Raw genomic sequence first — 85,899 nt, forward strand, 5'->3', positions numbered from 1 at the left:
GTGCAGCGCACCACCGCCGGCGCTCCGCCCGCGTGGGCCGGCACCGCAGCCGCCCCGACAGCGGGCTCGACCTCGGCCGCGGCCGCGACCACGGGCGCAACTGGGGCCGCCGTCGCCTCGGCCGCGTCGGAGGGCATCCCGCGTCGCGGCTGGCTGCAGCGACTCTTCGCGCCCGGTGTCTCGCGGGAGCCGGCCGGCACGCTCGGCCTCGTCGGTCCCGGCGCCGGACCCGGCTTCGGCGACTCGGCCGACGGCGGCGAGACGCCTGCCACCGGGACCGAAGCGGGCGCGCTGCCCGAGCCCCAAGCCGGCGCGGCGTCCGCGCTCGGCGCGGCGACGGGGGCCGCATCCGGCGGGAACTCCGTGGCCGGGCTCCCGGTCGTCGCCCGCGTCGCGTCCGCACCGTCGGGGCTCGCACCGTCAGGGCTCGCGTCGTCGAGCGCGATGCGATTCCCGGCGCCACCCGCCTCCGTGCGTACGGCCTCCGGATCCACCGGGAGCACGAGCGCCCTCGGCGCCACCACCACCGCCACGACCGTCCTGCAGCGATCGACTCCCCAACGTGCCCACGACGCACCGGGCACACCGGGCGCCGCGGGCGCGATGCCAGTGCTCATCGCGCCCGCTCGCGCGGCCTCGCCGTCGCCGATGCCGGTCGCCGCTCCGCCACCCGCTCCGCCCACCGACGCCGTCGTGCAGCGCGCCGAGGTCGTCGACGAGGCGCCCGACGTCCCGGCGTCGCCGTCCGACGCCGGCCCCGCGGCATCCGATGGTCCTGCCGGCAACGGCACGGCCGCGGCATCCGTCACCGCACCGCCCGCCGCCGGCGGCGCAGCATCCGTCGACGCGTCATCGCCGGAGGCGATCGAGAAGCTCGCACAACGGCTCTACGGCCCACTCGTGCGACGACTGAAGGCCGAGCTGCTGCTCGATCGGGAACGCCGCGGCATCCGGATCGACGGAATCTAGACGGAAGGGGGAGCGATGATCGAGGACACCGATATCGCCGTCGGGGTGAGCTACGTCGTGAAGATCGACGGGGAGTCGCTCGGCGAGTTCTCGAGCTGCGACGGGCTCGGCGTCGAGGTCGTGCTCGAGTCGCGCGAGGAGGGCGGCAACAACGCCTACGTCTGGCAACTGCCCACCCGGCTCAAGTTCTCGAACGTGAAGCTGTCGCGGCCGCTCGGCAAGGGCAGCTCGCAGCCGATCCTCGGGTGGATCGCGAAGGCGCCGCGGATCGCGCCCAGCCAGGCCGAGATCCAGGCGCGCAACGCCGAGGGCAAGCCCATCGCCACCTGGCACCTCGAGCAGGTCATCCCGGTGCGCTGGACCGGCCCCTCCCTCACGAACGACCAGCCCAAGGTGCTCACCGAGACCCTCGAGCTCGCCCACCACGGCATCAAGGCCGACCCGCCCGGGAACTGAAGGAGCCGACATGCCCGTCACCAAGACCGAGGCCGCGAGCGAAACCCTCACGCACGCGGAGCTCGAGCTGCGCGAGCCTGGGAAGACCCCCGGCGTGCCGGGCGCCCCCATCGGCACGATCGCGTTCCAGCTCAACCCCAAAGAGCTCACGATGACGAAGACCGCGAGCTGGAAGTCGGAGAAGCAGAAGAAGGCGACCTCCGCTCCGCCCGCGACCTACCAGGGCCCCGAGGCGCAGAAGCTCAGCGTCGAGATGTTCTTCGACGACACGCGCGGGGGCGGCGGCGACTCGGTCGTCACCCGCGTCGAGAAGCTCTTCACGGCCTGCGCGCCGACCAAGGACTCGCAACGGGGCGACACCCCGTCAGCCCCGTGGGTGCAGTTCAAGTGGGGCGTGCTCGTCGGGTTCGTGGGCTACATCAAGTCGGTCTCGGCGAAGTACACGCTGTTCTCGCCGAGCGGCACGCCCCTGCGCGCGGTCTGCACGGTCGCCCTCGAGGAGATCGCCGCGGACCCGGGCAAGCAGAACCCCACCTCGGGCGGCTTGCGGCCGCGGCGCGTGCACACCATCCGCGAGGGCGACACCCTCGCCGCCATCGCCTACCGCGAGTACGGGAACGCGGCGCTCTGGCGGCAGGTGGCCGACGTGAACGGCATCGACGACCCGATGCGGCTGGTGCCCGGGCGCAGCGTCTTCCTTCCCGCGGCCGAGGAGCTCTCCGGGCCGTCGAAGCGCGACGTGGTGCGGCAGGAGGTGGCCCGTGTCGTCGGTTGACACCTACACGAGCCTCCTGCTCGTCGCGGTCGACGGCAGCCCCCTGCCGACGCAGGTGGCGAGGCAGCTCCTGACCGGACGCATCACCGACACCGCGAACCTCCCCGACGGCTTCGAGCTGGAGTTCACCGACACCGCGGGCACCGTGCTCGCCGACGGGCACTTCACGATCGGCGCGTCCGTCGTGCTCACCGTCTCGGAGAACGGCCCGCAGGGCCCCGTGCGGCTGCTCGACGGCGAGGTCACCGCGATCGACCGTGAGGACGTGGCCGGAGCGCTCCTCACGCGGGTACGAGGGCTCGACAGGTCGCACCGCCTGTTCCGCGGTCGTCGCGTCGCCGCGTACCTCGACTCGACGCCGGCCGACATCGTGCGCACCGTGGCCGGGCGCGCGAGCGTGCCGATCACGCGCATCCAGGTCGCCGGCAGCGTCATGAAGCACGTCACCCAGGACAACGTCAGCGACTGGGTGTTCCTGAAGCGGCTCGCGGATGCCACGGGCTCGACGTTCTCCGTCGTGCAGGGCGGCCTCGTGTTCGGCCCGCCCTCGAAGGCCGACGAGGCGCCCGCCGGCGCTGAGAGCGCGCGCGACGACCCCGTCGTCATCGAGCACGGCATGAACACGCTGTCGCTGCAGGCCACGGTGACCTCGGCGAGCCAGGTGCCCGAGGTCGAGGTCCGCGGATGGGATCCCGTGCGCAAGGAGGCGGTCGTGTCCACCGCGCCGCCGAAGACCCGCTCGGTCGAGCTGCCGAACGTGCAGCCGGCGAAGGTGGCGCAGGCGTTCACGAGCCCGAAGTACGTCAGCTCCGACGGCGACGGCGTCGCGACGGCACAGGACAAGCTCGCGACGTCCGTGGCCGACCGCATCGCGGGGGGCTTCGCCGAGGTCGAGGCGCGGATCCGGGGCAATTCGCACATCCACTCGGGCACCGCGGTCACGTTGAAGGGCTTCGGGTCGCCGTTCGACGGCCGCTACACGGTCACCGAGGCGACGCACGAGTTCTCGTCCGACCAGGGCTACGTCACCACCGCGGTCGTGAGCAACGCCTCCGACCGCTCGCTCTACGGCGTGGCGAACGGCGGGTGGTCGGCGGGGGAGGACGCGCGCATGGCCGGCGTGGTGCCCGCCCTCGTGAGCGACAACGGCGACCCCGAGGCTCGCGGCCGGGTCAAGCTCGCCTTCCCCTTCCTCTCACCCGACTATGTCAGCGGCTGGGCTCGCACCGTGCAGCTCGGGGCCGGCGGCAAGCGCGGCAGCCTGGTGCTGCCGGAGGTGGGAGACGAGGTGCTCGTCGCGTTCGAGGGCGGGCGCTTCGATCGGCCGTTCGTGGTCGGCGGGCTCTACAACGGGGTCGACGAGCCGGCCGAGCCGTGGGCGGGCGTGGTCGAGAACGGCGAGGTCGTGCACCGCTCGTTCACCTCTCGCACGGGCATGGCGGTGCGGTTCACCGAGAAGTCGGGCACCGAGACCCTCGAGCTGTCGACGAACGGCGGGGCGCAGCGGGTCACGCTGACGCAGACGTCGCAGAAGGGCATCGAGATCATCGCCGAGGGGCCGGTGACGATCACGGCGAAGCAGGATGCCACGGTGTCGGCCGACAACGGAACGCTGAAGCTCTCGGGGTCGACCGTCGAGGTGAAGGCGACCGGCGGCGTGAAGATCGAGGGCGCCTCGCTCGCCCTGAAGGGCACGGGGTCGACCGAGGTCGAGGGCGCGACGCTCAGCCTCAAGGGGCAGGGCACCGCCGAACTCTCGGCCGGTGGCGTCACGACGGTCAAGGGTGCCGTCGTGAAGATCAACTGAGTGCAGAGGGGGTGCACGGATGTCTCGTGAGTTCGTCGGGCACGGCTGGGCGTTCCCCGTGCACGCCGATGCGACCGGCCGCATCGCGCTCACCTCCGACGATCGCGAGATCGAGGAGAGCATCCGGCTCATCCTCGCCACCGCACCCGGCGAGCGGCCGATGCGTCCCGAGTTCGGCTGCGCGGTGCACGAGTACGTCTTCGCGCCCGCCGACGCCTCGACGGCCGGGGCGATCGGCGCCGCGGTGCGGGCGGCCCTGCGCTACTGGGAGCCGCGCATCGAGGTCGGCGACGTGACCGTCTCGCTCGAGGGTGCCGGCGACGGCGTGCTGTACATCGACGTCGGGTACTCGATCCTCGGCACGAACGATCCCAGGAACCTCGTGTTCCCCTTCTACGTCATCCCCCGGGAGCCCTCATGACCCTGCCTGCCCCGAACCTCGACGACCGTCGCTTCCAGGACCTCGTCGACGACGCCAAGCGGCTCGTCGCCCTGCGCTGCCCCGAATGGACCGACCACAACGTCTCCGATCCCGGGGTCACGCTCATCGAGGCGTTCGCGTTCATGACCGACGAGCTGCTCTACCGGCTGAACCGCGTGCCCGACCGCATGTACCTCGCCTTCCTCGACCTGCTCGGGGTGTCGCTGTTCCCGCCGACGAGCGCGACCGTCGACCTCGTCTTCTGGCTCGCCGCCCCCCGCCCCGAGACGGTGATCGTGCCCGCGAGGAGCGACGCGGGCACGCCGCGCACTGAGCTCGCCGAGCCGATCATCTTCACCACGATCGAAGAGCTCGCGATCCCGCCGCGCTCGCTCATCGCCGTGGGCACGCACCCCGAGGGCGGCGAGCCCTGGGTCGGCGACGCACGCCTCGGCGACGAGACGATCGACGCGTTCGCGTCATCGCCGACGCCCGGCGACGCGCTCCTGTTCGGGCTCGACGACGCGTCGGGCGCGCTCGCCGTGTCGCTGCGACTCGACTGCGCCGTGCGGGGCGTCGGCGTCGACCCCGACGACCCGCCCATCGTCTGGGAGGCGAGGACGGCCTCGGGCTGGCAGGCCTGCGACGTGGTCGCCGACGGCACCGGCGGCCTCAACAAGCCCGGGGAGGTCGTGCTCATCGTGCCGCGGGGGCATGTGGCATCCGTCATCGCCGACGTACGCGCCGGATGGATACGCACCCGGCTCGTCGAGCGCGACCCCGACGTGCCGACGTACAGCGCGTCGCCCGTCGTGCGGGCGGCGGAGGCGCGGACGGTCGGCGGGGTCGCCGCCGCCATCCACGCGTCGACCGTCGACGACGAGATCCTCGGACTGTCGGAGGGCGTGCCCGGGCAGGAGTTCACGCTCGCCGTACGGCCCATCGTCGACGACGGCGCGCCGTTCACCGTGGACGTGGGCGCCGGCGGCGGATGGGACGAGTGGACCGAGGTCGACGACTTCGCCGACCAGGCGTCCGATGCGAAGGTCGTGCGGGTGGATCGCACCCGCGGGGTCGTGTCGTTCCCGCCCGCCGTGCGCGAGCCCGACGGGTCGCTGCGCCACTTCGGTGCGGTGCCGCCGAAGGGCGCGCCCCTGCGCGTGCGCCGGTATCGCGTGGGCGGGGGAGCCCGCGGCAACGTGGCGCCGGGCACGCTCTCGGTGCTGCGCACCACGGTTCCGTTCGTGCGGGGCGTGGTCAATCGCGGGGCGGCGCACGACGGCGTCGACGGCGAGCGCATCGAGGAGGCGAAGGCGCGCGGACCCCTCACCCTGCGCACCCTCGACCGGGCGGTGACGCTCGACGACTACGAGCAGCTGGCGCGGCGTGCGGCGCCCGGCGTGGCCAGGGTGCGTGCCGTCGCCGCGAAGGGCGACGGCGAGGGGCAGGGCGTGCGGCTCCTGGTGGTGCCGGCCGCGGCGATCGGGCCCGACGGACGGGTGGAGTTCGCCGACCTCATCCCCGCCGACGAGGTGCTGCAGGTCATCGCCGACGACCTCGAGCCCCGGCGCACCGTCGGTGCCCGCCTCTCGATCGAACCGCCGCTCTACCAGGGCATCACCGTGGTCGCGAAGCTGATCGCCCGACCGCGGGTGGCGGTCGAGCCGCTGCGCGAGCAGGCCCTCGCGACCCTCTACCGGTACTTCGACGCCGCCCGAGGTGGAGCCGACGGCGGCGGCTGGCCCTTCGGGCGGCCGGTGCTCGCCGGCGAGGTCTACTCGGTGCTGCAGTCGTTGCCCGGCACCGAGCTCGTCGACGAGGTGCTGCTCTTCGGCGCCGACCCGGTGACCGGCAAGCGCGGCGAGCCCACCCAGCGCATCGACCTCGACCCCGATGCACTCGTCTTCGGGTTCGAGCACCGCGTGCGCGTGACGGCGGGGGTGTGAGGTGCGCGGCGTCATCGGCGGTCTCGACAGCCCGGTTCCCGTCATCGACCGGCTGCCTGCGGTGCTGCAGGAGGACGAGTTCCTCCAGCGCTTCCTGGGCGCGTTCGACACCTCGCTCGCGCCGGTCTTCGCCGTGCTCGACAACCTCGACTCCTACCTGCGCCCGCAGACCACTCCTCCCGACTTCCTCGACTGGCTCGCCGGCTGGGTCGACGTCGAGCTGGATGCCGCGTGGTCGGTCGAGCATCGGCGCCGCATCGTCGCGGGGGCGGCGGCCCTGCACCGACGTGCGGGAACCGCCGCCGGGATCCGCGACGCGATGCTGCTCGCCGCCGGCCCCGAGGCCGAGGTCGTCGTCACCGAGTCGGGTGCGTCGGCGTGGTCGGGCACGCCGCACGGCGCCCTCCCCGGCACGCCCGCGGCCGAGGTGCGCATCGCGGTCAAGCTCGCCTCGGGCGATGAGGCCGAAGCGCGGCGGCGGCTCGAGCGGGCCGCGCGCCGGGTGGTGCCCGCGCACATCCGCACGGTCATCGAGGTCACGGGCGGGGGTGCGACGTGAGCGGCATCCGCTGCGCCGAGTGCGGCGCGATGAACGACGACGGCGACGACTTCTGCGGGCAGTGCGGCTCGTACCTGGCCTGGGATCGCGGTGGGGCGACGGATGCCGCGACGCAGCCGGTCGACGAGGCGGATGCCGCGCTCCGCGAGCCCGAGGCGGAGCCCGAGCCCGAGCCCGCGCTCGCGTTCGATCCCGAGCCCGTGGGGGACCCGAAGCCGGAACCGGAGCCGCAAGCGGAGACGGCGCCCGAGCCCGCGCCTGAGCCGGCGCTGGAACCTGAGCCCGCGCCCGACCCCGAGCGCGAGCCCGAGCCCGAGCCTCGGCCCGACCCGCGGCTCGAGGCGATGCTGGCCACTCCGCACCTCGCGACACCGTCGGCGGCGGCGGTGGCGGCGCCGACCCCAGCGGAGCCCGTTGCCACTCCGCCCGCCCCTGCAGCGCCAGCACCCGCAGCGCCTGCACCCGCAGCGCCTGCAGCCGCCGTGCCGGGCCCGGTCGCGCCGACCGCACCCGCCGCACGCAAGCCCGCCGCGGTGCCGCAACGGGCTCCGAAGCGGGCGCCACGACCCGTCGGCGAGACGGTCAAGCCGGGCGACATCGTCTGCTGGCGCTGCGGAACGGGCAACGCCCCGGGCCGGCACTTCTGCCGCCACTGCGCGGCGCCGCTCGGTGCGACCGCGAATCGCACGCAGCCGAGGTCGCAGCAGGCTGCCGCCGGAACACGGCCCAAGACGAATCGGCGCCGCATCCGCCCCGCTTGGATCGTGGTGCCGGCGATCATCGTCGTGCTCGGCGCTGTCGCCTGGTTCGCCAGGGGGCCCATCGCCGGGTTCGTGGCGGCGATCGGCGACCGGGTGGTGGACTCGAGCGCGCAGAATCCCGTCGCCATCGTCGCGTCGAGTGCCGCCGACGGACGCGGCGCCGAGCTCGCGCACGACGGCTTCGCAGACCGCTCCTGGGCGCCCGCGCCCACCGGCCCCGCGAACGGCGAGTACCTCGAGGCCAGCTTCGCCCAGCCGTTCCGGCTCGTGGCGGTGCAGGTGTCGCCAGGGGCATCCGCCGACCAGGCCGTCTTCCTCGCCGAGGGGCGCCCGGCCGTGCTCGGCGTGACGGCGATCGACTCCGCCGGGGTGCCGCACGAGGTCGACCTCACCCTCGCCGACGAGCCGGGGCCGCAGCGCTTCGAGCTCGGGATCGACGACGTGACCGCCGTGCGCCTGACCCTCGAGGGCGCCCACGGCGCGACCGACGCCACGCACGTGGCGGTCGCCGAGGTCGAGTTCCTCGGGCGGTGACGCGGGCTCCGCGAGCCGCTGCCCCCGCGGCCGACCGGGCTCACTCGATGCCGAGCGCCTCGCGCATGCGGTGGTATCCGTCGTGCGCGCGCAGGGCGGCGACATCGTCGCCCGCGTGCCGGTGCATCCGAACGAGCGTGCGCCACGATTCGTCGAGCCACGGGTCGATCTCGACCGCACGGCTCGCCGCGGCCACGGCGGCTCGCGTGTCGCCGAGGTGCGCCTCGAGGTGCGAGAGCGAGTTCGCGGCCTCCGCCGCCCGGAGCCGGTACCGCTCGCGGGCGCCGATCGCCCACTCCGCGGGGCCGTCCTCGGGCAGCACGTCGCCGGTGTAGAGGCCGAGCGCGTGCCGCAGGCCCGACGCCGCCGAGGCGAGGTCGCCACGCGACTTCGCGGTCGCGGCGGCGGCGAGGTGGTCGTCGAAGTCCGACAGGTCGCAGTGTCCCCGGTCGGCGATGCCGAGTCGGTAGGCCTCCCCGTCACGCTCGACGACGAAGCGCGACGAGCCGTCGTCGAGCGGCAGCACCCGGCGCAGGCTCGAGATGCTGACGTGCAGGGCATGCAGCGCCGATTCCGTGCCGAGCTCGCCCCAGAGCGCGTCGGCGATGAGCTCGCGGTGCAATGGGGCGCCCGCGTTCAGCGCGAGCATCCGCAGCAGGCTGCGCGCCTGGGGCCGGAGCCCCCGCAGGTCGGCGTCGGCGCCGTCGATGCGCACGCGGAACCCGCCGAAGCACGACACCGCGAGCGCCGGGTCGTGCGGCCGTTCCTGCATCGCCGGTCGTGCGATGACGACGTCGGTGGGCACGCGCGGCACCAGCGACGGCACGAGTGGCACGCGCGGAAGTCCCGACAGCCGGGCGATCCGATGAGCGGATGCCGCGTGCCGCACCGCGTCCTCGCCGCCGCACGTGAGCGCGGCCGCTGCGGCGAGCAGCGCACGCGGGCCCTCGAGGCCGGTCGCGACGGCGGAGGCCTCGGCGGTGGTCACGAGGTCGGGCAACCTGGGCGAGCGCGCCGCCGCGGCTCCGAGCACCGCTGCGGCGCGAGCCCAGGCGGCGGCTTCGGCTTCCCCGAGCCGATCGCAGCGTTCCGCGAAGTCGATGGCCTGGGCGACGTCGACCACGCCGCGCCGCAGTTGAGCCAGCACATCGATGCCCTCGACGATCGCGGCGCCCAGGTCGTCGTCGTAGAGCTCGCACCGTTCGACGACCTCGCGCACCGCGCGTCTCGGCGCATCGAGGCAGTTCGCCGCAATGGCCCCGCGGATGACCCGGGCCAGGCCGGGGAGCCCGAGGTCGACGGCGTCCGCCTCCAGGGCGCAGAGCGCCTGCATAGTCGTCGCCGTCGAGGCAAGCGGAACGCGGAGCACCGCGAGCGCGAGCCGGGCGGCGACGGACTCCTCGGGCGCCTCGGCGGCTCGGAGCGCGCGGCGCAGCAGCGGCACGGCGCCGGTCGCGTCGCCCCGCCGCAAGCAGGCGGCGGCGGAGGCCAGCAGCTCGGATCCGCGGTCGAGCGTCGCAGTGGGGATCGGCGCCCGCGAGGTGAGCGCGGCGCGGCGCGACCGAGTGCCGACGAGCGCCAGCCGTTCCCCGGCACGCGCACGCTCGACCGCGTCGCCGATCGCCGGGGTGCGCTGCCCCACGTGCGCGGGCACCCGTGCCGACCATCGTCCGGGGGAGCGCCCCGCCGCCGGCTCGGCCTCGAGCAGCTGCCCGAGCGACGGCCAGGCGCCGCCGTGCGTGAGCGCGTCCGCGGCATCCGTCATCGCCTGGTCCTCCAGGAGCACCCGCGCGGCGGCCTCCCCGGCCGCGACGCGTGCCGACGGGGACATCCGTGCGAGGAGGTGCCGTCGGAGCACCGGCGGCAGCGCACGCCGGCCGCCCTGCGCGCGGCCGTGCATGACCTCGCCGTCGTCGAGCGCGCGGATCAGGGCGGCGCCGTCCGTCTCGTCGAGCAGTCGAGAGCACCGGGCGAGGTCGAGGGAGGGCAGCCCGCTCGAGGCCGCGAGCGCGGCCTCCACGCGCGGCTGGAGCTCGGCGAGCACCCGCTCGAGCCACACCGCGGCGAAGTCGCCGCCGAGCGTCGCGGCCATCTCGCGGTCGAGCGAGTCCGGATCGACGCGCTCGGCCACACGCGCGAGCAGGCGGATCGGCTCGGCCCACCCCGCCGTCTCGGCCCGGAGGCGCGAGGCCGTCTCGAGCTCGATCCGCGGGCCGCCGTGGGCGCGCACCAGGGCGACCACCTCGTCGAGCCGGAAGGCCAGCTCGGGTGCGCTGACGAGCGCGTCGCCCTTGACCTCGAACGACGGCATGGTGCGCGAGGCGACGACGACCCGCGGCACTCGGCCCTCGGCGAGGAAGCCCTCGAGCACGCGTTCCGATGCCGAGCCGATCAGGTGGTGGGCGTCGTCGATCGCCAGCGATGCGGGCCGGCCCCGCGTCGCCTCGGCCAGCATCCGGGCGGCGACCTCCGGCCGTTGCCAGTCGCGCCCAGCCGTGACGATGCGTGCGGATGCCCCGTCCTCGTCCAGTGCGTGACGCACGAGGGTCGACTTCCCCGCGCCCGTCGCGCCGATGACGAAGACGACCGGCGCCTGGAGCCTGGCGTGCAGGCGCACGCGCCGGACGCCCCCGGCTGACGACGCCGTCGACCCCCAACTGCACCCCATGACCCGTCACCCCAAGACGGTCGAACCCACCCGAACGCGCTCACGCTACGCTCGCCCCTGCCGCGCCGCATGAGGGTCAGCACGGATGGCACGCCCACCCCGCACCCCAATACGGGGGTGCAGCGAGGTGCGATGCAGTGCCGCCGAAGCCCCTTCGGCGTGGCCGCCGCGGACGTCGCCGCCGCGGTTCGGACCACGCCCTCCGAGGTGATATCCTCGTACGGTTGCCGATTGCGGCACACGCCCCGATAGCTCAGTGGTAGAGCACTTCCATGGTAAGGAAGGGGTCGTCAGTTCAATCCTGACTCGGGGCTCTGGTTCTCTTCGGTTCGACCGACGAGGCCTACCCGGCGGGGTAGCTCAGGTGGTTAGAGCACACGGCTCATAATCGTGGTGTCGCGGGTTCGAGTCCCGCCCTCGCTACAACAGCAGAACTCCGCGATCGCGGGTTCGTTTTCTTCGGTCGTCGACGCGCTGTCGCTGCCGCGACACACTCACGTGTCGATCGAGACCATGTTGGCTTCGTCGTGTCGTTCACCGGCGGCCGGCTCGAGCGCGGTCAGGCGGGCGGCCTGGTCCGCCGTGAGTTCGACCGCGTCGGCTGCGGTGTTCTCCTCCACTCGCGCTACCCGGCGTGTGCCCGGGATCGGGGCGATGTCCTCGCCGCGCGTGAGGATCCATGCCAGTGCCGTCTGCGCGGGGGTTGCTCCGATCTCGGCGCCGATCGCACGGACCTCGTCGACGAGACGCAGGTTGCGGTCGAAGTTCTCGCCCACGAACCGCGGGTTGGTCTTCCGCCAGTCATCGTCGGGGATGTCGGCCGCGGAGCGGATCTGCCCGGTCAGGAGCCCGTGGCCGAGGGGGGAGTAGGGGACGAAGCCGATGCCGAGCTCGCGGAGCAGGGGCAGGATCTCCGCTTCCACGTCGCGCGTCCACAGCGAGTACTCGGTCTGCAGCGCCGAGACCGGATGCACGGCGTGTGCCCGGCGAATGGTCCGTGCGGACGCCTCGGACAGGCCGAGGTGGAGCACCTTGCCCTCGGCGATCAGGTCGGCGACCGCGCCCGCGGTGTCCTCGATGGGCGTGTTCGGGTCCACGCGGTGCTGGTAGTAGAGGTCGATGTGGTCGGTGCCGAGGCGCCGCAGGGAGCCCTCGACGGCGGCCTTCACGTTCGCAGGTGCGCTGTCGATCACACCCGGTCCGCCGCCGGAGTGGGAGACGAGCCCGAACTTGGTGGCGACCTTCACCTGGTCGCGGCGGCCGCGGATGGCCTGGCCGACGATCTCCTCACTGAGGTAGGGGCCGTACACTTCGGCGGTGTCGATGTGGGTGACACCCAAGTCGAGGGCGCGGTGGATGGTGCGGATGGACTCGTCGTGGTCGAGACCTCCACCCGTCGTGTAGGTGCCGGCCATCGTCATGGCGCCGAGGCCGATGCGGGAGACCTCAAGGCTTCCGAGGTGTGCGTTCTTCATGGTGATGTCCTTCTGTTCGTGTGTGGGTCAGGCCTGGTCGAGTCAACGCGAGTCCGCTGGAGTGAGCGTGGCCCTACCCATGGGTGCCCCGGCAGGGACCCCCATGCGCGCCCTGAGTCGGCGTAGCTTCGATGGCATGGACACCTCCGACGGGATCAGCGAGTTCCTCACCACGCGGCGCGCGAAGCTCACGCCGTCGCAGGTGGGGCTGCCCGACTTCGGCGGTCGACGCCGGGTTCCGGGGCTCCGTCGGGAAGAGGTCGCGCTGGTGGCCGGAATGAGCGCGGAGTACTACAAACGCCTCGAGCGGGGCAACGCGGCCGGGGTCTCCGAAGCCGTCATCGACGGGGTGAGCCGTGCCCTGCAACTCGACGACGCCGAACACGCCCATCTGTATGACCTGGTCCGCGCCGCCAATGCCGGGGCTCACCCGCAGCAACGAGCCCGGACCACCCGCAAGACGCAGCTCACGTCCGGCATGAGGCAGACCATCGACGCCATGTCGACGGTGCCGGTCTTCATACAGAACGGCCGTCTTGACGCCATCGCCACCAACCGGCTCGGGGCGGCCCTCTTCTCAGAGATGCTCGACGGCGTCCGACCGCCGGCCAACGCCGCCCGATTCATCTTCCTCGAACCGCGCGCCCAGGTCTTCTACCGGGAATGGGACGCGCAGACCCGCCAGATCGTGGCCGTCCTTCGCGCCGAAGCCGGCCGCTCGCCCTACGACCGTCAGCTGACCGACCTCGTCGGCGAACTCTCCACCCGCAGCGACCTGTTCCGAAAGCTCTGGGGAGCTCACGACGTCCGCGAACACCGCACCGGCCTCAAGCTCGTCCACCATCCGGTCGTCGGCGACCTCGACCTCACCTTCCAGGCGATGGACCTCGCGTCCGACCGGGGACTCCAGATGGTCGTCTTCTCAGCCGAACCAGGTTCGCCGACCCACGAACGCCTCCAACTCCTCGCCAACGTGGCCGAGACCGCCGTTCGGTAACCGTCCGTCCGGCCGGCGACATCCCTCGGCCGCTCGGTCTTTACGGTGGGGGCCGAATGACGGCAGGCTGGCGCCATGCGCAAAGTGATCTACGGCATGAACGTGACGCTGGACGGCTACGTCGCCGCGGCCGGGGACGACATCGGCTGGGGCGCGCCGAGCGACGAGCTGTTCCAGTGGTGGCTCGACCAGGAGGTGGCGATCGGGCTGCTGATGTACGGGCGCAGGCTGTGGGAGACGATGAGTTCCCACTGGCCGACTGGCGACCAGCAGCCCGACGCCACCCCTGCGCAGATCGAGTTCGCGCGGAACTGGCGGGACACACCCAAGCTGGTGTTCTCCTCGACGATCGACAAGGTCGACTGGAACGCCCGCCTCGTCAAGGGCGACGCGGTCGCCGAGATCACCCGTCTGAAGGCCGAGGACGGCGAGCCGATGCGGGTCGGTGGGGCCACGCTCGCCGCGGCGGCGATGCGGGCCGGGCTGGTCGACGAGTACACGATCGTGACCCATCCGGTCCTCGTGGGGGGCGGCAGGCCGTTCTTCGCCGCGCTGGACAGCTGGGTGAACCTGTACCTCCTGGAAACGCGAACGTTTCCCGGCGGGGTGGTGATGAACCGGTACGAGACGAGGCGCTGACACGCACTGCGGATGCCGGCGCACAGCGGCCGCGACAGCGGAGTGCCCCGCCTGCCTCGGCAGACGGGGCACTCGCTCCCTCACGTGCTCGCGCTCACCCGGCGCGGCGCGTGTCCCACGGCTTGGTGGCCTGCGGGCCCTTCGGCAGCGGCCAGCTCACCTTCACGCCCGTGTTCAGCTTCAGCGCGTTCGCGATGGTGAAGAACGTGTCGGTCTGGTCGGTGAGGCCCAGGACGCCGATCGCACTCGGGCCGTAGGCCGCGATGCGCAGCTGCGAACCCGTGTGCTGCTGCGAACCGCCCTCGGCGGAGGTGCCGTACGAGATCCGCAGAGGGGACTGCTCGACCGTCGTGAGCGTCGTGCCGAGACCGGGAGTGGGGCCGTCGACGATCTGCGAGGAGTGCGCGTGGTCGGCCGTGACGATCACGAGGGTGTTCTTGTCGGCCTTGGCGAACGCGAGCGCGGCCTGCACCGCCTCGTCGAAGTCCTGCGTCTCGCCGATCTGTCCGCAGGCGTCGGCGGCGTGGTCGCGCTTGTCGATGGAGGCGCCCTCGACCTGCAGGAAGAAGCCCTTCTTGGCCTTCTTGTCGTTGAGGAGCTGGATCGACTTCTCGGTCATCGCCTTCAGCGTGACACCGGATGCCCCGAGGTAGTCGGGGTTCGGCTGGCACTCCACGCCCGTGGCCGCGCCCGAGCCGCCGACGGTGGCCACATTCGGGGCGAAGCGGGTGGGGAGGTTGCCGCCGGCGAACAGCCCCAGCACCGGGGCATCCTGATTCGCCTTCGACAGCCCCGCGAGGCCGGCGCCGTCGGTGACGACCTCGTAGCCGCGGTCCTCGGCTTGGTCGAGCAGGGACATGCCCGCCCATTCGCCGGCCTTGGCGGTCTGCGCGAACGTCGCCGCGCCGCCGCCGAGTGTCACGTCGGGGCGCGTGTCGAGCAGCTGCTCCGAGATCGAACCGGCGCCGCCGTTCGACAGGGCGTCCGCACCGCAGCTGGGGCTGTCGGGTCCGTAGCAGCTGCGGGCCGCCACGTGCGCGACCTGCACGGCGGGCGTCGCGTCCTGGATCTCCGAGGTGGTCACGTCGCCCGTGCGCAGGCCGTTCGCCTTCGCGAGCTCGAGCAGCGTCTTCTGCGCGGTGCCGTGGATGTCGACCGAGACCGCGTTGTCGTACGTCTTCGTGCCGGTCGCCCAGCCGGTGCCGGTCGACGCGGAGTCGGGCGTGTAGTCGGGCTTGCCCGCGAGCGGGTCGCCGTCCTTGTAGAGCGAGTAGGTGGTGTACTGGCCGGTCACGGGCAGGGCGTCGATGCCCGGGAGCTCGCCGCCCGCGCCGTAGAGGTAGTCGCGGGCGATCGTGATCTCGCTGTCCCCCATGCCGTCGCCGATGAGGAGGATGACGTTGCGTGCGGGAGTGGGCAGCAGCGAGCGGGCGAGCGCGGCAGCGTCGCCGAAGCCCGACGCGCTGTGGCGGATGGCGCCGCCGGGCTGGTCGGGCGACGGCTCCGGCGCGGCGGTCGCGGAGAGGCTCGACGCGGCGACGATCGCGCCGGCGCCGAGGAGCGCGGCAGCGGCCGACGCGGCCCGCAGCTTGGTGACACGGAAGGGCATTCGGTTCCTCCTGGGAGTGGGGTTGATGGCCGGAAGGCCGGTCGATCGGGCGACCGCAGCCAGCGCACCAGCCCCGGTCGTCCGCAGCGTGAATACCGGACGAAGGCGCGGTGAACTCACCGCGCCGCACCGGATGAATCGATTCGATGAATCCTTGACAGACCCGGAAACCGCGGCATAGCGTGGAGGGTGGAAAGCGTATTCCTCAGCAAGTCCTCGACGGCGAGCGACGGTCGGCACGACCCGCACGACGGGCGATCGACCATGCCGGGAACGCGCTGGGCACGGAAGCCTCGTCAGACCCTTTCAACGAAGAAGGCAGGCATGGTCTCGTCCATCTCACCACGCAGTTCGGCGCGCTCACCGCGCGGTCCCGCTCTCGAATCACCCACCCCTTTGCGCGTCTCCCGCTGGTCGCGCCCGCTCGTGGCCGTCGCGACGGCCGCGGCCCTGGTCGCCGGCGGCGCCCTGCTCCCAGGAGCCGCGGGCGCCGCGACCGCTGCGCCGAAATCCGACCTCCGTCCCGTCGAATACCTCACCCGGGGGCTGGTCGGCGCCCAGACAGCCGGAGGCATCTTCCTCAGCTGGCGCTTCCTCGGCGACGAGCCCGACGGCCTGTCGTGGAACGTCTACCGCAAGGACGGTGACGCCGAATTCGCGAAGATCACCACCATCGCGCCGCGCGACGTGCAGCCCGAGAGCGACTACGACACGAACCCCGGGGTCGTGAAGGAGGACGTCACCCCGTCGAACTACACCGACCCCGACGGCGCGCTCACGTCCGTCTACGAGGTCGCCCCCGTGGTCGACGGCGTCGAGGGCGCACGGCAGGGCATGAGCGTGCCCATGCTCTCGGCGCTCCCGGGCGGGTCGGGCCAGGCCGATCGCGGTGCGGTGCACTACATCCCGCTGAAGCCCGCGCCGGCGCCCGTGCCCCTCGCGCACTTCACCTACCGCGGCTCCGGCAACCGGTTCGGCGGCCCGAACGTCAACCTGAACGCCGCCGGCATGGTCATCCCCGGCACCGGCGGCCAGAACTGGTACGTCGTCGACATGGACCTGCTCAAGGGTTTCCGCGTGGCGTACGAGGAACAGGCGACGGTGACGCAGGAGCAGCTCGACGGGTGGGTCGCCGCGCTCAACGCGCACAACACCACCCCGAACGCGCTCGGCGTGGCGACCTACGCCGCTCCCCGGCCGCTGACGAACGCCCTCGTCGACGGCAAGGTCACGAAGGCGCTCTACGACGAGCTCGAGGGCGAGTTCATCGCCTACGTCGAGAACCTCGACTCGGGCATCTCGCTTCCCTACGCCGAGACCGCGACGGGCGCCATCGAGACGTCGCAGAGCGGCGCCTACTCGACCCACGACATGACCGTGGGCGACTTCGACGGCGACGGCGAGTACGAGATCGTCGTGAAGTGGCGGAGCACCCAGGTCGACCCGATGTACTCCGAGCCGATCTTCGGCGGCGCGAACACCACGACGGCACCCGAGTACATCGATGTGTACAAGCAGGACGGCACCCTGCTGTTCCGCGTGGACATGGGCTACAACGTGCGGGCGGCCAACGACCACGAGACCACCCTGTTCGCCGAGGACTTCGACGGCGACGGCAAGTCCGAGCTCATGCTGAAGACCGCACTGGGCACGCGCATCGGCAACTGGGACGAGGCCTCGCAGTCCGTCGTCTACCCCGACTCGGGCGTCGTCGGCGGCGAGGACGGCCTGAACTCCACGACCGAGAAGTTCAAGGAGTACTTCGCCACCGGCGACGAGCAGGCGCTCGACACCTACTGGTCGCTCCTCAACAGCTTCAGCATCTCGTACCGGAGCCCGACGGCGGGAGGCGGGAACGACGGACCCAACGATCCGAACATCAAGCGATGGATCAAGACGTACCACGTCGGCCCGATCGGCCCCGCGAAGGACGACCAGGAGTTCTTCTCCGCCTTCGAGTGGAACGCCGACGCCGGGCAGGGCGAGCTCGTCGACAGCGAGACCTACCCGTTTCCCTACCGGGCGAGCGTCGACGGCGAGAACTGGGCGATGACCCCGGCCACCCAGCGCGGCAACTACTCGTACCTGGCATTCCCGGGCCCCGGCGCGGGCACGTCGGCGAACGACTACAAGGCGCAGATCATGGCCGAGAGCGAGGCGTACTGGCTGCAGCATCCGTGGAAGGCCGCTTCGTTCGGTGACGCGCAGGGCAACCGCGCCAACCGCTACGTCGGCGTCGTCGCGGCGCTCGACGGCGTGAACAAGTACGCCGTGTCGCAACGCGGCTACTACCACCGCACCACCCTCGCCGCCTTCAACCTCGTCGACGGACAGGTGAACCTGCAGGCGAGCTTCGACTCGGCCGACCCGCAGTACTGGTCGCTGGGCGGCAGCGCCTACGACTACCAGAACCGCGGCAACCACTTCACCACCTCGGCCGACCTCGACGGCGACGGCTGGGACGAGGTGGTGCTGAAGGCGATGGTCCTCGGCCTGAACGCCGACAAGACCAAGATCCTGCCGAAGGTGCTGAACGGCGACGTCATGCCCACGATCGAGGGGCAGGACGGCGTCCCGCCGGTCCCCGGCGCGTTCCAGTTCGCGACCGACGACGTGCGGAACAACCCCGAGAACGTGTGGGCTCCGCTCCGGCACGGCGATCGCAGCGCACTGCTGCCGGTCGACAAGGAGAACCACATCAGGGAGTGGTCGGGCATGGAGGAGCACCTCCTCGACGACCTGCGCACCGGCGTGCACACGGGCTGGCTCCCGGGTCCCGCCGGCTACGACCCGATGAAGGGCAAGCGGCTCGACGAGCACGGCGACGTCGTGGTCGAGAACTCGCTGATCTATGGCGTGTACGCGGCGAGCGACGACGAGGGCAGCGTGGCGGGCAATTACTCCAACCGCTGGCCCGGCGCCCAGGCCGGTTCGGCGGGTGCCACGAACGAGGTGCGCAGCATGGTCACGGGCGAGATCCTGACGACCACGGCGAGCCCTCGGGGCATCGCGCAGGGCCAGAACGCGATCTGGTTCGGGGGCGGCCTGACGCACATGGCGGTCAACGGCTCGACGGTCAACCGCATCGACGACCTGACGTTCGCGGCGTCCTCGTACCTCGCGACCGGCCTGACGTCGACCGGCAACAAGAGCACGCCGACCCTCAAGGCCGACCTGCTCGGCGACTGGCGCGAGGAGCTCGTGCTGCGGGCGAGCGGCAACCGCCTCGGCATCGTCACGTCGCTGGCACCGACCGAGTACGGCATCCGCACGCTGATGCACGACCCGATGTACCGCAACGGCGTGGCCAACAAGAACACCGGCTACGACCAGGTCGGGTTCGCGAGCTTCTACCTCGGCGACGAGGCGGAGCTGCCCGCGATGCGGACCGACATCGCCGTGCCGGCCGCACCTGACACGACGGCTCCGGATGTCTCGGTGAAGCCCGATTCGAAGGGGAAGGACGGGGTCTACACCAAGGTCTCGTTCACGATCTTCGACGCGGGCAAGATCGACCGGGTCACCGTGAACGGCGTGGAGCAGGACCTGTCCGACCGCACCCACGCCAACGTGAACAACCTCAGGCCGGGCACCCACGGCGCTCGGCTCGGTGCCAACGAGCTGCAGGTGTTCGACGTCGCGGGCAACGTCACCACGGTGACGTTCACGCTGGTCGAGTGACGGCAGCGCTCCGGGCACTGACGCGCTCGGGGTGAAGCGAAGGAAGGGTCGGTCCGCATGGGCCGGCCCTTCCGGCCGTCCCGCGGCATCCCACCGCCTCACAGCCCGACGGTCTACCCTGAAGCGTGACTTCCAGCGATGCTCCGGTCGAGGTCGAGGCTCCTGACGAGCCCGCCGCGATCACGTTCGCCGACCTCGGCCTCGACGGGCCGGTGCTCAAGGCGCTCGACGACGTGGGCTACGAGACCCCGTCGGCGATCCAGGCGGCGACCATTCCCACCCTGCTCGCGGGCCGCGACGTCGTCGGCCTCGCGCAGACCGGCACGGGCAAGACGGCGGCGTTCGCGCTGCCGATCCTGGCGCGCCTCGACCTGCACCAGAAGACCCCGCAGGCGCTCGTGCTGGCGCCCACCCGCGAGCTCGCCCTGCAGGTCTGCGAGGCGTTCGAGCGCTACGCGGCGCACCTCAAGGGCGTGCACATCCTCCCGGTCTACGGCGGCCAGGGGTACGGGGTGCAGCTCTCGGCGCTGCGACGCGGCGTGCACATCATCGTCGGCACGCCGGGCCGCATCATGGACCACCTCGACAAGCGCACCCTCGACCTGTCGGAGCTCAAGTACCTCGTGCTCGACGAGGCCGACGAGATGCTGAAGATGGGCTTCGCCGAGGACGTCGAGACGATCCTCGCCGACACCCCCGACGACAAGCAGGTCGCGTTGTTCTCCGCGACCATGCCCGCCGCGATCCGGCGCATGTCGAAGCAGTACCTGCACGACCCCGAGGAGATCACGGTCAAGACCAAGACCCAGACCTCGGCGAACATCACGCAGCGCTACCTCGTCGTGTCGTACCAGCAGAAGATCGACGCCCTCACGCGCATCCTCGAGGTCGAGAACTTCGAGGGCATGATCGTGTTCGTGCGCACGAAGAGCGTCACCGAGGAGCTCGCCGAGAAGCTGCGTGCCCGCGGCTACTCGGCCGCGGCGATCAACGGCGACATCGCCCAGGTGCAGCGCGAGCGCACGGTGAACCAGTTGAAGTCGGGCAAGCTCGACATCCTGGTGGCGACGGATGTCGCGGCGCGCGGCCTCGACGTCGAGCGCATCAGCCACGTGGTGAACTTCGACATCCCGAGCGACAGCGAGCCCTACGTGCACCGCATCGGCCGCACCGGCCGCGCGGGCCGCACCGGCGACGCGATCAGCTTCGTGACCCCGCGCGAGCGCGGCCTGCTCACCCGCATCGAGAAGGCGACCAAGCAGCCCATCACGCAGATGCAGCTGCCGAGCGTCGACGACGTCAACGTCACCCGCCTGGCCCGCTTCGACGACCGCATCAGCGCGGCACTCGGCCAGGCCGAGCGCATCGACGGGTTCCGCGACATCATCGCCCACTACGTGCGCAACCACGACGTGCCCGAGGCGGATGTCGCTGCCGCGCTCGCCGTCGTCGCGCAGGGCGACTCGCCGCTGCTGCTCGAGCCCGAGCCCGTGCGCCCGCCGCAGCGGTTCGACCGCGACGACCGCGACCGCCCCGGACGCGGCGAGCGCGGCGACGGCCGTGGCGCCGAGCGGTACCGGGGCGAGGGCGACCGCCCCGAGCGGCGACCGCGTCCCGGCGCGAAGCCGATGACCACGTACCGCATCGCCGTGGGCCGGCGTCACAAGGTCGAGCCGCGCCAGATCGTCGGGGCGCTCGCGAACGAGGGCGGCCTGCAGCGCGACGACTTCGGCGCCATCCAGATCCGGCCCGAGTTCTCGCTCGTCGAGCTTCCCGCCGACCTGTCGCCCGACACCCTCGACCGGCTCACGGGCACGCGCATCTCGGGACGGCTCATCGAGCTGCGACCCGACACCGGCGGGCCCCGCCGTCGCGACGACCGTGGCGATCGCGGAGACCGAAGCAGCCGCCCGCGTCGCGACACCCGCGACGCGCGTCCGCGCTGGGACGACCGCGAGAGCCGCGAACGCAGCGCAGGCGGTGACGCGTCATCCGAGCACGGCGGTGACGATGCACCCGCCCGCAAGCCGCGGCACAAGACGGCCGGGGCCGCCACGACCGACTGACGCGGATGCCGCGGCGGTCCGCCGCGGCATCCGTCGATCGACGTGTCAGCGGAGCGCCCGAACGGCCCCCCGCACGATCGTGACGGCGCCCACGGCGGCCAGCACCCACGGGCCGACGATGAGGATCGGGTCGATCCAGGTGTGCGACCGGTCGACGCGGGTGACGCCGAACCTCGAGCGCAGGCCGTGCCGGCGGAACTCGCTCAGCACGCCCGTCTCGGTGATCGGGTTGTCGGGGCGCAGCGACGCGAACGACCGCACGTGGGCGCCGACGGAGTCGACGCGGTCGCCGAGGATGAGCAGCAGCCAGTGCGCGGCGCGTCCCTCGCTGTACCGGTCGTAGGCGTACCGGCGGATCGCGCCCGATACGCCGTGCAGCGGCTGCGCGGTGCCGAAGACGGGGGTCAACTGCTGGTGCTCGATGGAGCGCTCGCGGCTGCCGTGCTCGGGCTGGCGGTCGGGGAAGGTCCAGTGCGCACCGGTGCCGTCGGGGTCGTGCCACTCGCGCGGCACGGCCGGGCGGTCGGCGGGGTCGAGGTCGGCGCCCCATCCGGCGATGCGGGCGCGCAGGGCTTCGCGGTCGACGTGGTAGTCGTGCTGGGTCGGCGTGTACGGCATGGTGATCTCCTCCTCAGGCGGCGCTCGGCACGATGATCGGCTTGATGCAGTCATCGAGCTTGGCCGAGAACATGTGGTACCTCTCGGCGATGTGCTCGAGTGGGATGCGGTGGGTGACGATGTCGCTCGGCTTCAGGTAGCCGTTGCGGATGTGCTCGAGCAGCCGTGGCCACTGCCGTTTGACGGGGCACTGGTTCATCCGGAGCGTGAGCCCCTTGTTCATGGCATCGCCGAACTTCACGGCGCTGAACATGGGTCCGTAGGCGCCCATGACCGAGACGGTGGCGCCCTTGCGCACGGAGTCGATCGCCCAGTTGAGCGCGATGGGGGAGCCGCCCTGGAGCTTGAGCTTGGCCGACGTGACGTGCTGGGTGAAGTTGCCGTCGGCCTCCGCGCCCACGGCGTCGATCCCGACATCCGCGCCCAGGCCATCGGTGAGCTTCTTCAGGTGCACGACCACGTCGTCGACCTCGGCGAAGTTCACCGTCTCGGCGTCCGCGAAGTCACGGGCCTTCGCGAGCCGGTACTCGAGGTGGTCGACCACGATCACGCGCCCGGCCCCCATGAGCCACGACGACTTCGCCGCGAAGAGGCCGACGGGGCCCGCGCCGAAGACCACGACGGTGTCGCCCTCCTCGATGTCGCCGAGCTGCGCGCCGAAGTACCCCGTCGACAGGGCGTCGGTCATGAGCAGCGCGTCCTCCTCGTCGAGCCAGTCGGGGATCACGCCGGGGCCGACGTCGGCGAACGGCACGCGCACGTACTCGGACTGCGCGCCGTCGTAGCCGCCGCAGGTGTGCGAGTAGCCGTAGATGCCGCCCACCGCGGTCGCGTTCGGGTTGACGTTGTGGCAGTTCGAGTAGAGGCCGCGCGAACAGAAGTAGCACGACCCGCAGTAGATGTTGAAGGGCACCATCACCCGATCGCCCACCGTGAGCCGCTCGACGGATGACCCGACCTCGACGACTTCGCCCACGAACTCGTGCCCGAACGTGTGGCCCACCCTGGTGTCGGGCATCATGCCGTGGTACAGGTGCAGGTCGGATCCGCAGATCGCCGCGAGTCGCACGCGCACGATCGCATCGTTCGGATGCTCGATCCTGGGGATGTCCTTCTCCTCGACGCGCACCTTGTACGGTCCGCGGTACACCATGGCCTTCATGGGTTCCTGCTCCTCGTGATCGGTCGCGCACCCAGGCCGGCCACGAAACCATCCGCCCTTCGGTGAGGCAAGGGGGTTGCGCGTGGGTCGGTCGGCGGATGCCGCAGGGCGTCGCCGACGCACGGTGCATCCCTGCCCGTGTGTGCGAGGCATCCTCACACCGCCTATCCTCGATACGGATCGTGCGCCCCATTCGGGGGTGCCGGCGGAGCGAGCAGGCGGAGGTGACGACGGCGATGTCCGAGCACGACGAGTCCGCGGGCCGGTCCGGGCGACGCCGGGGACGCCACGCCGCACCGGCCGACTCGACGCCGGCGGTCGGCGGCCTCACGGCCGGCCTCCGAACGGGGTTCGCGCGGGCTGCCGCGTGGCTCGAGCCGCGTCGCGCCACGGCGGTCGCCTGGGTCTCCAAGCGGCGGCTGCCCGTGTTCGTGGTCGCCGCCACGTTCGCGACGGTGGCGATGCTCGGGGGAACCATCGCCGTGCTGCAGTCCACCGCGCCGCCGCACCAGGCCGACGACGCCGCCCCGGCGGTGAACACCGTGCGGCCGACCTCCACCGAGCGCGAGGAGCCCAGCACGTTCGGCCCGATCCTGCCGTCGCCCGGCGCGCCGACCACGCTGCCGCCGCTCCCCGAGACCGCGGACCCCGACGCCGCCGACGCCACGCCGACCGACAGCGCGCCGTCGCCCGAGCCCGAACCGACGACCGCGCCCGACGGCAACGGTCGCGACACCGCCCCGGGTCAGACGAAGAAGCCCGACAAGCCCGGCGGCTGACCCGGCACCCGGGAATCCCGAGCAGCGCAAGGGGCTGCGCACGCGCCGCCCAGCCGATAGGTTCCCGCGCATGGAGACCGTGAGCGAAGTCGTCGTGGGTGCGCACCGCTATCGAGCGCACGAGACGGGCATCGCCCGCGCCGGCGACGTCACGACGGTGCTGCTGCACGGCATCGGCATGACGCACCGATCGCTCGCGAAGGTGCAGGAGACGATGCCCGCGACCCGGCGGGTGCTGAACATCGACCTCGCGGGCTTCGGGCCCAACCCCGCGCCGCGACACGGGCTCAGCGTGGAGGAGTACGGGCGCGACCTCGCCGAGGTCCTCGGTCGGCGGGGCGCGTGGCCGGCGATCGTGGCCGGGCACTCCATGGGCACGCAGTTCACCGTCGAGCTCGCGAGGATCCGGCCGCGGGACGTGCTCGGCATCGCGCTCATCGGGCCGGTGGTCGATCCGGCGCGGGGCACCGTGCGCCAGCAGGCGCTCGACCTCGCCAGGGACACCCTGGGCGAACCGCCTTCCGTGAACGCACTGGTGCTGCGCGACTACTTCCGCGGCGGCATCCGGTGGTACCTGAAGGAGCTCGGGGCGATGATGCGGTACCCGATGCTCGAGCGCATCGCGGAGTGCGTCGCGGACACCGTCGTGATCCGCGGCGAACGCGACCCCATCGCCCGCGAAGCGTGGTGCGAACTCCTTGCGGCCGCGAGCGGCGGACACGCCGAGGCCGTGAGCGTGCCCGGGAGGCGCCACGTGGTGCCCCGCACGGCGCCCGACGCGGTGGCGCGCGAGCTCGTGCGACTGGCCGAGCGGGTCGAGCGACGAACCGCGGATGCCGCGCCCCGGCGCTGAGTCCGCGTGTCGGCGCATCCGTCCCCCGGCCGGGTCAAGGGGGTTGTCCGGCGTTCCGGCATGGCCGAACGTGGATGCACCCTGGGAGGCGGTGGTCCGACGGAAGGCGGCTGCCGTGCAGGATCGACACATCACCGACGAACGGCGCGAGGCGCGAGCGCCGGGACACGAGGCATCCGCCCCGTCGCGACTCAGCCGGAGACCCCGGTTCACCTGCAACGTGGTCCCCGGGGTGCATCGCCTCGAGCACGCCTACGTGAACTGCTACCTCCTCGAGCAGGGCGGCGCGCTCACGATCGTCGACACGGCGCACCCGGCGACCTGGCCGGTCATCGGACACGCCATCCGCGCCCTCGGCCGCGAGCCTCGTGACGTGCGAGCGTGCGTGCTCACCCACGCGCACTTCGACCACCTCGGCTTCGCCCTGCGCGCGCAGCAGGAGTGGGGCGTGCCGATCATCGCCCACCCCGAGGAGGAGTACCTCGCGGCGCATCCCTACCGCTACGCGCACGAGAATCCGCGGGCCGCCTACCCGATCGCGCACCCTCGGGCGGTGCCGCCGCTCTTCGCGATGGTGCGCGCCGGCGCACTGCGGGTGAAGGGGGTGTCGGGGCTGACATTCCTCGCCGCGGACGAGGTGCTCGACGTGCCGGGGCGTCCGCGGGTGGTGTTCACGCCCGGACACACGTTCGGGCACTGCGCGCTGCACCTGCCCGAATCGGACGCGGTGTTGAGCGGCGACGCGCTCGTCACCTTCAACCCGTACACGGGCGGTGACGGACCGCAGATCGTGTCAGGCGCTGCGACAGCCGACAGCGAGCAGGCGCTGGCCTCGCTGACGGCGCTCGCAGAGACCCGCGCATCCGTGCTCCTGCCCGGTCACGGTCCCGTCTGGCGCGAGGGCGCCGGGGCGGCGGCGGCGTTGGCCAGGTCGGCCGGGCCGTCGTGAGTCGCGGGCGGGCGTGCAGGTTCAGGGGCGGACCGGCGGTCAGGCCGCCAGCGCGTGCGCGTCGTGCAGCACCACCGACGTCGGCCGCGGGTGGTCGTGATCCCTGGGGCAGGCGCATGGCACCGCGATCACCGAGAGCTCGAGCCGAACGAACTCCACGTGCTCGACGAACTCCGCCGACTTCGTCCGCCCCCACCACGCCATGATCGACCTCCCTCACCAGAGAGACGCCACGCATGCCGGATCGTGACGCGGTTCGCCGGAATCCGTGTCGGTGCGTTCGGGTTCGTCACATTCCGGATTCATTCAGCGTTCAGATTCGCATGGTCGGCTAGGTTGAGCGCGACGCCCACCGCCGCGCGCCACCACCGAACCGATGGGAACCCCCAGTGACCATTCGAACGGCCGAGTACCCCAGGCCGGATCACTTCCTGCTCCACATCAGCGACACGCACCTGCTCGCTGGTGGCGGCAAGCTCTACGACCGGGTGTCGAGCGAACAGCACCTGCGGACGCTGTTCGACGAGTTCGAGGCATCCGGTGCCCGGCCAGAGGCGATCGTCTTCACGGGCGACCTGGCCGACCGCGGCGAGGCCGACGCCTACGACCGCATCCGCCAGATCGTCGACCCCGTGGCCGAGCGGCTGAGCGCGCAGGTCATCTGGGTCATGGGCAACCACGACGACCGCGGGGCGTTCCGCCGCGGCCTGCTCGGCGAGCGGCTCGGCGGGTCCCGCCCGGTCGACCGCGTCGACGATGTGAACGGGCTGCGCGTCATCACCCTCGACTCCACGGTGCCAGGCCACCACCACGGCGAAGTGACGCCCGGCCAGCTCGACTGGCTCGCCGAGGAGCTCTCGATCCCCGCGCCGCACGGCACGATCCTCGCCATGCATCACCCGCCGGTGCCGAGCGTGCTCGACCTCGCGGTGTCGGTGGAGCTGCGCGACCAGTCGGGCCTCGCCGAGGTCGTCGACGGCAGCGACATCCGCTCGATCATCGCCGGGCACCTGCACTACTCGTCGACGGCGACGTTCGCGGGCGTGCCCGTGTCGGTCGCGTCGGCGAGCTGCTACACCCAGGACCTCAACGTGCCCGTCGGTGGCACCCGCGGTCGCGACGGCGCCCGCGCGTTCAACCTCGTGCACGTGTATCCCTCGACCGTGCTGCACTCGGTCGTGCCGCTCGGCTCGTTCCCGGCGCTCGACTTCATCCCCGCCGACGAGAGCGCGCGCCGCCTCGGCGAGTCGGGCATCAGCATCGCGGATGCCGCGACGCCGCGTGTGCCGAAGGAGCCCCCGTTCACCATGCCGATCCCGGTGCTCGCCTGACGGCAGCCGCCGCCCGCGAGGCCGCGCCTGCGGCTACGCCGTGAGGTCGGGGGTGCCGGCGCCAGCAGCAGCCGCCGCCGCAGGCAGGTCGGCCGCGGCATCCGTCGCCTTCTCCCACGGTGCCGGGAACGGGAAGTAGCGGTCGAGGAACTCGATGACCGCCGCCGTGCGCTGCTCGACCGAGATCTCGGGGAAGCTGCCGTCGTTGAGGCAGAACATGTCGTGGTCGCGGCGCTTCAGCAGCTGCTTCATGGCGGGCAGCGCCTTGCGCAGCGTCGTCTCGACGTACTTCACCTTGGCGTCGGTCTGCACCACGGCGCGGCCCGTGAGCAGCGCGTAGTAGTGGTACAGCGAGTTCGTCACCGAGATGTCGGTCGCCGAGCGGAAGCGGCTCGCGGCCGTGCGGCGGAACTCCTCGGGGAACGCCGCCTCGAGGTCGGCCATCACGCTCTTGCGGAGCGGCGCCGCGCAGTGCTCGAGGTGGCGCGTCGTGACCTTCCCGTACCGCTCGCGCAGGAGCGCCCGGTTCACGCGCGCGGCGTTCTCGAACCCGCTGCGACCCGGGTGCGTGTCGCCGAGGCCGATGCGCGTCGACGCCTCGACGAACTTCGTGATGCCGCCGGGGGAGAAGAACAGCGAGGGGCTCACCGCCCGGCCGAAGAACATGTCGTCGTTCGAGTAGAGGAAGTGCTCGGCGAGGCCGTCGATGTGGTGCAGCTGGCTCTCGACGGCGTGCGAGTTGTGCGTGGGCAGCACTGACGTGTCGGCGAACATCTCCTCGCTGCGCACGATGGTGACCTTCGGATGCTTCGCCAGCCACGCCGGCGCCGGGGAGTCGGTCGCGATGAAGATGCGCCGCACCCAGGGCGCGAACAGGTAGACCGACCGCAGCGCGTACTTCAGCTCGTCGATCTGCCGGTAGCGGGCCTCGGAGTCGTCGCCCTCGCCGACCACGTAGCTCTGCATGCGCTTGGCGCGCTCGCGCACGAACTCGTCGCTGGAGCCGTCGACCCACGAGAACACCATGTCGATGTCGAAGTCGACGTCGCTCGCGAGCGGCGCGAACATGTGCTCGAGGGTCGGCCAGTCGCGGCCGTGCAGGTGCACCGTGTCGTCGATCGCCTCGGAGCGCGGCAGCGTGCGGCGCATCAGCGCGTTCTCGACGGGCGCCTCGATCGTGTCCTCGCCGAACCGCCAGAACTCCAGCTGCACGGCGGTCTCGCTGCCGTAGCGCAGGCGTCCGACGGGCTCGACGCGGGGGCGGTAGAGGCGCAGCACGGTGGCCTTGCGGTGGCCCGACAGTCGTCCGTCGGCGAGGAGCACGGGGTGCGAGTCGGCGGCCCGCTCGGGCGCGAGGGTCGCCGCGTAGAACGGCTCGTTCCCGAAGGCCTCGGCGAAGGCGTTCGCCACGGCCTTGCGGTCGGCCCGATCGACGGCGAGCACGAGGCGGTCGTCGTTGCCGCGTACGAGCAGGTACGAGATGCCCGCCTCGTCGAGCGCGTCGCGCACGGCGAGCAGGTCCTCCACCATCGACTCCTGCGGGGTCGCGTGGCCGTTGCGCAGCGCGTACTGGCCCTTGCGCACGACGAGGTCGTCACGATCGAACCGCGCGGTGCGCGGGGCCGACGCCACCAGCACCAGCTCCGAGGCATCCGAGAGCCGCATCGGCGGCGCTGCCGACGGTTCCTTCCTGGCGAACGCATGCCCGTCGTGCTGGTGCGGGTCGGCAGGTCGATCGCGGTGGGAACTCGTCACGGAAGGGTGGCCTCCAGGGGTCGGGGGATCGCGCAGGAATTCGCGCGGGGATCGAAACGATTCTATCGAGTGCGGGCGCGGGATCCCACGGCTTGACGGATGGCGGATGCCCCGCCGCAGGCGTAGCCTCGAATGAACCATTCCGCGTGCCGGGACCCCGCGTGCGGCGACCTCGAGAGCGAGTCGCCATGACCACGCACACGGCACCAGCCAGCGACTTCACCGAACTCGCCCGTCAGGTGCGTGAGGCGGGCCTCATGCGGCGCCGCTACGGCTATTACTGGACGAAGCTCGCGCTCGTGCCGGTGCTCTTCGCGGCCACCGTCGTCGCGTTCATCCGGATCGGCGACTCGTGGTGGCAGGTCTTCATGGCCGTGTGGTTCGCGTTCCTGTTCACGCAGACCGCGTTCCTCGGGCACGACGCCGCGCACCGGCAGATCTTCCGCTCGGGCCGGTGGAACGACTGGACCAGCCTCGTGCTCGGCGGGTTCGTCGGCATGAGCTACGGCTGGTGGCAGCACAAGCACACCCGGCATCACGCGAACCCGAACCAGCTCGGCGTCGACCCCGACATCGACCTGCCGGTGGTCGCGTTCACGCCCGAGCAGGCCGGACGGCACCGGTCGCCGTTCATGCGCTGGGTGATGGCGCATCAGGGCGCCTTCTTCTTCCCGATCCTCCTGCTCGAGGGGCTCTCGCTGCACGCGTCGAGCGTGCATCGCGTCGTCATGCGCGAGCATCTCGCACACCGCCCCGCCGAGATCGCGGTGCTCGCGGTGCGGCTCGTCGGGTTCCTCGCGCTCGTCTTCCTCGTGCTCTCGCCCGGCATCGCGGCCGTGTTCCTCGCCGTGCAGCTCGGGCTCTTCGGCCTCTACATGGGTGCCTCGTTCGCGCCGAACCACAAGGGCATGCCGCTCGTGCCGAAGGCCCTGCGGCTCGACTTCCTGCGCCGCCAGGTGCTCATGAGCCGCGACATCCGAGGCACCCCGTTCCTCGACTTCATGATGGGCGGGCTCAACTACCAGATCGAGCACCACCTCTTCCCGTCGATGGCACGGCCCCACCTGCGCCGGGCCGCGCCCATGATCGCCGCGTACTGCCGCGAGCACGGCGTGCCCTACACGCAGACCGGGCTCTGGCAGTCCTACGCGATCGTGCTGCGCTACATCAACCGCGTCGGGCTCGGCGAGCGCGATCCGTTCATGTGCCCGCTCGTCGAGCAGCGGGCGAGCATCTGAGCGGATGCCGCGTCCTGCATGCCGCGTGACGGATGCCGCGTGGCCCCCCGCGGCATCACGCCCGCCAGCGGCATCCCGCCCGCTCGCGGCATCCGATGACCCCCGATGACGCCGGGTTGCGGCGTGTGGCACCCCGTTCCGCCGTGTGACGGCACCCCTCGCGGCATCCGCGCGGCCTGCCTAACGTCGCATCCGGGAGGTGGACGCATGACGAGACTCATCATCGGCGCCATGGTGCGGGCGATCGGCGCGTACCCGTCGGGCTGGCGGTATCCGGGGGCGCATCGGGACCCGCGCGGCGACGCGGCCGTGCTGCGCCGCGCCGCCGAGGTGGCCGAGCGGGCGCGCCTGGACTTCCTGTTCTTCGGCGACTGGCTCGCCACCGGGCACGACCTCGAGTACCGCGACCCGCACCTCGTCGCCCGTGTGGATCCGCTGAGCGCCATCACCTACCTCGCCGGCGTGACCGAGCGCATCGGGCTCGTGGCCACGGTGAACACCACCTACGCGGATCCCTTCACGGTCGCACGGGCGAGCGCCTCGGCCGACCTGCTCTCGGGCGGGCGCGCGGCGCTCAACCTCGTCACCGGGTCCGACGCCCGCTCGGCGGCGAACCACGGCGTCGACTTCACGCACGCCAGCACCGTTCGGTACGACCGCGCAGTGGAGTTCCAGGAGGTGCTGCGCCGGCTCTGGGACTCGTTCGACGACGACGCGATCGTGGCGGATGCCGCGTCGGGCGTGTTCCTCGACCCCGACCGCCTGCACGCCACGGCCTTCCACGGCGAGCACCTCCGCGTCGCCGGGCCGCTGAACGCGGTGCGTCCCGTGCAGGGGCACCTGCCCGTCCTGCACGCGGGCCTCTCGCCGAGCTCGAAGCTCTTCGCGGCGCAGCACGCCGACCTCGCGCTCGTCGCCGTGTCGGGCCACGACCAGGCGATCGCGGTGCGCGAGGAGCTGCGCTCGCTGGCGTTCGAGTCGGGCCGCGACGACCGCACGCTGAAGGTCATCGCCCCGGTGCTGCCGATCATCGGCGAGACCCGCGAGCACGCACAGGCCATCGCCGACGAGTTGAGCGAGCTCGTGCAGATCGCCGAGGACTGGCCGGGTGGCGCGCCGCCTGCGTTCCCAGCCGCTCGCTCGCTCGCGCAGCTCTCGACCCTCGTCGGCGTCGACCTGACCGGCCTCTCGCCCGACCGTGCGGTGACGCCGACGCTCGCGTCCTCGTTCTCCGACGCGGGCCAGCTGCTCGTCGAGATCGTCGCCGAGCGCACCGGCCGGGCCCCGTCGGGCGACCGGCCGCCGACCCTGCGGCACCTCGTCGTCGCGGCATCCGTCAACGCGTCGATCGTCGTCGGCACCGCCGCCGAGATCGCCGCCGAGTTCGCCGCGTGGGGCGACTCGGGCGCCGTCGACGGATTCAACGTGCTCTCGGCCGTGCAGCCCGCCCAGTTCGAGGCGTTCGCGCTCGGCGTGGTGCCCGAGCTCCAGCGGCTCGGGGTCTTCCCGCTCGAGTACGAGGGCGAGACGCTCCGCGACCACCTCGGCCTCGAGCGCCCCGCCAACGTGCACACGGCCGATCGGGCACGGCTGGAGGAGCGGCTGCTGCGCTGAGCTCCGTTACCCGATGTTGCGCGACGTGACACCGTGCGACGGCGATGGTTGAGGCGTTCGGCGGTCGGCCGTAGGTTCGACGCCAACCCATCCGAGGAGTCCCCGTGATCGCCACCGACCTGCGCACCTCGCCGACGCGCGTGCGCGCTGTCGCGGGCGAGCGAGCGGATGCCGCGGCGACCGGCCCTGCGTCATCCGGCCCCGCATCACTCGCGGCCCTCGCCGACGCCGACCTCCGGGTGCCTGTGCTCGGCGGCGGCACGGTGCGGCACGTGAACCTCGACGTCGCGGCATCCGCGCCCGCCCTTGATGCGGTGGTGCAGCACGTGGCCCGAGTCATCCCCTACTACTCGAGCGTGCATCGGGGCAGCGGGTACGCGTCGCAGGCGAGCACGGCCCTCGTCGAGGGTGCTCGCGTCACGGTGGCGCGCCATGTCGGCGCCCGCGACGACGACCTCGTGATCTTCACGCGCAACACGACCGATGCGCTCAACCTGCTCGCGTCGGCCGTGCCCGGCGACACCGTGGTGCTCGACCTCGAGCACCACGCCAACCTGCTGCCCTGGCGGTCGCGCCGCGTCGTCGTCGGCCGGTCGACGATCGCCGAGACCATCGACGCGCTCCGCGACGAGCTCGCCGCGTCGCCCGCCGCGCTCGTCTCCGTGACCGGCGCCTCGAACGTCACCGGCGAGGTGCTGCCGATCGCCGAGCTGGCCGCGCTCGCCCACGAGCACGGGGCGCGCCTGGCCGTGGATGCCGCGCAGCTGCTGCCGCACCGGCGCGTCGACCTCGCGGCATCCGGCATCGACTACCTCGCCTTCTCGGGGCACAAGGCCTACGCGCCGTTCGGAGCGGGCGCGCTCGTCGGGCGCGCCGACTGGCTGGACGCCGCGCCCGCGCACCTCGCGGGCGGCGGGGCCGTCGAAGCCGTGCGCCTCGACGATGTCGAGTGGAAGACCGGCGCCGACCGGCACGAGGCCGGCACTCCCAACGTGATCGGCATCGCGGCGCTCGCCCGCGCGCTCGACGAACTCGACCGGCTGGGCGACGCCGCTCGCCGTGAGCACGAGGCGGCGCTCACTGCACGGCTGCACGAGGGGCTCGCGGCCATCCCGGGCATCCGGGTCATCCGCGGCTTCGACGACGCCGACGACCGGCTCGGGATCGCCACGATCGAGCTCGAGCGCGGATCGGTCGGACTCATCGCCGCCGCGCTCGCCGCGGAGCACGGCATCTCGGTGCGCGCCGGGCGCTTCTGCGCGCACCCGTTCTTCGACCGCGTCGCGTCGCGGGCGAACGGGTTGCGCGCGAGCCTCGGGGCCGGATCCTCGGCCGACGACGTCGACCGGTTCCTCTCGGCGCTGGCCGGGCTCGTGGCCGACGGACCCGCGCACGCGTACGAGCGCACGCCCGCCGGGTGGTGTCCGCGGGTCGACGACCGACCGCTGCCCGTCATCGGCTGACCAGCGCGTCGGCGCGCTGCGCGTGCCCTGTGCGTCGGCGCGCTGCGCCGTGCCCCGGGGCGTCGTGACCCGCGGCGCCGTGCGCCGCCACGGCACGCGTCCGCGACCCCATTCCGTCTGCGGCGGAAGAGGCGCACACTGGGCGCATGGGATCGATGTCGACACCCATGGAACCGCATGTGGGCGACCGGCTGGAGCGCCGCCACGAGGAACTGCTGCGGCTCGTCTACGGCACGCCCGAGGGGGCGCCCGGCGATGCGGCGGCCGAGCTCGCCGCGGTGGAAGCGGAACTCGCCGAGCGGCTCGGGCCGGCGGACGCCGCGCCAGCCGACGCCGGGCACCCGTCCGCCGATCCGTCGGCCGACGGCCCGAGCGACGGATCCGGACCTCCGGCCCCCGTCGCGGCATCCGGTCGCCGACCCCTCGGCAGGGGCCGCGCGATCGCGGCCGCCGTCGGGATCCTCGCGCTCGTCGCGATCGTGCTCGCCGTGCTCGCGCCCGCCCGCGAGGCGCTGTCGCCGCCGCGCGGCCTCGCCGTCTTCGAGCGCGCGCAGACCCCCGAGGAACGCGGGCGCACCGACGAGATCGCCACCGCCGCCGAGCTCCAGCCGTCGGAGGCGGCCAGCCTGCGCACCCTCGGGAGAGCGTTCGGCCACGACTTCTGGGCGTTCCGCGACGACGACCGGGTCTGCCTGCTCGTGCGGCGCCAGTTCTTCTTCTCGTGGATGACGAGCTGCACCTCGGTCGACGGGTTCGCCGAGCACGGGCTGAGCCGTCGCATCGTCGCCGACGACATCCGCGACGGGGCGCGGCCGAGGCGCATCGGCCCGGGCGACGTGGTCGTCATGACGTGGGGGCCCGAGTCCATCGACCTGGAGTGGACGGTGGAACGCTGAGCGCCCGTTCGTAGACTGGAGGTCACGCACGGGAGGGGACGCATGCAGGCGCTGGTCGAGAGCGACATCCGCGAGTCGTTCGGCAATGCGAGCGACGCGGAGCTGGCGCAGCTCTCGCTGCCGCACGACTTCGTGCTCACGGAATGGGCGCACCTCGACGCGTTCGCGTGGCGTGACCCTCGCATCGCGGCCCGCGGTTACCTCGTCACGGAGCTCGACGGGGCGGCGCGCGGCATCGTGCTGCGGGTCGCCGTCGCGAACGGCTCGCACCACCGCGCCGCGATCTGCAACCTCTGCCACACGCAGCAGCCCGCCGACCAGGTCGTGATGTTCTCGGCGCGCCGGGCGGGTGCCGCGGGGGAGCGGGGCGACAGCGTCGGCACCTACATGTGCAGCGACCTCGCGTGCCAGGAGACCGTGCGGCTCGGGCGTCCGGCCGCGCCCTCGGAGGTGCTGCCGAGCGTGCAGGAGCTCGAGCGCATCGAGGGGCTCGCCCGTCGCACCCGCGCGTTCGTGGCCGACGTGCTCAGCACCGCGTAGGGCCGGTCACGGCGACGGATGACTCGGGTGCCAGGTCGGGCGACGGATGCCGGTGGCGCGCGTCAGCGCGCGGCATCCGGGGTCAGCGGCTCGAGCGTGGCGCGCTTCGCGGTGCGACCGTCACCCGACGAGCGGCCGGTCAGTCGCCGACCGATCCACGGCAGCACGAACTCGCGGTAGTACGCGGCCGTGTTGCGGCTGCGGGCGCCGGGCGGGGCGGCCGCGACCTCGGCGACGCCCCACTCCTCGGGGACGGGAACACCGATCGCCGTGAGCACGTTGCTCGCCACGCGCGCGTGCCCGAGCGAGTTGAGGTGCAGCTTGTCGGCCGACCAGTAGCGGATGTCGCGCAGCCCGCGATCGTTGAAGTTGTCGACGAAGGTCACGCCGGGCAGCTCGGCGAGGTCCTGGAGCGCGGCCGTGAGGCGCACGCCACGGGCGTCGAACACCTTGCCGAGCGGCAGGTGCTCGGTGGGGTTCGCGCCGCTCAGCATGAGCACGTGGATGCCCTCGTCGCGGATGCGGTGCACGGCCTGGCGGAATCGGCCGGCGACCCGCTCCTCGGGCATGCGCGGGCGGAGCATGTCGTTGCCGCCGCCGTTGAAGCTGATCACCTCGGGGCGGAGGGTGATCGCCGCCTCGAGCTGCTCGTCGACGATCGGCCCGAGCTTGCGCCCGCGGATCGCGAGGTTGGCGTAGCCGATCGGCTCCTGCGCCGCGAGCGCGAGGCCCATCGCCACGAAGTCGGCCCAGCCGCGCACCGATCCGTCGGGAAGCTCGTCGCCGACGCCCTCGGTGAAGCTGTCGCCGATGGCCGCATAGGAGTGGAACATGGGTTCAACGGTAGCGCGCGGCACCGCGGCATCCACCCGCCGTGGGGGTGGATGCCAGGCCGGATCAGTGCGCCTGGTGCTCCTGCTCGAGGACGCAGTCGGCGCCCGGGTAGAGCAGCGTCTCGTGCCCGTCGTCGAACCGCACGAGGTAGGGCGGGCCGCCGTCGGCACCGCGCACCTCGAGCACCTGGCCGTGCCGGTCGGCCTGCCCGACCTGCTTGCCGTGGATGACCAGTCGATCGCCCTTGACCGCTTGCATGGGGTCTCCCTCCCGCGCTCGTTCCAGCGTACGCCGGGGCCCGCGGGGCGGGTAGGGGTGGCGGATGCCGCGACGGGGGGAGGAGATCTGCGCCACGGGAGGAGGGCACTCCTTCGGCGGACCTCCCGTCGAGTGATTCGCCTCCCGTCGCGCCCGGCGAATCGCGGTGCCGCCAGGATGTCGGGCTGCCTGGATCAGCGGTCGCCGCGGTCGGCGAGCCGGTTGACCGCCATGAACAGCCGCTGCTTCTTCGTGTTCTGGAACGCGGTGCAGCGCCACACGTCGCCGTCGCGCACCATGACGAAGGTCTGCACCTTGTCGTGCGGGATGCGGGCACGCGTGCCGATGCCGCCCTCGGTGAGCACGACGGCGACGTCGGGCGTCGGGAAGCGCAGGTCGAGCACCCGCATCGACATGCGGCTGCCGCGCTGCCATTTCTCGAAGACGGGCAGGTGGGAACGGCGGATCGCGTCGCGGCCCAGGTAGTGCAGGCCGACGAAGATCACGTAGGACGCGTCGTCGGTGAACTCTGCGGCGAGGGCGGTCGCGTCGCCCGCGTCCCAGGCGGCGCGCACGCGGTCGAGCGCGGCGAGCACGGCAGAGCGGTCGGATGCCGCGTCGCGGCCGGTCTGGCCGGTCTGCGTTGCGGGGCCCAGGGGTTCGGTGGTCTCGTTCATGCCTCCATCGTGGCATGCAGTCTGCATTAGTGCAACCTGCACTAATGCAGACTGCGCCGTAGACTGAGCCGGTGACCTCCGGAACCCAGTTGCAGCGCGCCGACCGCGACCTGCCTGCGCTCGCGGTGCTGGCCCTGCTGACCCGCGGGCCGCGCCACACCTATGACATGCACCGGTTCATGGTCGACACCCGCAAGGACTTCGTGGTCGGCCTGCCGCGCAGCCTCTACCACGCGGTCGACAAGCTCGAACGTGCGGGATTCGTCGTGCAGGCCGGCACCGAGCAGTCGTCGGGTCGGCCCGAACGCGTGCGGTACGCGCTGACCGAGGCGGGCACCGCCGAGCTGCGTCGACGGGTGTCGTTGCTGCTCGCCACACCAGAGCCCGACGCGACGCTGTTCTACGCCGCGCTCTCGTTCATGGGCGTGCTCGGGGGCAAGGAGGCGCTGGCTGCGCTGCGCGCCCGAATCGCCGGGCTCGACCTGCAGCGCGCCCGGCTCGACGGCGACCTGGCCGAGGCGGCCGGCGTGCCGCGGATCCTCCTCGTCGAGGCGGAGTACGAGCGCGCACGCCTCGCCGCCGAGCGCGACTGGACGGCCGGGCTCCTCGCCGAGCTCGAGTCGGGCGAGCTGGCCTGGCCCGACGACCTCGACGAGCTGCCCCCGCCGCCAGCCCGCTGACCAGCCGCCGCCGCCGCATCCAGCCCCCGACGCATCCGCTCCCGCCCCCGTGCCGTCGCGTGGAGCCGGTCCCCCTCGAGAGGACAGGATTCGCGGGTCCCGGCATCGCCCAACCCACCAAAAGCGTCCTCTCGGGTTCGGCGGCACGCACAGCGCGCTCCGAAGTGCATCGAGTGGTCGCGAACGGCTGCTTCGGGCGCCGCCGAAGGCGCCATTCGCGACCACTCGGCGGATGGGGAGGCGTGTCGTGGGCTCCGCGACGCGCCGACACCCTCAGCCGACGGCGAGCAGTGCCGCCCAGAGGTCGGCGCGGGCGTGGAACCCCGAGAGGTCGCGCCCGAGCAGCCGCTCGGCGAGGGCGACCCGGCTGCGCACGGTGTGCCGGTGCACGCCCAGCGCCTGCGCGGTGGCGTCGAACTGGCCGCCGTGCTCGAGCCAGGCGCGCATCGTGGCGACGAGGGCGGTGCCGTTCGCCTCGTCGTGCGAGGTCAGCGGCGCGAGCGTGGCGAACGCGACCGCTCGCGCGTCGGTGCGGGCGAGGAACGCGAGCACGCCCTGGCGGCTGATCTCGTCGAACGCCACGACGCCCGAGCCGGTCTCGCGGGCACGCTCCAGCGCACGCAGCGCCTGCTCGTGCGCCATGGCCGTGCCGTCGGCGGCGACCGCGTCGGAGACACCCACGGGCAGGCCGAACTCGGTCGCGAGCTCGTCGGCGAGGCCGGCGTCGGCCTCCTCGAGCACGAGCACCACGGTGTCCTCGTCGCGGCCGAAGAAGAGCCGCCCGCCGCGCTCCTCGACCCGCAGCTCGAGCAGGTCGGTGAGGCGATCGACGTGGGCGGCAGCGGCATCCGTCACCGCGACCCGCAACGGCGCAGCGGGAAGCGGGCCCCACATCTCGACGGCCACGCGCGCGGCGAGCTCGGTGTCGCCGGCGAGGATGCCGCGCAGCAGGCCGGTTCGCAGGTGCCCTCGCGCACGGTCGAGCGTGCGGTTCTGCTCGAGCGCCAGCCCGGCGAGGGCGATGACGGCGTTGACCACCTCGCGGCCCGCCGCGTCGAGCTGGGGGGAGTCGCCGATGGCGAGCACCCCGCGCAGGGCGCCGCCTGCGCCCAGGGTCTGCAGGGTGAGGCGCTGCGGCTCGCCCACGGCGTCGCCCGCGACCAGGGTGCGGCTGGCTCGCTGCCCGCGGCGCAGCATCGAGCGCGCCTCGCCGACGACCTCGCCGAGCGCCGGCTGTCCCAGTCCGTCGGACGGCGCCTCGCGGTCGAGCGACCCCGATGCGTCGACCAGGCCGACCCACGCCCCGAGGCGGTGCGACAGCTCGGCGAGCGTGGCCGAGAGCCCGTCGGGGCGCAGCGCTGCGAGCGAGATGGCGCGCTGTGCGGCGAGCGCCCAGGCCTGGCGGGCGTACGCGTCCTCGGCGAGCAGGTCGGCCACGAGCCGCGCGATCGCGATGAACGGCACCCGGTAGGGCACCTCGACGAGCGGCAGGCCCTGCCGCGCGCACGCCTCGACGAGCACCTCGGGCGTGCCGGCGCGCACCACTTCGGCGCCGAAGCCGAGCGCGGCGATGCCGGCCTCGCGCAGGCGCCGCACGTACGCCTCGGCGAAGTCGGCCTGCCCGACGCCGTCGGCGCCGCCCGCGTCGACGGCGCCCGCGCCGGCGCCGCCCGCCTCGAACTGCGTCCCGGTCGTGAGCAGCATGTGCCCCGCGTCGAGGAACGGGGTCGGGTCGACGAGGTCGGACGTGTGCGCCCACAGCACCGGGGCGTCGAGCGCACCGGCCGGCAGGTCGCCCGCCGGAGTGAGCAGCGTGAGGGCGAGCTCGGATCGGTCGAGCAGGGTCTGCACGGTCGGCTGCACTGGTGCTCCGCGGGGGATTCGAGCGACGGATGCCGCGACGCGGCGCCTGTACGCGATGTCCAACAAGATGCACCTGAGTGTACACGCGGGCGCTGCGGCATCCATCGACGCCGACCTAGCATTGCGGGCATCCGCCACCGTCGTCACTTGCATCGGAGCAGACCATGACCCTCGTCGACACCACGGCCACCGTCACCGGAGGACCGACGCTCGCGCAGGAGCGCCGCCTCGTCACCGCCATCCCGGGCCCGCGCTCGCAGGAGCTGCTCGCCCGCAAGGCCGAGGCCGTCGCCGCCGGCGTGGGCCACACCGTGCCCGTCTCGGTCGTCGCCGCGGGCGGCGGCGTCATCGTCGACGCCGACGGCAACTCGCTCATCGACCTCGGCTCGGGCATCGCCGTCACCGGCGTCGGCAATGCCCACCCCCGCGTGGTCGAGGCCGTGACCGCCCAGCTCAACGCCTTCACGCACACGTGCTTCACCGTGGCGCCCTACGAGGGCTACGTCGCCGTGGCCGAGAAGCTCAACGCGCTCACCCCCGGCGACCACGCCAAGCGCTCGGCGCTCTTCAACTCGGGCGCCGAGGCCGTCGAGAACGCCGTGAAGATCGCGCGCCACTACACCAAGAAGCAGGCCGTCGTCGCGTTCGACCACGCCTACCACGGCCGCACGAACCTCACCATGGGCCTCACCGCGAAGAACATCCCGTACAAGAGCGGGTTCGGCCCGTTCGCCTCCGAGGTCTACCGCGCGCCGCTCAGCTACCCGTTCCGCGACGGCGGACTCACCGGCGCCGAGGCCGCGGCCCGCGCGATCTCGGTCATCGAGAAGCAGGTCGGCGCCGAGAACCTCGCCGCGATCATCATCGAGCCCATCCAGGGCGAGGGCGGCTTCATCGTGCCCGCGCAGGGCTTCCTCCCCGCGCTCGTCGAGTGGTGCCGCGCGAACGACGTCGTCTTCATCGCCGACGAGGTGCAGACCGGCTTCGCCCGCACCGGCGCCTGGTTCGCGAGCGAGCACGAGGGCATCGTGCCCGACCTCGTCGTCGCGGCCAAGGGCATCGCCGGCGGCCTGCCGCTCTCGGCCGTCACCGGGCGTGCCGAGATCATGGACTCCGCGATGGCCGGCGGCCTCGGCGGCACCTACGCCGGCAGCCCGATCGCCTGCGCCGCCGCACTGGCCACCATCGAGACGTACGAGCAGGACGGCCTCATCGAGCGCGCCCGCGAGATCGGCGCCGTGCTCTTCGGCCGCCTCAACGCCCTGCGCACCGCCGACCCCCGCATCGGCGACGTCCGCGGCCGCGGCGCCATGGTCGCGATCGAGCTCGTCGACCCCGCCACCGGCGCGCCCGACGCGGCGCTCACCACCGCGATCGCCAAGTACGCGCACGCGAACGGCGTCGTGCTGCTCACCTGCGGCACGTACGGCAACGTCATCCGCTTCCTGCCCCCGCTCACCATCTCCGACGAACTGCTCATCGACGGCCTCTCGGTCGTCGCGGAAGGACTGAAGAACGCATGACCGACCTGCTCGCGGCGACGACGATGTCGACCGCAACGGATGCCGCGGCGGCGCCCGGCTCGGCGCACACCGTCGACCACGTCGCGACCCCGCTCACCGACGCGCGGGCCCAGCTCGCCGAGGCGATCGGGCTGCTCGGCTACGAGAACGGCCTGCACCAGATGCTCGCCACCCCGCGCCGTGAGCTCACGGTCGCCGTGCCGCTGCGACTCGACTCGGGTGAGAGCCGGCTCTACATCGGCCACCGCGTGCAGCACAACTTCTCGCGCGGCCCGGCCAAGGGCGGCCTGCGCTACGCGCCGAACGTGAACCTCGACGAGGTGCGGGCGCTCGCCATGTGGATGACCTGGAAGTGCGCCCTGCTCGATGTGCCCTACGGCGGCGCGAAGGGCGGACTCGCGATCGACCCCCGCGAGCACTCCATGGCCGAGCTCGAGCGCGTGACCCGCCGCTACACGAGCGAGATCCTGCCGATCATCGGCCCCGAGCGCGACATCCCGGCGCCCGACATCGGCACCGACGAGCAGACCATGGCCTGGATCATGGACACCTACTCGGTGAACAGCGGCTACACGGTGCCCGGCATCGTGACCGGCAAGCCCATCGCGCTCGGCGGCTCGCAGGGCCGGGCCAGTGCGACCAGCCGCGGCGTCACGCACATCGCGCTCGCGGCGCTCCGTCACGTCGGGCTCGACCCGGCCCGCTCGACGGCGGCCGTGCAGGGCTTCGGCAAGGTGGGTGCGGATGCCGCGCGCTTCCTGTCCGAGGCCGGCGTGCGGGTCACCGCGGTGAGCGACCAGTACGGCGCCATCCTCAACACGGGCGGACTCGACATCGAGGCGCTCTCCGAGCACGTCCGGGCGACGGGCTCGGTCGTCGGCTTCGCCGGCGGCGACGCGCTCGACGGCGCCGACCTGCTCACCCGGGACGTCGACCTGCTCGTGCCCGCCGCCGTCGAGGGCGTGCTGCACGACGGCAACGCCGGCGACGTGCTCGCCCGCGTGATCGTCGAGGGCGCCAATGGCCCCACGACCCCGGCGGCCGACCGCATCCTCCGCGAGCGCGGCATCCTCGTCGTGCCCGACATCCTCGCCAACGCCGGCGGCGTGATCGTTTCGTACTTCGAGTGGGTGCAGGCGAACCAGGCCTACTGGTGGCGCGCCGACGAGGTCGAGTCCAGACTGGAGGAGCGGATGCTCAGCGCCTGGCAGCACGTGCTCGGCTATGCCGAGGCGCGCGACCTCTCGCTCCGCACCGCCGCCACCGCGCTCGCCGTCGAGCGCGTCGCCGAGGCGCACCGCCTCCGCGGCCTCTACCCCTGATCGGGCACCATCCCAACCGGCCGACCGACACGAAACGGATCGCACCAATGACCGACACCATGCAGCACACCGCCGAGACCACGGTCCTCGACCGGGTCGCCGACCGCCTGTTCATCGGCGGCGAGTGGGTCGACGCCGAGGGCGGCAAGACCCTCGCCGTCTCCGACCCGTCGACGGGCGAGACGATCAAGGAGATCGCGGATGCCTCGCCGGCCGACGGCATCCGCGCGCTCGACGCCGCCGTGGCCGCGCAGGACGCGTGGGCCGCGACTGCGCCCCGGGAGCGCGGCGAGCTGCTGCGCCGGGCGTTCGACCTGCTCCAGGAGCGCAAGGAGGACTTCGCCCTCCTCATGACGCTCGAGATGGGCAAGCCGCTCGCCGAGGCGCGCGGCGAGGTCGCCTACGGCGGCGAGTTCCTCCGCTGGTTCAGCGAGGAGGCCGTGCGCATCTCGGGCCGCTACGGGCTGAACCCCGAGGGCACCGGCCGCATGATCGTGTCGCAGCGTCCCGTCGGCCCGTCGTTCTTCATCACCCCGTGGAACTTCCCGCTGGCGATGGCGACCCGCAAGATCGCCCCCGCGCTCGCCGCGGGCTGCACGGTGGTCATCAAGCCGCCGGCGCTCACGCCGCTCACGACCATCGCGTTCGTGCAGCTGCTCGAGGAGGTCGGCCTGCCGAAGGGCGTCGTGAACGTGGTGCCCACGTCGACGTCGTCGAAGGTGTCCGCCCCGATCATCGCCGACCCGCGCCTGCGCAAGCTCTCGTTCACGGGCTCGACCGAGGTGGGCCGCACGCTCATGCAGCAGGCCGCGCAGGGCATCCTCCGCACGTCGATGGAGCTCGGCGGCAACGCGCCGTTCGTCATCTTCGAGGACGCCGACCTCGACAAGGCGGTCGACGGAGCGATGATCGCCAAGTTCCGCAACATCGGGCAGGCGTGCACCGCCGCGAACCGATTCATCGTGCACGAGTCGGTCGCCGACGAGTTCGCGAAGCGGGTCGCCGACCGGGTCAAGGCCATGAAGGTCGGCCGCGGCACCGAGGACGGCGTCAACATCGGCCCCTTGATCGACGAGAAGGCCGTCGACTCCACCGACGAGCTCGTGCAGGACGCCGTCTCGAAGGGCGCGACCGTGCTCACGGGCGGCACGCGAATCGACGGCGACGGCACGTTCTACGCTCCGACCGTGCTCGCCGGCGTGGCCGCGGGCAGCCGCCTGCTCAGCGAGGAGATCTTCGGTCCGGTGCTCGGCATCACGACGTTCTCCGATGAAGACGAAGCGGTGCGCCTGGCGAACGGCACCGAGTACGGGCTCGTCTCGTACGTGTTCACGCAGGACCTCGCACGGGGCCACCGCCTCATCGAGCGCATGGCCACCGGCATGATGGGTCTGAACACGGGCCTCGTCTCGAACGCGGCCGCGCCGTTCGGCGGCGTCAAGCAGTCGGGCATCGGCCGCGAGGGCGGCCTCGAGGGCATCCACGAGTACCTCGACACGAAGTACACGCTCATCCCGGTGAGCTGAGCAGCGAGCGGATGCCGCGGCCGCGCGCCGCGGCATCCGCTCGCCTCACCGAGCACGCACCCCAGGAAAGTCAGACAGGAACCATGGAACGCATCGACTGCGACGTCGTCATCGTGGGCGCCGGGGCATCCGGCCTCACCGCCGCCACCCGACTGAAGGAGGCCGGCCGCACGGTCGTCGTCCTCGAGGCGCGCGACCGTGCGGGCGGGCGGCTCTGGACCGACGACATCGACGGCGCGATGCTCGAGATCGGCGGCCAGTGGGTCTCGCCCGACCAGGACGCGCTCATCGAGACCCTCGACGACCTCGGCCTCGAGACGTACCCGCGCTACCGCGAGGGCGTGAACATCTACATCGGCCCCGACGGCGAGCAGAAGCGGTTCGAGGGCGAGATCTTCCCGGTGCCGCCGGCGACCGAGCAGGAGATCCTCACCCTCATCGAGAAGCTCGACGCGCTCGTCGCCGAGATCGACCCCGACCGTCCGTGGGAGCACCCGCAGGCGAAGGACCTGGACGAGATCTCGTTCTCGCGCTGGCTCGAGACGCAGACCGACGACCTCGAGGCGCGCGAGAACATCGGCATGTTCATCGCCGGCGCCATGCTCACCAAGCCAGCGCACGCGTTCTCGGCGTTGCAGGCACTGCTCATGGCGGCCTCCGCGGGCTCGTTCTCGAACCTCGTCGACGCCGACTTCATCCTCGACCGGCGCGTCGTCGGCGGCCTGCAGCAGGTGCCACTGCTGCTCGCGGAGCGGCTCGGCGGTGCCGTGCGCCTCGGGCAGGCGGTGCGCACGCTGCGCTGGCACCCGGAAGCTCCCGAGCGGGGCGTCGTGGCCGTGACCGACGACCTCGAGGTGCACGCCAAGCACGTCGTGCTGGCCGTGCCGCCCATCCTCATCAGCCGCATCTCGTACGAGCCGCCGCTGCCCCGCCGGCAGCAGCAGCTGCACCAGCACCTCTCGATGGGCTTCGTCATCAAGGTGCACGCCGTCTACGAGACGCCGTTCTGGCGGGAGCAGGGTCTCTCGGGCACCGCCTTCAGCCCGTACGAGCTCGTGCACGAGGCCTACGACAACACGAACCATGAGGACCCCCGCGGCACCCTGGTCGGCTTCGTCGCCGACGAGGAGGCCGACGGCGTCTTCTCGCTGAGCGCCGAGGAGCGCAAGGCGCGCATCCTCGAGTCGCTGTCGCACTACTACGGCGAGCGGGCCAAGCACCCGGTCGTCTACTACGAGAGCGACTGGGGCTCCGAGGAGTGGACGCGCGGCGCGTACGCCGCGAGCTTCGACATGGGCGGCCTCGCGCGCTACGGCGCCGACCTGCGCACGCCGGTGGGCCCCATCCACTTCTCGTGCTCCGACATGGCGGGCAAGGGCTACCAGCACGTCGACGGCGCCATCCGCGTCGGCCGGGAGGTCGCAGCCGAGATCCTCGCCGCGTCGTGACTGCGGTGACGGATGCTGCGACGGGCGGCACCGCGGATGCCGCTGCCCGGCGCATCGTCGTCGGCTACACCGCGAACGACTCGGGCGCCGACGCGCTCGCCCTCGCGACCCGGCTCGCCCGCGCGAGCGAAGCGCTGCTCGACATCGTGATGGTGCTGCCCAGCGAGGCGCGTTCGAGCACCGTGCCGACCGATCCCGGATACGAGCGGTACCTCAAGGAGCAGTCGCGGGAGTGGCTCGCCGAGGCATCCGAGTCGCTCGATGACGACGAGGATGACGACGTCGCCCAGCTGCTGCACATCCGCTACGCCGAGTCGTTCGCCGAGGGCCTCATCGCCGCGGCGCACGAGTTCGGCGCGAACCTCATCGTCGTGGGCGCCGCCCGGGGCGGGCTGTTCGGCCGGTCGCGCATCGGCTCGGTCGCGAACGAGCTGCTGCACTCGTCCGATGTGCCGGTGGCCCTGGCGCCGTCGGGCTCCCGCGAGATCCCCGTGCCGGTCGGCGTGACCCGGGTGACGGCGGCGATCGGCACGCGGCCCGGCGCCGACGCGCTGCTCGAGGCATCCGTCGCCCTCGCGACCGCCGTGCACGCGCCGCTGCGGCTCGTGTCGCTCGTCTCCGTCGACCTGCCGGCGGGCATGGACGAGGGCCTCGCCGAGCTCACGAGCACCGTGCACGCCGACGAGGTGCTCGCCGCGGCTCGTCGCGAGCTGCCGCGCACGCTCGACGCCACGGCGAGCGCGACCACCGCCGCCACCGTCGAGGAGGCGGTTCGGTCCCTCGACTGGCACGACGGCGAGATCGTGCTCGTCGCGTCGAGCCGCCTCGCGCGGCCCCACCACCTGTTCCTCGGATCGACCGCGGCGAAGATGCTGCGCGAACTGCCGGTGCCCATGATCGTGGTCCCGCGCACGACCACCTCCTGAGAGAGATCGCCATGACGCACCACGCCCAACCGCCCGCCGCACCCCTCACGGAGGCGACCGCCGCCGTCGACGGCTCCACGCAGGGCATCTCGAAGAAGGGCCTGTCGGCCGGGTCAGTCGGCCTCATCGGCGCGATCGTGATCGGCATCTCGTGCATTGCCCCGGCCTACACCCTCACCGCGGCCCTCGGCCCGACGGTGTCGGAGGTCGGCGTGCAGGTGCCGGCGATCATCCTCGTCGGGTTCATCCCGATGCTGCTCGTGGCCTTCGGCTACCGGGAGCTCAACACGCGGATGCCCGACTCGGGGACCTCGTTCACGTGGGCGACGCGTGCGTTCGGCCCGTGGATCGGCTGGATGGCCGGCTGGGGCCTCGTGGCGGCGACGATCCTCGTGCTCTCGAACCTCGCGGGCATCGCCGTCGACTTCCTCTTCCTGCTCATCTCGCAGGTCGCGGGCAATCCCGAGATCGCCGACCTCGCGACGAACCCGTTCATCAACGTCGGGGTGTGCCTGCTGTTCGTGCTCGGTGCCACGTGGGTGTCGTACCGGGACATGCAGACGACGCAGAAGCTGCAGTACTGGCTCGTCGGCTTCCAGGTCGTCGTGCTCGTGCTGTTCGCCGTCGCCGCGCTCATCGAGGTCGCGAACGGGAACGCCTTCGACGCCACGGCCATCGACCTCAGCTGGTTCAACCCGTTCGCGGTCGAGTCGTTCTCGTCGTTCGCGGCGGGCCTCTCGCTCTCGATCTTCATCTTCTGGGGCTGGGACGTCACGCTCACGATGAACGAGGAGACGCGCGGCTCGCACAAGACCCCGGGCCGCGCGGCGACCATCACCGTCGTCACGATCGTCGTGCTCTACCTGCTCATCGCGGTGGCGCTCATCGCCTACGCGGGCGTCGGCACCGGCGAGTACGGGCTGGGCAACCCCGACATCCAGGACAACGTCTTCTTCCACCTCGCCGGGCCGATCCTCGGCCCGCTCGCCGTGCTCGTCTCGCTCGCCGTGCTCACCAGCTCGGCGTCGAGCCTGCAGTCGACGTTCGTGTCGCCCGCGCGCACGCTGCTCGCGATGGGCCACTACGGCGCGCTGCCCGAGAAGTTCGCGTCGGTGAGCCCGCGGTTCTTCACCCCGGGCTACGCGACGATCGTCTCGGCCGTGGTGGCCGCGGCCTTCTACGCGGTCATGCGCTTCCTCAGCGAGGACGTGCTGTGGGACACGATCACGGCGCTCGGCATGATGATCTGCTTCTACTACGGCATCACGGCGTTCGCGTGCGTGTGGTTCTTCCGCAGGGTGTGGTGGCGGTCGGTGCGGAACGTCTGCTTCACGCTGCTGTTCCCGCTCATCGGCGGCGTCATCCTCGCGACCCTCTTCTTCACGACGCTCATCGACAGCATGAACCCCGACTACGGCAGCGGCTCGAACGTGTTCGGCGTGGGCCTCGTGTTCGTGCTGGGCATGGTCGTGCTGCTCTCGGGCGTCGCGGTCATGCTCTGGCAGGCGTGGAAGCGGCCCGCCTTCTTCCGCGGCGAGGTGCTCTCCCGGGCGTCCGCCGACTGACGCCCGGCCGAGCAGGCTTCAGGCGACGGATGCCTCGGGCTCGGCCTCGACCGCGCCGGCTGCCTCGTACACCGGCTGCCCCGCCACCACCGTTCGCACGACGCGCGCCTCGAGCAGCACGTCGGCGCCCTCGGTGAACGGGTCGCGGTCGACCACCGCGAAGTCCGCCGCGAGGCCGACCGCGATGCGCCCGCGCTCGTGCTCCTCGAGGCAGCTCGCCGCGGCGTCGCGCGTGGCATGGGCGATGGCCTCCTCGAGCGGCAGCGCGTACTCGGGGTGGTTCGCCGGGAACGACCCGTCGAGCGCGGACCGGCGCGTGGTGGCGATGTAGAGGTTGGGCAGGGCCTCGTGCGGCGCGGTCGGGGCATCCGTCGAGAAGGCCAGGAGCGCGCCCGCGTCGCGGAACTCCGTCCAGGCGAACCCGCGGTCGGCCCGCTCGTCGCCCAGCATCGCGGCCCAGTTCGACCAGATCGCCGGGTCGGCGTGCACCGGCTGCATCGACGCGGTGACCCCGAGCGCGGCCATGCGGGCCGCCGTCTCGGGGGCGGCGTACTCGAGGTGCTCGATCCGGTGGCGTCGCGGCCGCTCGCCGTTCACGGCGTTGGCGTGCTCGAGGGCGTCGAGCGCGACGTCGCTGGCCAGGTCGCCGATGGCGTGGAGCGCGATCTGCAGGCCGGCGGCGTCGGCGGCGGCCACGACGGGCTTCAGCGCCTCGAGCGGCCAGATGGGCTCGGCGTTCGAGCCGTCGGCGTACGGATGCCGCATCGCGGCCGTGCACGCGTCGATCACGCCGTCGAGCACGAGCTTGATGCCCACCACCCTGAGTCGCGGGCGGTGCTCGCCGGCGAGCTCGACCGCGCGGGCGACCTGTGCGAGGTTCTCGGCCTCGTCGCCGGTGTTGGCGATGAACCAGTGCGCGAGCACCCGGATGGGCAGGGTGCCGCCGCGACGCGCGGCCGCGCGGCCGAACGCGGCGAGGCCGAGCTCGTCGAACGCCATGTCGACCACGCCCGTGACGCCCGTCGCGAGGTAGGCGGCGATGGTGCGCTCGACGGCCGCGTCGCGGTCGGCGTCGGTGGCGACGTCGGCGAGCAGGGTCCATACGTGCTGCTGCGCCGCCGTCTCGAACAGCATGCCGTCGGGCTCGCCCGCTGCGTCTCGTCCGATGCGTCCGCCGATGGGGTCGGGAGTGTCCCGGTCGATGCCGAGCTCGCGCAGCGCGGCCGTGTTCACCCACACCGAGTGGTAGTCGTTCGCGTCGAGGTACACGGGCACGTCGTCGATGACGGCGTCGAGCATCGCGGCGGTCGGCGTGCCGCCCGGCACGGAGTCGAAGAGCCAGCCGCGACCGAGGAGCCGCGGCGCGGAGGGGTCCACGGCGCGGGCGGCGCGCAGCCGCTCCTGGATCTCGGCGAGGGTGCGTGCGTCGGTGAGGCCGACCTTGCCGAGCGCCTCGCCCATCATGACGAGGTGCGTGTGCGCGTCGATGAAGCCGGGGAGCACGACGCGGCCGCCGAGGTCGACCGTCGCGGCATCCGGCCCGCCTGCGGCGCGTGCCCCGTCGTCGGAGCCGACGTACGCGAGGCGTCCGCCGTCGACGACCATCGCCTCGGCCCAGGCCGGCTCGTCGGCGGTGAAGATGCGGCCGTTCAGGTGGATGGTGCGGCTCATGCGGAGACCTCCTCGGTCGTGGTGGTGGTAGCGGATGCGGGGGCGGCGTCAGGCCCGGCGGCGGCCCCCGCGTCTGCCGCCGCCGCTTCCTCGGTGCGCTGCAGGCGGCTGGAGATGCGGGCGACGAGGAAGGCGGGCACGGCCAGCACGAAGCTCGCGATGCCGAGCACCACGGTGAAGCCCTGGTAGCCGAACGCCTCGACGAGGGCGGCGCCGATCACGGGCGTGAGGCTCGACCCGACGAGGTAGACGGCGAGCAGCGGGCCCGACCAGCGGCCGTCGGCGTCGAGGCCGGCCGACGTGGCGACGAAGTACATGAACGCGATCGCGTAGACGGTGTTCCACACGATGAACACCACGATGAACGAGGTCGGGTCGGCCACGAAGCCCTCGACGATCTTCAGGATGCCGCCGGCCACGAGGAGGATCGCGAGCGGCACCGCGCGGCCGAGCCGGTCGCCGACGATCATGAGCAGCACCGCGCCGACGAGGCCGCCGGCGGTCGCGCCGCTGAGGGCGAGGCCGAGTCCCTCGGGCGTGAGCGCGGCCTGCTCGGCGCCCATGACGCCGGCCATCGCCCAGAGCGAGTCCTCGCTGGCGGCCCACAGCGCGAACGTGATCAGCAGCACGAAGCCCGCGATGGTCTCGATGCGGCGGGGCCGGCGAACGGCGGGTGCTCCGGATGCCGCGTGCGGGCCGGATGCGGCGTGCGGCGCGTCATCCGACGCCACCGTCGCCGCGACGTGGTCGACCGCGGGCGCCGCGGGCAGCCACGCCGACGTGAACAGCACGATGAGGGCGAACAGCGCGAGCGTGCCGAAGACGTTGATCGGCGCGAGCCCGACGAGCGGCACGACGGCGAGGATCACGGTGACGACCGCGCGGTTGGCGAGGCCGTTGATGCCCGCGACGCGGTCGGGGTTGAGGAACGCCGCGATGGCCGCGCCCGATGACGACACCGCGCCGCCGGCGCCGAGGCCGCCGATGAGCAGGCCGGCCACGACGACGCCCGGCGCCGGGAGGAGCGCGGCCGCGCCGAACCCGACCACGGAGAGGGCCAGGCCGACGCGGGCGACGAGCCGCCGACGGCGTCCGGCGGAGAGCTTCGCGGTCGCGAGTCCGGCGATCGCCGTGAGCAGCAGCGCGCCGGTCACGATCCAGCTGGCGGTGAGCACGTCGGCGCCGAGCGCCGACTGGAGGGCCGAGATCATGTACGGCGAGAGATTCACGCCGAGGTAGCCGGCGATGCCGATCCCGAAAGTGGCGACGGCGGTGGGCAGCCGCAGGGGCACGCGGACGGATGGGAGGGGGTGGGACACAGGGGACCTCCGGGGTGTCGGCACGGCGGTGTGCACGAGGCAAACGAATAGTGTTCGTTTATTATGCAGAGGTGAGGCCGATTCGGGAAGAGGCAATTTCCCGACCCGTAGGCTGACGTGGACGAAGGAGGCGCCGATGCCCAGGCCGAGGACCCCGCTGCTGTCGACCGAACGCATCGCGGATGCCGCCATGGAACTCGTCGACGAGGGTTCGCCCTTCGGCGTCAACGCCATCGCGCGGCGGCTCGGCGTCACGCCGTCGTCGCTCTACAACCACGTCAGCGGACGCGACGAGATCATCGAGCTCATGCGCGGCCGCCTCGGCGAGCAGTACATGCCCCTCGCCATCGACGGCACATGGGACGTCGTCGTCGAGGAGATGCTCCGCGCCGAGCGCCGCATGTACGCCGAGCATCCGTTCCTCATCCCGCTCATCGTGGGCAAGACCATCACCGACCCGACCGTCATCGCGAGCTACGACCTGCTCGCCCGCGCGCTGGCGGGCGCGGGATTCCCCGACGACGACGTGCTCGAGGTCGTCGCGATCCTCGACGCCTTCTCGATCGGCTTCGGCCTCGACCTCGCGTCGCCCGACGAGATCTGGCGGCCCGAGACGCCGACGACGACCCTCGGCCGGCTCGTCGGCTCCTCGCCGCGCGGAGCGCAGCGCAGCGATCGCGCGTTCGAGTCGGGACTCGAGATGCTGCTCGACGGACTGCGACTCCGCCTCGCCCGCACCGAGCTCGACTGAGCTCGCCGCTCCGGCCGCACGCCCTTCCGCCGCGGCATCCGCGGGGCTAGCGTGAATCGGGAGCGTCCGACGGCGGACGCAGGAACGGGGATCAGCATGGCGTCGCTCGACGAGATCAAGGCCGGCCTGCCGATCGGCGACATCGCCGCGAAGCTGGGCGTCGATGAGGCGACCGCGAGGAAGGCCGTCGACGATGCCCTTCCGGCCCTGCTCGCCGGCATGGGGGCGAACGCGACCGACCCGGCCGGTGCCGCCTCGCTCGAGAAGGCGGTGAAGTCGCACGATCCGGCCCTCGTCGAGGGCGGCGTGAACCTCGCCGACGTCGACGAGGACGACGGGAAGAAGATCGTGCACAACGTGTTCGGCACCAACACCGACCAGGTCGTGCGGGCGCTCGACGCCAAGGAGTCGAAGGGCGGCGGCACCGGCGACCTCATCGGCAAGCTGCTGCCGATCCTCGCGCCCATCGTGCTCGCATTCCTGGCGAAGCAGTTCTCGAAGAAGTCCGATTCGTCGGATGCCGCGGGCGAGTCGTCGGGCGGCGGTATCGGCGACGTGCTGGGCGGGCTGCTCGGTGGCGGCGGCTCCGGCGGCTCCGGGTCGGGCGCCGGCGGCGGCGGACTGGGCGACGTGCTCGGCGGACTCCTCGGTGGCGGCAGCGGATCGGGCGGCTCGGGCTCCGGCGGCTCGGGCGGCGGTCTCGGCGACCTGCTGGGCGGCCTCCTGGGCGGCGGCAAGCGCTGACGAACAACGGCGGCCGTCAGGCCCTCACGGACCCCCGCATAGACTGGCGGGGTGCCAGTGAACCCCGAGCTGCAGGGGCGGGTCTTCCCGTCCACCGAGCCCTATCTCGTCGGGCGTGAGAAGGTGCGCGAGTTCGCGCGCGCCGTCTTCGCGACCAATGCGATCAACCTCGACCCCGAGGCGGCGCGGGCCGCCGGCTACGACGACGTGGTCGCACCGCCCACGTTCGCCGTGGTCGTGCAGGAGCACACGCTCGCCCAGCTGCTCGCCGAGCCCGACGCGGGCATCGACTTCACGCGGGTCGTGCACGGCGACCAGCGATTCACGTCGACTCGTCCGATCGTGGCGGGCGACCTGCTCACGGCGACGCTCACGGTGTCGAGCGTGAAGACGCTCGGCCCGCACTCCATGGTCACGGCCGAGTCGTCGATCACGGATGCCACGGGCGCCCACGTCGTGACCGCGATCTCCACCCTCGTCGTGCGAGGGGACGAGTGATGGCCGCCGGTCCCGCCTTCGACGGCCTCTCCGTCGGCGACATCGTCGCCGAGCACTCGTTCGCCCTCACCCGCGACTCGCTGGTGCGCTACGCCGGCGCCTCGGGCGACTTCAACGCGATCCACTACCGCGACGACGTCGCTCGCGAGGTCGGGCTGCCCGGCGTGCTCGCGCACGGCATGCTCACGATGGGCTTCGCCGTGCAGCCGGTCGTCGACTGGGCCGGCGATCCCGGCCGTGTCGTCGACTACCAGGTGCGGTTCACCCGCCCCGTCGTCGTCGACCCGCAGCTCGGCGCCGTCGTCTCGGTCATCGCCAAGGTCGGGCAGCTCGACGCCGAGGCCGGCGTGGCCCGCATCGACCTCACGGTGAAGGTCGGCGACGAGACGGTGCTCGGCAAGGCGCAGGCGCGGGTCTCCCTCGGCTGACATGGCGCACGACATCCCGTTCTCCGAGCTCACCACGCTGCAGGTCGGCGGACCGGCCGCGAACCTCGTGACGGCCGCGACGCAGCGCGACCTCGTCGACCTCGCGGTCGAGGCGTGGTCGGAGCGCGAGCCGTGGCTGGTGCTCGGCGGCGGCTCCAACCTCCTCGTCGGCGACGAGGGTTTCGACGGCACCGTGATCCGGGTCGCCACGAAGGGCATCGAGGTGTTCGCGCGCGACGAGGACGCGGCATCCGTGCGCCTTCGCGTGCAGGCCGGGGAGACGTGGGACGACCTCGTCGCCTGGACGGTCGAGCAGGGTTTCTCGGGGTTCGAGGCGCTCTCGGGCATCCCGGGCTCGGTGGGGGCGGCGCCCGTGCAGAACATCGGCGCGTACGGCCAGGAGCTGGAGTCCACGCTCGTCGCGATCGAGTTCCTCGAGGAGGGCGCCGAGCGCCCGCACCGCATGACGGCGGCGGAGCTCGAGCTCGGCTACCGCACGTCGGTGCTGAAGCGCGGCCTGCGGGGCATCGTGGTCTCGGCCGAGTTCGACCTGCACGACACGGCCGCCGAGCGCGCGGTGCTCGGTGAGGCGCTCGGCCAGCCCATCGCCTACGCGCAGCTCGCCGACGCGCTGCACGTGAACCTCGGCGACCGTGTGCCGATCGCCCGGGTCCGCGAGACCGTGCTGGGCCTGCGCGCGTCGAAGGGCATGGTGCTCGACGCGGCCGACCCCGACTCGGTCAGCGCCGGCTCGTTCTTCACGAACCCCATCGTCACCGAGCGCGTCGCGCGCACCCTGCCGGGCGACGCGCCGCGGTGGTACCTCGAGGAGGAGGCGGCCGATGAGGTCACCCCGCTCGCGGGCGGCGTCGCCGAGGAGTCCCCGCTCGACCAGTTCCTCGCCCACCAGGCGTCGCTCGAGGCGGTGGGCACGATGACGGATGCCGCACCGGCCGAGCCGCTCGTGAAGCTCTCGGCCGCGTGGCTCATCGAGCGGTCGGGTATCCGTCGCGGGTTCGCGCTGCCCGGATCGCGCGCGGCCGTGTCGTCGAAGCACACGCTCGCCCTGACGAATCGCGGCGGCGCGTCGGCCGAGGAGGTCGCCCAGCTCGCCCGGTTCGTGCAGAGCCGGGTGCAGGCGGAGTTCGGCATCGTGCTGCACCCCGAGCCGGTGCTCGTCGGCCTCGAGCTCTGACCTCGCCTCAGGGCTGGGAGGCGCGATCGCCCGCAGGGCGGTAGACCTCGAGCGCCTCGGGGATGACCCGCACGGTCGTGAGGTAGCCGGGCGCGGCGTAGGCCGCGGCGGCCTCCGCGGGCGCCGCGATCGCGACCTCGCCGTCGTGGGCGAACCCGGGAGGCTGCCCCTCCCGCGGTCGCACGACCACGTCGAGCGACTCGGTCGGGTAGGCCTCGATGCGGCTGGGAAGCAGGCGCAGGCGACGGAACACGGCGCTCGTGCGACGACCGAACGCGAGCGAGGCGGCGGCGCCCACGCGCGACCCGGCGTGCAGGATCCGCACGTCGAGCACGCCTCCGTCCAGCCGGCGTCGTTGCAGCGGCGCGACCGTGCCGGGGTCGTTGTCGTCGACGCCGACGAACAACGTCCACACGCGTGCGCGCCGGCCGTTCACCACGACCGTCACGGGCGAGGCGTGCCGAAGCACCCGAACCGCCGCGATCATGGCGGCCGGCCACTTGCCCCATCGGTCCTGCAGCTGCTCGCGCACGGTCACGAAGTCGGGGTAGACGCCCACCGACGCCGTGTTCAGCACCGTCACCGGCTCCTCGTCGCCGAACCGGAGCTCGGCGACATCCGCTCGCACGCCTTCGCCGCGTTGCAGGGCGTCGACGGCCAGGTCGACGGATGCCGCCCCCGCGGCCCGCGCGAAGTGGTTGAAGGTGCCGCCGGGCACGACGAGCATGGGCAGTTCGGCGCCGACGGCCTCGTGGGCGACGGCCGAGACCGTGCCGTCGCCGCCGCACGCACCGAGGATGCGGGGCGGATGCCGCCGGGCGAGTGCCTCCCGGACGGCGTCGCGGGGCGACTCGCCGTCGGCGAGCTCGTGCACCTCGGCGGCGGGGAGGCGGTCGCGGATCACGCGCAGCGGGTCGGCGCGCACGACGCTCGTTCCCGACGAGCGATTCACGACGAGGAAGACGCCCTCGCCGTCGGGCGAGGCCGGCAGCTCGCAGTCCTCGCCGGTCGAGCCCTCGGGCTCGGGCCCATCCGGGCGAGGCGGTACCAGGAGCGCGCCGACCCCCGCGATGCCCACCCCGATGGCGAGGCCGCCCACCACGTCCGAGAGCCAGTGCGCCCCGGTGTGCAGCCGCGAGTAGCCGACGCCGAGCGCGACAGGGGCGATGGCCGCGCCGATCGCCGGTCGTTCGAGGGCGACGCCGGCCGCGAACGCCGCGGCGCTCGCCGAATGGCCCGACGGGAACGACGGCGTGGCCGGATGCTTCGGCAGGCGACGGCCGATGGGCACGTCGGCGAGCACCGGCCGGTCGCCGCCGAACACCTCCTTGGCGATGAGGTTCGTGAGGGCGCTGGCGCCGAGCAGCGAGAGCAGCCCGCGCACGGCGGCGCGCCGTCGGCCGGTGACGGCGAGCACGCCCGCGAGGGTCCACCACAGCACGCCCTTGTCGGCGAAGCTCGTGAGCTGCGTCCAGAAGCGGTCGACGTTCGGATGGGTGTGGCGCCGGTTCACGGCGCGGCCGGCCGCGGCATCCGCTCGCCTGACCCATTTCGGGAGGATGCGGGTGCGCTTGATCGCCACGCGGACGCTTGGAGCTGTCACGCCGCTCAGCGTAGGGCGAGGGGTCGCACGTGTCATGCCGTTGCGCGCCGGGGTGGAAGCCGGTACGCGCGCGGTGCGACGTGGCGGCGCGGCGCTCAGAGCAGGCCGAGCTCCATCGCGCGGGTGACCGCCCGGGTGCGGTCGTTCACGCCGAGCTTCTCGAACGCGTGCAGCAGGTGCGTCTTCACCGTGGCCTCGCCGATGTACAGCTCGCGCGCGATCTCGGGGTTCGAGCACCCGTCGGCGACGAGGGTCAGCACCTGCAGTTCCCGCGGCGAGAGCGCGGGCGGAGCAGCGGATGCCGCGTCGGCGCGCACCCGGGACACGAGCTTCGCGGCGATCGACGGGGCGAGCACGGTCTCGCCGGCGGCCACGGCCCGGATCCCGGCGAGGATCTCCGCCTGCGGCGCCGCCTTGAGCAGGTAGCCGCTGGCGCCCGCCTCGATCGCGGCGAGGATGTGGTCGTCGGTCTCGTACGTGGTGAGCACGAGCACGCGCGTGCCGTCGCCCGCCGCGACGATGCTCGCCGTCGCACTCGCCCCGTCGACGCCGGGCATGCGCAGGTCCATGAGCACGAGATCGGGGCGCTCGGATGCCGCGAGCTCGACGGCTTCCGATCCGTCGGCCGCCTCGCCGACGACCTCGATGCCCTGTGCCTGCTCGAGCAGTCCCACGATGCCGGCGCGCACGATGGGATGGTCGTCGGCGACGACGATGCGGATGGGCCTGCTCATGCGGCGCCTCCCATGGGCGTGGTCGGGTTCGGGCGGGTCGTCGGGTTCGGACGGGTCGTCGGGTTCAGCCGCGTCGGCTCCGTCTGGGCGGGGGAGGACCGCGGCACGACGACACGCAGGCGCGCGCCCCCGCCCGCGCCGGGGCCGAACTCGAACGACCCACCGACCAGCGCGGCGCGGTCGCGGATGCCGGCAAGCCCGAAGCCTCGCTCGCCCGGCTGCGCGTCGCCCGGGCCGGTGCCGTCGTCGGTCACCGTCAGCACGACGTCCTCGCCGTCGGCGACCACGGAGATCGCGGCGTGCCGGGCTCCCGCGTGCTTGCGCACGTTCGCGAGCGCCTCCTGGGCGGAGCGGAGCAGCACCACCTCGAGCTCGCGGTCGAGCCCCGCGGCATCCGCCGTCACCGTGACGACCACGCCGGTCTCGCGCTGGAAGGACGTCGCCAGCCGCACCAGCGCATCGGCGAGGCCGGCGTCGGTGCCGACGGGCGTGAGCGACGCCACGAGCCCCCGCGCCTCGGTGAGCGCCTCGCGGGCCATCTGCTCCATGAGGTCGATGTCGCCGCGCACGGATGCCGCGGGCTCGCCCTCGACCGGCTCGAGGCGGTTGCCCGCCCGCTGCGCCACCATCACGAGGCCGGTGAGGCTCTGCGCGATGGTGTCGTGGATCTCGCGTGCGAGTCGTGCCCGCTCATCGGTGACGCCGGCGTCGCGGTGCATGGCGGCGAGCTGGCCCTGGGCGGCCTGCAGCTCGTCGAAGAGCCGTGCCCGCTCGGCGCCGACCTCGGCGATCCGCGTGATCCAGAGCCCGAGGGCGATGCTGAAGCCGACCGACAGGATCGCCACGCCGAAGCCCGTGATGATCCCGGTCGGGCCACCGTGCACGGTGTAGCCGACGACGATGCCGACGGCCACCATGATGTTCGCTGCCAGGGCGCTCTTGAGGCCCGGCGCGGTGACCCAGACGAACGGGTAGACGAACGCCTGCAGGATCGCGAACGACGGCTCGAACGCCGTGCCCACTGCGATGATGCAGGCGAGCAGGAACGCGATGGCGAGGTGGTGGCCGAGGGTGGCGCCCTCCACGAATCGGCGGGCGTACGCGAACCAGACGACGAGGAACGCGGCGACCGTCGCCCAGGTGCCGTAGTCGGGCGCGCCGTAGGGCGGGTCGATGAGCGACAGCACCACCGTGACGCTCGCCACGACGATCGCGGCGAGGTCCCACCATCGCACGGTGAACATGAGGTCACCCTCTCACGAGTGCCCGTCCGACGGCAGGTGCCGTCCGACGGCCGACCGGCCTCACGCGTCGCGCCTCGTGCCTCACGCGTCGCGGCGGATCCACCGGAACGTGAGCCGGCTGACCACGAGCCCGATGACGAGCCAGGCGAGGAGGGCGACGGCGACCCAGCCCAGGTCCCAGGAACCGTGCTGCTCGAGGGTCTCGAAGTCCTCGGGGAGGAACACCGCGCGCATGCCCTGCGCCATCCACTTCAGCGGGAAGATGCTCGCGATGTTCTGCATCCACTCGGGCAGTTGCGAGAACTGCAGGTACACCCCGGAGATGAACTGCAGCACGAGCACGATGGGGATCACGACCGCCGTGGCGCTCTTGCCGCTGCGCGGAACCGCCGAGAGGGCGATGCCGCAGAGCGCCGACGTGGCGACGCCGAGCACGAACACCCAGGCGAACGTGAGCCACGCCTGGCTCGTCGTCGGCAGGGCGATGCCGAACAGGGTGCCGGCCACGAGCAGCAGCAGGCCCGCCTGCAGCACCGCGGTCACGAAGACCTGCCCGATTTTGCCGAGGAAGTACGACACCGGTGAGAGCGGCGTGCCCCCGAGCCGCTTCAGGGTGCCGTCGCTCTTCTCGGTGGCGATGTCGACCGCGAGGTTCTGCACCCCCGAGAGCAGCATGCCCGCGGCGAGCATCCCCGGCAGGTAATAGGCGCCCACCGAGATGCCCTCCATCCCCGGACCGGGCACGATGTCGCCCGAGGCGCTGAAGGCGGCGGTGAAGATGCCGAGCATGATCAGCGGGAAGAGGAACGTGAAGAACACGGCATCCGGCGATCGGAAGTAGCCCTTGGTCTCGTAGCCGATGCGCGAGGTGCCGAGGCGCAGCAGGCCCGGCCTGGTCAGGCCGCGATCGGTGCGAGGCGAGCGGATCCCGCGTGCCTCCGCGTGTGCCGGCGAGCGACCGTCGGTGGCCGGGGTGGTCGTGGTGCCGCTCATGCGAGGGCCTCCTCGTCGTCGTGCGCGTCGGCGCCGGCCGCGTGCACCAGTCGCAGGTAGATGTCCTCGAGGCTCGGACGGATGACCTCGAGTGCGTCGGGCTCGCCGCCGTGCTCGGCGACGACGGATGCCACGAGCTCGGCCGGTCGCTCGGTGCGCACCTCGCGGGGCGTGCCGTCGGGCTCCCGCCACCGCACGATGGGAATTCGCGCCTCGGGGCCGCCGAGTTCGTCGACCCGGCCGACGTCGACGAGTCGTCCGCCGAGGATGACGCCAGCGCGATCGCCGAGCTGCGCGGCCTCATCGAGGTAGTGGGTGGTGAGCAGGATCGTGGTGCCCTCGGCCTTCATCGACCGGATGAGCTTCCAGAACTCGCGGCGGACCTCTGGGTCGAAGCCGGTGGTCGGCTCGTCGAGGAACAGCAGCTCGGGCCGCCCGATGATGCCGAGCGCCACGTCGACCCGGCGGCGTTGCCCGCCCGACAGCCGTGAGACCCGGGTGCGGGCCTTCGCCTCGAGGCCGACGGCGGCGATGACCTCGTCGACGTCGCGGGGGGCGGGGTAGAAGCCGGCGAAGTGCGTGAGCTGCTCGCGCACGGTGTGCACGCCCGACTCGGTCGCCGACTGCAGCACGATGCCGAGCCGCGCCCTCCAGTCGAGGTCGCCGCGAGCGGGGTCCACGCCGAGCACCCGCACCTCGCCCTCCGTGCGGAGCCGGTAGCCCTCGAGGATCTCCACGGTCGTCGACTTGCCGGCGCCGTTCGGCCCGAGCAGGGCGAACGTCTCACCGCGGGCGATGTCGAGGTCGAGGCCGTCGACGGCGGCGACCCCGCCGTACACCTTCCTGAGCCCGCGGATCCGCACCGCGACATCCGTGCCCGAGGGCAGTTCGCCGGCGTTGGTGCCCGGTCCGGGCGCTGTCGTGTCCATGCTCAGAGCCTGCCGCGTCCGCGCCGCTCCCGGAAGCCGTGGGATGGTCGACTCGGGCATCCACCGATCGGTGGATGCCGATCACCCCGCGCCGACCTCCGCGAGCCGCCGCTCGAGGAACCGGCGCTCGGGTGCCGTCGGCGCGAGGTCGATCGCAGCCCGGTAGCGCCCTGCGGCCTCGGCCGGCCGGCCGCTCCGGCGCAGCAGATCGGCCTGCGCCGCCGGCAGCAGGTGGTACCCCTGCAGGCGACCGGATGCCTCGAGCTCCCCGAGCACGTCGAGCGCCTGCTCGACGTGGCCGGCCAGGCCGTGCGCCACGGCGCGGTTGAGCTCGATGACGGGAGACGGCGTCGCCGCGAGCAGGGCGTCGTACCACGCCACGATCGCCGGCCAATCGGTGTCGTCGGCGGTCCGCGCCCGCGCGTGCACCGCCTGGATCTCGGCCTGCACCCGGTACGGCCCGACCTCGGCCGGCCGGGGCCCGCTGAGCAGTGCGAGGCCCTCGGCCACCTCGGCGGCGTTCCACCGCGTGCGGTCCTGGGTGTCGAGCGGCACGAGGTCGCCGGCGTCGTCGACCCGCGCGGCGGACCGTGCGTGCTGCAGCAGCAGGAGCGCGAGCAGGGCGCGGGCCTCGTCGGCCTCGGGCAGCAGCTCGACGAGCAGCCGCGTGAGCCGGATCGCCTCCTGCTGCAGGTCGAGCCGCAGCAGCCGGTCGCCCGAGCTGGCGAGGTAGCCCTCGTTGTGCACCAGGAACAGCACGGCGAGCACGCCGGCGAGTCGCTCGGGCAGCTGGTCGGGCGACGGCACGCGATAGGGGATGCCCGCGTGCTTGATCTTCCGCTTGGCGCGCACGATCCGCTGGCCCATGGTCGACTCGGGAACGAAGAACGCGCGCGCGATCTCGGCGGTGTCGAGGCCGCCGACCGTTCGCAGCGTCAGGGCGACGCGTGCGTCCATCGGCAGCGCGGGGTGCGCGCAGGTGAAGACGAGACGAAGCCGGTCGTCCCAGTCGGGTGCGGCCGCCGCGAGGTCGGCCGGATCGTCGGATGCCCCGCCGCCCACCAGCTCATCCATCACCAGCCACTCCTTCACCTTGCCGGCTTCGACCGCGCGTCGCCGCAGCACGTCGAGCGCCCGGTTCCTGCCAACGGTCGTGAGCCACGCACCCGGGTTGTCGGGCACGCCCTCGGTGGGCCACCGACGAGCGGCGCGCTCGAACGCGTCCGCCGCGGCGTCCTCGGCCACGTCCCAGTCGGCCGTGGCCCTGATGAGCGTGGCGACGACGCGCGTCCACTCCTCGCGATACGCCCACGCGAGTGCCTCGGCCGCGGCGCGCGCATGCGGAGGGTCGAGCACGTCAGGTGCATGGGGCGCGTCGTCGCCGGCGCTCATACGCCGACCGCGGGTTCGCTCCTCCGGCCGCGCTCGTCGGCCTCGCGCTCCTCGCGGGCGACGGGGTCCTCGTCGACGTCGAACGGCCAGAACGGCCGGAGCTCGATGCGTCCGAATCGGGCCATCGGATGCCGCCCGGCGATCTCGATCGCCTCGTCGAGGTCGCTGCAGTCGAGGATGTCGAATCCGGCGATCCACTCCTTGGACTCGGTGAACGGGCCGTCGGTCACGATGAGCTCCCCGCCACGCACCCGCACGAGGGTCGCATCATCGACGGGCCGAAGCCGGTCGCCGAGCACGCGGACTCCTCGGGCATCGACGTCGGCCGCCCACTCGCCGATGTTGTCACCCGCCGGGTCGAACGGTTCGGCGTCGGGGTCGACGGCCACGAACATCATGTATCGCATGTGCACTCCTCAGATCGCTGTTTCACACGGTATGCATGCGCGACGAACAGGGGAAGGCCGTTTCGACACCCGCGGGGCGAATCTCGGGAATCTGCTCGATCGCAGTCAGTGCGGCAGCACCAGCGAGACGCCGAGGGCGATCATGACGACGGCGATGACCCCGTCGAGCACCCGCCACGCGCGCGGGCTGCCGAGCACCCCGCCGAGGAGCCGCGCGCCGTAGGCCAGGCCGAAGAACCAGGCGATGCTCGCGAGGCTCGCGCCGAGGGCGAACGCCCATCGCCCGTCGCCGTGCGTGTTCGCGACCGAGCCCAGCAGGAACACGGTGTCGAGGTAGACGTGGGGGTTGAGCCAGGTCAGCGCGAGGCAGGTCAGCACGGCCGCGGCGAGTCCGGTGCGACGCACGGTCGAGGTCGGCGTCCGTCTCGTCGCCGAGGGTGCATCGGTCACGACGGCTGAGCGACCGGATGCCGCGGGTGTCCCGGCCCCGGCATCCGATCGCTCCGCGGCATCCGTCGCCGCAGCGGCATCCGCCACTCCGTCACCGGCGACGAGCACCTCGCCACTCGGCCGGATCGCCCGTCGCGCCGCCAGGCAGCCGTACACCACGAGGAACGCGGCGCCCGCCCACCGCACGACCTCGACGAGCCACGGCACCGCGGTCAGGACGGCGCCGATCCCCGAGACGCCCACGATGATGAGCGCGAGGTCGCTGAGCGCGCAGATCGCGGCGACCGCGAACACGTGCTCGCGTCGGATGCCCTGTCGCAGCACGAAGAGGTTCTGCGCGCCGATCGCGATGATCAGCGAGAAGCCGAGGCCGAGGCCGGCGAGCACGGAGGAGATGGGCACGACGTCGACGCTACGGCGGGTCGGAGCGAGAATCCAGCTCAGGATTCTTCAGAACCATTAGCATCGCTTCAGATGGAGATCCCGCTCGACCTCGCGCGCACCCTCGCCGTCGTCATCGACGAGGGCACCTTCGACGCGGCCGCGCGCCGCCTGCGCCTGACCCCCTCGGCCGTCTCCCAGCGCGTGAAGAGCCTGGAGCAGCAGCTCGGCCGGGTGCTCGTCGTGCGTTCGAAGCCCGCCCGGGCCACCGAGGCGGGGGCGGCCGTGGTGCGCCTCTCACGTCAGATCGGGCTGCTCGAGCATGACGCGCTCGCCGTGTTCGGGGTCGAGGTCGAGCCGCAGCGGCCGGTCTCGGTCGCGCTCGCGGTGAACGCCGACTCGCTCGGCACCTGGTTCCTCCCGGCGCTGGCACGCGTCACCGAGCGGCATCCGGTGGTCTTCGACCTGCACCGCGACGACCAGGACTTCACCGCCGGGCTGCTCGAGTCGGGCACCGTGATGGGAGCGGTCACCTCGCAGGCGACGCCGGTCGCCGGATGCCTCGTGCGGCCCCTCGGGGTCATGCGGTACACCGCCGTGGCGACGCCGGCCTTCGCGGCTCGATGGTCGCTGCAGCTCGTCGGCGGCGCCGGGGAACGGCAACCGCGCGGGCACGGGCTCGCCGACGCGCTCGCCGCCGCCCCCGTGGTCGACTTCGACCGGCGTGACGACCTGCAGCGCGACCACCTGACCGCGAGCGGCGTCGACCCCGATGCGCCGCCGCGCCACTATGTGCCCGCGTCGAACGACTTCGCGATCGCCGTGAAGCTCGGCCTCGGCTGGGGCATGCTGCCCGCCTTCCAGTCCGACGCCGAGCTGGAGCGCGGGGAGCTCGTGGCGCTCGCGGGCGACCCGATCGACGTACCCCTGTACTGGCAGCAGTGGAACCTCCGCTCGACCCTGCTCGATGCGATAGCGGAGGCCCTCGCGGCGGAGGCGCAGACCGCACTTCGCCGTTGAGGTCGAAATCGCCGCACGCCGTGCGTCGTACCAGCAGGATGGACGAGGAATGGAGTGCGAGATGGAGATCATGATGTTCGTGGTCGCCGACCCCGGGATCGACGGCGGCGAGGTCGACCAGGAGGCGGTGGCCGAGTGGGATCGGGTGATGGCCGAGCGCGGCGTGCTGAAGCGCGCCATGCGGCTGCGGCCGGCCGACGAGGCGAAGACGGTGCGCGTGCGGGGCGGCGAGGTGATCGTGACCGACGGCCCGTTCACCGAGTCCAAGGAGTGGATCGCCGGCTACTGCCTGCTCGAGGTCGCCGACCTCGCCGAAGCGGAGGCCATCGCGGCCGGCGACCTGCTCGCCCGCTTCGGCGCGCTCGAGCTGCGTCCCGTCTGGCCGCTCGGATCGGAGGACTGACGTGGAGTTCCTGTTCTTCATCGCGACCGATCCCGAAGCCGAACCGTACAGCGAGACCGGTGGGCTCACCATCGACGAGTGGGTCGACGAGATGACTCGTCGCCGGGTCTCGATCACGGGTGATCGTCTCCGCCCGCCCGAGCATGCACGCACCGTGCGCGTGCGTGGCGAGGACGCGATCGTGACCGACGGCCCGTTCACCGAGTCGAAGGAGTGGATCGCCGGCTACGACGTCATCGAGTGCGCTGACCTCGACGAGGCCATCGAGATCGCGTCGAAGCATCCGATGGCCCGATTCGGCCGGATCGAGGTGCGTCGCGCCTGGCCGCTCGGAGCCCCGGACGAGTAGGCGCGAGCGGGTCTAGCGCCTGCGCTGCGCCTGTGCAACCCCGTGACTTCACAGGCCTCGCGGCGTTGACTGGTTCTCAGAGCGCGGCAGACCGCCACCGCTCGGGAAGGAGTTCGACGATGGGTGTCGACGACCGCATTGAGAACACTGCTGAAGACCTCAAGGGCAAGACCAAGGAGGCCGCAGGCAAGGTCACGGACAACGAGCGACTCGAGGCCGAGGGCAAGATGGACCAGGCCAAGGCGGACATGAAGAACACCGCCGAGGACGTGAAGGACGCCTTCCGCGACGACCGCTGACGACCTGCGGGCAACCGCAGTCGCCTGGACGCCCGCGTCACCGACCCTCGAGGTCGGGGCGCGGGCGTCCGCCGTGTCAGCCGAAGAGGCGCTGCAGCCGCTGGATGCCCTCGAGCAGCGGGGCGTCGCCGAGCGCGTAGCTGAAGCGCAGGTAGCCGCTCGGGCCGAACGCCTCGCCCGGCACCGCCGCGACGTCGGCCCGCTCGAGCATGAGGTCGGCGAGTTCGAGCGACGTGGTCGGCGTGACCCCGCCCCACTCGCGGCCGAGCAGGCCCGTGACGTCGGGATAGACGTAGAACGCGCCCTGCGGCACCGGCACGGTGATGCCGTCGATCTTCGACAGCTCCGCGACGATCGTGCGCCGGCGGCGGTCGAAGGCGCGTCGCATCTCCTCGACCGTGTCCTGCGGGCCGGTGAGGGCGGCGATCGCCGCGCGCTGCGAGATGTTGGACACGTTCGACGTGAGGTGGGACTGCAGGTTGGCGGCGCCCTTGATGACGTCGGCGGGGCCGACCATCCAGCCGAGGCGCCAGCCGGTCATGGCGTAGGTCTTGGCGACGCCGTTCACGAGGATCGTGCGGTCGGCCAGCTCGGGCACGGCCTCGACGATCGAGACGGCACGCGGCGGCACGCCGTCGACGTCGTCGGCGTAGGTGAGGTTCTGGTAGATCTCGTCGGACACGACCCAGATGCCGTGCTCGAGCGCCCACTCGCCGATCGCCCGCACCTGCTCGGGCGCGTACACCGCGCCCGTCGGGTTCGACGGCGAGACGAAGAGCAGCACCTTCGTGCGCTCGGTGCGCGCGGCCTCGAGCTGCTCGACCGTGACGAGGTAGCCCTGGTCGGCGCCGGCGAACACGTCGACCTGCCGTCCGCCCGCGAGCTTGATCGCCTCGGGATAGGTGGTCCAGTAGGGGGTCGGCACGAGGACCTCGTCGCCCTCGTCGAGCAGCACCTGGAACGCCTGGTACACGGCCTGCTTGCCGCCGTTCGTGACGACGACCTGGCTCGCGCCGACCTGGAGGCCCGAGTCGCGCAGCGTCTTCGCCGCGATGGCCTCCCGCAGCTCGGGGAGGCCGGCCGCGGGCGTGTAGCGGTAGTTCTTCGGGTCGCGCGTCGCGGCCAGCGCGGCCTCGACGATCGACTCGGGCGTGGCGAAGTCGGGCTCGCCCGCCGCGTAGGAGATGACGGGGCGCCCCTCGGCCTGGAGGGCCTTGGCCTTCGCGTCGACCTTCAGGGTCGCGGACTCGGCGATGGCGGCGATGCGGGCGGAGAGACGGGCGCGTTCGGTCACGGGAGCAAGCCTACGATGCGCCGGGCAGCGCCCGGAGGAGAAAAGACTGGGACGATCGTCCCAGTTCATGTACGCTGCTCCCCGTGATGGCGCGAACCCGACGGGGTCTCCTCGCCGGCGTCGCGCTCACGGTCCTCGTGGCGCTGGGCGCCGGCGTCGCAGTCGTGCTCGGCGACGAGCTCGGCATCCGCAGCGAGCCGTCGGACGTCCCCTCCGAGACGCTCGTGGCCGCGCCGGAGACGCCCACCGTCACCCCGCCGGCCTTCACCGACATCACCGCGCCCGCGACGGTGCGCATGGGGCTGGCCGTCGACGAACTCCGCGATGCGGTCGCCGACGCGGGAACGACCGACGGCACCTCGACACTCGACGTCGTCGTGGGCGACGGCGATGACGACGACGAGACCTACCGGCTCGAGGGGGCACCGGGGGAGCTGCGCCTCTTCGCGGCATCCGAGGCCGGCGCGACGCTCGGTGTCTACGACCTCGCCGCCGCCGTGCGCGACCGTCGCAGCGTGACCGAGCACCTCGGCGAGGCGGTCGACTCGCGCCTCGGATTCCGCATGGTCGACCTCGGCGCGGTCGGCGTGGCCGTCGACGAACCGGCGTGGGCCGCCGGGGACGACTACTCGCACAACTCGAAGGCGTTCGCCGACGTCATCCTCGCGGACGCGCCCTACATCGACGAGGCGGCGCTCGACGTCGCCCGCGAGGAGTTCGAGACGTACGTGCGCCACGCGCTCGCCGAGGGCTACAACGCCATCGCGATCCCGGGCTTCATCGAGTACCTCACCTTCTCGGGCGTCGGCGACGGCACCGAGGTCTACGACGCCGACGACACCCACGTGGCGCGGGCCGAGGCGATGCAGGAGGCGTTCGGCCCGATGTGGGAGTACGCGCACGACGCCGGGCTCGCGGTGTACTTCCGCACCGACATGCTCACGCTCACCACGCCGCTCGAGGAGTACCTCGTCGACCGGTTCGGCAGCCTCGCCACCGACGACCCCGGGTTCTGGGACGTCTACGCCGCAGGACTCGACGAGCTCTACGCCGCGATGCCCTACCTCGACGGCGTGCTCATCCGCATCGGCGAGGCCGGCCGGGTCTACGACCTGCCCGGCTGGGACTACTACTCCGAGCTCGCCGTCACGAGCGTCGACTCCGTGCGCGCGATGCTCACGGCGCTGACCGAGCAGGCCGAGCGCGTCGACCGCGAGGTGATCTTCCGCACGTGGAGCGTGGGCGTCGGCGCCGTCGGCGACATGCACACGAACGACGCGTCGTACGAGGCGGTGCTCGGCGGCATCGACTCCGACGCGCTCATCGTCTCGACCAAGTACACGCTGGGCGACTTCTACAGCCACCTGCCGCTGAACCACACCCTCGAGATCGGGGAGCAGCGCCGCATCGTCGAGTTCCAGAGCCGGCGCGAGTTCGAGAACTTCGGCGCGTTCCCGAACGACCTCGGCGTGCTCTACCAGGAGGCGCTGCAACGGTTCATCGCCGCGAACCCGCGCGTCGAGGGCATCTGGACCTGGACGCAGGACGGCGGGCCGTGGCGCGCCGGGCCGCTCTCCCTCGAGCTGAAGGCCGGATTCTGGCAGCTCTACGAGCTCAACACCGAGCTGGCCGGGCGCCTCGCCCGCGATCCCGATGCCGACCCCGCGGCGATCACCGCCGACTGGGCGAGGCGCTGGTTCTCCGACGACCCCGCGACCGTGCGGGCGATCGGCGAGGCGATGGCCTCCTCACGTGAGGCGATCACCGACGGGTTGTACATCGGCCCGTTCGCCGACCGCCGCGTCTTCGCCATCGGGCTCGAGCCGCCGCCCATGATGTGGATCTTCGAGTGGGACATCGTCACGGGCGACAGCGCGGTGCTCGACGTCATCTACGAGATCAGCCGCGACGAGCTCGACGAGGCGATCGCGGGCGGCGACCGGGCCCTCGCGGCCGTGCAGCGCATGCACGATTCGATCGAGGCGACGGATGCCGCGACCTGGCGTGACCCCGAACTGCGCGCCGCGTTCCTCGACACCCTCGACTACCAGGCGTCGACCTACGAGATGCTCGGCGACGACCGCGAGATGTTCCTGCGCCAGGCGCAGTGGCACGACACCGGCGATCAGGGAGCGTACGAGCGGTGGGATGCCGCGCGGCAGGCGTTCGAGGCATCCGCCGCAGCCCATGAGGCCGCCTACGCCGGCGACCCGTACTACCCGGCGTACAACCTCACGGCCGCGGAGCTCGGCGTGCAGCGCGCGGAGCGCGACCTGCCCATGGCCTGGGCCGCGCGGGTGCTCGTCATCCTGCTCGCCGCGTGGCTCGGCTACGGGATCGCGGCGGGATCCGGACGGGTGCGCTGGCCTGGCGCCCGCGCGGCCCGCGCACTGTGGGTCGCGGCGACGCGGCCGTGGCGTGCAGCCGAGGTCACCGAAGGGCTCGGTCGCCTGGAGCGCGTGCTCGTGGTCGCGGTGCCCGCCCTCGCCCTGGCGTTGAGCCGGGGCATCCAGACCTGGTTCCTCGCACCGTCGCACCTGCTCGTGACGCTCGGCGCGTGGCTGGTCTTCGTGCTCGTCCTGCTCGCGGTGCTGCGGCGGCGCTCGGCGTGGCCCGTGCTCGCGGCCGTCGGCGGCGCGGCGATCCTCAGGGTCGTGCTGCTGCTCGTGGTGCTCGCGCCCACCGGTCCCGGCGGCTACTGGTTCGGCTTCTGGACCGACCCCGATGCGCGCAACGCCTACATCACGGTCGCGTTCGCCGCGTTCGGCTGGGTACTGGTGGCCGGCGCATGGGCGCTCGCCACCCAGGTCGGCGCGCTGCGTGCCGTGGGCGCGGTCGTGGCCGGAGCGGGGGCCGTGCTGGCGGCGTTCGGCAGCCTCATCGGCCTCATCGGACTCGAGGTGGCCCTCACCGCGTGGAACGACGAGATGGGCCTGCTGCCATGGGGCCTCTCGCGCATCCTCGGCATCAGCGTCTACCTCGACATCCCGGCCGACACGGCCTGGTGGGCCGCGATCGCGGGCGGCGTGCTCGTGGTCGTCGGCGTGCTCCTCGTGCTCCTCGGGGGGCGCCGTCGCCGCGCACGGGTCGCGGGATCGCCTGCCTGATCGGACCCGGCGACCGGCACGTCAGAGGTTCTGGCCGATGTCCCAGAGCCGGTCGGGACGGCCGTCGATGGCCTCCGACACCGCGAGCGCCTGGTCGTCGGAGAGCGACGCCACGTAATCGACCACACCGCGCCCGACGCCGAGCTGCATGACCTCGCTCGCGTCGGGGATCGGCACGCCGTCGGGCCGCGCGGCGCGGACGCGCGCGTAGCCGTCGGTGGCGAGCTCGACGAGCTCCTTGAGGCGCTGCGGCACGCGGTGCCGGTCGAAGTCGTCGGTCACCCACGCCGTGAGGCCCTTCACGGCACGCGTGAGCACCCGGCTCAGGCCGCGCTGGTACATCGCGATGTCGGCGCGGTCGAGGATGAAGTGCCGGTGCACGAACTTCAGCACCTCCACCTCGTGCCAGGCGAGTCGGTCGAGGGTGACCAGCCCGGTGCGGGCCTCGGCTGCCGGCGCCGGCACCACCGAGGTCTGCAGGTGGGTGATCCAGCGGTTCGTGAACGACGAGAGCGCCCGCTCCGACGCGATCGACCCGTCGAACGGGATGGCGAGCAGCCCGTCGACCAGGTCGTCGGCGACGACGTCGACGGCCTCGGCGAACGCGTCATCGTCGGCCACCCACGCGTCACTGCGGTGCAGCTTGCGGCGCAGTCCCTCGATCGCCGCGCCCGGCGGCGCCGAGCGGAGCGCGAGCGCCTCGTCGTCGAGCTCGCGCAGGTCGGACCATCCCTCGATCCAGCCCCGGAACTCGCGCGCCACGGCGCCCTGGCTGAGCAGGCCCGCCCGGTAGAAGTCGTCGACGTCGTGGATGGAGTACGCGATGTCGTCGGCGAGGTCCATGATCGAGCACTCGAGCGACTGCGCCAGCGCGGGCAGTCCACGGCGCGCCTCGACGAGGTCGACGGCGTCGAGGTCGTACGCCGAGAACTTCGCCACGTCGACGCCGCCGTCGACCCGACGCATCCCGCGGGGGAGTGGACCCGTGCCGAGGCCGCGCGCGTCGACGAAGCGGGTCCACGGGTACTTCGCGACGGCGGCGCGCACCGCCGCGGTGAGGTTGAGCCCGTGGGGCGACGACTCGGTCACGTCGAGCGTCGCGATGATGCGGTAGGTCTGCGCGTTGCCCTCGAACCCGTCGGCGAGGCCGAGCGTCTCGCGGGCGAGCCGGTCGAGCACGCGTTCGCCGAGGTGTCCGAACGGCGGGTGGCCGAGGTCGTGCGCGCTCGCCGCGGCCTGCACGACCACGGCGTCGCAGCCGTGCTCGACGGCGAGCGGATACGCCGGCGACGCGGCATCCGACAACGCCACCGCGATCGCCCGCGAGACCGCCGTCACCTTGATCGAGTGGGTGAGCCGGTTGTGGATGAGCGGGCCCGCTCCCGGCTGCGCGATCACCTGGGTGACCGCCGACAGCCGGGAGAAGTACGGCGAGAAGCGGATGCGCTCGAGGTCGAGCCGGAACTGCGAGTGCTCGCCCGTGACCTCGACGATGCTCCGCGGCTCGACGATCCGGCGCGCTGCCCGCTCTGCTGTCATGCCCTCAATCTAAGCGGGCCTCAGCGCGCGCTGGTCTTCAGCTCGCGGCCGTGCACGGTGAGTGCGTAGATCACGAGGATGTCGATGGTCAGCACGATGAGCGACCACCACGGCTGCGTCGGGATGGTGAACAGCTGCCCGATGCCGTTGAAGGCGACGAAGATGACCGCCACCACCCGGGCCCACGTGGCGCCCGAGAAGAGCGCGCCCGCGACGAGGATCAGCGCGATGCCCGTGATCAGGTGCCACCAGCCCCAGCCCTGCACGTCGAACACGACGAGGCCGCCCTCGATGCGCAGGAAGTAGGCGCTCGACGGCGCCAGCAGGGCTGTCAGCCCGTGCAGGGCGCTGAACACGCCGGCGACGAGCAGGAGGATGCCGGCGAACCAGCCCCAGCCGACCCAGCCGGTGACCTCGTTGTCAGCCATGGGAACCACACCCTTTCGATGGGATGATGCGCCGGGGCATCCGCGGCGGCGCGGTGCTGCTCCGCCCACCGTAGGGCCGCTCCGGATGCCGCGGCATCACGCCGATCGGGTGAAACCCCGATCGGCGTGACGGGCGACTGCTACCGCGAGTGGGCGACCTTCAGCTCGCGTCCGTGCACCGTCAGCGCGTAGATCACGAGGATGTCGAGGGCGAGCACGATCAGCGACCACCACGGCTGCACGGGCAGCAGGAAGAGCTGGCTGACGCCGTTGATCGCGGCGAGCACGATCGCCGTCACGCGGGCCCATCCGGCACCGGTGAAGAGCGCGAGGCCCACGAGGATCAGCGCGGCGCCGATGATCACGTGCCACCACCCCCAGCCCTGCACGTCGAGGAGCACGAGGCCGCCCTCGCCGAGCACGAAGTACGAGCTGCTGGGCAGGAACACGGCGATGAAGCCGTAGATCGCGTCGATCACGCCGGCGATGATCAGCATGATGCCGGCGAACCAGCCCCATCCGACCCAGCCGGTCACCTGTGTGTCACTCATGGGAACCACTCCTTCCGTGCATGGATGCGCGCGGCACGCCGGCGCGGTGTGCCGCCACGGTATGGCGCGCGTGGATGCCACGGCATCATGCGGATCGAATGAACCGATCCGGGCACGGTTTGGCCGTGGGGCATCCGTCGCCTAAACTTGCTGAGGTTGCGGATATCGGCCAAGCTTCCCCATGCCTGTTTACGGGTGAAGCGCGGCCGCAGAAGCGATCCCACGGAGGTCGATGCCTCCATAGGGCGGTGGCTCAATTGGTAGAGCAGCGGTCTCCAAAACCGCAGGTTGCAGGTTCGAGTCCTGTCCGCCCTGCGAGCCGGCAGTGACTGCCGGCCCACGAAAGGTGTACGAGGTGGCACGCAAGATCATCGACGAACCCAGCGAGGACGTCGTCGCCAACGCGAAGCGCGACCGCGCAGCGCGTCGGAACCCCTTCGCGAGGATCGCGCTGTTCATCCGGCAGGTGATCGCCGAGCTCAAGAAGGTCGTCACGCCGACTCGCAAGGAGCTCGTCAGCTTCACCGTCGTGGTGCTCGTGTTCGTCATCATCATGATGGCGCTCGTGTGGGGCCTCGACCAGATCTTCGGCTGGCTCGTGCTGTACGTCTTCGGAACACCGGGAGCCTGATCGGGCTCCTGGCCCGAACATCCGGCCGCCCCGAGGGCGGAACGAAGCAAAGGAAGCAAGAAGTGTCGAAGACTGAGCGCGACGACGTCGACTGGGCCACCGCTGCCGAGCAGTCCTCAGAGGTCGAGGAGGCCCAGGAGGGCGACACGGCCGAGCACGACGAGGAGTCGGTGGAGCCCGCCGAGCACCGCGCGGTGCACATCGTCGACGACGAGGGCAACGACATCGACCTCGACGCCGTGCTCGACGCGATGGCCGAGGCCAGCGACCCCGAGGCCGACGCCGTGATCGACGACGCCCTCGACATCGACTCCGAGGACGAGGCGCTCGCCGCCGCCGAGGCCACCCAGGAGGAGGCCGACGAGGTCGCCGACCCCTACGAGGAGTTCCGCGCCGAGCTGCGGTTCCTTCCGGGCAAGTGGTACGTCATCCACTCCTACGCGGGCTTCGAGCGCCGCGTGAAGGCGAACATCGAGCAGCGACGCGAGTCGATGGCCATGGCGGACTACATCTACCAGGTCGAGGTCCCGATGGAAGACGTCGTCGAGATCAAGAACGGCCAGCGCAAGATGGTCACCCGCGTGCGCATCCCCGGCTACGTGCTGGTGCGCATGGACCTCAACGAGGAGAGCTGGTCGGTCATCCGCCACACTCCCGGCGTCACGGGCTTCGTGGGCAACGCCCACAACCCGACCCCCCTCCGCTTCGAGGAGGCCTTCGGCATGCTGAAGAGCCTCGTCGAGATCAAGGACGTCGCACCCGTCAAGGGCGCGAAGGCCGGTGCGGCCGCCGGTGCGGCGCGCGCCATCCCCGCCGAGGTCGACTTCGAGGTCGGCGAGACCATCACCATCAAGGACGGCTCGTTCGCCGGCCTTCCCGGCACGATCAGCGAGATCAAGCCCGAGAGCGGCAAGCTCACGGTGCTCGTGTCGCTGTTCGAGCGCGAGACCCCGGTCGAGCTCAGCTTCGACCAGGTCACCAAGCTCTAACCACTCACAGCCAGCGCGCAGCGGCCCTCCGGTATCATCGGGGGGTTGTGCTGCGTCCAGCACACCGACCACCGCAACCCGGATCCGCCGGGCCTGCGGGAGAGTGCCCCGATCGGGGCGTTCGATCAGAAAGAGAGAAATCATGGCACCGAAGAAGAAGGTCACTGGTCTGATCAAGCTTCAGATCAAGGCCGGCGCCGCGAACCCGGCCCCGCCCATCGGCCCGGCCCTGGGTCAGCACGGCGTGAACATCATGGAGTTCTGCAAGGCGTACAACGCGCAGACCGAGTCGCAGCGCGGCAACGTGATCCCCGTCGAGATCACCGTCTACGAGGACCGCTCGTTCACCTTCGTCCTGAAGACCCCGCCCGCCGCGGAGCTCATCAAGAAGGCCGCCGGCGTCGCCAAGGGCTCCGGCGTCCCGCACACCACCAAGGTCGGCAAGCTGACCACGGCGCAGGTGCGCGAGATCGCCGAGGCGAAGATGGTCGACCTCAACGCGAACGACCTCGACGCCGCGTCGAAGATCATCGCGGGCACCGCCCGTTCGATGGGCATCACGGTCGAGTAATCGCCTCGGGCCCACCCGACGCCGTCGTGCGTCACGGGCCCCGAACGGATGCCGCGGCATCCGCTCACCCAGAACTCTCATTCGTGGCAGCGCCCGCCAGGCGCAGATGACCACACTCTCTCAAGGAGAAGCAACATGGCACAGAAGTCCAAGGCCTACCGGGCCGCGGCCGACAAGATCGAGGCCGGCAAGTTCTACACCCCGACCGAGGCCGTCGCCCTCGCGAAGGAGACCGGCTCGGCGAAGTTCGACTCGACCGTCGAGGTCGCGCTGAAGCTCGGCGTCGACCCCCGCAAGGCCGACCAGATGGTGCGCGGCACCGTCATCCTCCCGCACGGCACCGGCAAGACCGCCCGCGTCATCGTGTTCGCGACCGGCCCCGCGGCCGAGGCTGCGATCGCGGCGGGCGCCGACGAGGTCGGCGGCGCCGAGCTCATCGAGAAGGTCGCCGGCGGCTACACGTCGTTCGACGCGGCCGTCTCGACGCCCGAGCTCATGGGCCAGGTCGGCCGTCTCGGCAAGGTGCTCGGCCCCCGTGGCCTCATGCCCAACCCGAAGACCGGCACCGTGACCCCCAACCCCGCGAAGGCGGTCGAGGAGATCAAGGGCGGCAAGATCGAGTTCCGCGTCGACAAGCACGCCAACGTGCACTTCGTCGTGGGCAAGGCCTCGTTCTCGAACGAGCAGCTCGAGGAGAACGCCAAGGCCGCCCTCGAAGAGGTCGTGCGCCTCAAGCCGTCGAGCGCCAAGGGCCGCTACATCCAGAAGGGCGCCGTGTCGACCACGTTCGGCCCCGGCATCCCGCTGGACGTCAACGCCATCTGAGTCGCCTGACTCATCACGAAGGGCCCGCCGGTGCATCCGGCGGGCCCTTCGTCGTTCGCGCTGATCCGCTCGGGTCGATCCAGCGATCAGGCGAGGGCCGGGGATCCGAGTCCGGCGCAGATCAGCTCGGCGAGCGCCCGGAGGTCGATCCCCGGCTCGTCCGCGCGAGGCTCCTCGGCTTCGGTCGCGGCTTCGGCTTCAGTCGGATCCAGGTGGCCGGCCAGCACCCGGTTCGTGAGGATGGCCACCCAGGCCGCGGCCGCCGCACGCAGCCGGCGAGCCGCGATCGGGCGGTGCATGCTGCCGCGCAACACGCGTTCGACGACAGCCTGGACCTGCCCGTGGTGCTCCCGCAGGCCGGCCCCGACCTCGGGGTGGGTGCGGTGCTCGCGCCAGATGATGACGCGCAGCACCGGCGATTCGGCCTGGATCTCGCTGAGCCGGTCCGCCAGGTTGAGCAGGGCTCCCACCGGGTCGCCCGGCTCGATCAGCGCGTCGGGATCGAGCGGCTCGGGGTCGAGCCGCTCCGCCACGAGCGCCCGCAACAGGTCGGGCTTGGAGGGGAAGTAGTAGAAGAGCAGCCCCTTCGGGACCGCGGCGAGCTCGGCGATGCTCGAGGTGGGCGTGGCGTCGAAGCCGCGCTCGGCGAACAGCCCCTCGGCGGCGTCGAGGATGCGGACACGGGCCCCGTGATGCGCGTTCACCCGCGGACTCCGAACGGGTAGGGGGGACGGCGGGATCGGCCGCCGCCCCCGGGGGTCGAGCGGGTCAATGGGGGATCGCGTCGTGGTGCGCCTGCATGCTCGGCCTGATGGCGAGTGCTGCGGCCACCACGGCGACAGCTCCACAGATCCACGACAACCACGCGGCGCCGAACGTCGTCGCGTCGGCGTAGCCGCCGATCCACGGTGAGATGATCAGCAGAAGGCCCAGAGCGCCCTGCACGTACTCCATTGCGACGAGGCCCGGGTAGGCGAGGTTCACGACGCCCGAGATGATGAGCAGCACGCCGAGCGTGACCATCATCGCGACCGAAGCGCCCATGGCCGGCACGAACATCGTCGACAGCGCGGCGACGAGACCGGCGGCGATGGCCACCCAGTCTTCCCATCGCGTCCATTTCTTCATGGCAACCAACCTCCTCGGAGACGGTGGCTCCCGATCCGGGGGTCATCTCAACGGTAGAACTGATTGACCGCCCGGTCAAGATCGTTGGACACGAAGGGCCCGCCGGTGCGTCCGGCGGGCCCTTCGTCGTTCGCGCTCGCGGTCAGTCGGGCTCGTCGCCGAGGTCGATCTCCTCGCCGGCCAGGTCGTTCTCGGCGTAGATCGGCTCCTGCTCGTGCGGCGAACCGCCGGTGGGTCCGTCGTTGCCGTCGCCGGCACCCGGCCAGACCGTCTCGCCCGCGACGGCGTCGTTCACGACGGTCTCCTGCGCGAGCTCCCGCTCCTCGATGCCGAGGTCGTCGTCGAGGCCGAATCCCTCGTTGCGGTCGGTCATGATGCTCCTCCCTCGCCGCGTGCCCGCGGCATCCGTCGCTTCAAGTCAACGCGTCGACGCGTGCCGAGTGAAGGCATTGACAGGGTGCGCCTCAGCCGATGACCCGGAACCCGGGCTCGCCGAGCGGCTCGGCGTCGGCGACATCGATCCGCTCGACTCGCGCGCCGCGCGGTCCGGTCGCGAGCCAGTCGAGCATGGCCTGCACGGATGCCTCGTCACCCTCGACCTCGGCTTCGACGGACCCGTCGGGCCGGTTGCGGATCCAGCCCGCGACACCGCGGCGTTCCGCCTCGAGCCGCGCCGAGTACCGGAACCCGACGCCCTGCACGCTCCCGTGCACCACGACGCGCCGACGCAACATCCGCCCAGCGTACGCCGGGTGTTCCCGCGTCTGGAATGATCAGTGCAGCGGGATCCAGCGAAAGGGGCTTGCGTGATGCAGGGCACCACACTCGAACGTGTCGTCGCGGCGCTGGAGGGCACCGGCTTCGAGCACGGGGTGATCGCCGCGGCGCCCTATCGCCGGCTCGCCACCGTCTGCGCGGCGATCGACGCCGAGATCGACGGCGCCCCGCGCGAGTTCACCGAGCAGGAGCGCCAGGAGCAGGCACGTCTCATCGCGAGCGCACAGGCCTGGGCCGCGCACGTGGCCGACGGCGGCGTGCTCACGTCGAGCGACGGCACGACGCTGGCCGGGCTCCTCCGCAATCTCGCCGACGTGGTCAGCGCGATCGGCGCGCGCTCCAACTGAACCCGCGCAGCCCGCACCTCGCCATGCGGTCGCATGCCCGGGCGTAGCATGGCCGCCATGGGGGAGCTGAGCGACTACATCGCAGGACTCGAGGCGCCCGACCGCGACCTCATCGAGCGCATCCGGGCGCGGGCCATGTCGCTGGTGCCCGAAGCCGCCGAGGGCGTCAGCTACGGCATGCCCGCCCTGCGATACCGCGACTCGCCGCTCGTGAGCGTGATGTCGGCCAAGGGCCACATCGGGCTCTACCCCTTCAGCCCGGCGGTCGTGACGGCGGTCTCGGGCGAGCTCGACGGGTACTCGTGGTCGAAGGGCACGATCCGGTTCACGCCCGAGCACCCGCTGCCCGACTCGCTCGTCGACCGGGTCATCCTGCTGCGACGCGACGAGATCGACGCCGCGAAGAAGCGCTGAGCGCCGAGCGCAGCGCCGGCGCCAGCACCCGAGCAGAGCGCCAGAACGACGGATGCCCCGCGGTCGGCCGGCCACGGGGCATCCGCTGCATTCGCCCGGGGTCAGCCGATGCGGATCAGCTTCTTGTTGACGAACTCGTCGGCGCCGAGGCGGCCCATCTCGCGGCCGGTGCCCGAGCGCTTGACGCCGCCGAACGGCAGCTCGGCGCCGTCGGCGAGCACGACATTGACGAAGACCATGCCGGCCTCGATGCCGTCGGCGACGCGCAGCGCCTGCTCCTGGTCGGTCGTGTAGACGTAGGAGCCCAGGCCGAACGGGATGTCGTTCGCGATGCGCACGGCCTCGTCCTCGTCCTTCGCGCGATACACCTGCGCGACCGGGCCGAAGAACTCCTCCTTCGACGCGGGGTTGTCGGACGTGACATCCGTCAGCACCGTCGTCTGGAAGAAGGCGCCGTCTCGGGTGCCGCCGTGCACGAGCGTCGCCCCGTGCTCGACCGCGCGCTGCACCTGCTCGTCGAGGCCCTCGGCGGCCTTCAGCGACGAGAGCGGGCCGAGCGCGGTCTCGGACGAGGTCGGGTCGCCGGTCTCGACCTCGGCGAGCTTGGCCGTGAACTTCTCGAGGAACGGCTCGTAGAGCTCGTCGGCCACGATGAAGCGCTTGGCGGCGTTGCACGACTGGCCGTTGTTGTCGAGACGGGCGTCGACCGCGTTCTGCACGGTCGCGTCGAGGTCGTCGGTCGACAGCAGGATGAAGGGGTCGGAGCCGCCGAGCTCGAGCACGACCTTCTTCAGGTGCCGGCCCGCGATCTCGGCGACCGCGGCACCCGCGCGCTCGGAGCCGGTGAGCGAGACGCCCTGCACGCGGGGATCGGCGATGACCTGCTCGATCTGGTCGTGGGAGGCGTAGACGTTCACATAGGCGCCGGCCGGGAAGCCCGCGTCGCGGAAGATCTGCTCGATCGCCGCGGCGGACTCGGGGCACTGCTCGGCGTGCTTCAGCACGATCGTGTTGCCGATGATGAGGTTGGGGCCGGCGAAGCGGGCCACCTGGTAGTAGGGGAAGTTCCACGGCATGATGCCGAGCAGCACGCCCAGCGACGAGCGGCGGATGATCGCCGAGCCCTCGCCGGCCAGCAGCTGCACGGGCTCGTCCTTCAGGAACTCGCCGGAGTGGTCGGCGTAGTACTCGTAGATCGCACCTGCGAAGTCGACCTCGGCGAGGGCCTGCTCGATGGGCTTGCCCATCTCGCGCACGGCGATCTCGCCGAGCTCCTGGCGGCGTTCGACGTGCAGCTCGCCGACCCGGCGCACGAGGGCGGCACGGTCGGCGACCGACGTGGACTTCGACCACGTTCGGTGCGCCTCGTCGGCAGCGGCGATGGCGGACTCGAGCTCGGCATCGGTGATCGTCGGGAAGGACCTGACCGTCTCACCGGTTGCCGGATTGACCACGGCGTAACTCATGGGACTCCTCTGTCGATGGTGCACGGGGACACGCCAACCGGTCGGCGACGACGGTGCACACCTGCGACAAGCCTATGTCGCGCTGCACCGGGTGGGAATCGACGCGATGGCGGATCCGCGGCATCCGCTGGACGGCGTGTACAGCCCCCGCGCATCCGCCGCTGGGTATCGTGGCCGGTGGTCGAGCCGAGGAGGGCGACATGGCACACGGCGTGCTCGGCGGCGTTCGCGTCGCCGACTTCTCCCGCGTCCTCGCCGGCCCGTACGCCACCATGACGCTCGCCGACTTCGGAGCCGACGTCGTCAAGGTCGAGCCGCCGGCGGGCGACGAGACCCGGCACTGGCATCCGCCCGTCGACGCCCAGGGGCGTTCGACCTACTTCGGCAGCGTGAACCGCAACAAGCGATCGGTGGTGCTCGACCTGACGGATGCCGTGGGCCTCGCCGAGGCGCGCCGGCTCGCCACGACCGCCGACGTCGTGGTGGAGAACTTCCGCCCCGGCGTGATGGACCGGTTCGGCCTCGGCTACGACGACGTCCGCGCCACGAATCCCCGAGTCGTGTACTGCTCGATCACGGGGTTCGGCACGGGCGACGGCGCCGCGCTCGCCGGCTACGACCTGCTCGTGCAGGCGCTCGGCGGACTCATGAGCCTCACCGGAGAGCCCGACGGCGAGCCCGCGAAGGTCGGCGTCGCCGTCGTCGACGTGCTCACCGGGCAGAACGCGGTCGCCGGCATCCTGCTCGCCCTCCGCGAGCGCGATCGCACCGGGCTCGGCCAGCACGTCGAGGTGAACCTCCTCCAGAGCCTGCTCGCCGGACTCGTGAACCAGGCCGGGTCGACGCTCGCGACCGGACTGCCGCCCCAGCGGCTCGGCAACCGCCACCCGAGCATCGCCCCCTACGCCGTGTTCCCCGCCGCCGACCGCGACCTCGTGATCGCCGTCGGCAACGATCGGCAGTTCCGCGCCCTCGCGTGGCTGCTCGGCACCCCCGCCCTCGCCGACGACCCCCGGTACGCCGAGAACTCCGCCCGCGTGGCGCACCGCGACCACCTGCACGCCGAGCTCGAGGCCGTGCTCGCCACGGCTCCGGCCACCGAGTGGGTGGAGCGCTGCCGCAGCGCCGGCGTGCCCGCCGGGCTCGTGAACGACGTCGCCGAGGCCTTCACGTTCGCGGAATCGCTCGGGCTCGAGGCCGTCGCGTCCATCGGCGAACCGGATGCCGCGCACCGCTCGGTCGCGAATCCCATCGGCCTCGCCGCATCCGCTCCTCGATACCTCACCCCACCGCCCGCACTCGGGGCCCATGACGGCGCCGACTGGCTCGACGCCCACGACCGAACGAAGGACCCCGCATGACCCCGACCGCCCCGCGCATCGACGCCGTGTTCGACCTCGACGCGCTGCTCACCGACGACGAGCTGGCCTGGCGCGACCGTGCCCGCGCGTTCGCCCAGGAGCGCATCCTGCCCGTGATCGAGGCGGACTTCGAGGCCAAGCACTTCCGGCAGGAGCTCGTGCGCGAGCTCGGCGAGCTCGGCTTCCTCGGGATGCACCTCACGGGCTACGGATGCGCCGGGGCGGGCGCCGTGGCCTACGGCCTCGTGTGCCTCGAGCTCGAGGCCGCCGACAGCGGCTGGCGCACGTTCGTGTCGGTGCAGGGCTCGCTGGCGATGAGCGCCATCCACAAGTACGGCTCCGAGGCGCAGAAGGAGCGCTGGCTGCCCGGCATGGCCGTGGGCGAGCTGGTGGGATGCTTCGCGCTGACCGAGCCGCAGGGCGGCAGCGATCCCGCCGCCATGACCACGGTCGCGCGGCGCGACGGCGACGGATGGGTGCTCGACGGCGCGAAGCGCTGGATCGGGCTCGCGTCGCTCGCCGACGTCGCGGTGGTGTGGGCGCGCGTCGAGGACCCGTCCGGCGAGTTCGGCGCGGGGGCGGGCGCCGTCCGCGGATTCCTCGTGCCGACGTCCACCGCGGGGTTCACCGCCACGCCCATCGACGGCAAGCTCTCGATGCGCGCCTCGGTGCAGTGCGACGTGGTGCTCGACGGGGTGCGGCTGCCGGCGGACGCCATGCTGCCCGGGGCATCCGGACTCTCGGGGCCGTTCGGATGCCTCAACGAGGCGCGCTATGGCATCGTCTGGGGCGCGATGGGCGCCGCACGGTCCTGCCTCGAGGCGGCACTCCAGCGGTCGGTGAGCCGTGAGGTGTTCGGCCGGCCGATCGGCGCGAACCAGCTGACCCAGGCGAAGCTCGCCGACATGTTCGTCGAGATCGAGAAGGGCATCCTGCTCGCCCTGCACCTCGGCCGGCTCAAGGAGCGCGGCGCGCTCTTGCCGGCGCAGATCAGCGTCGGCAAGCTGAACAGCGTGCGCGAGGCCCTCGAGATCGCCCACCAGGCCAGGTCGATCCTCGCGGGCGACGGCATCACCGATGCCTTCCCCGTGATGCGGCACGCCGCGAACCTCGAATCCGTGCGCACCTACGAGGGCACCGACGAGATCCACCAGCTCGTGCTGGGCCGGGCCCTGACCGGACTCGCCGCGTTCTAGGCGGGCATCGTCCGCCGCCGGATCCGGAACCGCCGGATTCGGAACCAGGCGGAAGACGGGGTAGAAATGACAGGCCCGGCGACGAAGCCGGGAAACGAACCAAGGAGAACCCGATGAAGGCAACGGAGCCTCGTCTCACCCGAGCCGTCGTGGAGTGGACCGGATGGGGCACCACCCCCGAGCCCGCCCGCGACGACGCCCGCGTCATCGCGCGATTCGGCCATGCGGCCGGACCGGCGCTCGCCAAGGCGGCCCGCCGGCTCGAGGCGGACTACTCCGCCGGCTCGGCGGAGTTCCGCTCGCGGCACCCCGAGCTCGGCATGGAGGCGGTCGACGCGCTGGCCTGGGCCTGCGCCGACGAGGCCCTCGGCTAGTCGCGCCACGACGACGAACGAGGCGGCCGCCCCCACCAGGGGACGGCCGCCTCGACGTGTGCCGGCGCTCAGTTGACGCCGGGGATGACCAGCCAGTGGTTCACGAGCACGAGCCAGATCGCGATCACGACGATCGCGGCGATCGTCACGCCGCGGCCGGTGCGCCCGCCCGCGAACAGGGCGACGACGAGCGCGATGAGCGTCGCGACGCCGAGGACGATCGGACCCCAGGGGATGCCCGGGATGAACAGCGACAGCAGGAACAGCGCTGCGACGATGACCTCGATGACGCCGACGATCGTCGAGCCACCGCGTGCACGGAGTCGCCAGATGCCGTCGACGAGGGCGAGCGCGCCACCGACGAGGGCGAGGATGAGGAGCCAGGACAGCGTGATCATGGAATTCCTTCGGTTGGTGTGGGGGGCACCGCGACGTGGGAGGGGACTCCCACGACGCCCGTCACTCTATCGACCGGCGGAGATGGGCGGCGAGGGTTGCGCACGACACCTCCCGGCGTGTATGCCATGCGCAGCATGTGCATTCTCCGGCGCGTCCCCGTGACATCCGTCCCGATTCCCGCCGGATCCGGAATGCAACGCGGCGTCATGCGGTTTCACCCGGGGGTCGCCGGCGTGCTGGACTCGTTCCGCCGGAGCGACCGAACGAAGCATCCGGCATCACGCCAACGTCACGAACGTCACGAACGGAGCACCACCGCATGTCACGCGCCCGCACCCTGCTCGGCCTCGTCGCCGCATCCGCCGCCGCCCTCGCCCTCGCCGCCTGCTCCTCGGGCGCCCCGGCCTCGAGCGACGCCGCATCCGACAACGAGTACGGACTGGTGAAGGCCGGCACGCTGACCGTCGCGACCGAGGGCACCTACCGCCCCTTCAGCTTCCACGAGGACGGCAACGGCGACCTGACCGGCTACGACGTCGAGGTCGCCGAGGCGGTCGCCGACAAGCTCGGGCTCGAGGTGCAGTTCGAGGAGACCCAGTGGGACGCGATCTTCGCGGGCCTCGACGCCGGCCGCTTCGACGCCATCGCGAACCAGGTGTCGATCAACCCCGAGCGCGAGGAGCAGTACCTCTTCAGCGAGCCCTACACCGTCTCGCCCGGCGTGATCGTGGTCAAGGAGGGCGACACCTCCATCTCGAGCTTCGACGACCTCGCCGGCAAGACCACCGCGCAGTCGCTGACGAGCAACTGGTACGAGCTCGCCCAGGAGTCGGGCGCGAACGTCGAGGCCGTCGAGGGCTGGGCGCAGGCCGTCGCCCTGCTCGAGCAGGGTCGCGTCGACGCCACCATCAACGACAAGCTCACCTACCTCGACTACGTGAAGACCAACGGGAAGTCGGGCATCGAGGTGGCCGCCGAGACCGACGACCCCTCGCTCAGCGCCATCGCGCTCACCAAGGACAAGACCGCACTGCAGGCCGCGATCGACGACGCGCTCGCGCAGCTCCGCGAGGAGGGCGTGCTCGCCGAGCTCGGCGAGAAGTACTTCGGGGCCGACGTCTCCCAGTAGGGGGCAGGTGGAGTAGGCTCGCGCCCGTCGTCTCGAAGGGGGTGTCGCCGTGGCATCCGGCTGGCAGCTGTTCCTGGAATCGTTCTGGCCGATCGTGTGGGGCGGGCTGAGCGGCACCATCCCGCTCGCGCTCGCCTCGTTCGTGATCGGACTCGTCATCGCGCTCGCGGTGGCGCTCGCCCGGCTCTCGAAGAACCGCGTGCTCTCGGCCATCGGCCGGTTCTACGTGTCGGTGATCCGCGGCACGCCGCTGCTCGTGCAGCTGTTCGTGATCTTCTACGGGCTTCCGGCCGTGGGCATCGTCATCGATCCGTGGCCGAGCGCCATCGCCGCGTTCTCGCTCAACGTGGGCGGGTACGCCGCCGAGATCATCCGGGCGGCGATCCTCTCGGTGCCCAAGGGGCAGTGGGAGGCCGGCTACACGATCGGCATGTCGAACGCGACCACGCTGCGCCGCATCATCCTGCCGCAGGCCGCGCGGGTCTCGGTGCCCCCGCTGTCGAACACGTTCATCTCGCTCGTGAAGGACACGTCGCTCGCGTCGTTGATCCTCGTGACCGAGCTGTTCCGCGTCTCCCAGGAGATCGCCGCGTTCACGCAGGACTTCATGCTGCTCTACCTCGAGGCGGCGCTCATCTACTGGCTGTTCTGCCTCGCCCTCTCCAGCGGCCAGAACGCCCTCGAGAGGAGGCTCGACCGCTATGTCGCCCGGTGACGACCCGCTGCAGCAGGGTCCGGATGCCGCGGGCGAGCCGCTCGCGCCGAACGATCCGCTCGCTCCGAAGGCCGCGCCCGACGACTCGCCGCTGCTGACGGCACGCGGCATCCGCAAGTCGTTCGGCGACAACGAGGTGCTGCGCTCGATCGACCTCGATGTGCGACGCGGAGAGGTGGTCGTGCTCATCGGCCCCAGCGGGTCGGGAAAGACCACCGTGCTGCGCTCGCTGAACGGGCTCGAGACGCCCGACGGCGGTACGATCGCGTTCACCGGCGGCCCCGAGCTCGACTTCGCGAAGCCGCTCCCGAAGGGCGCGCGGTTCGCCCTGCGCGACCGGTCGGCGATGGTGTTCCAGCAGCACAACCTGTTCCCGCACATGACGGTGCTGCAGAACGTGGTCGAGGGTCCAATCCGGGTGCAGCGCGTGCCGAAGGCGCAGGCGATCGCCGAGGCATCCGCCCTGCTCGACCGCGTCGGCCTCGCCGAGAAGCGCGACGCGTACCCGTTCGAGTTGTCGGGCGGCCAGCAGCAGCGGGTCGGCATCGTGCGGGCGCTCGCCCTGAAGCCCGACCTCCTGCTCTTCGACGAGCCCACCAGCGCCCTCGACCCCGAGCTGGTCGGCGAGGTGCTGTCGGTCATCAAGGAGCTCGCCGACGAGGGCTGGACCATGGTGGTGGTGACGCACGAGCTCGGCTTCGCGCGGCAGGCCGCCGACGAGGTGCTGTTCATGGACGGCGGCGTGGTGGTCGAGCGCGGTGCCCCCGGCGACATCTTCACGAAGCCGACCGAGGAGCGCACGCGCCGGTTCCTCGACCGGATCCTGCGGCCGATGGACTAGCCCGCCCGCCCGCACGGGCCGCCCGGCGGCGGGGCGTAGCGTTGACGCATGGCAGCCCGCACCCACGGAGTCCTCGCTCCGGGCATGCGGGCGCGTCGTTCCCTCGGGGTGTTCCGGGTGCTCGTGGCGGTGCTCGAGGTCGTCGCGATCATCGGCAACTTCCAGTACGTGCTGGGCTTCCGCTTCTTCGCCACCGCGAACTTCTTCAGCTACTTCACGATCCAGTCGGCCATGATCGCGGTCGTCACGCTGGGCATCGCCGCGTGGTACGCGCTCAGGGCGCCGAGCGACCCGCCCTGGCTCGGCATCCTCCGCACGATGGTCACCGTGTACCTGCTCGTCTCGGGCATCGTGTTCGGGCTCATCGTGAGCCAGGCGTCGACCCGCGACTACCGCATCGACGTTCCGTGGTCGGACACGCTGCTGCACTTCGTGGTGCCCGCGCTCGCCGTGATCGCCTGGACGGCCGACAGCATCATGGCGGTGAACCCGCCGGTGCCCTGGTCGACCGTGGGCTGGGTGCTGGTGTATCCGACGCTGTGGCTGCCCTACACGCTCGTGCGCGGCGCCGACGTGGGCTGGTACCCCTACTTCTTCCTCGACGAGGCGCAGGTGGGCGGTGCGCTCGGCGTCGCCGCCTACTGCCTGCTCGTGGTCGCGATCTTCGTCGCCGTGACGGCGGGGCTCGTGGCCGTCAACCGGGCGCTGTGGCGTAGGGCGCGAGGTCGTCGAGCACGGCCGTCAGGAACGCCTGATCGTCGAGCGGCTCCAGTCGAAGCGCCTGCGTCGATGCGATGACGCCGACGAGGATCGCCTCGCCCGAGGCGTCGACGAGGTCGAGCCAGTAGGCCACGCTCGAGTGCTCGCCCACCACGGTCAGCACGCCGGGGTGGGCGTCGACCGCCGACGGCACCTGCCCCTCCGCCGAGCCCGTGCGCCAGAACGCCTCGTCGAAGCGCAGCCACACCACGTCGACGACGCCCGTCTGCAGCGTCGAGATGGCGTGCTGGTGGGCATAGGGCAGGGCGGGGGAGAACCGCAGGGCGTCGGACTTCAGCACCCCGAGGGGCACCGTCACGATGGCGCGGTCGGCGGTGAGCGACTCACCCGAGTCGAGGCGTAGGCTGACGCGGCGGTCGTCGTAGGCGATGCGGGTGACGACGCTCGAGACGGCGAGGTCGACCCTGTCGGCGAGCGCGTCGAGCAGGTCGGAGAGTCGGCCGGTCACCAGCCGCGGGCCGGACGGGAAGGGCGAGGCGGGCGCCGTCGGCGCGGCGATGCGGCTCGTCGGCGCCCCTGCGGCCGGCTCGACCCCGCTCGTGATCGTGTGCGAGAGCCAGTCGGCGGGGCTCACGCCGTCGTCGCCGGGCACGGCCGACATCGGCACGGTGCCCGAGCCGACGAGCGCGGCGGCGAGCGAGACGCCGCCGGGATCGGGCTGTGCCTCGGCCCAGGTGCGCGCCGCCTCGATCGCGTCGTCGCCGGTGGCGGGGATCGGCACGGCCTGGCCCGCGGCGGTGCGTGCCTGCACCACGGCGTCGAAGGGCACGACGTCGACGGATGCCGCGGCCAGCGCCTCGGTGAGCGGCTCGTCGTCGGGCAGCAGCACCGGCCCGAGCTCGACCGAGCGGTCGAACCCGTCGGCGTCGACCGACCACACCCGCCCGCCGACCCGCGTGCGCGCCTCGAGGACCACGACCTCGAAGCCCGCATCGACGAGCTCGGCTGCGGCGGCGAGCCCCGCCATGCCGGCGCCGACGACCGCCACGCGCTCGCCGGGCTCGGCCAGGCGGGCCACCTGCGCCGCCGCGGCGAGCCCCGAGT

General features: G+C 72.1%; 83 protein-coding genes and 3 tRNA genes. 54 read left to right on the plus strand and 32 right to left on the minus strand.

All coding sequences use genetic code 11. From position 1 onward, the window contains the following. The 8 genes from AC1DZA_RS15935 to AC1DZA_RS15970 all read left to right on the plus strand — a co-directional run. Positions 1 to 969 (plus strand): hypothetical protein (locus tag AC1DZA_RS15935; RefSeq protein ID WP_476773482.1); only part of this gene is annotated, 969 nt, incomplete at its 5' end. Positions 970 to 984: 15 nt separating this feature from the next. Further along, complete coding sequence (locus AC1DZA_RS15940) at positions 985 to 1,425, plus strand: phage tail protein (RefSeq protein WP_476773483.1); 441 nt, start codon at positions 985 to 987, stop codon at positions 1,423 to 1,425. Between the two features lie 10 nt (positions 1,426 to 1,435). Beyond that, a complete protein-coding gene (locus tag AC1DZA_RS15945) occupies positions 1,436 to 2,200 on the plus strand; it encodes a CIS tube protein (protein ID WP_476763190.1) in 765 nt (254 codons plus the stop codon). Beyond that, positions 2,187 to 4,007 carry a VgrG-related protein gene (locus tag AC1DZA_RS15950; RefSeq protein ID WP_476773484.1) on the plus strand — a complete coding sequence of 607 codons (1,821 nt, stop codon included), beginning with the start codon at positions 2,187 to 2,189 and terminating at the stop codon, positions 4,005 to 4,007. Before AC1DZA_RS15945 ends, AC1DZA_RS15950 begins: the two co-directional genes overlap by 14 nt. Positions 4,008 to 4,026: 19 nt before the next feature. After that, positions 4,027 to 4,428, plus strand: a complete 402-nt coding sequence (locus tag AC1DZA_RS15955) for a GPW/gp25 family protein (RefSeq protein WP_476763188.1) — start codon at positions 4,027 to 4,029, stop codon at positions 4,426 to 4,428. Further along, entirely contained in the window at positions 4,425 to 6,374 is a 1,950-nt protein-coding gene (locus tag AC1DZA_RS15960) for a putative baseplate assembly protein (RefSeq protein WP_476773485.1), read from the plus strand. Before AC1DZA_RS15955 ends, AC1DZA_RS15960 begins: the two co-directional genes overlap by 4 nt. 1 nt (position 6,375) lies before the next feature. Then, complete coding sequence (locus tag AC1DZA_RS15965) at positions 6,376 to 6,933, plus strand: phage tail protein (RefSeq protein WP_476773486.1); 558 nt, start codon at positions 6,376 to 6,378, stop codon at positions 6,931 to 6,933. Next, positions 6,930 to 8,228 carry a zinc ribbon domain-containing protein gene (locus tag AC1DZA_RS15970; protein ID WP_476773487.1) on the plus strand — a complete coding sequence of 433 codons (1,299 nt, stop codon included), beginning with the start codon at positions 6,930 to 6,932 and terminating at the stop codon, positions 8,226 to 8,228. Before AC1DZA_RS15965 ends, AC1DZA_RS15970 begins: the two co-directional genes overlap by 4 nt. Before the next feature lie 40 nt (positions 8,229 to 8,268). Here AC1DZA_RS15970 and AC1DZA_RS15975 read toward each other — a convergent pair whose 3' ends face one another. Further along, the gene (locus AC1DZA_RS15975) at positions 8,269 to 10,845 is read right to left on the minus strand and encodes a BTAD domain-containing putative transcriptional regulator (RefSeq protein WP_476773488.1); all 2,577 of its coding nucleotides are present in this window, start codon (positions 10,843 to 10,845) and stop codon (positions 8,269 to 8,271) included. A 293-nt stretch (positions 10,846 to 11,138) separates the two neighbouring features. Here AC1DZA_RS15975 and AC1DZA_RS15980 point away from each other — a divergent pair. Both AC1DZA_RS15980 and AC1DZA_RS15985 read left to right on the plus strand, forming a co-directional pair. Continuing rightward, positions 11,139 to 11,210 (plus strand) — tRNA-Thr (locus tag AC1DZA_RS15980). Positions 11,211 to 11,245: 35 nt separating this feature from the next. Continuing rightward, a tRNA-Met gene (locus AC1DZA_RS15985) sits at positions 11,246 to 11,319 on the plus strand. Positions 11,320 to 11,390: 71 nt separating this feature from the next. Here AC1DZA_RS15985 and AC1DZA_RS15990 read toward each other — a convergent pair. Beyond that, positions 11,391 to 12,371 (minus strand): aldo/keto reductase, encoded by a 981-nt coding sequence (locus tag AC1DZA_RS15990; protein WP_476773489.1) that lies wholly within the window; start codon positions 12,369 to 12,371, stop codon positions 11,391 to 11,393. Between the two features lie 136 nt (positions 12,372 to 12,507). On the opposite strand from AC1DZA_RS15990, the gene AC1DZA_RS15995 reads away from it, so the two are divergent. Continuing rightward, on the plus strand, positions 12,508 to 13,368 hold the full coding sequence (locus tag AC1DZA_RS15995) for a helix-turn-helix transcriptional regulator (RefSeq protein WP_476773490.1): 861 nt from the start codon (positions 12,508 to 12,510) through the stop codon (positions 13,366 to 13,368). 75 nt (positions 13,369 to 13,443) lie between these two features. Next, the gene (locus AC1DZA_RS16000; protein ID WP_476773491.1) at positions 13,444 to 14,007 is read left to right on the plus strand and encodes a dihydrofolate reductase family protein; all 564 of its coding nucleotides are present in this window, start codon (positions 13,444 to 13,446) and stop codon (positions 14,005 to 14,007) included. A 94-nt stretch (positions 14,008 to 14,101) separates the two neighbouring features. Here AC1DZA_RS16000 and phoA read toward each other — a convergent pair whose 3' ends face one another. After that, the gene (gene phoA, locus AC1DZA_RS16005) at positions 14,102 to 15,616 is read right to left on the minus strand and encodes an alkaline phosphatase (protein WP_476773492.1); all 1,515 of its coding nucleotides are present in this window, start codon (positions 15,614 to 15,616) and stop codon (positions 14,102 to 14,104) included. A gap of 426 nt (positions 15,617 to 16,042) precedes the next feature. Between phoA and AC1DZA_RS16010 the strand changes: the two genes are divergently transcribed. Both AC1DZA_RS16010 and AC1DZA_RS16015 read left to right on the plus strand, forming a co-directional pair. After that, entirely contained in the window at positions 16,043 to 19,297 is a 3,255-nt protein-coding gene (locus AC1DZA_RS16010) for a rhamnogalacturonan lyase family protein (protein ID WP_476773493.1), read from the plus strand. Positions 19,298 to 19,422: 125 nt separating this feature from the next. Further along, positions 19,423 to 21,363: a DEAD/DEAH box helicase gene (locus tag AC1DZA_RS16015; protein WP_476773494.1), complete on the plus strand. Its 1,941-nt coding sequence runs from the start codon at positions 19,423 to 19,425 to the stop codon at positions 21,361 to 21,363. A gap of 45 nt (positions 21,364 to 21,408) precedes the next feature. Here the strand turns inward: AC1DZA_RS16015 and AC1DZA_RS16020 are convergent, their stop codons facing one another. Both AC1DZA_RS16020 and AC1DZA_RS16025 read right to left on the minus strand, forming a co-directional pair. Then, positions 21,409 to 21,981, minus strand: coding sequence for a hypothetical protein (locus tag AC1DZA_RS16020; protein WP_476773495.1), 573 nt, complete (start codon positions 21,979 to 21,981; stop codon positions 21,409 to 21,411). A gap of 13 nt (positions 21,982 to 21,994) precedes the next feature. Next, the gene (locus AC1DZA_RS16025) at positions 21,995 to 23,143 is read right to left on the minus strand and encodes a zinc-dependent alcohol dehydrogenase (RefSeq protein ID WP_476773496.1); all 1,149 of its coding nucleotides are present in this window, start codon (positions 23,141 to 23,143) and stop codon (positions 21,995 to 21,997) included. Between the two features lie 224 nt (positions 23,144 to 23,367). Between AC1DZA_RS16025 and AC1DZA_RS16030 the strand changes: the two genes are divergently transcribed. The 3 genes from AC1DZA_RS16030 (at position 23,368) to AC1DZA_RS16040 (ending at position 25,724) form a co-directional block, all read left to right on the plus strand. Continuing rightward, positions 23,368 to 23,922 carry a hypothetical protein gene (locus AC1DZA_RS16030; RefSeq protein WP_476773497.1) on the plus strand — a complete coding sequence of 185 codons (555 nt, stop codon included), beginning with the start codon at positions 23,368 to 23,370 and terminating at the stop codon, positions 23,920 to 23,922. A 70-nt stretch (positions 23,923 to 23,992) separates the two neighbouring features. Next, positions 23,993 to 24,775 (plus strand): alpha/beta fold hydrolase, encoded by a 783-nt coding sequence (locus AC1DZA_RS16035; RefSeq protein WP_476773498.1) that lies wholly within the window; start codon positions 23,993 to 23,995, stop codon positions 24,773 to 24,775. Positions 24,776 to 24,890: 115 nt separating this feature from the next. Beyond that, positions 24,891 to 25,724, plus strand: a complete 834-nt coding sequence (locus AC1DZA_RS16040; protein ID WP_476773499.1) for an MBL fold metallo-hydrolase — start codon at positions 24,891 to 24,893, stop codon at positions 25,722 to 25,724. Positions 25,725 to 25,763: 39 nt separating this feature from the next. Here the strand turns inward: AC1DZA_RS16040 and AC1DZA_RS16045 are convergent, their stop codons facing one another. Further along, complete coding sequence (locus tag AC1DZA_RS16045; RefSeq protein ID WP_476762621.1) at positions 25,764 to 25,928, minus strand: hypothetical protein; 165 nt, start codon at positions 25,926 to 25,928, stop codon at positions 25,764 to 25,766. A 185-nt stretch (positions 25,929 to 26,113) separates the two neighbouring features. Between AC1DZA_RS16045 and AC1DZA_RS16050 the strand changes: the two genes are divergently transcribed. Then, positions 26,114 to 27,055, plus strand: a complete 942-nt coding sequence (locus tag AC1DZA_RS16050) for a phosphodiesterase (protein WP_476773500.1) — start codon at positions 26,114 to 26,116, stop codon at positions 27,053 to 27,055. A 33-nt stretch (positions 27,056 to 27,088) separates the two neighbouring features. Here AC1DZA_RS16050 and AC1DZA_RS16055 read toward each other — a convergent pair whose 3' ends face one another. Then, the gene (locus AC1DZA_RS16055; protein ID WP_476773540.1) at positions 27,089 to 28,720 is read right to left on the minus strand and encodes a stealth family protein; all 1,632 of its coding nucleotides are present in this window, start codon (positions 28,718 to 28,720) and stop codon (positions 27,089 to 27,091) included. 278 nt (positions 28,721 to 28,998) lie between these two features. Here AC1DZA_RS16055 and AC1DZA_RS16060 point away from each other — a divergent pair, with 278 nt between their 5' ends. From AC1DZA_RS16060 to AC1DZA_RS16080, 5 genes are all read left to right on the plus strand, one after another. Beyond that, complete coding sequence (locus tag AC1DZA_RS16060) at positions 28,999 to 30,048, plus strand: fatty acid desaturase family protein (RefSeq protein WP_476773501.1); 1,050 nt, start codon at positions 28,999 to 29,001, stop codon at positions 30,046 to 30,048. Positions 30,049 to 30,255: 207 nt separating this feature from the next. Further along, complete coding sequence (locus AC1DZA_RS16065; RefSeq protein ID WP_476773502.1) at positions 30,256 to 31,662, plus strand: NtaA/DmoA family FMN-dependent monooxygenase; 1,407 nt, start codon at positions 30,256 to 30,258, stop codon at positions 31,660 to 31,662. A gap of 104 nt (positions 31,663 to 31,766) precedes the next feature. Next, on the plus strand, positions 31,767 to 33,125 hold the full coding sequence (locus tag AC1DZA_RS16070; protein WP_476773503.1) for an aminotransferase class V-fold PLP-dependent enzyme: 1,359 nt from the start codon (positions 31,767 to 31,769) through the stop codon (positions 33,123 to 33,125). Between the two features lie 146 nt (positions 33,126 to 33,271). After that, complete coding sequence (locus AC1DZA_RS16075) at positions 33,272 to 34,021, plus strand: hypothetical protein (RefSeq protein WP_476773504.1); 750 nt, start codon at positions 33,272 to 33,274, stop codon at positions 34,019 to 34,021. 42 nt (positions 34,022 to 34,063) lie between these two features. Then, positions 34,064 to 34,561 carry an FBP domain-containing protein gene (locus tag AC1DZA_RS16080; protein ID WP_476773505.1) on the plus strand — a complete coding sequence of 166 codons (498 nt, stop codon included), beginning with the start codon at positions 34,064 to 34,066 and terminating at the stop codon, positions 34,559 to 34,561. Positions 34,562 to 34,623: 62 nt separating this feature from the next. On the opposite strand, the gene AC1DZA_RS16085 is transcribed toward AC1DZA_RS16080, so the two are convergent. The 3 genes from AC1DZA_RS16085 to AC1DZA_RS16095 form a co-directional block, all read right to left on the minus strand. Continuing rightward, complete coding sequence (locus tag AC1DZA_RS16085) at positions 34,624 to 35,394, minus strand: SGNH/GDSL hydrolase family protein (protein ID WP_476763261.1); 771 nt, start codon at positions 35,392 to 35,394, stop codon at positions 34,624 to 34,626. Between the two features lie 64 nt (positions 35,395 to 35,458). Beyond that, entirely contained in the window at positions 35,459 to 35,653 is a 195-nt protein-coding gene (locus AC1DZA_RS16090) for a DUF1918 domain-containing protein (RefSeq protein WP_476773506.1), read from the minus strand. Positions 35,654 to 35,847: 194 nt separating this feature from the next. Further along, on the minus strand, positions 35,848 to 36,330 hold the full coding sequence (locus AC1DZA_RS16095; RefSeq protein WP_476773507.1) for an SgcJ/EcaC family oxidoreductase: 483 nt from the start codon (positions 36,328 to 36,330) through the stop codon (positions 35,848 to 35,850). Positions 36,331 to 36,401: 71 nt separating this feature from the next. Here AC1DZA_RS16095 and AC1DZA_RS16100 point away from each other — a divergent pair, with 71 nt between their 5' ends. After that, entirely contained in the window at positions 36,402 to 37,010 is a 609-nt protein-coding gene (locus AC1DZA_RS16100; RefSeq protein WP_476773508.1) for a PadR family transcriptional regulator, read from the plus strand. Between the two features lie 273 nt (positions 37,011 to 37,283). Here AC1DZA_RS16100 and AC1DZA_RS16105 read toward each other — a convergent pair whose 3' ends face one another. Next, positions 37,284 to 38,873, minus strand: a complete 1,590-nt coding sequence (locus AC1DZA_RS16105; protein ID WP_476773509.1) for a PucR family transcriptional regulator — start codon at positions 38,871 to 38,873, stop codon at positions 37,284 to 37,286. A 164-nt stretch (positions 38,874 to 39,037) separates the two neighbouring features. On the opposite strand from AC1DZA_RS16105, the gene gabT reads away from it, so the two are divergent. From gabT to AC1DZA_RS16135, 6 genes are all read left to right on the plus strand, one after another. Beyond that, the gene (gene gabT, locus AC1DZA_RS16110; protein ID WP_476773510.1) at positions 39,038 to 40,396 is read left to right on the plus strand and encodes a 4-aminobutyrate--2-oxoglutarate transaminase; all 1,359 of its coding nucleotides are present in this window, start codon (positions 39,038 to 39,040) and stop codon (positions 40,394 to 40,396) included. Beyond that, positions 40,393 to 41,718 carry a Glu/Leu/Phe/Val family dehydrogenase gene (locus tag AC1DZA_RS16115; RefSeq protein ID WP_476773511.1) on the plus strand — a complete coding sequence of 442 codons (1,326 nt, stop codon included), beginning with the start codon at positions 40,393 to 40,395 and terminating at the stop codon, positions 41,716 to 41,718. Before gabT ends, AC1DZA_RS16115 begins: the two co-directional genes overlap by 4 nt. Positions 41,719 to 41,765: 47 nt before the next feature. Next, positions 41,766 to 43,244 (plus strand): NAD-dependent succinate-semialdehyde dehydrogenase, encoded by a 1,479-nt coding sequence (locus AC1DZA_RS16120; protein WP_476773512.1) that lies wholly within the window; start codon positions 41,766 to 41,768, stop codon positions 43,242 to 43,244. 83 nt (positions 43,245 to 43,327) lie between these two features. Then, positions 43,328 to 44,692, plus strand: a complete 1,365-nt coding sequence (locus AC1DZA_RS16125; RefSeq protein ID WP_476773513.1) for a flavin monoamine oxidase family protein — start codon at positions 43,328 to 43,330, stop codon at positions 44,690 to 44,692. After that, positions 44,689 to 45,618, plus strand: a complete 930-nt coding sequence (locus AC1DZA_RS16130; protein ID WP_476773514.1) for a universal stress protein — start codon at positions 44,689 to 44,691, stop codon at positions 45,616 to 45,618. Before AC1DZA_RS16125 ends, AC1DZA_RS16130 begins: the two co-directional genes overlap by 4 nt. Positions 45,619 to 45,629: 11 nt before the next feature. Further along, positions 45,630 to 47,183, plus strand: coding sequence for an APC family permease (locus AC1DZA_RS16135; protein WP_476773515.1), 1,554 nt, complete (start codon positions 45,630 to 45,632; stop codon positions 47,181 to 47,183). An 18-nt stretch (positions 47,184 to 47,201) separates the two neighbouring features. Here AC1DZA_RS16135 and AC1DZA_RS16140 read toward each other — a convergent pair whose 3' ends face one another. Both AC1DZA_RS16140 and AC1DZA_RS16145 read right to left on the minus strand, forming a co-directional pair. Beyond that, positions 47,202 to 48,854 carry an amidohydrolase gene (locus tag AC1DZA_RS16140; protein WP_476773516.1) on the minus strand — a complete coding sequence of 551 codons (1,653 nt, stop codon included), beginning with the start codon at positions 48,852 to 48,854 and terminating at the stop codon, positions 47,202 to 47,204. Continuing rightward, the gene (locus AC1DZA_RS16145) at positions 48,851 to 50,173 is read right to left on the minus strand and encodes an MFS transporter (protein WP_476773517.1); all 1,323 of its coding nucleotides are present in this window, start codon (positions 50,171 to 50,173) and stop codon (positions 48,851 to 48,853) included. The genes AC1DZA_RS16140 and AC1DZA_RS16145 overlap by 4 nt, the downstream gene beginning before the upstream one ends. A 136-nt stretch (positions 50,174 to 50,309) precedes the next feature. Here AC1DZA_RS16145 and AC1DZA_RS16150 point away from each other — a divergent pair, with 136 nt between their 5' ends. The 5 genes from AC1DZA_RS16150 to AC1DZA_RS16170 all read left to right on the plus strand — a co-directional run bounded on the left by AC1DZA_RS16150 (position 50,310) and on the right by AC1DZA_RS16170 (position 53,789). Next, positions 50,310 to 50,924 (plus strand): TetR/AcrR family transcriptional regulator, encoded by a 615-nt coding sequence (locus AC1DZA_RS16150; protein WP_476773518.1) that lies wholly within the window; start codon positions 50,310 to 50,312, stop codon positions 50,922 to 50,924. Between the two features lie 96 nt (positions 50,925 to 51,020). Further along, entirely contained in the window at positions 51,021 to 51,668 is a 648-nt protein-coding gene (locus AC1DZA_RS16155; protein WP_476760986.1) for a DUF937 domain-containing protein, read from the plus strand. Between the two features lie 51 nt (positions 51,669 to 51,719). After that, positions 51,720 to 52,166: an FAS1-like dehydratase domain-containing protein gene (locus tag AC1DZA_RS16160; RefSeq protein WP_309974584.1), complete on the plus strand. Its 447-nt coding sequence runs from the start codon at positions 51,720 to 51,722 to the stop codon at positions 52,164 to 52,166. Next, on the plus strand, positions 52,166 to 52,594 hold the full coding sequence (locus AC1DZA_RS16165) for a MaoC family dehydratase (RefSeq protein WP_476773519.1): 429 nt from the start codon (positions 52,166 to 52,168) through the stop codon (positions 52,592 to 52,594). The genes AC1DZA_RS16160 and AC1DZA_RS16165 overlap by 1 nt, the downstream gene beginning before the upstream one ends. 1 nt (position 52,595) lies before the next feature. Further along, complete coding sequence (locus AC1DZA_RS16170; protein ID WP_476773520.1) at positions 52,596 to 53,789, plus strand: UDP-N-acetylmuramate dehydrogenase; 1,194 nt, start codon at positions 52,596 to 52,598, stop codon at positions 53,787 to 53,789. Between the two features lie 7 nt (positions 53,790 to 53,796). Here the strand turns inward: AC1DZA_RS16170 and AC1DZA_RS16175 are convergent, their stop codons facing one another. From AC1DZA_RS16175 to AC1DZA_RS16210, 8 genes are all read right to left on the minus strand, one after another. Beyond that, positions 53,797 to 55,392, minus strand: coding sequence for a phosphatase PAP2 family protein (locus AC1DZA_RS16175; protein WP_476773521.1), 1,596 nt, complete (start codon positions 55,390 to 55,392; stop codon positions 53,797 to 53,799). A gap of 95 nt (positions 55,393 to 55,487) precedes the next feature. Then, positions 55,488 to 56,126: a response regulator gene (locus tag AC1DZA_RS16180; RefSeq protein WP_476760990.1), complete on the minus strand. Its 639-nt coding sequence runs from the start codon at positions 56,124 to 56,126 to the stop codon at positions 55,488 to 55,490. Beyond that, positions 56,123 to 57,370 (minus strand): sensor histidine kinase, encoded by a 1,248-nt coding sequence (locus AC1DZA_RS16185; protein ID WP_476773522.1) that lies wholly within the window; start codon positions 57,368 to 57,370, stop codon positions 56,123 to 56,125. Before AC1DZA_RS16185 ends, AC1DZA_RS16180 begins: the two co-directional genes overlap by 4 nt. An 81-nt stretch (positions 57,371 to 57,451) precedes the next feature. Continuing rightward, complete coding sequence (locus AC1DZA_RS16190) at positions 57,452 to 58,363, minus strand: ABC transporter permease (protein ID WP_476773523.1); 912 nt, start codon at positions 58,361 to 58,363, stop codon at positions 57,452 to 57,454. Beyond that, complete coding sequence (locus AC1DZA_RS16195; RefSeq protein WP_476773524.1) at positions 58,360 to 59,292, minus strand: ABC transporter ATP-binding protein; 933 nt, start codon at positions 59,290 to 59,292, stop codon at positions 58,360 to 58,362. The genes AC1DZA_RS16190 and AC1DZA_RS16195 overlap by 4 nt, the downstream gene beginning before the upstream one ends. An 81-nt stretch (positions 59,293 to 59,373) precedes the next feature. Then, a complete protein-coding gene (locus AC1DZA_RS16200) occupies positions 59,374 to 60,684 on the minus strand; it encodes an RNA polymerase sigma factor (RefSeq protein ID WP_476773525.1) in 1,311 nt (436 codons plus the stop codon). After that, on the minus strand, positions 60,681 to 61,091 hold the full coding sequence (locus AC1DZA_RS16205) for a YciI family protein (protein WP_476761601.1): 411 nt from the start codon (positions 61,089 to 61,091) through the stop codon (positions 60,681 to 60,683). The genes AC1DZA_RS16200 and AC1DZA_RS16205 overlap by 4 nt, the downstream gene beginning before the upstream one ends. A 105-nt stretch (positions 61,092 to 61,196) precedes the next feature. Beyond that, positions 61,197 to 61,937: a LysE/ArgO family amino acid transporter gene (locus tag AC1DZA_RS16210; RefSeq protein ID WP_476773541.1), complete on the minus strand. Its 741-nt coding sequence runs from the start codon at positions 61,935 to 61,937 to the stop codon at positions 61,197 to 61,199. 78 nt (positions 61,938 to 62,015) lie between these two features. On the opposite strand from AC1DZA_RS16210, the gene AC1DZA_RS16215 reads away from it, so the two are divergent. The 4 genes from AC1DZA_RS16215 to AC1DZA_RS16230 all read left to right on the plus strand — a co-directional run bounded on the left by AC1DZA_RS16215 (position 62,016) and on the right by AC1DZA_RS16230 (position 63,993). Beyond that, positions 62,016 to 62,942, plus strand: coding sequence for a LysR family transcriptional regulator ArgP (locus tag AC1DZA_RS16215; protein ID WP_476773526.1), 927 nt, complete (start codon positions 62,016 to 62,018; stop codon positions 62,940 to 62,942). 61 nt (positions 62,943 to 63,003) lie between these two features. Then, complete coding sequence (locus AC1DZA_RS16220; RefSeq protein ID WP_476761603.1) at positions 63,004 to 63,345, plus strand: YciI family protein; 342 nt, start codon at positions 63,004 to 63,006, stop codon at positions 63,343 to 63,345. Position 63,346: 1 nt separating this feature from the next. After that, entirely contained in the window at positions 63,347 to 63,694 is a 348-nt protein-coding gene (locus AC1DZA_RS16225) for a YciI family protein (RefSeq protein WP_476761604.1), read from the plus strand. Between the two features lie 119 nt (positions 63,695 to 63,813). Continuing rightward, a complete protein-coding gene (locus AC1DZA_RS16230) occupies positions 63,814 to 63,993 on the plus strand; it encodes a CsbD family protein (protein ID WP_130351845.1) in 180 nt (59 codons plus the stop codon). Between the two features lie 76 nt (positions 63,994 to 64,069). On the opposite strand, the gene AC1DZA_RS16235 is transcribed toward AC1DZA_RS16230, so the two are convergent. Continuing rightward, a complete protein-coding gene (locus AC1DZA_RS16235) occupies positions 64,070 to 65,287 on the minus strand; it encodes a pyridoxal phosphate-dependent aminotransferase (protein ID WP_476773527.1) in 1,218 nt (405 codons plus the stop codon). A gap of 86 nt (positions 65,288 to 65,373) precedes the next feature. On the opposite strand from AC1DZA_RS16235, the gene AC1DZA_RS16240 reads away from it, so the two are divergent. Beyond that, the gene (locus AC1DZA_RS16240) at positions 65,374 to 68,394 is read left to right on the plus strand and encodes a hypothetical protein (protein ID WP_476773542.1); all 3,021 of its coding nucleotides are present in this window, start codon (positions 65,374 to 65,376) and stop codon (positions 68,392 to 68,394) included. Positions 68,395 to 68,415: 21 nt separating this feature from the next. Here AC1DZA_RS16240 and dgt read toward each other — a convergent pair whose 3' ends face one another. The 3 genes from dgt to AC1DZA_RS16255 all read right to left on the minus strand — a co-directional run bounded on the left by dgt (position 68,416) and on the right by AC1DZA_RS16255 (position 70,912). Beyond that, entirely contained in the window at positions 68,416 to 69,933 is a 1,518-nt protein-coding gene (dgt, locus tag AC1DZA_RS16245) for a dGTP triphosphohydrolase (RefSeq protein ID WP_476761607.1), read from the minus strand. Positions 69,934 to 69,953: 20 nt separating this feature from the next. After that, positions 69,954 to 70,361 carry a DUF7144 family membrane protein gene (locus tag AC1DZA_RS16250; protein WP_476773528.1) on the minus strand — a complete coding sequence of 136 codons (408 nt, stop codon included), beginning with the start codon at positions 70,359 to 70,361 and terminating at the stop codon, positions 69,954 to 69,956. Positions 70,362 to 70,501: 140 nt separating this feature from the next. After that, positions 70,502 to 70,912, minus strand: a complete 411-nt coding sequence (locus AC1DZA_RS16255) for a DUF7144 family membrane protein (protein WP_476761609.1) — start codon at positions 70,910 to 70,912, stop codon at positions 70,502 to 70,504. Positions 70,913 to 71,154: 242 nt separating this feature from the next. Here AC1DZA_RS16255 and AC1DZA_RS16260 point away from each other — a divergent pair. From AC1DZA_RS16260 to rplA, 5 genes are all read left to right on the plus strand, one after another. Beyond that, positions 71,155 to 71,227: transfer RNA gene (locus tag AC1DZA_RS16260), tRNA-Trp, on the plus strand. A gap of 40 nt (positions 71,228 to 71,267) precedes the next feature. Then, entirely contained in the window at positions 71,268 to 71,543 is a 276-nt protein-coding gene (secE, locus tag AC1DZA_RS16265) for a preprotein translocase subunit SecE (protein WP_130351839.1), read from the plus strand. Positions 71,544 to 71,605: 62 nt separating this feature from the next. Beyond that, on the plus strand, positions 71,606 to 72,532 hold the full coding sequence (nusG, locus tag AC1DZA_RS16270; RefSeq protein WP_309974528.1) for a transcription termination/antitermination protein NusG: 927 nt from the start codon (positions 71,606 to 71,608) through the stop codon (positions 72,530 to 72,532). A 142-nt stretch (positions 72,533 to 72,674) separates the two neighbouring features. Beyond that, complete coding sequence (gene rplK / locus AC1DZA_RS16275) at positions 72,675 to 73,103, plus strand: 50S ribosomal protein L11 (protein WP_309974524.1); 429 nt, start codon at positions 72,675 to 72,677, stop codon at positions 73,101 to 73,103. A 135-nt stretch (positions 73,104 to 73,238) separates the two neighbouring features. Beyond that, entirely contained in the window at positions 73,239 to 73,928 is a 690-nt protein-coding gene (rplA, locus tag AC1DZA_RS16280; RefSeq protein ID WP_309974521.1) for a 50S ribosomal protein L1, read from the plus strand. Positions 73,929 to 74,014: 86 nt separating this feature from the next. Here rplA and AC1DZA_RS16285 read toward each other — a convergent pair whose 3' ends face one another. The 4 genes from AC1DZA_RS16285 to AC1DZA_RS16300 all read right to left on the minus strand — a co-directional run bounded on the left by AC1DZA_RS16285 (position 74,015) and on the right by AC1DZA_RS16300 (position 75,790). After that, positions 74,015 to 74,632 (minus strand): TetR/AcrR family transcriptional regulator, encoded by a 618-nt coding sequence (locus AC1DZA_RS16285; protein ID WP_476773529.1) that lies wholly within the window; start codon positions 74,630 to 74,632, stop codon positions 74,015 to 74,017. A 64-nt stretch (positions 74,633 to 74,696) separates the two neighbouring features. Then, on the minus strand, positions 74,697 to 75,056 hold the full coding sequence (locus AC1DZA_RS16290) for an SPW repeat domain-containing protein (RefSeq protein ID WP_476762376.1): 360 nt from the start codon (positions 75,054 to 75,056) through the stop codon (positions 74,697 to 74,699). 142 nt (positions 75,057 to 75,198) lie between these two features. Further along, on the minus strand, positions 75,199 to 75,429 hold the full coding sequence (locus AC1DZA_RS16295; RefSeq protein WP_309974518.1) for a hypothetical protein: 231 nt from the start codon (positions 75,427 to 75,429) through the stop codon (positions 75,199 to 75,201). Positions 75,430 to 75,520: 91 nt separating this feature from the next. After that, a complete protein-coding gene (locus tag AC1DZA_RS16300; RefSeq protein ID WP_476773530.1) occupies positions 75,521 to 75,790 on the minus strand; it encodes an acylphosphatase in 270 nt (89 codons plus the stop codon). Between the two features lie 75 nt (positions 75,791 to 75,865). Between AC1DZA_RS16300 and AC1DZA_RS16305 the strand changes: the two genes are divergently transcribed. Both AC1DZA_RS16305 and AC1DZA_RS16310 read left to right on the plus strand, forming a co-directional pair. Beyond that, positions 75,866 to 76,180: a hypothetical protein gene (locus AC1DZA_RS16305; RefSeq protein WP_476773531.1), complete on the plus strand. Its 315-nt coding sequence runs from the start codon at positions 75,866 to 75,868 to the stop codon at positions 76,178 to 76,180. Positions 76,181 to 76,237: 57 nt separating this feature from the next. Then, positions 76,238 to 76,594 carry an iron chaperone gene (locus AC1DZA_RS16310; RefSeq protein WP_476762379.1) on the plus strand — a complete coding sequence of 119 codons (357 nt, stop codon included), beginning with the start codon at positions 76,238 to 76,240 and terminating at the stop codon, positions 76,592 to 76,594. 101 nt (positions 76,595 to 76,695) lie between these two features. On the opposite strand, the gene AC1DZA_RS16315 is transcribed toward AC1DZA_RS16310, so the two are convergent. Further along, entirely contained in the window at positions 76,696 to 78,060 is a 1,365-nt protein-coding gene (locus tag AC1DZA_RS16315) for an NAD-dependent succinate-semialdehyde dehydrogenase (RefSeq protein ID WP_476773532.1), read from the minus strand. Between the two features lie 200 nt (positions 78,061 to 78,260). On the opposite strand from AC1DZA_RS16315, the gene AC1DZA_RS16320 reads away from it, so the two are divergent. The 3 genes from AC1DZA_RS16320 to AC1DZA_RS16330 all read left to right on the plus strand — a co-directional run bounded on the left by AC1DZA_RS16320 (position 78,261) and on the right by AC1DZA_RS16330 (position 80,991). Beyond that, entirely contained in the window at positions 78,261 to 79,421 is a 1,161-nt protein-coding gene (locus AC1DZA_RS16320; RefSeq protein WP_476773533.1) for a CaiB/BaiF CoA transferase family protein, read from the plus strand. Further along, positions 79,418 to 80,617 (plus strand): acyl-CoA dehydrogenase family protein, encoded by a 1,200-nt coding sequence (locus AC1DZA_RS16325; RefSeq protein ID WP_476773534.1) that lies wholly within the window; start codon positions 79,418 to 79,420, stop codon positions 80,615 to 80,617. The genes AC1DZA_RS16320 and AC1DZA_RS16325 overlap by 4 nt, the downstream gene beginning before the upstream one ends. A 113-nt stretch (positions 80,618 to 80,730) precedes the next feature. Further along, entirely contained in the window at positions 80,731 to 80,991 is a 261-nt protein-coding gene (locus AC1DZA_RS16330) for a hypothetical protein (protein ID WP_476773535.1), read from the plus strand. Positions 80,992 to 81,059: 68 nt separating this feature from the next. Here the strand turns inward: AC1DZA_RS16330 and AC1DZA_RS16335 are convergent, their stop codons facing one another. Beyond that, entirely contained in the window at positions 81,060 to 81,389 is a 330-nt protein-coding gene (locus AC1DZA_RS16335) for a hypothetical protein (RefSeq protein ID WP_309974485.1), read from the minus strand. A gap of 320 nt (positions 81,390 to 81,709) precedes the next feature. On the opposite strand from AC1DZA_RS16335, the gene AC1DZA_RS16340 reads away from it, so the two are divergent. Genes AC1DZA_RS16340 through AC1DZA_RS16355 form a run of 4 tightly spaced genes read left to right on the plus strand, consistent with a single transcriptional unit; the run spans position 81,710 to position 84,873 of the window. After that, positions 81,710 to 82,519, plus strand: a complete 810-nt coding sequence (locus AC1DZA_RS16340; protein ID WP_309974483.1) for an amino acid ABC transporter substrate-binding protein — start codon at positions 81,710 to 81,712, stop codon at positions 82,517 to 82,519. Positions 82,520 to 82,568: 49 nt separating this feature from the next. Next, positions 82,569 to 83,234, plus strand: coding sequence for an amino acid ABC transporter permease (locus AC1DZA_RS16345; protein ID WP_476773536.1), 666 nt, complete (start codon positions 82,569 to 82,571; stop codon positions 83,232 to 83,234). Next, the gene (locus tag AC1DZA_RS16350) at positions 83,221 to 84,075 is read left to right on the plus strand and encodes an amino acid ABC transporter ATP-binding protein (RefSeq protein WP_476773537.1); all 855 of its coding nucleotides are present in this window, start codon (positions 83,221 to 83,223) and stop codon (positions 84,073 to 84,075) included. The genes AC1DZA_RS16345 and AC1DZA_RS16350 overlap by 14 nt, the downstream gene beginning before the upstream one ends. Before the next feature lie 48 nt (positions 84,076 to 84,123). After that, positions 84,124 to 84,873 carry a Pr6Pr family membrane protein gene (locus AC1DZA_RS16355; protein WP_476773538.1) on the plus strand — a complete coding sequence of 250 codons (750 nt, stop codon included), beginning with the start codon at positions 84,124 to 84,126 and terminating at the stop codon, positions 84,871 to 84,873. Here the strand turns inward: AC1DZA_RS16355 and AC1DZA_RS16360 are convergent. Beyond that, positions 84,770 to 85,899, minus strand: a 1,130-nt coding sequence (locus tag AC1DZA_RS16360; protein WP_476773539.1) for a flavin monoamine oxidase family protein, incomplete at its 5' end; no start/stop codon positions are given. The genes AC1DZA_RS16355 and AC1DZA_RS16360 overlap by 104 nt on opposite strands.

The sequence above is a fragment of the Agromyces sp. P2_B3 genome (assembly GCF_056404815.1).

What these genes read in the sequence shown, in the direction of transcription:
- AC1DZA_RS15940 (WP_476773483.1), top strand. Translation starts at nt 985, where the DNA reads ATGATCGAGGACACCGATATCGCCGTCGGGGTGAGCTACGTCGTGAAG.
- AC1DZA_RS15945 (WP_476763190.1), top strand. Translation starts at nt 1,436, where the DNA reads ATGCCCGTCACCAAGACCGAGGCCGCGAGCGAAACCCTCACGCACGCG.
- AC1DZA_RS15955 (WP_476763188.1), top strand. Translation starts at nt 4,027, where the DNA reads ATGTCTCGTGAGTTCGTCGGGCACGGCTGGGCGTTCCCCGTGCACGCC.
- AC1DZA_RS15960 (WP_476773485.1), top strand. Translation starts at nt 4,425, where the DNA reads ATGACCCTGCCTGCCCCGAACCTCGACGACCGTCGCTTCCAGGACCTC.
- AC1DZA_RS15990 (WP_476773489.1), bottom strand. Translation starts at nt 12,371, where the DNA reads ATGAAGAACGCACACCTCGGAAGCCTTGAGGTCTCCCGCATCGGCCTC.
- AC1DZA_RS15995 (WP_476773490.1), top strand. Translation starts at nt 12,508, where the DNA reads ATGGACACCTCCGACGGGATCAGCGAGTTCCTCACCACGCGGCGCGCG.
- AC1DZA_RS16000 (WP_476773491.1), top strand. Translation starts at nt 13,444, where the DNA reads ATGCGCAAAGTGATCTACGGCATGAACGTGACGCTGGACGGCTACGTC.
- phoA (WP_476773492.1), bottom strand. Translation starts at nt 15,616, where the DNA reads ATGCCCTTCCGTGTCACCAAGCTGCGGGCCGCGTCGGCCGCTGCCGCG.
- AC1DZA_RS16020 (WP_476773495.1), bottom strand. Translation starts at nt 21,981, where the DNA reads ATGCCGTACACGCCGACCCAGCACGACTACCACGTCGACCGCGAAGCC.
- AC1DZA_RS16025 (WP_476773496.1), bottom strand. Translation starts at nt 23,143, where the DNA reads ATGAAGGCCATGGTGTACCGCGGACCGTACAAGGTGCGCGTCGAGGAG.
- AC1DZA_RS16035 (WP_476773498.1), top strand. Translation starts at nt 23,993, where the DNA reads ATGGAGACCGTGAGCGAAGTCGTCGTGGGTGCGCACCGCTATCGAGCG.
- AC1DZA_RS16045 (WP_476762621.1), bottom strand. Translation starts at nt 25,928, where the DNA reads ATGGCGTGGTGGGGGCGGACGAAGTCGGCGGAGTTCGTCGAGCACGTG.
- AC1DZA_RS16055 (WP_476773540.1), bottom strand. Translation starts at nt 28,720, where the DNA reads ATGCGGCTCTCGGATGCCTCGGAGCTGGTGCTGGTGGCGTCGGCCCCG.
- AC1DZA_RS16060 (WP_476773501.1), top strand. Translation starts at nt 28,999, where the DNA reads ATGACCACGCACACGGCACCAGCCAGCGACTTCACCGAACTCGCCCGT.
- AC1DZA_RS16065 (WP_476773502.1), top strand. Translation starts at nt 30,256, where the DNA reads ATGACGAGACTCATCATCGGCGCCATGGTGCGGGCGATCGGCGCGTAC.
- AC1DZA_RS16075 (WP_476773504.1), top strand. Translation starts at nt 33,272, where the DNA reads ATGGGATCGATGTCGACACCCATGGAACCGCATGTGGGCGACCGGCTG.
- AC1DZA_RS16080 (WP_476773505.1), top strand. Translation starts at nt 34,064, where the DNA reads ATGCAGGCGCTGGTCGAGAGCGACATCCGCGAGTCGTTCGGCAATGCG.
- AC1DZA_RS16085 (WP_476763261.1), bottom strand. Translation starts at nt 35,394, where the DNA reads ATGTTCCACTCCTATGCGGCCATCGGCGACAGCTTCACCGAGGGCGTC.
- AC1DZA_RS16090 (WP_476773506.1), bottom strand. Translation starts at nt 35,653, where the DNA reads ATGCAAGCGGTCAAGGGCGATCGACTGGTCATCCACGGCAAGCAGGTC.
- AC1DZA_RS16095 (WP_476773507.1), bottom strand. Translation starts at nt 36,330, where the DNA reads ATGAACGAGACCACCGAACCCCTGGGCCCCGCAACGCAGACCGGCCAG.
- gabT (WP_476773510.1), top strand. Translation starts at nt 39,038, where the DNA reads ATGACCCTCGTCGACACCACGGCCACCGTCACCGGAGGACCGACGCTC.
- AC1DZA_RS16115 (WP_476773511.1), top strand. Translation starts at nt 40,393, where the DNA reads ATGACCGACCTGCTCGCGGCGACGACGATGTCGACCGCAACGGATGCC.
- AC1DZA_RS16120 (WP_476773512.1), top strand. Translation starts at nt 41,766, where the DNA reads ATGACCGACACCATGCAGCACACCGCCGAGACCACGGTCCTCGACCGG.
- AC1DZA_RS16125 (WP_476773513.1), top strand. Translation starts at nt 43,328, where the DNA reads ATGGAACGCATCGACTGCGACGTCGTCATCGTGGGCGCCGGGGCATCC.
- AC1DZA_RS16135 (WP_476773515.1), top strand. Translation starts at nt 45,630, where the DNA reads ATGACGCACCACGCCCAACCGCCCGCCGCACCCCTCACGGAGGCGACC.
- AC1DZA_RS16140 (WP_476773516.1), bottom strand. Translation starts at nt 48,854, where the DNA reads ATGAGCCGCACCATCCACCTGAACGGCCGCATCTTCACCGCCGACGAG.
- AC1DZA_RS16150 (WP_476773518.1), top strand. Translation starts at nt 50,310, where the DNA reads ATGCCCAGGCCGAGGACCCCGCTGCTGTCGACCGAACGCATCGCGGAT.
- AC1DZA_RS16155 (WP_476760986.1), top strand. Translation starts at nt 51,021, where the DNA reads ATGGCGTCGCTCGACGAGATCAAGGCCGGCCTGCCGATCGGCGACATC.
- AC1DZA_RS16165 (WP_476773519.1), top strand. Translation starts at nt 52,166, where the DNA reads ATGGCCGCCGGTCCCGCCTTCGACGGCCTCTCCGTCGGCGACATCGTC.
- AC1DZA_RS16170 (WP_476773520.1), top strand. Translation starts at nt 52,596, where the DNA reads ATGGCGCACGACATCCCGTTCTCCGAGCTCACCACGCTGCAGGTCGGC.
- AC1DZA_RS16180 (WP_476760990.1), bottom strand. Translation starts at nt 56,126, where the DNA reads ATGAGCAGGCCCATCCGCATCGTCGTCGCCGACGACCATCCCATCGTG.
- AC1DZA_RS16185 (WP_476773522.1), bottom strand. Translation starts at nt 57,370, where the DNA reads ATGTTCACCGTGCGATGGTGGGACCTCGCCGCGATCGTCGTGGCGAGC.
- AC1DZA_RS16190 (WP_476773523.1), bottom strand. Translation starts at nt 58,363, where the DNA reads ATGAGCGGCACCACGACCACCCCGGCCACCGACGGTCGCTCGCCGGCA.
- AC1DZA_RS16195 (WP_476773524.1), bottom strand. Translation starts at nt 59,292, where the DNA reads ATGGACACGACAGCGCCCGGACCGGGCACCAACGCCGGCGAACTGCCC.
- AC1DZA_RS16200 (WP_476773525.1), bottom strand. Translation starts at nt 60,684, where the DNA reads ATGAGCGCCGGCGACGACGCGCCCCATGCACCTGACGTGCTCGACCCT.
- AC1DZA_RS16205 (WP_476761601.1), bottom strand. Translation starts at nt 61,091, where the DNA reads ATGCGATACATGATGTTCGTGGCCGTCGACCCCGACGCCGAACCGTTC.
- AC1DZA_RS16215 (WP_476773526.1), top strand. Translation starts at nt 62,016, where the DNA reads ATGGAGATCCCGCTCGACCTCGCGCGCACCCTCGCCGTCGTCATCGAC.
- AC1DZA_RS16220 (WP_476761603.1), top strand. Translation starts at nt 63,004, where the DNA reads ATGGAGATCATGATGTTCGTGGTCGCCGACCCCGGGATCGACGGCGGC.
- AC1DZA_RS16230 (WP_130351845.1), top strand. Translation starts at nt 63,814, where the DNA reads ATGGGTGTCGACGACCGCATTGAGAACACTGCTGAAGACCTCAAGGGC.
- AC1DZA_RS16240 (WP_476773542.1), top strand. Translation starts at nt 65,374, where the DNA reads ATGGCGCGAACCCGACGGGGTCTCCTCGCCGGCGTCGCGCTCACGGTC.
- dgt (WP_476761607.1), bottom strand. Translation starts at nt 69,933, where the DNA reads ATGACAGCAGAGCGGGCAGCGCGCCGGATCGTCGAGCCGCGGAGCATC.
- AC1DZA_RS16250 (WP_476773528.1), bottom strand. Translation starts at nt 70,361, where the DNA reads ATGGCTGACAACGAGGTCACCGGCTGGGTCGGCTGGGGCTGGTTCGCC.
- AC1DZA_RS16255 (WP_476761609.1), bottom strand. Translation starts at nt 70,912, where the DNA reads ATGAGTGACACACAGGTGACCGGCTGGGTCGGATGGGGCTGGTTCGCC.
- rplK (WP_309974524.1), top strand. Translation starts at nt 72,675, where the DNA reads ATGGCACCGAAGAAGAAGGTCACTGGTCTGATCAAGCTTCAGATCAAG.
- rplA (WP_309974521.1), top strand. Translation starts at nt 73,239, where the DNA reads ATGGCACAGAAGTCCAAGGCCTACCGGGCCGCGGCCGACAAGATCGAG.
- AC1DZA_RS16290 (WP_476762376.1), bottom strand. Translation starts at nt 75,056, where the DNA reads ATGAAGAAATGGACGCGATGGGAAGACTGGGTGGCCATCGCCGCCGGT.
- AC1DZA_RS16295 (WP_309974518.1), bottom strand. Translation starts at nt 75,429, where the DNA reads ATGACCGACCGCAACGAGGGATTCGGCCTCGACGACGACCTCGGCATC.
- AC1DZA_RS16300 (WP_476773530.1), bottom strand. Translation starts at nt 75,790, where the DNA reads ATGTTGCGTCGGCGCGTCGTGGTGCACGGGAGCGTGCAGGGCGTCGGG.
- AC1DZA_RS16305 (WP_476773531.1), top strand. Translation starts at nt 75,866, where the DNA reads ATGCAGGGCACCACACTCGAACGTGTCGTCGCGGCGCTGGAGGGCACC.
- AC1DZA_RS16310 (WP_476762379.1), top strand. Translation starts at nt 76,238, where the DNA reads ATGGGGGAGCTGAGCGACTACATCGCAGGACTCGAGGCGCCCGACCGC.
- AC1DZA_RS16315 (WP_476773532.1), bottom strand. Translation starts at nt 78,060, where the DNA reads ATGAGTTACGCCGTGGTCAATCCGGCAACCGGTGAGACGGTCAGGTCC.
- AC1DZA_RS16320 (WP_476773533.1), top strand. Translation starts at nt 78,261, where the DNA reads ATGGCACACGGCGTGCTCGGCGGCGTTCGCGTCGCCGACTTCTCCCGC.
- AC1DZA_RS16325 (WP_476773534.1), top strand. Translation starts at nt 79,418, where the DNA reads ATGACCCCGACCGCCCCGCGCATCGACGCCGTGTTCGACCTCGACGCG.
- AC1DZA_RS16330 (WP_476773535.1), top strand. Translation starts at nt 80,731, where the DNA reads ATGAAGGCAACGGAGCCTCGTCTCACCCGAGCCGTCGTGGAGTGGACC.
- AC1DZA_RS16335 (WP_309974485.1), bottom strand. Translation starts at nt 81,389, where the DNA reads ATGATCACGCTGTCCTGGCTCCTCATCCTCGCCCTCGTCGGTGGCGCG.
- AC1DZA_RS16340 (WP_309974483.1), top strand. Translation starts at nt 81,710, where the DNA reads ATGTCACGCGCCCGCACCCTGCTCGGCCTCGTCGCCGCATCCGCCGCC.
- AC1DZA_RS16350 (WP_476773537.1), top strand. Translation starts at nt 83,221, where the DNA reads ATGTCGCCCGGTGACGACCCGCTGCAGCAGGGTCCGGATGCCGCGGGC.
- AC1DZA_RS16355 (WP_476773538.1), top strand. Translation starts at nt 84,124, where the DNA reads ATGGCAGCCCGCACCCACGGAGTCCTCGCTCCGGGCATGCGGGCGCGT.